Origin of the sequence: Qipengyuania sp. R86523 (assembly GCF_044596365.1) — a bacterium.
Taxonomy (GTDB): domain Bacteria; phylum Pseudomonadota; class Alphaproteobacteria; order Sphingomonadales; family Sphingomonadaceae; genus Qipengyuania; species Qipengyuania citrea.
On the sequence record NZ_CP138997.1, the window covers coordinates 2,142,131 to 2,251,920 of the forward strand.

The following is a 109,790-nucleotide window of genomic DNA, read 5'->3' on the forward strand; positions in this document are numbered from 1 at the left end:
GAAGCGCTGGCGCGGATCAAGACGGTCGAACCCGGCGCCGCGCTTGCTGCGCTCGAGCAGACTGCGGCCGAAGTCGCGGCGCAGGAACCGATCCGCGAGATCGACAAGCTCGGCCCGCCCAAGAAGGGCTGAGATTGCACCGCGCGTCCGCATGCGGCATTGCCGCGCGATGACCCAAGCAAGCTACCCCGCCACCCGCCTGCGCCGCACACGCGCCAACGGCTGGAGCCGCGCCATGCACCGCGAAACCGTGCTGACGCCCGCCGATCTGATCTGGCCGCTGTTCGTCACCGATGGTTCCGGGGTCGAGGAACCCGTTACCAGCCTTCCGGGCGTGTCGCGCTGGTCGGTCGACCACATCGCCAAACGCGCGAAGGAGGCGGTCGATCTGGGCATCCCCTGCATCGCGCTGTTTCCCAACACGCAGCCCAATCGCCGCAGCGACGACGGGGCCGAGGCGCTCAATCCCGACAATCTGATGTGCCGCGCGATCAAGGCGGTCCGCGATGCCTGCGGAAGCGATATCGGCATCCTCACCGATGTCGCGCTCGACCCCTATACCAGCCACGGCCAGGACGGGCTGCTCGACGACGCCGGCTATGTCGTCAATGACGATACGGTGGCAGTGCTGGTCGACCAGGCGGTCAACCAGGCCGATGCAGGGGCCGATATCATCGCCCCGTCGGACATGATGGATGGCCGCGTGAAGGCGATCCGCATGGCGCTGGAAATGAACCAGCATCCCAACGTCCAGATCATGGCCTATGCTGCCAAATACGCCTCCGCCTTCTATGGTCCGTTTCGCGATGCGGTGGGCTCGGGCGGCCTGCTCAAGGGCGACAAGAAAAGCTACCAGGTGGACCCTGCCAATGGCGACGAGGCGCTGCGCGAGATCGCTTTCGACATCGCCGAGGGCGCCGACAGCGTGATGGTCAAGCCGGGCCTCGCCTATCTCGACATCATCTGGCGCGCGAAGCAGGAATTCGGCGTGCCGGTGTTCGCCTATCAGGTCAGCGGCGAATATGCGCTGATCGAGGTCGGCGCAGCCGCGGGGGTGGGGGACCGCGACGCGCTGCTGATGGAAAAGCTCCTGGCCTTCAAGCGCGCCGGGTGCAGCGGGGTGCTGACTTATTACGCGCCGCGCGCCGCCCAATTGCTCAATGGCTGAGTTTCGCCACGAGACCGACCGGTTGATCCTGCGCGATTGGCGTGAGGAAGACTGGCCGTTCTTCTGGGAGGGGACCAATACGCCCGGCGTAATGCGCTGGCTGGGCGGGGTTTGCGACGGCGCGAAGCGCGATGCGGCGCAGCAGCGTCTGCTCTCCTACGAACGCGAACATGGTCACACCTTCTGGTGCGTCGAGCGCCGCGGCGATGGCGCGATCCTCGGTTTCTGCGGTCTCAAGCGTTCGAATCAGGCGGGCGGCCCGCTCGACATGATGGAAGTGGGCTGGCGGCTGCGCGAAGACGCCTGGGGCAGGGGCTATGCGAAAGAGGCCGCTACCGCCTCGCTCGATCTTGCCTTCGACCGGTTCGATGCGGAAGAGGTGATCGCCATGACGGTTCAGCGCAACACGGCCAGCTGGGGGTTGATGCAGCGGCTGGGAATGCGCCGCCGCGACGATCTCGATTTCGACAATGCGGAGTTCGACAAGGAGGACCCGGTCATCATCGTCTATTCGGTCGATCGCGCGTCATGGACAGCCCATCGTGGCTGATATCATCGCCGAAACCGACCGGCTGATCCTGCGCACGATCGAGGAAGGCGACGCCGCCCGACAGGACCGCCTGCTCAACACGCCGGCGGTCATGGCGCGGCTCGGCGGGGTCAAGGAACTGCACGAAATCGAGGCGAAGCACGCCAAGGCGATGGCAATGTATGCCCGCGAGGGCTTCAGCTTCCTGTTCATGATCGAAAAGGCGAGTGGCGAGATGGTCGGGCATTGCGGGATCAAGCGCGTCGACAACCCACTGGCGCCCAATGTCGGCGATCACGAGATCGGCTGGCTGGTGCGCGAGGATCGCTGGCGGCGCGGCTATGCCGAAGAGGCGATGCGCGCGGTGCTCGACTGGGCCTTCACACGCATCGCGGCGCCGCACATCGTGGCGCTGACCAGCCACGCCAATGCCGGAAGCTGGAAACTGATGCAAAAGCTCGGCATGGTCCGCCGCGAAGATCTCGATTTCGCGGACCCGGCCTTCCCGGCCGAGGACAATCCGACGATCCAGTATTCGCTCACGCAAGAGCAATGGGAGAGCGCGAAGTGACTGCAAGCCGCCCCGGCGTAACCATCATCCCGATCCACGGCCACACGCCGCGCATCCACGACAGCGCCTTCATCGCGCCCGGTTGCACGATCATCGGCAATGTCGAGATCGGGGCCGACAGCTCGGTATGGTACAATTGCGTGCTGCGCGCCGACGTCAGCCGAATCGTCATTGGCGAGCGGTCGAACATCCAGGACGGCAGCGTGGTCCACTGCGATCCCGAGCGTCCCGGCGATCCCGATGGCGCACCCTGCATCATCGGCGATGACGTCCTCGTCGGCCACATGGCGATGGTCCACGGCTGCCGAGTCGAGGACCGCGGTTTCGTGGGGCTCGGCGCGATCGCAATGAACAAGGCGGTAATCGGCTCCGATGCCATGCTGGCAGCGGGCGCCATGCTGACCGAAGGCAAGGTCATGGGCGCGCGCGAACTATGGGGCGGCCGTCCCGCGCGCAAGATGCGCGATCTCGACGATGCCGCGATCGCGGGCATGCGGATGGGCGTGGCGCATTATGCCGAGAATGCCCGGCATCACGCCGCCGCGGTCGATGCCGCGACCCAGCGCTGACCTGCCCGACCGCGCCGCTCTGGCATCGCGGATCAGCGCGGGCGAGATATCGCTGCGCGTCACGCCCGGCGCGCGCAGCGAATTGATCAGGGTCGAAAGCGATCATGTCGCCGTAAAAGTCCGGGCCCGGCCCGAAAACGGCGCGGCGAATGCAGCGACGGAAAAACTGGTGGCGCGGGCGCTTGGGGTCGCGACGTCACGCTGTCGGATTGTGCGCGGCGCAACTTCGCGCGCAAAGGTTCTGTCGGTCAGTCCCTGATCAGCGCGCGCAGGGCATCGATCCGGTCGGCTTCGTGCGGCGGCTTGTCCCAGCGGATCCGGTGAATGCGTGGAAAGCGCATGGCGAGCCCCGATTTGTGGCGCTTGCTGGCATGGACGCTGTCGAACGCGACCTCGAACACCAGCTTGCGCTCGGTCTCGCGCACCGGGCCGAAGCGGTTGACCGTGTGCTGCCGCACATGCCGGTCGATCTTTTTCAGTTCCTCGTCGGTAAACCCCGAATAGGCCTTGCCCACCGGCAGCAGGTCGGCCCCCTGGTCCGGATCACCGTCCCAGCAACCGAAGGTGTAGTCGGAAAAGAAGCTCGAACGCTTGCCGCTGCCGCGCTGGGCATACATCAGCACGCAATCGACCAGCAGCGGATCGCGTTTCCACTTGTACCAATAGCCGACCCGCCGCCCGGCGATATAGGGGCTGTCCTTGCGTTTTAGCATCAGCCCTTCGATCGCGTCGTCGCGGCTGCCTTCGCGGATTTGCGCGAGATGGTCGAAATCGCGTGCTTCCACCACCCGGCTGATATCGAAATGGCTGTCGGGCAGCCGCCCCATCAGCTTTTCGAGCGTGGTGCGGCGATCGGTCCAGGGCCGTTCGCGCTGGTCCTCGCCATCGAGCAGCAGCACGTCGTACAGCCTGACGAAGGCGGGGAATTCGCGCAGCATCTTCTTGCTGACAGTCTTGCGCCCGAGCCGCTGCTGCAGCGCGTTGAAGCTGGCGGCGCCGCCTTCCTCGCCGCCCTGCGTCGATCCGCGCACCAGCAATTCGCCGTCGAGCACTGCGGGGAACGGCAGCACGTCGAGCAATTCGGGAAAAGTCGAGGAAATGTCGTCGCCCGAGCGGGAGTAGATGCGCGTTTCCCCGCCCGCGTGGACGATCTGGACGCGGATGCCGTCCCATTTCCATTCGGCCGCGTAATCGCCCAGGTCGACCACGGTCTCTTCCAGCGGATGCGCCAGCATGAACGGGCGGAAGGTCGGCAGATTGTCGATGTCGGGCGGCGGCTGGCCCTTTGCTGCCCAGTCGAACAGCGCGGTATAGGGCGGCTCCAGGCCGTGCCAGTATTCCTCCACCTCGTCGACCGACACGGCGAAGGCCTGCGCGAAGGCCGTCTTGGCGAGGCGGCTGGATACGCCGATCCGCATGCCGCCGGTGGCCAGCTTGAGCAGCGCATAGCGGCCTGCGGCGTCGAGCCGGTCGAGCAGGCGCGGCAGTTCGGCCACCACGCTCTTGCGGTTCATCGCCGACAGCAGGTCCACGCTCTCGCTGACCGAAGGCGGATCGGGTTCGCGATCGGGCGAGGGCCACAGCAGGCTGGCGGTTTCGGCGGTATCGCCCACGAAATCGCGGCTGAGCGTCCACAGGACCGGATCGACCCGGTCCTTGAGCAGATTGCGGATGGTCGAGCTCTTGACCGCGGGAAAGTCGAGCCCGTCGGCCAGCGCGGCGAGCGCCCAGCCGCGATCGGAATCGGGCGTCGCGCGCAGATATTCGGCGATCAGCCGCAGCTTCTCGTTGCGGCTGCGCGTATAAACCAGCGCGTCGATCAGGGCGGCGAACTCTTCCATGCTATGTCCGGGGGCGGGCGATGGAGGCGGGAAGCAAATCAGTCATCCTCGTCCTCATAGCCGACCAGCGCGAGCGCCCGGGCACGGCGCTGGTGCAGCTGGCACCAGCGCAGCAGCGCATCTTCGCGGCCATGCGTGATCCAGTTTTCCTGCGCGTCGACTTCCTCGATCGTGCGCGTCAGTTCGCCCCAGTCGGCGTGGTCGGAAATGACCAGCGGCAGTTCGACATTGCGTTGCCGTGCGCGCTGGCGCACGCGCATCCACCCGCTCGCCATGGCGGTGATCGGTTCGGGAAGTCGGCGGCTCCAGCGGTCGTTGAGCGCCGAGGGCGGGCAGACCACGACATGCCCACGCATGTCCTCCTTGCTGTGATCGGCCACCAGCCGCAATTCACCCAGATCGACCCCGTGTTCCTCGTACAGGCGGCACATCTTCTCCATCGCCCCGTGCAGATAGATCGGCTGGCGATGCCCCGCGGCGCGAAGTTCGGCGATCACGCGCTGCGCCTTGCCCAGCGCATAGGCGCCCACCAGCACGCAGCGGTCGGGATGCGCGGCCAGCCGGTCGAGCAGCTTGGCCATCTCCTCGGCGATCGGCGGGTGGCAGAACACCGGCAGGCCGAAGGTCGCTTCGGTGATGAAGATATCGCACGGGGTAACTTCGAATGCGGGGCAGGTGGGGTCGGCGCGGCGCTTGTAATCGCCGGTCACGATTACCCGCTCGCCCGCGTGTTCGAGCAGGATCTGGGCGCTGCCGAGCACGTGGCCGGCGGGGATATAGGTCGCATCAACGCCGCCCGGCAGGCGGATCGTTTCGCCGTACTCGACCGGCACCGCTTGATGCGGGATCTCGCCGGCGTCGTCCTCGGCCCCGGTGCGATAGCGCAATTCCATGATCGCCAGCGTCTCGGGCGTGGCGACCGTCTGGCCATGCCCGCCGCGCGCATGGTCGGCATGGCCATGCGTCACCAGCGCCTTGTCCACGGCCCGGCTGGGATCGACCCAGCAATCGGCGGGGACGACATGGATGCCCCACGGCTCGGGCTTGATCCAGGAGAAGGGGGCAGCACTCATCTCCGACTCAAACGAAAAGGGCGCCGACCGTTCCCGGTGGCGCCCTTTCATGTGATGCGAAATGCCGCGTCAGCTGTTGCCGCCGTTTTCCTCGCTGGCATCGGCTTCGGGCTTCTTGTTGCCCGCCGCCTTCTTTTTCGCGGCCGGTTTGCGCTTGGTACGGGGCGGGGCGGGGGTGAGTTCGAAGGCCGGTTTGCCGTCCTTCATCGTCACCGAAACCTCACCGCCGTCGGCCAGCTTGCCGAACAACAGTTCCTCGGCCAGCGGTTGCTTGATCCGATCCTGGATCAAGCGGCCCATCGGGCGCGCGCCGAACAGGCGGTCGTAGCCCTTGTCGGCCAACCATGCGCGGGCTTCCTTGTCGAACTGGATGTCGACATTCTGTTCAGCCAGCTGCAGTTCGAGCTGGAGGATGAACTTGTCGACCACGCGCGCGACGGTGTCCTTGCCGAGATAACCGAACGGCACGATCGCATCGAGCCGGTTGCGGAATTCGGGCGTGAACATCCGCTTGACCGCTTCCTCGCTCGCATCTTCCTTGGACACGTCACCGAAACCGATGCCCTGGCTGGCCATGTCGGCCGCGCCGGCATTGGTGGTCATGATCAGCACGACATTACGGAAATCGACCGTCTTGCCGTGATGGTCGGTCAACCGGCCGTTATCCATCACCTGCAGCAGGATGTTGAACAGGTCGGGATGCGCCTTCTCGATCTCGTCGAGCAGCAGCACGCTGTGCGGATTCTGGTCGACCGCATCGGTCAGCAGGCCGCCCTGGTCGTAACCGACATAGCCCGGGGGCGCGCCGATCAGCCGGCTGACGCTGTGGCGTTCCATGTATTCGGACATGTCGAAGCGCTTGAGTTCGATCCCCATGATGCTGGCGAGCTGACGCGCGACTTCGGTCTTGCCGACCCCGGTCGGGCCACTGAACAGGAAACTGCCGATCGGCTTGTCCGGGTCGCGCAGGCCCGCGCGGCTGAGCTTCATCGCAGTCGCCAGCTTCTTGACGGCCGCATCCTGCCCGAAGACCACGTGCTTGAGATCGCGTTCGAGGTTCTCGAGCGCCTTCTTGTCGTCCTTGCTTACCGATTTGGGCGGAATCCGCGCCATCGTCGCAATCACCGCCTCGATCTCGCGCGCAGTGATCTTCTTCTTGCGGCGGCTGGGTGGGACCAGCATCTGCATCGCCCCGACTTCGTCGATCACGTCGATCGCCTTGTCGGGCAGCTTGCGGTCGTTGATGTAGCGGGCCGACAGCTCGACCGCGGTCTTCAGCGCATCGGCGGTATAGGTAACCTTGTGATGGTCCTGGAAGGCGGTCTTCAACCCCTTGAGGATCTTTACAGTGTCCTCGATGGTGGGTTCGTTCACATCGATTTTCTGGAACCGCCGCAACAGCGCGCGATCCTTCTCGAAGTGGTTGCGGAATTCCTTGTAAGTGGTCGAACCGATGCAGCGGATGGCGCCGCTCGACAGCGCGGGCTTAAGGAGGTTGGACGCATCCATCGCTCCGCCGCTGGTCGCCCCGGCACCGATCACCGTGTGGATTTCGTCGATGAACAGGATCGCTTCGGGCATGCCTTCGAGTTCGGTGACCACCTGCTTGAGCCGTTCCTCGAAATCGCCGCGATAGCGCGTGCCGGCCAGCAGCGCGCCCATGTCGAGCGAATAGATCACTGCTTCCTGCAGCACTTCGGGAACGTCGCCCTCGACGATCTTGCGCGCTAGCCCTTCAGCAATGGCGGTCTTTCCGACGCCGGGATCACCCACGTAGAGCGGATTGTTCTTGCTGCGGCGGCACAGGATCTGGACCGTGCGATCGACTTCGGGCCCGCGGCCGATCAGCGGATCGATGCGTCCGTCCTCGGCCTTCTTGTTCAGATTGACCGTGAACTGGTCCAGCGCGGTTTCCTTCTTGCCCTTGTCGCCCGCCTTGTCGTCACCCTGCGCCTCGCCGCTTTCGGCGCCTTCGGGTGATCGGCTTTCGACCGGCTTGCCGCCCTTGCCGATACCGTGGCTGATGAAACTGACGGCGTCGAGGCGGCTCATGTCCTGTTGCTGCAGGAAATAGACCGCGTAGCTGTCACGCTCGGAAAACAGCGCAACCAGCACGTTCGCGCCGGTCACCGTGTCCTTGCCCGACGACTGGACGTGGAGGATGGCGCGCTGGATCACACGCTGGAACCCTGCAGTCGGCTGCGGATCGGCGCTCTCGTCCGACTGCAGCGACTGGTATTCCTGTTCGAGATATTGCTTCACCACCGCGGTAAGCTCGGCCAGGTCAACGCCGCAGGCCGCCATGACCTGCGCCGCATCCTCGTCGTCGATCAACGACAGCAGCAGGTGCTCGAGCGTGGCATATTCGTGCCGGCGCTCGCCCGCGTCGGTGAGCGCGGCGTGAAGGGTCTTCTCGAGATTGGCGGCGAAGCTGGGCATTCAGATATCTTTCTCGTGGGACTTGCGCGAAGCGGACATTAGACAGCCTATGCGGCGAAAGTTAGCCAAAGCTGTATGCGGGCGTGATATGGGTACGGAACCCGGCTTTTTCAGCCCCGGCACCGGCAACTATTCCTTCGCCCCGAACAACGCTTCGGCCGCGTCGCGATGCGCGGCTGCGGCCTGCCGGTGTTTCTCGACCCGGGCGATCTCCGCTTCGAGCAGGGCGATGCGGGCGGCGAGCTCGCTTTGCGAATAGGGGGCCAGGTCCTCGCCGGCCAACTGGCTGGCGGCGTCGCCTCGCGGGCGTGGACTCGCGTCATCTTCCATTGACAGCAATGTCGCAATTCTGGGTGGTTGCTGTCAACGGTAACGCGAGGTATTGCGCGGCGGGCGTGCCGGGGGAAAGCGCGCAGCAACCGATCTAGAGGGGGTCCGCGAGTGGCAGCCAATTTGCCCGAGACGATGACGGCGATGGGATTCGACGAGGCCGGGGGGCCCGAAGTGCTCCGTCCGGAAACGCTGCCCGTGCCGGTGCCCGGCGCCAACCAGATCCTGATCCGGGTCGCCTATGCGGGGGTCAACCGCCCCGACGTTATCCAGCGGCAAGGCTTCTATCCGCCGCCGCCGGGCGCCTCGCCGATTCCCGGGCTCGAAGTGTCGGGCACGGTGGTGGCAACCGGCCCCGGTGTCGGACCCGAGGTGCAGGGTCGCCGCGTCTGCGCGCTGGTGTCCGGCGGCGGCTATGCCGAATATTGCTTGGCGCATGTCGCACACAGCCTGCGCCTGCCCGACGACATGGCGTTCGATACGGCGTCGGCCATTCCCGAAACGCTGTTCACCGTGTGGCACAATGTGTTCGAGCGCGGCTGGGCCAGCGACGGCGAAACGCTGCTGGTGCATGGCGGGACCAGCGGCATCGGGACCATGGCGATCCAGCTCGCCAAGGCCTTCGAGATGAAGGTGATCTCGACCGCGGGCAGCGACGATAAGTGCGCAGCCATCCGCGAACTCGGCGCCGATCTGGCGATCAATTACAAGACCCAGGACTTCGTCGAGGAGGTCAAGCGCTTCACCGATGGCGAAGGCGTCGATGTCGTACTCGACATGGTCTCGGGCGATTATGTTGCACGCAACATGGAATGCCTCGCCGAAGATGGCCGTCACGTCACGATCGCCGTGCTTGGCGGGCTGAAGGCGGAAATCAACATGGCCACCGTGATGCGCAAGCGGCTGTCGCTGACCGGATCGACGCTGCGGCCGCGGTCGGACGAATTCAAGGCGCTGATCGCCGACGAGATCTATCATCATGCCTGGCCGCTGTTCGAAGAACGGGCGGTCGCCCCGGTGATGGACCAGACCTTCCCGCTTGCCGAAGCCGGCGCGGCGCATGCGCGGATGGAAGAAGGCGCGCATATCGGCAAGATCGTGCTCGAGGTGTTCGGCGACTGAGGCGGGTTGCTACCTGACCGACCGGGCGGAGACCCTTTGACGCTTGCCGTAAGGCCCCGGACGACTCGGGATTGTCGCAATGTCGCCTATCGGTAACTCCACTGTGAATCGCCCGTAACAAACATGTGCCAGGACTAGGGCCGTAACCCATCAGGGGGTCCGGCCCATGAACGATCTGCCCAATCATTTCGACGCCGCGCACAAGGTTGCGAATTTCCCTTCGATCAAGCCCCGCGTACCCGAACGCAGGCTCGAAGAGCGACGCACCTATCGCACGATCTGGATCAGCGACGTGCATCTCGGCACCAAGGGCTGCAATCACGAACTGCTGATCGACTTCCTCGACCACACCGACAGCGACACCATGTATCTGGTCGGCGACATCATCGACGGCTGGCGGCTGAAGAAGAAGGTCTACTGGCCGCCCGAACACAGCGATATTGTCTGGCGCATCCTCAAGCGTGCCAAGCGCGGCACGCGGATCATCTATATCCCGGGCAATCACGACGAGATGGTCCGCCCGTTCAGCGGCATGAATTTCGGCGGAGTGGAAATCATGCGTGCCGCGTTCCACGACACCGCGGACGGGCGCCGGCTGATGGTCCTGCATGGCGACGAATTCGACACCATCATGCTGGCGCACCGCTGGCTCGCCTTCGTCGGCGACGCGCTCTACCACGTGATGATGAAGCTCAACAATTGGGTGGCCGCCGCGCGCAAGCGGCTGGGCCTGCCCTATTGGTCGATCTCGAAAGCGGCAAAGAACAAGGTCAAGAACGCGGTCGAGTTCATCTCGAAATACGAGGAAGTGGTCGCCCGCGCGGCGGCGGAGCGCGGCGTCGACGGCGTGGTCTGCGGTCATATCCACACCGCCGAGTTCCGCAGTTTCGAATATGGCGGCAAGCGCGTCGAATATTGGAACGACGGCGATTGGGTCGAAGGGTGCAATGCGCTGGTCGAACATGCCGACGGCCGCATGGAAATCCTCCACTGGCCTGACGAAGTCGCGCGGCGCAACCGCTGCGAAAGTGACGTCACGCCGTCAGTGCCGGAGGCCGCGTGACCGTGCAACTCGCTGCCGCCGGCACTCGTGCGGCCTGCCCGGCTGCCGCGCCACAGCGCATCGCGATCGTCACCGATGCCTGGCTGCCGCAGATGAACGGCGTGGTGCGCACGCTCACCACGACCTGCGACCATTTGCGCGCGCAGGGGCACGAGGTGCTGGTGATCTCGCCCGACCAGTTCAGCAGCGTGGCCTGCCCGACCTATCCCGAAATCCGGCTGGCGCTGGCATTGCCGGGCGTGGTCGGCGAAAGACTGCGCACCTTTGCCCCCGAAGCGATCCATATCGCCACCGAGGGGCCACTGGGCATGGCCGCACGCGGCTATTGCACGCGCCGGGGCATCCGCTTCACCACCGCCTATCACACGCAATTTCCGGATTACCTCGCCAGTCGGACGCACCTGCCCGCGCAGTGGTTCTGGCGGTATATCGAGTGGTTCCATCGCCCCGCGCGGCGCGTGCTGGTCGCGACCGAGAGCATCAGCGCGGAATTGCGCGCGCACGGCCTGCCGCAGCTGCATCGCTGGAGCCGTGGCGTCGATCTGGCCTGTTTCACGCCTGATGCGCCGCCGCCACCCGAATTCGCCGACCTGCCGCGCCCGATCCAGCTCTATGTCGGCCGGGTGGCGGTGGAAAAGAACATCGGCGCCTTCCTCGCCAATGGCTATCCCGGCAGCAAGGTCGTGGTGGGGGACGGCCCGGCGCTCGAAACGCTCAGGGCGGATCATCCCGAGGTGCACTTCCTCGGTCGCCGCACGGGACGCGGCCTTGCCGGATGCTACGCCGGGGCGGATGTCTTCGTCTTTCCCAGCAGGACCGACACCTTCGGCCTGGTGATGATCGAAGCGCTGGCCTGCGGCACGCCCGTCGCCGCCTTTCCCGTGCCGGGCCCGCGCGATATCGTCACCGAACAGGTCGGTGCGCTGAGCGAAAACCTCGACCGCGCGATCGCCGCGGCGCTGTTCTGCGACCGCAAGAGCTGCGCCGATTATGGCGCGGGCTTCAGCTGGAGTGCGGCGACGGGCCAGTTCCTCGCCGGGCTGGCTGCACTCGAGCCGGAGGCATTGCCGAGCGCCTGAGGCTTTCGCTTGTACAATCGGGCACTCTCGCCTAGATGGGCAGGATAACGGCCGTCCCGCGAGGGGCGGCCCTTCTATTTTCGCAAGACGAGAAAAGGCATTTCCATGGCCGACCAACCCAAACCGCTGATGCCGCATGCGACCGCCACCTGGCTGGTCGACAACACCGGTCTGTCGTTCGAACAGATCGCGGAATTCTGCGGCCTCCATATCCTCGAAGTGCAGGCGATGGCGGACGATCTGGCGGGCAGCAAGTATACGGGCCGCGACCCGGTGCATGCTGGCGAACTGACGCAGGAAGAGATCGAAAAGGGTCAGGCCGATGCGGAGTATCGCCTCAAGATGCAGCGCGCGCCGGTGGCGGTCAGCCGGACCAAGGGCCCGCGCTACACTCCCGTATCGAAGCGGCAGGACAAGCCCGACGGCATCGCCTGGATCCTGCGCAACCACCCGGAAATTTCCGATGCGCAGATCGGCAAGCTGATCGGCACCACGCGCAACACGATCGGCGCGATCCGCGAACGCAGCCACTGGAACATCCAGAACATCCAGCCCAAGGACCCGGTTACGCTGGGCCTGTGCTCGCAGCGCGAACTCGACGCCGTGGTGGCCAAGGCGGCCAAGAACCTGCCGGTCGACGATGAAGAAGCAGCGCCGGTGGTGGCCAGCGGCAGCAGCGATCGCGAGAAGCTGATCGAGGAACTGCACGCTGAACGCGAAGCCAACGTCAAGGCCGCTGCCGAAGCCGCGCAGGAAGCCGAAGCCGCGGCGTGGCTCGAAGCCAAGCGGACGAGCGAAGACGGCGGAGAGCCGGGCGATACCGGCCCCGCCTGACGCATCGGGGAAAAGCATTCGAAGGCGGGGAAAGCGTTGGCTTTTCCCGCCTTTTTACTTGCGTTTGAGACGCAATACTCCATGCTATTGACATGGATGTAAGCAAGCTACCGAACCATCATCCGGTGCCCTGGAACACCACGTTCGAACCGCTGGCGCTGCCCGCCATGTTCGCGCGGACGGTGCAGGCCCGCCCCGATGCGCCTTTGCTGTATTTTCTCGGCCGCACCTTCACCTATGGCGAACTGTTCCGCGATGCGCAGGCCTTCGCTCATGCGCTCAAGCGGCGCGGGATCGCGCCGGGCGACCGTGTCGGGCTCTTCCTGCCCAACGTCCCGAGCTATGTCGTCGCCTATTACGGGGCGATGATGGCGGGCGCGGTGGTGGTGAATTTCTCGCCGCTCTATTCGGTCGAGGAACTCGAGCAGCAGGTGGCCGATTCGGGCACCCGCCTGCTGGTTACCGTCGATGTACCCGAGCTCTACGCCACTGCGCAGAAGGTGCTGCAGGGTTCGGCGCTCAAGACGCTGGTCGTCAGCTCGCTGGCGCAGATGCTGCCGTTTGCCAAAGGGCTCGCCATGCGCGTGTTCGCGCGCAGCAAGATCGCGCGCGTTGACTATGGCGAATCGGTCCTCCGCTGGGACGAATTCCTCGAGGGCGGGCGAAAGCACGGGGGCAAGCTGCCCGAGATCGCCCCGCAGGCGCTGGCCTTGCTGCAATATACCGGCGGGACGACGGGGACGCCGAAGGGCGCGATGCTCACGCATGCCAATCTGTCGATCAACGCGCAGCAGGTTGCCGGGCTCAATCCCTATGGCGACCCTTCGCACGAGGTCTTCATGGGCGCGTTGCCGTTCTTCCATGTCTTTGCCAACACGGCGCTGCTCAACCACGCGGTGGTGACGGGGGCGGCGATAGCCATGGTCCCGCGGTTCGATGCCAAACAGGTCCTCCAGACGATCGAAAAGCACGGGGCGACCGGATTTCCGGGCGTGCCGACGATGTTTCAGGCGCTGCTCGACCATCCCGACCTGGACAAGACCGATGTGTCGAGCCTGCGAGTATGCATCTCGGGCGGCGCACCGCTCCCGGCGCCCCTGCGCGAGAAGTTCGAAGCCAGGACCGGCGTACGGCTGGTTGAAGGCTACGGGCTTACCGAAAGTTCGGGTGTGATATCGACCAATCCCTACGAAGGCACACGCAAGCCGGGGACCATCGGTCAGGTTGTCATGCAGACCGAAGTGCTGCTGCTCGACAAGGAAGATCCCAGCGTCCTCGCGGCGGAAGGCGAGCCGGGCGAGCTCGCACTCCATGGTCCGCAGATCATGCAGGGCTATTGGAACCGGCCCGATGCAGCGAAGGACGTGTTCGTCGAGCATCAGGGCAAGACTTGGCTGCGCACCGGCAACGTCGCCACGCTCGACAGCGACGGCTTTCTCGAAATCGTCGATCGGATCAAGGACATGATCGCGGTGGGCGGGTTCAAGGTCTTCCCCAGCCAGGTCGAAGACGTCCTGCTCGACCATCCGGGGGTGAAGGAAGCGCTCGTGATCGGACGGCCCGATTCCTATCGCGGCGAAGCGCCGGTGGCCTATGTCACGCTCAACGCCGACGCTCAGGCGACCGGCGAGGAACTGCGCGACTGGCTCAATGCCCGCGTGGGCAAGCACGAACGTGCCGACGAAGTGGTGATCCGTGCCGATCTGCCCAAGACCATGATCGGCAAACTTGATCGCAAGGCGCTGCGCGCCGAAGTGCTCGGCTGACCATACGACAAGGCCGCCTGCGTTCGCACGCAAGCGGCCTCGTGATGTAGCAAGGGCTAGAGGTCAGCCGGCGACGGTCAGCTCGGGCTTTGCCGAGCTTGACGAAGGCGCGGTAGCCGCGCCGCTCTTGGCGTTGCGATGCGCGAAACGTCCCTCGACCTGAGCGCCCTGTTCGATCGTGAGCGCATCGTAGAAGACGTCGCCGGTAATCTTGGCGGTCTTGAGGATCACGAGTTCACGCGCGGTGATCGATCCCTCGACGGTGCCGGCAAGCCGGGCGGTTTCCGCCTTGATCGCGCCCTTGACCGTGCTGGTTTCGCCCTGAACGAGCGCGGAGCAGGCGATATCGCCTTCGACCGCGCCATCGACATGCAGATCTGCCGAAGCGGTGATGTCGCCGGTGATCGCGAGGTCCGATCCGAGGACCGAGAAGGTGGAATTGCTCTTGCTGGCCATGCGCTCGCGTCCCTGATTACTTGGTACGGGCGGGGTTGGGGCTCCGCCGGATTTCTTCGAGAACATCAGGAGCGGTCTCCAGGAAAGTGCGCGGATTGACCGCGCGATTGTTGATACGCACCTCAAAGTGGAGATGCGGGCCGGTCGAACGGCCGGTATTGCCGATGGCCCCGATCGTCTCGCCCGCGACGACGCGCTGGCCGACTTTCGCGTTGAAGCGCGACATATGCGCATAGCGCGTCATCAGGCCGTTGCCATGCGTGATCTCGACCGTCTTGCCATAGCCGCCCTTCCAGCCGACGAAGCTGACGCGACCGTCCGAGGCAGCGCTGATTGGCGTACCGATCGCCCCGCGGAAGTCGAGGCCCTTGTGCATCGCCCCGCCGCCGTTGAACGGATCGCGGCGGAAACCGAAGCCGCTGGAAATCATGTCCTTATGCGCCGGCGTCACCTGCGGCACGCCCGCGAGGCCACGCTCGAGCGCATCCATGCGTGCGATCGACAGGCCGAGCCGCACGAAGCGCGGGTCGATCGAACCATCGGCTTCGGTGGCGAGGTTTTCGAACGGACCACCCATCGCGCCGCGTTCGGCGGTGCGGATCATGCTCGCAGAATCGAGCCCGAGCTTTTCGAGCGCCGTGGCAGCGCGTTGGGCGCGCCAGTCGGCATAATGCGTGAGGCCTTCGACCAGTGCGAGCTGGCGTGCTTCGATACGGGCGAGTTCGGCGGCTTCGGGAAAGGCTGCACTGACCTTCTCGACCGTCTCGGCAGCCTCCGACGCGCTGTCGCTGACGCTGCTGAATGCCTTGAGGTCTTCGGGCAGCGCCTCGCCCATCGCTTCGAGGAATTCCATGCGGCGGTTGAGGTCGTCCTTCACCGCGGCAATGTCCGCGCCATAGGCATCGACGCGCTCTTCGGCCGTGGCGACGCGGGCTTCGCGGTCGCGGAGCGAAAGCCGCTCGGTTTCCGCGCGATACTGCGTCCAGCCGGCAATCGCGACCGACGCGGCACATACCACCAGCGCAGCCAGCGCCAGCGCTGCTGCCGTCATCTGGACCTTGGAGGATATGGTTATGAAGCGCACTTGGCCTTCGGATCGCATGAAGAATTCGCGATCCGGAAACCAGCTGCGCACGCGATTCGCCAAGCCAATGATGGCGTTGCTGTTGCTCAAAACGACCCGTCCCTTATGGTCTTTTCACGTCCCACAGCCGGGCTACCAAACGATGGTTATGAAATCGAATCGCGGTTCCCACAAAATCTACGAACCGACGCATCGATGGGACGAGTCGTTTTTATACAATCTTTCAGGGGATCGATTTTGCTTGCCGAAACGAAGTCCAATATTCCCAAGGGCTTAGAATCTTCAAGGGTCGAAGCGAGCAAGCCATTGTATAAGAACGACAAATTCCGGGGCGGAGCACTTTGACGGGCCCGCGGCGTCGAATCGGGCTGCTTGGCGGCAGTTTCAATCCGGCCCACGGCGGACATCGCCGCATATCGCTCTACCTCTTGCGCGCGCTTGCGCTCGACGAAGTGTGGTGGCTGGTCTCGCCGGGCAATCCGCTCAAGCCCAGGACCGGGATGGCGCCGCTCGCAGCCCGCGTGCGATCGGCAATGGCGCAGGCCCGGCGCGCGCCGATCCGGGTAACCGCGATCGAGCGCGAACTGGGCACCCGCTACACCGTCGATACGCTCGGCGCGCTGACGCGGCGCTATCGCAAGAACGATTTCGTCTGGTTGATGGGATCGGACAATCTGGCGCAATTCCATCGCTGGAAGGACTGGCGCGGAATTGCGCGCACGATGCCGATTGCGGTTATCGCGCGGCCCGGCTATGATGCCTCTGCAATCGCGAGCCCCGCGATGGCCTGGCTGAGGCGCTTTTCCGTGCCGCTGTCCAGCTTTGTTGGAAGGGGCGAATGGAGCGCACCGACACTGGTGACCTTGCGTTTCGATCCCGATGAAAGGTCGGCCACGGCAATTCGCCGCGCCGATCCCGATTGGGCCTTACGCTTCACCGGACCGCCTCCAAGGGACCAACTGACGCATCGCTTGATACTGTCGGGGGAGGAAACCACCGCGCCATGATGCGCGCTGGTCCTTCCATGGCCCAAGCCTCTCAATTCAGGAGCATCGCATCCGCCTATGACACAGGCGCAATCCATCCCGGCATCCGCCGGTTCCAATCCGGCACAGGTGATCGACTTGTCTGACGCAAACCTCGACCCGCTGCTCAAGCTCGTGCTGACGCAGCTCGATGACGACCAGGCGCAGGACATCGTGACCATCGATCTGAAGGGCAAGAGCTCGATCGCCGACCATATGGTCATCGCCTCGGGCCGCTCGACCCGCCAGGTCGCTGCCATCGCGCAAAAGCTGGCCGAGAAAATCAAGCAGGCCGGTTTCGGTCCGGTGAAGCTCGAAGGGCTTCCCGCGGCCGATTGGGTGCTGCTCGACGCGGGGGATATCGTCGTCCACCTGTTCCGCCCCGAAGTGCGCAGTTTCTACAATCTCGAGCGGATGTGGGCCTTCGGCGATGCGCCGCCGGTGGCCGGGAACGCCTGACGCCAGACCGATCTTGAGCAGGGCCGGCCGACGCCCGGTTGGCCCGATCGGACCATCGCCTGCCGGAGGGGTGCGCCATTCTCTTGCATATCATCGCCCGCGGCAAGATCGCGCGCTCGCCCGAAGCGGAGCTCGTGGCGCGCTATGAAAAGCGGCTTATCTGGCCACTGCGCCTGACCGAACTGCCCGAGACGGGCGGGCGCATTCCCGAGCCGCAAACCCCGTGCAAGACCGTGCTGCTCGACGAACGCGGGCAGGATCTGCCGTCCGAAAAGCTCGCGGCCATCCTTGAGCGTTGGCGCGACGACGGGATGCGCGAATGCCGCTTCGTGATCGGCGCTGCCGATGGCCATGCCGATGACGATCGCCGCGCGGCCGATCTGCTGCTCGCCTTCGGCCGGGCGACGTGGCCGCATCTGCTGGCGCGCGCGATGCTGGCCGAACAGCTCTACCGCGCCACGACGATAATCGCGGGTCACCCCTATCATCGCAGCGGCTGATCGGGCAGATTGCCGCGATGCGCCGCCCCGCCGTCATCGCCGGATTGCTTGCTGCGGCCTGGCTGGGGCTGCCCGCCACCGCGCAGGCGCCTGCCCGGATCGACACCGTCGAAGACGCGCAAGCCGCGCTCGATGCCGCGCGGCAGCAGCAGCGCAACGCTCGCGCCCGCGGCGAACGGCTCGAACAGCGCGCCTCGCGGTCGCGCGAAACCGCGCAGAAGGCGCGCAGCGCCGCTGCCGCCCTGGCGGCGCGCGTCCAGCAGGCCGAAGCCGGTATCGCCGCCGCCGAAGCGCGCCTGCAACTCGCCAATAGCAAACGCCGCAAGCTGGACCGCGAACTGGCTGCCCGCCGTGCGCCCCTGGCGCATCTGGCCGGCGCGCTGCAATCGATGACGCGCAGGCCGCTATCCCTTTCGGCGCTCCAGCCCGGGTCGCTGCGCGACCTGGTCTATACGCGCGCCGTGCTCGACAGCACGATCCCGCTCGTGCGCGAGCGAACGGCGGCGCTGCGCAGCCAGCTCGACCGGGCCCGCGCGCTTCAGGCGGAGGCGCGCGCGGCGGTAAGCGATCGCCGCGACAGCGAAGCCACATTGCTGCAGCGGCGCAAGCAATTGGTGGCGTTGGCGGCGCAGGAACGGCTCAAGGCACGGCAGGCTGCCGGCGGCGCCGATCGCGAAGCGCAGCGCGCGCTGGTCCTCGCCGAACAGGCTATCGATCTCGACCAGCTGGTTGCCCGCCTCGAATCCGCCGGATCGCTGCGCAAACGGCTTGCGTTGCTGCCCGGACCGGTGGCGCGGCCGGCAAACCCCGCTGCGGCGACCATCTCCGCGACGCCGCGCCCCCAGCCCAGCGCCACCCAGCCGCCGCAGCAATACCAGCTGCCCGTGGCGGGCAGGATCAGCGCGGGCTTCGGCGAAGCGGGGGCCAGCGGCCAGCGCCAAGCGGGGATCGCACTCGACGCGCGCGGCAGCGGACAGGTGGTCGCGCCGGGTGCGGGGCGCGTGATCTTCGCCGGGCCCTATCGCGGCTTCGGCCGCATTGCGATCGTCGAACATGCCAATGGCTGGACCAGCCTGGTGACCGGGTTGGCGTCGCTCGATGTGGCAGTCGGCCAGGCGGTCGACGCGGGGTCCCCGCTCGGCCTTGCCCCGCAGCACGGCGGCGAAGTGGCGCTGGAACTGCGGCAGGATGGCGAACCGGTGAACCCGCTCGATTACCTGCGCTAGGCGCTGGTCGAAACCGGCTCGCGCGTACTGCGTAATGCTGCTCATCTGGCATTAAGCGCGCACAGGCGATAGATTAGCCTGCGCAAAGGAGTCCTCTCGCCCATGAAATTCGCCGCTCTCGCCCGTTCGGCCGCACTCGTGACCGCCGTCGCGCTGATTCCCGCGACCACTGCCAGCATGGCGCAGGTCGATGGCCGCGCGGGGGCCGAATTCTCGAAGGTCCTCGGGGTCTACCAGCGGATCAAGGCGAGCTATGTCGACCCGGTCGACGATGAAACGCTGATGCGCGGCATGATCGATGGCATGCTGGCCGCGCTCGATCCGCATTCGGGCTATCTCGACGGCAGCGATTTGCAGCGGCTCGAAACGATGATCGACGGCAATTATTCGGGCCTGGGCCTCTCCGTCGTGGCGGAAGACGGCGCGGTGAAGGTGATCTCGCCGTTCCGCGGCAGCCCGGCCGATATTGCGGGGATCAAGGCCGGCGATTTCATCACCCATCTCGATGGGCGGCTGATCGTGGGGCAGGAGCTCGATGAATCGGTCGCGCAGATGCGCGGCCGCGAGGGTACCTCGATCCAGCTCACGATCTTCCGCCCGGGCCGCGACGAACCCTTCGATCTTTCTGTGAAGCGCGGCGTGATCGAACTCGAACCGGTCACCTGGGAACTGCATGAGGGCAATATCGGCCAAATCATGGTCAATGAATTTTCCCGCGATGTCGGCAGCGATGTCTTTACAGCGTGGGAAGAAATGAAAGCGGAAGCCACCGGCCGGATCGACGGGCTGGTGCTCGATCTGCGCTCCAACCCCGGCGGCTCGCTCGACGAAGCGGTCGCGCTGTCCGATCTCTTCCTCACCGAAGGCCGCATCGTCTCGCAGCGTGGCCGCGCCCGCGGCGAGAATATCGCCTATGACGCCGAAACCGTGTTCCGCGGCGACATCGCCGGCGGCCTGCCGATGGTCGTGCTGATCGATGCTGGCTCGGCGTCGGCTTCGGAAATCGTCGCTGGCGCCCTGCAGGACCATCGCCGCGCCGTGGTGATGGGCGAACGCAGCTTCGGCAAGGGCAGCGTGCAGTCGCTGCTGCCGCTCGGCCGCGATGCGGCACTCAAGCTGACGACGGCGCGCTATTTCACGCCTTCGGGCCATTCGGTCCAGGAAGGCGGGATCGACCCCGACATTACCGTCCCGCAGCTGTCCGATCCCGATCTGGCCAAGCGCGCGCGCTTCCAGATGCGCGAATCGGATCTGCGCGGCCATCTCATCAACGAGATCGGCATCGAGGACGACGCGGTGGAGAAAGATGCGCGCGACGATCCGCGGTTCCAGCAGACCGCCGAGGAACTGGAAGAGCAGGGGATCGAAGATTTCCAGCTGCATTACGCGCTGCAGACGCTGCGCCGCACGAGCCCGATGAACATTGCCGCGCGCGCGAAATAGGCTAGGCCGCGCAGCATGTTCCTGACGCAACACGCCCGTCTCGCCCGCCTGCTCGCGCTTGCCGTACCGGCAGCGCTGCTGGGCGGGGCGTATCTCTCGGAATACGGTTTCGGCCTGTACCCCTGCGAGATGTGCTGGTGGCAGCGCTGGCCGCATTTCGCTGCGGTCGGACTGGCGCTGCTAGCCTACACCGTGACGCCGCGGCGGCTGTGGATCTGGCTTGCGGCGCTCGCGATCGCGCTGTCGGGCGCCATCGGCCTGTTCCACGCAGGCGTCGAATACGGTTGGTGGCCGGGGATCACCTCCTGCGCGGTCATCGCCGGAGGCGGCAGCGGTAATGCGCTTGAGGACATCATGAACACGCCGCTGGTGCGGTGTGACGAGCCCGCCTGGACGCTCGCGGGGATTAGCCTGGCGGGCTACAATTTCCTCGTGTCGAGCGCGGCAGCACTGGCAATTTCCGTCCTGATGGTGAAGGATCGCAACGCATGACCAAGGTGCCCGACCATATCGCTCGCATGATCCGCGTCGACCAGGCGGGCGAATTCGGCGCCACGCGGATCTACGCCGGCCAGCTGGCGGTGATGGGTGATCGCGGCCCCGATTCGGCTGAAATCGCCGGCATGGCAGAGCAGGAAGCGGGCCACCGCGCGCAGTTCGATGCATTGATGGCGCGCCGCGGGGTCCGCCCGACCGCGCTGCAACCTTTCTGGGACAAGGCAGGGTTCGCACTGGGCGCGGTTACGGCGCTGATCGGCCCCGAAGCGGCGATGGCCTGCACCGCGGCGGTCGAAACCGAAATCGACGATCACTATTCGCGCCAGCTCGACCGGTTGCAGGAGACCGGTGAGGACCCCGAACTCGCGGCGATGATCGAGGAATTTCGCGAGGACGAACGCGAGCATCGTGATGCGGCGCTTGCCGCCGGTGCGGAACGTGCGCCAGCCTACCCGCTGCTGTCGGGCCTCATCCGGCTCGGCTGTCGCGCTGCGATCCGTGTTTCCGAACGTGTCTGACGGGAACCGGGACCCCCGCTTTCGCGCTTCATGACCAGTTCACTGCCCGAAGCGTGTTGTCGCTTCGCCTGCAAACGCCCGAGAGGATACCCATGTCGAAATCGCTGATAGCCATTGCCGGTCTTGCGCTTGCCCTACCGGCCGCCGCCCATGCGCAGGACGCGGTGGAGACGGGCGACGACAGTTACAACATGGTGATCGTCTACGGCGATGACGAATGCCCGCAGTCGACCGCCGACCAGATCGTCGTCTGCGCGCGCAAGGCCGAAAACGACCGCTACCGGATCCCCGAAACTCTGCGCTTCTCGCAAAGCCCGGCGAACACTTCCTGGGCCGAACGCGTGGAGCGATTCGAAATGGCAGGCGATTTCGGGATCATGTCCTGTTCGCCCACGGGTGCCGGCGGCTTTACCGGTTGCACGCAGGAAATGATCAATGCGGCCTATGCCGACAAGGCGAATGACGCGGGCGTCCGCTTTGGCGAGATCATCGCTGCAGAACGCGCCAAGCGCCTCGCCACGATCGATGAAGACGCAGCCGCCGAACAGGAACGCGTCGAAATGATCGAGCGCGAATATATGGAACGGCTCGAGCGCGAACGGGCTGCCGAAACCGCCGGGGAAGACGCGCTTCCGCAGCCGGAAGCGGGCGCCGATCCGGAGTAGTCTATCCGCGGTTAACCATTTGCGGCTAGGGCAGTGCAATGGCCGCGCCGCGCAAGATCCTCACCGTGTTCGGGACGCGTCCCGAAGCTATAAAGCTGTTCCCGCTGGTTCACCGGCTAGCACGGGACGACCGGTTTATTGGCCGCGTGTGCATATCAGCGCAGCACCGCGAGATGCTCGACCAGGTGCTCGATATCGCGGGCATCGTTCCCGATCACGATCTCGACTTGATGACTCCCGGACAAACGCTCGATGCTCTCACCGCGCGGGCGCTGGTGGAAATCGGCAAGGTGCTCGATCTCGAACAGCCAGACTGGGTCGTCGTCCAGGGCGATACCACCACCGTGATGGCGGGGGCGATTGCCGCCTATTATCGCAAGATACCCGTGTGCCATGTAGAAGCGGGCCTGCGCAGCGGCGACATCCACCATCCCTGGCCCGAGGAAGTGAACCGCCGCGTTGTCGGCAGTTTTGCCGCGCTGCACTGCGCGCCGACCACGACCGCCCGGGATGCATTGCTGCGTGAAAACGTGGATCCGGCGACCGTCCACGTGACGGGCAACACGGTTATCGATGCCCTGCAATGGGTCACCGCGCGCGTGGGCGACAGCCCCGCGCTGGCGGATGGGCTGCGCGCGCTGGAAGAACGTTTCGCGGGGCGGCGGATCATTGGGGTCACCAGCCACCGGCGTGAAAATTTCGGCGAGGGCATGCAAGCTATCGCCAAAGCGGTTAAGTCGATCGCCTCTCGGCAGGACGTTGCGGTTATTTTCCCCGTCCATCTCAACCCTCAGGTGCGCGCGGTGATGAAGGCCGAACTGGCCGGGCTCGACAATGTCGCGCTACTCGAGCCGCTTGATTACCCGCAGTTCGCGCGGCTGCTCGATATCAGCCACCTGATGCTCACCGACAGCGGCGGCGTACAGGAAGAGGCGCCCGCGCTGGGCAAGCCCGTGCTGGTGATGCGCGAAACCACCGAACGGCCCGAAGGCATTGCTGCCGGAACCGCCCGGCTGGTCGGAACCGATGCCGACAGGATAGTGCGCGAAACCAATCGTCTGCTCGACGACCCGGCGGCCTATGCGGCGATGGCGCAGGCGCACAACCCGTTCGGCGACGGGCATGCCGCCGAACGGATCGCCGATCTGCTCGCAGCCAGCTGACCGGCGTTACTGTTAAATTTACCGACACGCGCTACCACAACCCGCCAAAGGTTCAGGGAAACAGTTTCATGCGTGGTGATACAAAGCCCGATGTGTGCGTCATCGGTCTCGGCTATATCGGCTTGCCCACGGCGGCGATCATCGCTCGCGCCGGCTGTCCGGTGCACGGCGTCGATGTGACGCAGACCGTGGTCGACACTATCAATCGCGGCGAGATCCATATCGAGGAGGTCGATCTCGACGGGCTGGTCCAGGCGGTCGTGCAGCGCGGCCTGCTCAAGGCCTCGACCGAAGTTGCGCCCGCGGATGTTTTCGTCATCGCGGTACCCACGCCGTTCGCCAAGGATGGCAACCACACCCCCGATACCTCCTATGTCATGGCCGCGGCAGAGCAGGTCGCTGCCGTCCTAAGAAAGGGCGATACGGTCATCCTGGAATCGACTTCGCCGGTCGGCACCACGGAGGCCATGCGCGATGCCATCGCCGCGCGGCGTCCCGATCTTGCACTGCCCGGGCTGACCGAGGGGCTGCCCGACGTAAGCATCGCCTATTGCCCCGAACGCGTGCTGCCCGGCCGGATCCTCGAAGAACTGACGCATAACGACCGTTCGATCGGCGGAATCACTCCGCGGTGCGCGCGCAAGGCGCTGGCGTTCTACAAACGCTTCGTGAAGGGCGAATGCGTCACCACCGATGCGCGCAGCGCCGAAATGACCAAGCTGGTCGAAAACGCCTTTCGCGACGTCAACATAGCCTTCGCGAACGAGCTTTCGATGATCGCCGACCGTCAGGGGCTCGACGTGTGGGAGGTCATCCGCCTGGCCAATCGGCATCCGCGTGTGAATATCCTGACCCCCGGACCGGGCGTAGGCGGGCACTGCATCGCGGTCGATCCCTGGTTCATCGTCCATGGCGCGCCCGACGAGGCCAAGATCATCCGCCAGGCCCGCGATACCAACGACGCCAAGATGCACCACGTCCTGGCCCGCGCGCGGGCACTGGCCGCGGCCCATCCGGACGCGAAGATTGCCTGCCTCGGGCTCGCCTTCAAGGCCAATATCGACGACTTTCGCGAATCGCCCGCGCGCTTCGTCGCCGCATCGCTCGCCCGCGAATTCGGCGCGCGCGTGCAGGTGGTCGAACCCTATGCCGGCTCCCTGCCAGCCGAATTCGAAGGCACCGGCGCCGAACTGGTCGATATCGACACCGCGCTAGAGGAATCGGAGCTGCTGATCCCGCTGGTAGACCACGATGTCTTCAAGGTGATTCCGCCCGAAGAGCGGCTGGGCAAGGCGGTTTACGACACGCGCGGGATATGGCCCGACGTGGCCTGAGCTGCAGGGCAGTTCGCTAATCGAGCGCGATATCGGGCGCGTCTTCCTGTTTCATGCCCACGACGTGGTAGCCGCCGTCTACATGGTGCGTTTCACCCGTCACGCCCGATGACAGGTCGGACAGCAGATAGAGGCCCGAGCCGCCGACATCGTCGATGGTGATATTCCGCCGCAGCGGCGAATTGAGCTCGTTCCATTTGAGGATGTAGCGGAAGTCGCCGATCCCGCTCGCAGCGAGCGTTTTCACCGGGCCGGCGCTGATCGCATTGACGCGGATGTTTTCCGGGCCGAGATCGTTGGCCAGATATTTCACGCTGGATTCCAGCGCCGCCTTGGCCACGCCCATCACGTTGTAATGCGGAATGACCTTCTCCGCGCCGTAATAGGTCAGCGTCAGGATCGAACCGCCCTCGGGCATCATGGCGCGTGCGCGCCTGGCCACCGCGACCAGCGAATAGGCGGAGATGTTCATCGTCATCAGGAAGTTGTCGAGGCTGGTGTCGACATATTTCCCGCGCAGTTCGCTCTTGTCCGAAAAGCCGATCGCGTGGACGACGAAGTCGATCGTCTCCCAGCGCGACTTGAGCGTATCGAAGGCGGTGTCGAGCGCATCCATGTCCGATACGTCGCATTCGATCAGGAAATCGCTGCCCACCTGTTCCGCCAGCGGGCCGACGCGCTTCTTGAGCGCTTCGCCCTGGTAGGAAAAGGCCAGTTCCGCCCCATGCTCCGCCAGTTGCCTGGCGATGCCCCATGCCAGCGACTTGTCGTTGGCGAGCCCCATGATCAGCCCGCGCTTACCTGCCATCAACCCGCTCATGCGGCATGCTCCTCTTCTTCCATTTCGCGCGCCAGGGCGGCGCGGCGGCCTTCGTCGGTTTCTTCCGTCTGGCTGAGTTCCTCTTCGGGCGTCTCGGCCAGCGCCGCATTCAGTTCCGCGCCGATAACCACCCCGAGCCCGACAAGCCAGAAAAAGAACAGGACGATCATCACGCCCGCAAGCCCGCCATAGGTCAGGTCGTAGGCGAAGAAATTGCGCAGCACCGCGGGCATGATCGTGGTCACCGCGATCCACCAGATCGTGGTGAGGAGCACCCCCGGCCACTTGGGATACCGCTTGCGCCGGTATTTGGACGGGGTCAGCGAATAGAAGATCAGGTAGAGCGAGCCAAACAGGCCGAGCGACGGCACGATCCGCGACAGGCGCAGCGCCACCACGCGGTCGACCAGCTGGGGAAAATAGGCCTCGATCACCTCCTGCGCCGCGCCGATCAGGAATTGCGCGATCAGGCTGAGCAGCAAGAGAAAGACCGCGGCGAGGATCATGCCCGCGGACAGCAGCCGGTATTTCCAGAAGGCATGCGTCGCCTGCGTGCCATAGGCGCGCCGCAGAATGTCACGGATCGTTTCGATCAGGCTGCCCACGGTCCACAGCGCCACCGCCGCCCCGGCCCAGAGCAGCCAGCCGCTGCGCGCTTCGATCACGTCGCGCGCGACGGGTTCGATGACGCTGCCGACCATTGGCGGCAGCGCATAGAGGACGGCGTTGATGGTGGCCGCGCGTTCGGCTTCCTCGCCGAAGGCGGAAAACACCGCCGCGCCGAGAATGAAGAAAGGGAAGATCGCCAGCATCGACAGATAGGCCAGATTGCCCGCGTGGATGAACCCATCGTTATAGGTGCCGATCAGCGCACGCTTGGCGACTTTCCAGGCGCGTGTTCCCGGGCCGACCTGCTGTTCGATCCGGCCGCGCAGATCGCGGGCTTCCTCGCGCCGCTTCTCGGGCGAAAGCGACTGGATTTCGCGTCGCCAGCTGTCCGGCATTTCCTTTTGCGACAAGGGCTACACCCCGAGCTTGCTCCGCGGATCGCTCTCGTCCTTCCATCCATCGAGGCGCTTGGCAAGTTCGTCGAGCGTATCGGGCAGCTGGATTTCGAGCGTTACCAGCTGGTCGCCGCGGGTGCCGGTCTTGCGGGTGAACCCCTTGCCCTTGAGGCGCAGCACGGTGCCGCCGCTGGTCCCGGGCTTGAGCGTCATCATGACCGGGCCATCGACCGTCGGGACGCGGACCTTGCCGCCGTTAACCGCCTCGTCGAGCGTGATCGGCAGGTCGAAGCGCACATCGTCATCATGGCGCTTGAAGAAACTGTGCGGGTCGATCGCGATCGTGACCAGCCCGTCGCCCGGTCCGCCGGGCCCCTGTTCGCCCTTGCCCTTCAGGCGCATCTGCGTCCCGTCCTCGACCCCGTTGGGCAGTTTCAGATCGATCGTCTTGCCGTCCGCCAGCGTGATGCGCTGCGGCTTGAGCGTCGCGGCATCGATGAAGGGGACCCGCAGCCGGTATGCGACATCGGCGCCCTTCTGCGGCGCGCGCCGCTGCTGCGCCCCGAAGGGGCTGCCGCCGGGTCCACCGCGCGGGCCGCGGCCGCCGAACAATCCTTCGAAGATATCGCCCAGGTCGACGTCCTCGGTGCCGAAACCCTGCATGTCTTCGGGCCGGTAGCCGCGTTGGCCGCCGCCGGGCCTGAACCCGCCGCCGCCCATGCCGGCGAAGGGATTGGCCGGATTGCCATCGGCATCGATTTCGCCGCGGTCGAACTGCGCCCGCTTGTCCTTGTCGGACAGCAGGTCATAGGCATTGGTGACCTTGCTGAAGCGTTCGGACGCTTGCGGATTGTCCTTGTTGCGGTCTGGGTGCAACTCCTTCGCCAGCGTGCGATAAGCGCTCTTGATGTCTTTCTCGGACGCATTGCGGCTGACGCCGAGCGTGGCATAGGGATCTGAAGAGTTCGTGGCCATTTGGCGTATCAGCTAGGCACTACAGCGGCACCGCGCAAGCACGCGCGGTTTCCTACGGCTGGGATCGGGGATAGGGGATCGATCATGGATACCGCAATTCTCCTGTCTGTACCGCTCTCGAAGCGCCAACGGCCCGCGCAGAATTTTGCTCCAGAACCGTGTTCCATGTGTTCCAAGTCTCCCACCCCCTAGGAAAGCCCGCATGCAGTCCGACGAAAGCGCCATCCCGCAAAGCGATCCCTTCATGCTCTTCGAAGTGTGGTACGCCGAAGCGAAGGAAAGCGAACCCAACGATCCCAATGCGATGGCGCTCGCAACCGCGTCGGAAGACGGGCTGCCCTCGGTCCGCATGGTGCTGCTGAAGGGCCACGGCCCGGACGGTTTCGTGTTCTATACCAATGCCGAAAGCCGCAAGGGCGAACAGATCCGCGCCAATATGCGTGCGGCGCTGCTGTTTCACTGGAAGAGCCTGCGCCGCCAGATTCGCATCGAAGGCCCGCTGGAGGAAGTGAGCAGCGCCGAAGCCGACGCCTATTTCCATTCGCGGCCGCGCGTCTCCCAGATCGGCTCGGCAGCCAGCGACCAGTCGCGCGCGCTGCCCGACCGCCAGGTCTATCTCGACCGGGTAACGGCGCTCGAGGAACGCTATCCCGAAGGTGACATTCCGCGCCCGCCGCACTGGACGGGTTTCCGGCTCAGCCCGCGGCGGATCGAGTTCTGGCAGGATCGCCAGTACCGGCTGCATGATCGCCGGCTGTTCGTCCGCGATGCTGCGGAAGAGGCGTGGTCCGACACGCTTCTGTACCCATGACGACCGATCGCGCCCTGCTCGCGCGGTCCGCTGCCGTCGCGTCGATCTCGGTCGCGCTGATACTGGTCGCGCTCAAGACCTGGGCTAGCTGGCGGACCGGGTCCACTGCCATGCTCGGCAGCCTGGCCGATTCGGCGCTCGATCTCGTGGCCAGCCTTGCCACGCTGACCGGCGTCTGGATCGCGTCGATGCCTGCCGACGAGGATCACCGCTTCGGCCATGGCAAGGCCGAGGCGCTCGCGGCGATCTTCCAAGTGATGCTGATCGCGCTTTCGGCATTCGGCATTGCGGTGCGCGCGATCATGCAGCTGGCGGCGGGCGGGCCCACCGCTGCGGCGCAGGAAGGCATCGCGGTATCGTTGATCGCCATCGCGCTCACTTTCGCGCTGCTTTCCTGGCAGCGATTCGTGATGAACCGGACGCGGAGCCTCGCGATCCAGACCGATCACCTGCATTACAAGTCCGACCTGCTGCTCAACCTTGCCGTGATCGCCGCGTTGGTGCTCGACCAATATGCGGGTTTCGGGATCGCCGATCCGCTGTTCGGCCTGGCCATTGCCGGCTGGCTGGCATGGGGCGCATGGCGCGGGGCGAGCGATGCGGTCGACGATCTGATGGACCGCGAATGGCCCGACGAAAAGCGCCAGGCCTTCGTCGAAGCTGCGGCGCGCCATCCCGAACTGTCCAATCTCCACGACCTGCGGACGCGCACCAGCGGGAACCGCGACTTCGTCCAGTTCCATGTGGATCTACCCCCGGCGCTGACCATTGCGGCCGCGCATGCGATCATCGACCGGGTCGAGGCCGACCTGATCGCGCAGTTTCCCGGAACCGAATTGCTGATCCACATCGACCCCGAAGGCCATGTCGACGAGCCCGACAACCCGCTGGTCGAAGACAATGAATTCGCCAAGCTGGAGAAAGACGCATGAGCCGCACGATACCCTATTGGCATGTCGACGCATTCGCCAACCGGCCGTTCACGGGCAACCAGGCTGCGGTGATGCCGCTCGAGCGCTGGCCCGACAATGCCGAATTGCTGGCGATCGCCGAAGAGAACAATTTCGCCGAGACCGCTTTCCTCGTCCGCGACGAGAGTGGCGCGGCCGAGTGGGAGCTGCGCTGGTTCACCCCGGCCGAGGAAATCCGCCTGTGCGGCCACGCCACGCTGGCGAGCGGACATGTGCTGTTGACCCGCGATGGCGGCGACAGGGTCACCTTCCGTACGCGCAGGGCCGGGCTTCTCGAAGTCGCGCGCACCGGCACGGCATACGAACTGGCGCTGCCGCTTATCCGCAGTGCGCCGGGATCATGGCCCGAAGCGGCGGCGTTGCTCGGCTCCGAACCGGCCGAAGTGTGGCTGAACGAGGATGGCTACGGCATCTATCTGTTCGACAGCGAAGCGCAGGTGCGCGCACTCGATCCCGACCTGCGCGGCCTGGGCGCGCTGGGCAGCGACCAGTTCATCTGCACTGCGCGCGGTTCGGACAGCGATGTCGTCAGCCGCGTGTTCGTACCGGGGAGCGGGGTGGACGAAGACAGTTTCACCGGTTCCGCCCATGCCGCGCTGACCTATTTCTGGACCGAACGGCTGGGACGCGACAGCTTCACCGCGTTCCAGGCGTCGCAGCGCGGCGGCCATGCCACCTGCCGCCGCGATGGCGAGCAGGCGATCTTGTCCGGCGACTGCGTGACCGTGGTCGAGGGCCGGTTCCTGCTGCCCTAGCTGGCGGGGTACAATTCGATGAGATCGGCCAGCTGCTGCAGCATGGCGCGGCGCTCGGGCGCGTCGGAATGGCCAAGCCTGACGACGGTGAGCTTCTGCGCGGGCGAAACGAAGACGTACTGGCCCATGTGCCCGATCATCGAAAAGGCGGATTCGGGCGCGCGGGCGGGGATCAGCGGGTGCTGGTCTTCACCCGTCGGCCGGTTGAGCCATGTCTGCAGCCCGTAATGCGGGCTCTTGGGGCTGGGGGTGACCATTTCCTCGACCCAAGCGCGCGGCACCAGCTGTTCGCCGCGATAGGACCCCTTGTTGCGCAGCAGCTCACCCAGCTTCGCCCAGTCGCGGGCGGTGGCATGGATCAGGCTGCCGCCGATCAGCGTGCCGGCGCGATCGAATTCGGGCACCACGCTGGTCATGCCCAGCGGTTCGAACAGCCGTGCGGCGAGATAGTCGGTCACCGCCTGCCGGCGGATATCGGGATCGCTGCTCCCGGTCAGCGCCCGGGCCGCGATATCGGCAAGGATGACAGTGGTGTTGGAGGAGTATTCGAACCGTTCGCCCGGTTCGGCCTCGAGCGGCTGCGCGGTGGCGTAATCGGCCATGTCGTCGCGCCCGTCGAGGAACAGCATGCGCACTTCGCTGCTGTCATAGGGTGGATCGCCGGCCTCGGTATGTTCGAGCCCGGCGCGCATCTGCAGCAGGTGGCGCAGGGTGATTTCGGCGCGCGGATCGCCGGTGCGCTGCCACCGGGGCACGGGCGCGGGCGCATCGAGCCGGAGCTGCCCGTCGGCAACCAGCATGCCGATCATGATCGCGGTGACCGTCTTGGCCATGGACCAGCTGACGAAACGCGTGTCGGCATCATATCCCGGCGCATAGCGCTCAACCGCCAGGGTTCCTCCGTGATAAACCACCAGCGCGCGGGTTTCGCCAAGGCCCTCGCGCGTGAACAGATCGTCCGCTGCCCGCGCCAGCGGCCGGGTGGGCGCGCCGGGCTGCTTGCTTACCGCAGCGAGCGCTTCTTCGCTGAGCGGGGGTTCCTGCGCCGGTCCGGACGATCCGCAGGACGCAAGGCTTGAGGTGGCGAGCGCAAGCGCGATAAGGGGGGTGGGCCGCATGAACATATGTGCGTCACTCGCATGAAGGAATCCCGCTTGGCAACGGCCAAAACCCGCACTCGCAAAACCCGCCTCTGGTTCTGGTCGATCCTGCTTGTCGCCGTGCTGCTCGGTGCGGCGTGGCTCGCGTGGGGCGAAGGGCTGCGCAAGACCGGCGGGGCAGGGGTTGCCTATGCCGCGCGGGTCGGCTGCTCGTGTCGTTTCGTCGCGGATCGCAGCCTGGACGATTGCGCCAAGGACAGGCTGGCAGGGATGGAGCTGGTTTCGCTCAGCGATGACGCGGCGGCCAGGAGCGTCACGGCATCGATCCCGCTGGTCGCATCGGAAACCGCCGCCTACCGGGAAGGCTATGGCTGCGTCCTGCAGGAGTGGCGCGACTAGGCGGCGACCCGGGTCGTCGAATCGATCCATCCGCCGCCAACGACCCTCTCGCCCGCGTAGAGGACGGCCGCCTGGCCGGGCGCGACGCCGAATTCCGGATCGGCAAAACGGATCGCAACTTCGGCCCCATTGCCCAGCGAGCCTTCGAGCGTGACCGGCACCGGTTTGGCGAGGCTACGCACCTTGGCGGTCAGCGGGACATCGGGCAGCGGACCGATGCGGTTGGTCTCGATGATCTGCGCGGCGGTCACGGCCAGCATGCGCTTGGGCCCGACCCTGACCTGTGCGGACGCGGCGTCGATGCCGACGACATACAGCGGTTCGGGCTGGCCCCCGATGTCGAGTCCGCGGCGCTGGCCTACCGTATAGTGGATGACGCCCTTGTGTTCGCCCAGCTGCTCTCCGGTCGCGGCATGGACGATCGCCCCCGGCTGTGCGCCTTCGGGCCGCATCTTGCGCACGATCTTGGCATAGTCGCCATCGGGTACGAAGCAGATATCCTGGCTGTCGGGCTTGGCAGCGTTGCGCAATCCCGACCCTTCGGCGAGCTCGCGCACTTCCGCTTTCGGCATGCCGCCGAGCGGGAAGCGCAGGAAGGCCAGCTGGTCGTCGGTGGTGGCGTAGAGAAAATAGGACTGGTCGCGCGCCGGATCGGCAGCGCGGTGCAATTCGGGGCCGGCGGCCCCCATGACGCGCTTCACGTAATGCCCGGTGGCAAGGCAGTCCGCCCCCAGTTCACGTGCCATGTCGAGCAGATCGGTGAACTTGGGCCCCATGTTGCAGCGGATGCAGGGCACGGGCGTGCGTCCGGCGAGGTAGTCGTCGGCGAATGTCTCGACCACTTCTTCGCGAAAGGCGCCCTCGTGGTCATGGACGTAATGCGCGATGCCCAGCCGTTCGGCTACCTCGCGTGCATCGCGGATGTCGTCACCGGCGCAGCAGGCGCCCTTGCGCCCCGTGGCGGCGCCGTAATCGTACAGCTGCAGGGTGATGCCGATGACTTCGGCACCGGTCCTCGCGGCGAGCGCGGCGACCACCGAACTGTCGACGCCGCCCGACATGGCGACGACGATGCGGCATTCGGCTGCCGGTCGCGGCAGGTCGAACAGAGCGGCGGCCTGGTCCGGCGAAAGGATATCGGTTGCGGGCATGGCAAAGCCATACACGGATTGGCGCGAGGCCGCCAGATACCACGGGCTGGCGAGCGCTGCTGCGACCTTCACGATCCGTTTACCATGGGTCGCCTATGTACGGAGACCATGTTTGAGGGCCGCTCCAAAGAAAAAACGCTACCGGATCAGCGCGGAAGCGCGGATCTGCGCCAGTTTCGCTGGACCGATCTGGTTGCGAAACTCGCCGCGACTCGCGATTTGCGCGACGAATTCGAACGAGTGGAGGCTGGCTTCAATGCCTTTGGGCAAGCCCGCCGCGAGGGCAATGAAGAAGGTAAACTGACCGTTAACCAAGCTGCTTTAAGCGATGGAAAAGCCGCCCCCCTAGGTCTTGGTCATCCCGCGAACGACGCGGACCAAGGCGACAGAGAGTAGAGAATGATCGAAAACCAGGACATCCGCCCTGCACAGGTTATCGGGCCGCTTGGCGAGCCGTTAACCGTGGACGACTTGCCTTCGCCCGATACGAAGCGCTGGGTGGTGCGGCGCAAGGCGGAAGTGGTCGCGGCGGTGAATGGCGGGTTGCTGACGATCGACGAGGTGCTTGAACGCTATTCGCTCAGCCTCGAGGAATTCGCTTCGTGGCAGCGCGCTGTCGATCGGTCGGGCATGCAGGGGCTGCGCGTCACCCGGATTCAGCATTACCGCGACCTTTACGAACGCCAGCTCAAATACTGATCGCCATTCGTCACGGGAACGATTTGACTCCTCCATCGCTGCGCGTTCATCCTCGAGCCGAATTCGGGGAACCGGTCAGCCCATGCTTTCGTTGAAGGCACATCGGGTTGACGGGAAGAACAGGAGGAATTCGAATGGCTTGGATTATCGCTATTATCGTCGGTGGGATTATCGGTTGGCTGGCTAGCCTGGTTATGAACCGCGACGCCTCGATGGGCATCTTTTGGAATATCGTCGTCGGCATCGTCGGCTCTTTCATCGGCCGCTTCATCGGTTCGCTAATCGGGGTCGGCTCGACGCTGACCGAATTCAGCATTCCGGGTCTGCTGATGTCGCTGGTCGGTGCCATCGTATTGCTCGGCATCGCCAATCTCATCCAGCGTGGCCGCGTCCGCTAAGCCGGGTCACTTACTGAAGTTTCAGGGCGGGGCGTCGCAGGACGTCCCGCCCTTCGTATATGCGGCAGCGCTGCTTGTGGCGCGCGGGCGACATTCGTCCGGCTATACCGGCCCCCGGTCGAAGCGTCGATTGCCCTGCGCTGGGCCCGGGTCTATCGCCTCCATGCGAAATTCTTGCGCTGAGTGATATAGCAATGTAATACACTGCTCGTTCGCAGCGCTTCTGGGGCAGGGTACGACATGAATTACGAGTCAGGTGTAATGGCCGAGAAGGGCGATCCGATCACGGTCGACTTCGATCCCGACGAAGACGACCGTCTCGAGAAACGGCGTACGGATCGCCGCAGGATCATCATCATCGCCGGCCTTATCGTCCTCGGTCTCGCGATTGCGGCCTATTTCGCCATGCGTGGTGGCACGACGACCCCCGCCGGGGAAGAAAACGCGCAGGCGCCCACGGTTACCGTGGTGCGTCCGGGGCGGACCACGGTCGAAGGTGAAATCACCGCGACCGGCTCGCTCGCCGCGCGGCGTGAAATGCCGGTCGGCGTCGTGGGCGAGGGCGGCCGTGTCGTCTCGGTGCCGGTCGATGCCGGCGACTGGGTAAGTCAGGGCCAGGTGCTTGCCCGGATCGACCGCTCGGTCCAGTCGCAGCAGGTCCAGAGCTTTTCCGCACAGGTCCAGGTCGCGCAGTCCGATGCCGATCTAGCGCAGGCCAATCTCGATCGCGCATTGCAGCTGGTCGAACGCGGCTTCGTTTCGCAAGCCGATGTCGACCGGTTGACCGCGACCCGCGATGCCGCCGTCGCACGCGTCCGCGTGGCGCAGGCGCAGCTGGCCGAACTGCGCGCGCGCAATGCCCGCCTGGACATCCTCGCCCCCGCGGCGGGTTATGTACTCGAACGCAATGTCGAACCCGGCCAGACGGTCAGCGCCGGTTCGCCGCCACTGTTCCGGATCGCCCGCGGGGGCGAAATGGAACTGCTCGCGCGGCTGAACGAGGACGCGCTGGCGTCGATTTCGCCGGGAACGCGTGCGCAGGTGCGCCCGGTCGGCACCGACAAGCTGTTCACCGGGCAGGTTTGGCAGGTTTCGCCAATCATCAGTGAGCAGGATCGCCAGGGCACTGCACGCATTGCGCTGAGCTACGCTCCGGGCCTGCGGCCGGGTGGTTTCGCCACTGCAACGATTGCCAGCGGCACGGTCGTCGCGCCGATCCTTCCCGAAAGCGCGGTGCTGTCCGACGAGGACGGCGCTTATGTCCTGATCATCGATGGCGAGGACAAGGCCGAACGCCGCGCGGTGACCACCGGCACGGTCACGTCGAAAGGTATCGTGATCGCCGAAGGGCTGAACGGTTCGGAACGTGTCGTGCTGCGCGCAGGGGGCTTCCTGACCGAAGGTGAAACGGTCCGGACGCAGCTCGCCGAGCTCGACGACTAAGCAGGGGTAACTCGATGAACTTCCGCAACATCTCTGCCTGGTCGATTCGCAACCCGGTCATTCCGCTGGTGGCGTTCACGGCGCTGCTGCTGGCGGGCCTGATCAGCTTTGCCCGGATGGATGTTGTCAACAATCCGGACATCGAGTTTCCCGCCGTCAACGTCTCGATTTCGCAGCCCGGCGCCGCGCCGACCGAAATCGAGAACCAGATCACCCAGCGCGTCGAATTGGCCGTGCGCTCGATCAACGGCGTGAATTCGCTCAATTCGACCGCGCGCGAGGGCAATTCGAACACCTTCATCGAGTTCGAGATCGGCACCGATCCCAACGATGCGGTCGCCGAAGTCAAGAATGCAGTCGACACGGTCCGTGGATCCCTGCCCGACGGAATTCTCGAACCGCGCGTCACCAAGGAGGAAATCTCCGGCGGCTTCCTCGCGATCTATGCGGTCGAAGCCGACGACATGACGATCGAAGGGCTTAGCTGGTTCATCGACGATTCGGTCGCCAAGCAATTGCTCAGCATCGAAGGCATGGCCGAGGTCAATCGCTTTGGCGGGGTCGACCGCGAGATCGAAGTTATCCTCGACCTGCCGCGGATGCAGGCGCTGGGAGTGACAGCCAGCCAGATCAACGGCGTGCTGCGCCAGAGCAATGTCGATGCCGCGGGCGGTATGGCCGAAGTCGGCGGCACGCGCCAATCGGTGCGGGTGCTGGGCAACAGCGAGGATGCCTACGCGCTCAGCCAGCGGCAGATCCAGCTGGGCGGTGGCCGCACGGTCAAGCTGGCCGATGTCGCCACGGTGCGCGATGGCTATTCAGAACGCACATCGATCAGCAAGGTCCGCGACAAGGAAGTCGTCAATTTCGCGATGAGCCGCGCCAAGGGCGCATCGGACGTCACTGTCTATGAAGAAGCGCTCGAGAAGATCGCGCAGATCGAAGCGGAGAATCCGGGCGTCAAGTTCATCCCGCTGTTCAACACGGTCAAATACACCAAGGACCAGTACGAAAGCGCGATGGCGGCAATGATCGAGGGTGCCATCCTTGCCGTCGTGGTCGTGTTCTTCTTCCTGCGCGACTGGCGTGCGACTGCGATATCGGCTGTCGCGATCCCGCTGTCCGCGATCCCGACCTTCTGGTTCATGGATCTGCTCGGCTTCAACCTCAACCAGCTGTCCTTGCTGGCGCTGGCGCTGGTCGCAGGCGTGCTGGTCGACGATGCGATCGTCGAGATCGAGAACATCGTGAGGCACATGCGGATGGGCAAGACTGCCTACCAGGCCTCTATCGACGCGGCTGACGAGATCGGCCTGCCAGTGGTCGCCACCAGTTTCTGTATCGTCGCCGTGTTCTTCCCCGTGGGGGCCATGCCGGGGATCTCGGGACAGTTCTTCAAGAACTTCGGCTTCACCGTCGTGGTCGCGGTGCTGATGTCGCTTGCCGTCGCCCGGATGATCACGCCGATGCTGGCCGCCTACTTCCTCAAGGCACACGGCCAGGCCGCGCATGGCGAGGGCCGCATGATGGACCGGTACATGGGCATCCTGCGCTGGTCTCTCGATCGCGGCAAGATGCTGGCGGTCCGGCAGGGTATAGAAGGGCCGCGCAGCCGCGGGCTTTACATCGTTGCATTGCTGCTGGTCGTGCTCGGCGCTTTGGCGATTTCGGCCATTGCGACTTTCCAGGCGTCTTCCCTGATCCAGGGACTGGGGCTGCCCGATCTCATCACTGGGGGCGATCCCGATCCGCAGGGCCTGGTCAAGTTCCTCGCCACGCTCGTCGGCCTGGTACAGCTTGCCTTGGCGCTGGCGATCGGCCTGCTCGCCGCCTTGGCATTCTTCCGCATAACCGGGTTCGTCGTCCGCATGTTCGGCGACCATATGGCGCAGGCCTGGCAGTATCTCTATGCGCGCTTTCTCGATCACCGGGTCTGGATGCTCGGGGTCGGCTATTTCGCGCTGTTGCTGACCATTCTCCTGTTCAGCATTGTCCCTGGCCAGTTCCAGCCCAACATCGACGATGAAAACAGCCGGGTTGAAATCGAGATGGTTCCGGGCACCACGCTCGAAACCACCGAACGCGTGACCGACCAGGTCGCCGACCTCCTCTATGCGCAGCAAGAGGTCGAACTCGCGCTGGAACGCGTTCGTGAAGGGCAGGCAACGCTCTACGTCACGCTCAAGCCCGACCGCGAGCGCACCTCGATCGAATTCGAACGCGCCCTGGCACCGGAATTCGCCAAGATCGCGGACGCAAGGGTGCGCTTCGCCTCGCAGTCGGGCGGGTTCGGTTCGGGCCGCGACGTGACAGTGATGCTGGCCGGTTCGAATCCCGAGCTGCTCAACGACACCGCCGCCACGCTGGTCGAACAGATGAAGGGGATCGACACGCTGGTGGCCCCGCGAATCAGTGCGGACATCAACCGTCCCGAACTGATCATCGAACCGCGCGAGGACCTCGCCGCGGAACTCGGGGTGACGACCCTTGCGATCAGCCAGACCATCCGAATCGCCACCATGGGCGAGATCGAGCAGAATGCCGCGAAGTTCTCGCTCTCCGACCGGCAGATCCCGATCCGCGTCAAGCTGCCCGAGCGCTCGCGCGAGGATCTCGAAACGATCCGCAACCTGCCGGTCCAGACCGCCAGCGGCGGATCGGTTCCGCTTTCGCGGGTAGCCGATGTTTCCTTCGGATCAGGCCCGACCACGATCCAGCGCTATAACCAGAACCGCCGGGTGCTGGTGGGGGCTGATCTGGCGCAGGGTGTCGTCAAGGGCGAGGCGCAGGCCGAGATCGACGCGCTGCCGATCCTGCAGGATCTCCCGCAGGGGGTCATCCGCGATGTCGTGGGCGAGGATGAATGGCAACAGGAACTGATCAGCAGTCTTCTGATCGCCATCGTGTCGGGCGTCCTGCTGGTGTTCGCAGTGCTGGTCCTGCTTTACAAGCGACTGATGAGCCCACTGGTCAACATGACCAGCCTGGCGCTCGCTCCGCTGGGCGGCATCCTGCTGGTCTGGCTGTTCGGCCAACCCCAGTCGATGCCGGTGTATATCGGTATCCTGCTGCTGCTGGGGATCGTGTCGAAGAACTCGATCCTGCTGATCGACTTCGCGATCGAGGAGATGGACAAGGGCACCCGCCAGTTGCCCGCGATCATCGACGCCGGCCACAAGCGCGCCCAGCCGATCGTGATGACGACCGTTGCCATGACCGCAGGCATGGTTCCGACCGCGCTTTCGGGTGTCCTGGGGTCCGGTGACGGCGCCTGGCGCGCGCCGATGGGCACGGTGGTGATCGGGGGGCTGATCCTGTCGACCCTGCTCACCCTGCTGATCGTCCCCGCCGGCTTCAGCCTTGCAGACAGCTTCGAGAAGCGCGTCGGACCGTGGCTGCGCAACCGCCTGCTCACCTACAAGGAGGGCGACGATACGCGCGGCATCATCGGCGATAGCACCGCCGGGCCGGGGGCCGAACCCGCGGAGTGAGCGATCCACTGCCAACGGGCCGGGCGGCTGCCGGCGTACCGATCCCGGCGGATCGCGCACGGATGATGCGGCGCACGGCGACGGGGCTGATCGTCCTCATGGCGGCACTGTTCCTGTGGTCGGGTCGGTATCTGGGCGAGCACCCGGGATGGGGTTATCTCCACGCCTTCGCGGAAGCCGCGATGGTCGGCGGGCTGGCGGACTGGTTCGCGGTGACCGCGCTGTTCCGCCACCCGCTGGGCCTGCCAATCCCGCACACGGCGATCATCCCCGAGAACAAGGACCGCATCGCCGATACGATGGCGGGGTTCCTGCGCGACAATTTCCTGACGCCGGCGGTTGTGGGCCGCCGGATGGGGTCGATGAACCTTGCCGGAGCGATCGGCAGTTACCTCGCCGATCCCAAAGCGACCAAGGATTCGCGGATCCAGGCGGGAGCCGGGGAGCTGGCCGTCGAGGTGCTCGAATCGCTCGATCCAGACCGACTGGGCACGCAGGTGCGCAGCGGGATCAAGACCCAGCTTGGCAAACTCGAGGTCGCCCCGCTGCTCGGTGGCATGCTGGAAGCGATGATCGCCGACGGGCGCCACAAGCCGCTCATCGACAAGATCATCCGCTGGGCGGGTCTCGTGCTCGAAGACAACGAGGCGATGGTGCGCGAGATGGTCCACCGGCGCGCCAATGCGGTCCTGCGCTTTACCGGGCTCGACGAGCGGCTGGCGAATTCGGTCATCGACGGACTCTACAAGCTGCTCGCCGAAGTGTTGGTCGATCCCGAGCACCCGCTGCGCAACAAGATCGAGGAAGGGCTGGAGGATCTCGCGCGCGGGCTGCGGGACGACCCCGTGATGCAGGAGCGGGTCGAGCGGCTGAAGAACGAGCTACTCGACAATCCTGCGATCGGCAACTGGTGGCAGGGCGTGTGGGAACGGCTGCGCGCCGGGCTGATCAAGAGCATTCGCAATTCCGGCGACGAAACCGGTCCCAGCTATATCGGCGAAACTCTGGCGGAACTCGGCGCCGCGCTGCGTGACGACCAGCGCCTGCAACGGCAGGTCAATCGCTTCACGCGCCGGACCGCGGTGGGGGTCGCGACCCGCTACGGCAACCAGATCGTCCAGCTCGTGTCCGAAACCGTGCGCCGCTGGGATGCGGTGACGATCACCGACCGGGTGGAAAGCGCTGTGGGCCGCGATCTCCAGTTCATCCGCATCAACGGCACGCTGGTCGGCGGGCTGGTGGGGCTGACGATCCACGCGCTGGATGTCTACGTAATCTGATTTGCACCGCTTTCGCGACAGAGCGAGTTCGCTTGGTACCGCGAACGATCCGCTGGGCTGCGCGACCTGAATTGTCCTTGCGGCAATCCGGCGATGCCGTTTGCCTACCAGAATGCGATGCCGGCCGAACGGCGGATGCGGGCAAAGAAAAACCCTCCCGTCGAGCATCGACGAGAGGGTTGATTGTTCGGTCGAACTTTGCGCTCAGAGCTTTTCAGTCAGCTCCGGCACTGCCTTGAACAGGTCGGCGACCAGGCCAACATCGGCAACCTGGAAGATCGGCGCGTCCTCGTCCTTGTTGATCGCGATGATGGTCTTGGAATCCTTCATCCCGGCAAGGTGCTGGATCGCGCCCGAAATGCCGATAGCGATATAGACTTCGGGAGCCACGATCTTGCCCGTCTGGCCGACCTGGTAGTCGTTGGGGACATAGCCCGCGTCGACTGCCGCCCGGCTTGCGCCAATACCGGCGCCGAGCTTGTCGGCGAGCGGGGTAATGACCTGTTCGAACGTTTCCGAATCCTTCAGTGCGCGGCCGCCCGAGACGATAACCTTGGCACTGGTCAGTTCGGGACGATCGCTTTCTGCAATTTCTTCGCTGACGAAGCTCGAGAGACCTGCGTCGGTCGGGCCAGAAACCTCTTCGATCTCGGCCGAACCGCCATCGGCATCGGCCTTGTCGAAGGCGGTGCCGCGGACGGTAATGACCAGCTTAGGATCGGAGGATTCGACCGTCGCGATGGCGTTGCCGGCATAAATCGGGCGAGTGAAGGTCTTGTCGCCTTCGACCGAAAGGATGTCCGAAATCTGCATGACGTCGAGCAACGCGGCGACGCGCGGCGCGATGTTCTTGCCGGTGGTGGTAGCGGGCGCAACGAATGCGTCGTGATGGTCCATCAGCTCGGCCACCAGCGGGGCAACGTTTTCGGCCAGTGCATTGGCATAGGCTTCATCGTCGGCGATGTGGACCTTGCCGACGCCGGCGATTTTCGCCGCCTGGTCGGCCACTGCGCGGCAGCCCGAACCAGCGACCAGCAGGTGGACTTCGCCCAGCTTTCCGGCGGCGGTAACCGCCGCCAAAGTGGCGTCGGCGAGGCTGGCGTTGTCGTGTTCGACCCAAACGAGGGTTTTCATGTCTGTATTCCTTCTCGTCTGTCTGACTTAGGCGATACCGAGCGCTTTGATCTTGGCGACCAGCGCATCGACATCCTCGACCTTCTCGCCTGCCTGGCGAACCGGCGGTTCGGAGACATTCGTGGTCGTCAGGCGGAGGGCGGTATCGACACCGTAATCGGCGGGCGACTTGGTATCGAGCGGCTTCTTCTTCGCCTTCATGATATTGGGCAGCGAAGCGTAGCGCGGCTCGTTCAGACGCAAGTCGGTGGTGACGATCGCCGGCAGGGTGAGCTTCACCGTCTGCAGGCCGCCGTCGACTTCGCGCTTTACCGTAACGCTGTCGCCATCGACTTCGACGGTGTTAGCGAAGGTACCCTGCGGACGGCCCATAAGCGCGGCGAGCATCTGGCCGGTCTGGTTCGAATCGTCATCGATCGCTTGCTTGCCCAACATCACCAAGCCGGGCTCTTCCTCAGCGGCGATCGCCTTGAGGATCTTCGCGACCGCTAGCGGTTCGACCGCATCGTCGGTTTCGACCAGGATCGCGCGGTCGGCACCCATCGCGAGCGCCGTGCGCAGCGTTTCCTGCGCCTTTGCCGGGCCGATGCTGACGGCGATGATTTCCTCGGCCTTGCCCGCTTCCTTGAGGCGGATGGCTTCTTCGACGGCAATTTCGTCGAAGGGATTCATGCTCATCTTGACGTTGGCGAGGTCCACGCCCGAACCGTCCGCCTTGACGCGCGGTTTGACGTTGTAATCGATCACCCGTTTCACGGGGACGAGGATTTTCATGCGATACCTTCCTCTCGATAGAAACTGTAGGCACCGCCTAGCTTGCGTTTACGTAAACGTCAAGCAAGCCGGAGTGCCACCATGCGGCGCTTGGGACGATCCCTCGCGTGACCGGCACGGCGGGTCAAGCGGTGCCGGCCTGCAGCTTTACTATGGCTGGCGAGGCGAATGGTTTCGCCTCCTGTCGATGGGAGGAAAGCCATACGCGTCTGGACGATTGCCGCGGCCGTGGGAGCGCTGATGGCGCCACCGGCGCAGGCGAACGAAACCCGCGTCGCTCCGGAGGGTCACATACCTCCGCCGGCGCAGGTGGAAGCGCTCGATTGGCTGGTCGGCCAATGGCACGGCAGCGGGATCGGCGAAGCGGCGGCATACGAAAGCTGGCTCCCCCCAAGCGGCGGAACCATGGTGGGAAGCTTCGTGCAGGAAAGGCCGGCCGGCGGCATCATGTTCAACGAGCACATGTATATTGCCGAAGACGCCGGATCGCTCGTCGTCCGGCTCAAGCATTTCAATCCCGACCTCACTGGCTGGGAGGAGAAGGACGAGATGGTGTCCTTCCCGCTGCTGGCGATCGAGGAATGTGCCGCCTATTTCAGCGCATTGACCTATCGCTGCGATGGCGCGGACGGGCTGCTGGTGGCGGTCCGGGTAAAGGGCGCCGGCGAAGCGGCCGAGGAACTGGTGTTCCGCTTTACCCGCATTCGCTGACAGCACGCCTGCGAAACCCGCTGTTCGCATGGCCCGACCTGTGTTCGGGACCGGGGGATCGGGCCGCCCCGCTCGCACAGGCATGATGCCCGCACGAGCGGATGCGGCAATCCGTTAGTCGCCGATCAGGCTGCCTGCTTCACTTCGGCGACGATCTTCTTCGCTGCGTCGCCCAGATCGTCGGCGCTGACGATCGCGAGGCCCGAGTTGTCGAGGATGGCCTTGCCTTCTTCGACATTGGTGCCTTCGAGGCGGACCACCAGCGGCACCGAGAGATTCACGTCCTTCGCGGCCTGGACGATGCCATTGGCGATGACGTCGCACTTCATGATCCCGCCGAAGATGTTGACGAGAATGCCTTCGACCGCGGGGTCCTTGAGAATGATCTTGAACGCCGCCGTCACCTTCTCCGTGGTCGCGCCGCCGCCCACGTCGAGGAAGTTGGCAGGGAAGGCGCCATTGAGCTTGATGATGTCCATCGTCGCCATGGCGAGGCCCGCGCCGTTGACCATGCAGCCGATGCTGCCGTCGAGCTTGATGTAGGCGAGATCGTATTCGCTGGCCTCGACTTCGGCCGGGTCTTCCTCGGTCTCGTCGCGCAGCGCCTCGACATCCTTGTGGCGGAACAGCGCGTTGCCGTCGAAGCTCATCTTGGTGTCGAGCACGAGCAGGTTGCCGTCCTCGGTTTCGACCAAAGGATTGATCTCGAGCATCTCGCAGTCGAGATCCATAAAGGCCGTGTAGAGCTGCTTGGCAAGCTTCTGGGCCTGCTTGTTGAGGTCACCCGTCAGCTTGAGCGCGAAGGCCACCGCGCGGCCGTGGTGCGGCATGAAGCCCTGCGCCGGGTCGATGGTGATGGTGGTGATCTTTTCGGGAGTCGAATGCGCGACTTCCTCGATATCCATCCCGCCTTCGGTCGAAACGATCATGGCGACCCGGCCGGTGGCGCGGTCGACCAGCATCGACAGATAGTATTCCTGCGCGATGTCGACACCGTCGGTCACATAGAGCCGGTTGACCTGCTTGCCGGCATCGCCGGTCTGGACAGTGACCAGCGTGTTGCCGAGCATGTCCTTGGCGTTGGCTTCGACTTCCTCGATGCTCTTCGACAGACGTACGCCACCCTTGGCATCGGGGCCGAGTTCCTTGAACGTGCCCTTGCCGCGGCCCCCGGCGTGGATCTGCGCTTTCACGACGTAGAGCGGACCGGGCAGCTTCTTGGCGCCTTCCACCGCTTCTTCGACAGTAAGGGCGGCATGGCCGGCGGGGATGCCGATGCCGTATTTCGCAAGCAGTTCCTTGGCCTGGTATTCGTGGATGTTCATGGGAATCCTTCGTCCTTCGCGTAACGCGCGTGGGGGAATAAGAGTCGCACCGGCCATAAGCATGTCTGGGCCCGCTTGAAAAGGCCCGCTTTCGGGTGCAGGGCGCGGACCGATAGCCATGATCGACAGCCAGCGCCTCGAATCCATCGTCTCCGAAGCCGGACGGATCGCATACGATCTGTGGCCGGGGGCGGGCAATGCGCTGGATGCATGGGAAAAGAAACCGGGTGATCCGGTGTGCGAGGCCGACCTCGCAGTCGATGCCTTCCTCAAGCGCGAGCTTGGCGCGCTGCTGCCTTCCGCGGGGTGGCTGTCCGAAGAAACCGCCGATGACCCGGCGCGTCTCGGCCACGACCTGATCTGGCTGGTGGACCCGGTCGACGGGACCCGCGATTTCATCCGCGGGCGCAGCGGCTGGGCGGTTTCGGTCGCGCTTATTAGCGCTGGCCGGCCACTGATCGGCACGCTGTGTGCCCCTGCGCGAGGCGAGACATGGCAAGCGGTTGCAGGGCAGGGCGCGTTCCGCAACGGTACGCGGCTGACTGCTTCCACCCGCCGCGAATTTGCCGGATCGCGTGTGCCTGCGCATGTCTTGCCCAAGACCGACACCGATCTGGTCACGGTCGACCAGCCCAATTCGATCGCCTTGCGAATCGCGATGGTGGCGGCGGACGAAGCGGATCTGGTTGCGACGGTGCGTTGGGGTTTCGAATGGGATATCGCCGCAGCCGGAATGATCGCGCGCGAGGCCGGTGCCGCAGTGAGCGACGCCTATGGCCGCAAGCTCGACTACAACAAGCGCGACCCGCGGGACTTCGGCGTATTGGTCAGCGCGCCCGATATTCACGCCAATGCCGTGGAGCGGCTGGCACGGCGAATGGACAACCTGCCCGAATAACGGCCGGAAGAGCTGCCCGAACGAAATCGGGGCCAGCGCAATGCCGGCCCCGATCGATGATCTGAATGTCGGACTTGCCCGTTACATTCCCTGCGACTGGGCCGCCTGGATGTCCTGCTGGTCGAACGGAATGATCTTGATTTCGACGCGGCGATTGAGCGGTTCGTTGACATTGTCGCCGGTGGAAACCTTGGGGCGGGTCTCGCCGAAGCCCATCCAGCGGATGCGCGATGAATCGACGCCGCGCGACGTGAGGTAATTCGCCACTGCCTGCGCGCGCTGTTCGGACAGGCGCTGGTTCGAATCGGCCGAACCGACGGTATCGGTATGGCCATATACGTCGACGAGGCTGTTGGGATATTGCGTCAGGCTCGAGGCCACGCGGTCGAGCAGGTCACGGAAGCCCGGAGTGATGGTGTAGCTGCCGGTGGCGAAGGTCACGCCGTCGGGCAGGTTGACCAGGATCGCTTCGCCGCCATCGGTTTCGCTGACGTCGACGCCCGAACCGGCCGTCTGCTCTTCGAGTTCCTTGATCTGCTGATCCATGTTGTAGCCAACCACGCCGCCGGCCACGCCGCCAGCTGCCGCGCCGATGATGCGTCCGGTCTTGCCGCCGATCACGCCGCCGAGCAGGCCGCCGGCAAGTGCGCCGCCGGCCGTGCCGAGCACGGTCCGCGAAACCTTGCGTTCGCCGGTGTTGGGGTCGGTTACGCAGGCCGATACGGTCATCATCGATACGGCAGCGAGGCTGGCGGTAAGAATGCGCGATTTTTTCATGTAGTTTTCCTCCTCTGAGGTGGCAGGCGGCCCCAATACGGGCTTGGTGCCAGGCGATATATCCCGGACGCGCCCACCCACGTCACAACCAAGCCAACCGTCCAGCGGCGCGCCTGTTCCGCGCCCGGCGCAGATAAGTCACACGAAACGCTGGCAGCTTGGAGCAATTGTGCTAGCCACGCGCGGGTGACACCTTTTCCCTGGACCGACCTGCTGATCATTGCAGGACTGATCGTGCTCAACGGCGTGTTCGCCATGAGTGAACTGGCCATCGTGTCGGCGCGCACCGCCCCGCTGCGTACGGCAGCGCAGCAAGGCAATCGCGGCGCGCAGATCGCGCTTTCGCTGGGCGCGGAACCGGGCAAGTTCCTCTCGACCGTGCAAATCGGCATTACGCTGATCGGGATCGTGGCGGGCGCCTATTCTGGAGCCAGCCTCGGCGGGCCCGTGGGCGAGCGCCTGGCCGTGCTCGGCGTTCCTGCGGACTGGGCGGACCAGGCGGGCTTCGCCACGGTGATCGCGCTGACCACTTACCTCAGCCTTGTGGTTGGCGAGCTCGTGCCCAAGCAGGTGGCTCTCCGCGCTGCGGTGCCAATCGCGATCTATATGGCGCGGCCGATGGCGGTGCTGGCCAAGGTCGCCGCCCCGCTGGTGTGGTTGCTCGACGCCTCGTCCGGTCTGCTGATCCGGCTGCTCGGCGTGCGGCCGGCAGGCCAGAGCGCGGTTACCGCCGAAGAGCTGCACATGCTGTTTGCCGAAGCCACGCGCAGCGGCGTCATCGAACACGAACAGCACCAGATGCTGCAAGGCGTCGTCCGGCTGGCCCAGCGGCCCGTTCGCGAGCTGATGACCCCGCGCACGGAAGTCGACTGGATCGATATTGCGGCGGACGAAGCTGCGGTCCGTGCGGTGCTCGACGCCAGCCCCCATTCGCTGTTGCCCGTGGCCGAAGGGTCGCCCGACAGGGTGCTGGGCGTGGTCAAGGTGCGCGATATCCTGTCGCGCCTCATCGCCAACGAGCCGGTCGATATTGCCGCGCTGATGAGCAAGACCGAGGTGGTCCCCGACCAGTTGGACGCGGTCGACGCGCTGCGCGTGCTGCAACAGGCCGAAATCGCCATGGCGATGGTGCATGACGAATACGGTCATCTCGATGGTATCGTTACGCCGGTCGACCTGCTCACTGCGCTGGTCGGCGATTTCGCGAGTGATCAGGACCCGGGCGATTCGCCGGGGGTTACCGAGCGCGCCGATGGCAGCCTGCTGGTATCGGGCTCGCTATCCGCCGACGTGCTCGCCGATCGGCTGGGCATCGAATATGGCGAAGACCGCGAATTCGGCACCGCGGCGGGGTACGCACTGCATGTGCTCAAGCGGCTGCCCAACGAAGGCGACCATTTCACCGATCAGGGCTGGCGTTTCGAAGTCGTCGATATGGATGGCCGCCGGATCGACAAGCTGCTGGTAAGCAACGAGGCGGACGGGGCAGCGCAGCCTGCCTGACGCGGCGTGGAAATCTGCCGGCACTGGCGCCGGCAGGTTCTTCCAAATAGCTAGGCTCTCAACCCGGGATTACGGCGACGGCATTGGCGCCATCGCCCTCGGGCGCAGCGACGATGTCGCGCGTCACGCTGCCCTTGGCGACGGTGGCGGTCGCCGGATCGCCGACGGCGCTGCGGATCCCGGGGTCTGCGGCTCCCGCGCGTTCGAGCACGCTGGTTTCGACACTGCTGCGCGCCTGTGGACCGCCGAACAGGGCTTCCAGCGTCTGCGCGGCGGCACTGCCTTCGGCCGGACGCGGAGCGCCGGGCTTGGGCGGGACCAGGTTGAAATCGGGCGGCACCACCAGCGGGGCCTGCCGCTGGACGGCGAATTCATCGGGCCGGTCGCGATTGAGCAGGCCACTGCTGCCGCAGGCTGCGGTCATGGCGCCAAGCCCGGCGATCAGGGCGAAACGGGTGAATTGGTTCATCACTTGCTCTCCGCGGCGTCGGCCGCCTTGCTGTTCATGAGGTCGTCGACCTCTTGCTCGTCCTTGTCGCGCATGAAAAAGGCGCGTGCAAGGACGATGACCACGCCGATGGTGATAGCCGCATCGGCGACATTGAAAATCAGGAACGGGCGGAAATCGCCGAAATGCAGATCGGCGAAGTCGACGACATAGCCGAGCTCGTAGCGATCCTTGATGTTGCCTAGCGCCCCGCCAAGAATCAGCGACAGCGCGAGGATGTCGCCCAGCAGCTTTTCGCGCAGCATCCACACGGTCACCACCAGCGCGATGACGGCGGTCACCAGCACCAGGCCCCAGCGCATTTCCGGGCTGGTTGCTTCGAACATGCCCAGCGACACGCCGAAATTGCGCGTGAAACGCAGATCGAAGATCGGCAGCAGTTCCATCGCGTCACCCACCCGGTCGATGCCGAGCGTCTTGGTGACGTAGTTCTTGCTCCACTGGTCGGCCGCGAAAATCAGCAGGGCGATCACGCAGCCGATCAGGCGATTGCGCAGGAGGGGGGTCATGCCGCACCATCCAGCGTGGCGACCACGTCTTCGCAGCGATCGCACAGGTCGCCATCCTCGGCGACACTGGGCAGCAGGCGCCAGCAGCGTCCGCACTTGCTTTCATCTGTCCGCGTAACCGTCACCGTGTCGCTATCGCCGCGCGCGACTGACGCGGTGATGAACAATTCGGCGAGGTCGGCGTCGCTGAAACCTTCGGGCACGGCGCTGGCGGGCACGACGACATCGGCCTCGAGGCCCGAGCGGATCACCTTGTCGCGGCGCAGCGGCTCGATCGCTTCCATTACGTCCTCGCGCAATTCGCGCAGTTGCGCCCAGCGCGCGCCATCGGCGGTCACACCCGGCACCTGCGGCCATTCGAGCAGGTGGACGCTGCCGCCATCGGGATAGCGCGTCGACCACACTTCCTCTGCCGTGAACACCAGCACCGGCGCGGCATAGCGGACCAGCGCGTGGAACAGCAGGTCGAGCACGGTGCGGTAGGCATTGCGCTTCACGCTGCCCGGCCCGTCGCAATAGAGCACGTCCTTGCGGATATCGAAGTAGAAGGCCGACAAATCCTCGTTGCAGAAATCGACCAGCAGCCGCGTATAGGCGTTGAAGTCGTAATTCTCTGCCGCGTGGCGCAGCTTGCCATCGAGATCGGCCAGCAGCGCGAGGATATAGACCTCGAGTTCGGGCACCTCGCCGACATCGCCCATATCGCCGACGAAACCGTCGAGCGCGCCGAGCAGGTAGCGGAAGGTATTGCGCAGTTTGCGGTACTGGTCGCCCGCGCCCTTGAGGATTTCGTCGCCGATGCGGTGGTCTTCGGTCGAATCGACGCTGAGCGCCCACAGCCGGATGATGTCCGCGCCGTACTGTTCCATGACCTTGAGGGGGTCGATCGTGTTGCCGAGGCTCTTCGACATCTTGCGCCCGTCGCTGGCCATGGTGAAGCCGTGTGTCAGCACCTGGTCGTAAGGCGCGCGGCCGCGCGTGGCGCAGCTTTCGAGCAGCGAGGACTGGAACCAGCCGCGGTGCTGGTCGCTGCCCTCGAGATAGAGGTCGGCGGGCCATTTCAGCGCCGGCCAGCGCCCGCTTTCGAGCGTGAAGGCATGCGTGCAGCCCGAATCGAACCAGACATCGAGGATGTCGGCGACCATTTCGTAATCGTCGGGATTGTGCGCATCGCCGAGGAATTCGGCCTTGCGGCTCTCGTCCCAGGCATCGACGCCGTGCTCGCGCACCGCGGCGATGACGCGCGCGTTGACTTCGGGGTCCTGCAGATATTCGCCCGTGCCGTTCTTCACGAACAGCGTGATCGGCACGCCCCAGGCGCGCTGGCGCGACAGCACCCAGTCGGGACGGCCTTCGACCATCGAACCGATCCGGCGGCGGCCCTTTTCGGGGATGAAGCGGACGCGTTCGATTTCGGACATGGCGCGGCTGCGCAGCGTGCCGCCGCCGCCCAGTTCCTTGTCCATCGGCACGAACCACTGCGGCGTGCAGCGATAGATGACCTTGGCTTTCGAACGCCACGAATGCGGGTAGGAGTGCTGGTAATCGTCGCTCGCGGAAAGCAGCGCACCCGCTTCGCGCAAATCGCTGCAGATCGGGCCTTCGGGCGAATTGAACGGCTTGTTGATCACGCTGCGGCGGCGTTCCTTGCCGTTCTCGTCCAGATCGCCAGCGCCGAGCCATTCCCAGTCGTCGCGATAGCGCCCGTCAGCCATGACCGCGAAGACCGGCTCGAGCCCGTTGGCGCGGCACAGCAGGAAGTCGTCCTCGCCATGGTCGGGCGACATGTGGACGAGGCCCGTACCGCTGTCGGTAGTGACGAAATCGCCGGGCAGGAAGGGACGCGGCTTGGCGTAGAACCCGCCGAGGTGGTGCATCGGGTGGCGGGCGAAGGCTCCGTGCAATGCCTCGTTGGAAAGCACACTCTCCAATTCCAAACCGATGCCAGTCCTGGAGGTGAAGTCCTGCATCAATGCCTGAGACATCACATAGCGGCGCCCATCATCACCTTTGAAAACGCCGTAGCAAGAACCGTAGTCGATGCCCTCAAGGTCAGGATGATACGCGATCGCTTGGTTCACTGGGATGGTCCACGGCGTCGTCGTCCAGATCACCGCGTACGCCCCGACTAACTCTTCAAGGCTCGGAGCCTCCACGATCTCGAACGCCACGTCGATCTGGGTGGAGGTGATGTCCTCATATTCGACCTCGGCCTCGGCCAGCGCGGTTTCCTCGACCGGGCTCCACATGACCGGCTTCGAACCGCGATAGAGATTGCCCGCCTCGGCGAATTTCATGAGTTCGGCGACAATGGTCGCCTCGCTGTCGAACTGCATGGTCAGATAGGGATTGTCCCAGTCGCCCATGATGCCGAGCCGCTTCAATTGCTCGCGCTGCACATCGACCCATTTCTGGGCATAGGCGCGGCATTCGGCGCGGAATTCGGCCGGCGGGACCGCTTTCTTGTCGAGCTTCTTCTTGCGGTACTGTTCCTCGACCTTCCATTCGATCGGCAGGCCGTGGCAGTCCCACCCGGGCACGTAGGGCGCGTCCTTGCCCATCAGGTTCTGCGTGCGGCAGACCATGTCCTTGAGCGTATGGTTGAGCGCGTGCCCGATATGCATGTCGCCATTGGCGTAGGGCGGGCCATCATGCAGCACGAAGGTCTCGCGCCCGGCGCGCGCTTCGCGCAGCTGCTGATACAGCCCCTCTTCCTCCCAGCGCGCGGCGATCTTCGGCTCCTTCGCAGGAAGGCCGGCCTTCATGGGGAAATCGGTCTTGGGCAGGAAGACCGTGTCTCTGTAATCGCGCTTTTCGGACATAGAGGCGAGCCGTTAGGCCAAACCCGCTCCGCAATAAAGACTTTCGTCGCGCCCGCGCGGGCGTGACGGGTCAGCCGAACAGCCGACGCGCCTCGTCACAGTCCTTCTCCATCTGCGCGACCAGCGCATCGAGGCTGTCGAACTTGGCCTCGCCGCGCAGGAAATGGTGGAAGGCCACCTCGATCTCCTGCCCGTAGAGATCGCCGGAGAAATCGAAGAAATAGGGCTCGAGCAATTCCTTGGGCGGATCGAATTGCGGGCGCACGCCGATATTGGCCGCACCCTCCAACTCCTGCCCGGTGGCGAGCACGCGGCCCGTGACGGCATAGATACCGTATTTGGGGCGCAGATAGTGCTCAACGGGCAGATTTGCGGTGGGATAGCCAATCTCGCGCCCGCGTTTGTCGCCATGCTGGACCACGCCGCGGATCGCGAAGGGGCGGGTCAGCAACCGTGCGGCTTCCTGCGGGTCGCCATTGCGCAGGGCGTCGCGCACGCGGCTGGACGATACCGGTGCGCCTTGGTCCATCACCGGCGGCACAGCCCGCGCGGCCATGCCGATATCCTTGCCCAGGCTGACGAGCTTGGCGAAATTGCCGCCCCGCGCCTTTCCGAAGGTAAAGTCCTCGCCGGTGACCACTCCGGCAGCGCCCAAATGGTCGCCGAGCAGCTGCTGGACGAAATCTTCCGCCGTGGTGCCCGCCAGCGCGCCATCGAAATGGAACACCAGCATCGCGGTGGCCCCCGCGGCCAAGTAGAGTTCCTGCCGCTGTTCGAGCGTGGTCAGGCGGAAAGGCGCGGCATCTGGCTTGAAGTGACGCACCGGATGCGGATCGAATGTGGCAATGATCGACGGCCGGCCTTCTTCGCGCGCCCAGCGAATCGCTTCTCCCGCCACCGCCTGGTGGCCAAGGTGGAAGCCATCAAAATTGCCCAGTGCGATGATCGCGCCGCGCAGGCTTTCGGGCAGCGTCTCGCGGTGGTCGAGAAACCTCATGCCGCGCGCTCCAGTGTCACGAAGCTGTAGGCCGGGATGTCCCCATCGGCGGCGAAATCCTCCCGCCCGCATATGGTCCATTCGGGACCCGGCGGCTTCATGAAGGTATCGCCGTCGAATTCGGCATGGATTTCGGTCAGCTCGATCCGGTCGGCATGCGCCATGAACACGTCGTATATCGCGGCGCCGCCGATTACGGCCACGTCGCCGTCACCGGCGAGCGCGAGCGCTTCCTCGACCGACCGGGCAATCTCGGCACCGCTCGTATCCCAACGTTCGCGCCGGGTCAGCACGATATGGCGGCGGCCGGGCAACAGGCCGGGCAGGCTCTCGAATGTCTTGCGACCCATGATCATCGGCTTGCCCATCGTCAGCGCCTTGAACCGCTTGAGGTCCGCAGGCAGGTGCCAGGGCAGGGCGCCATCCTTGCCGATGCACCCATTGGCGGCGCGCGCATAGATCAGGAACAGGCTCATCGCACGATACGGGTGACGTGACCCATCTTGCGTCCTGCTCGAACCTCGGCCTTGCCATAGTCGTGCAGATGGGTGTCGGCCGTGTCGAGCTGCGCGTATGCGTCCCGAATGTCGGCGCCGATGATATTGGTCATGGTAACGCTTTTCGCGACCGTGTCCGTGTCGCCGAGAGGCAGGCCGACGACCGCGCGGATGTGGTTTTCGAACTGGCTCGTGGCCGCGCCCTCGATGCTCCAGTGCCCCGAATTGTGCACGCGCGGCGCCATTTCGTTGAACACCGGGCCCGCAGCAGTGGCAAAGAATTCGAGTGTGAGGACGCCAACGTAATCGAGCGCGTCGGCAACCTGCCGCGCCAGATCCCGCGCCGGTGCGACCTGATCCGCGATCGGCTGTCCGGCGGGCAGCGCGGAAGTCGCCAGAATGCCGTCGTCATGCGTGTTGCGGGTCGAATCCCAGAACCGGATCGCCCCGTCCTGGCCGCGCACGAGGATGACCGAGAACTCGGCCTCGAATTCGACGAACGCTTCGTAGATCAATGGCAGGTCGGGCAGGTTCAGACCCTCGATATCGCGCGCCGAAGTGATCCGCCACTGACCCTTGCCGTCGTAACCATCACGGCGGGTCTTGAGAATGCCGGGCACGCCCAGTCGCTCCACCGCCCGGTCAAGATCCGCGCGCCCGTCGACGCAGGCGTGGGCAGCAGCCGTACCGCCAAGTCCCTCGACGAAGCGTTTCTCGCTCAGCCGGTCCTGCGCGGTTTCCAGCGCACGCGGATGGGGGAAGATGCGGCCCTCGGGCATGGCCTGCGCGGTGGCTACGGGGACGTTCTCGAATTCCCACGTCACCACATCGCATTGCGCGGCGAAGGCGGCGAGCGCCGCCGTATCGTCCCATTTGTTGGCGAAGACATCACCGCATACCTGTTCTGCCACGGTGTCGCCCTCAGGTGCATAGGCGATGCAGCGATAGCCGAGCTGTGCAGCGCTCATGGCCATCATCCGGCCCAGCTGGCCGCCGCCAAGAATGCCGATCGTGCCGCCGCGCTTCAGCATCAGTCGACGGGGCGCTCGGTCACCGCCGCGCTGCGCGCTGCGCGCCAGTCCTGCAGCCGCTGCGACAGGTCGGGGTCGTGGTTGGCGAGGATCGCCGCAGCAAGCAGGCCTGCATTGGTGGCCCCGGCCTTGCCGATCGCCAGCGTTCCCACCGGGACCCCGGCCGGCATCTGCACGATCGAGAGCAGGCTGTCCTCGCCCGACAGCGCCCGCGACTGGACCGGTACACCGAGCACGGGGACATGCGTAAGCGCGGCGATCATGCCGGGCAGATGCGCCGCCCCGCCGGCGCCGGCGATGATCACTTCGAAACCGTCCGCTGCCGCACGCTTGGCGAATTCATACATCCGGTCGGGCGTGCGATGCGCGGAGACGATGCGGACATCGGTGGCAACGCCAAGTTCGCCGAGCACTTCTTCGGCGCAGGTCATGGTTTCCCAATCGGACTGGCTGCCCATGACGATCGCAACCTTGGCGTTCCCCGGGGCAGTCATCTCAGCTGTCCTTCAGGTAATAGCGTTCGCCGATCACCTGCGTGCCGTCGAATTCATAGATGATCGGCTGGCCGGTGGGTATCTCGAGCCCGGTGATCTCGTCATCCGAAATGTTCGACAGGTGCTTGACCAGCGCGCGCAGCGAATTGCCATGTGCGGAAATGATCACCGTCTCGCCCTTGCCGAGCTGCGGCAGGATCGCTTCTTCCCAATAGGGCAGCACGCGTTCGATCGTGAGCTTGAGACTTTCGGTGCGCGGAACGTCGATCCCGGCGTATCGCGGATCGTCCGACAGGTCGAACTCGCTGCCTTGTTCGAGCTCGGGCGGCGGAATGTCGAAGCTGCGGCGCCAGATATGCACCTGTTCGTCGCCGTGCTTGTCGCGGGTCTCCTGCTTGTTGAGCCCGGTCAGCCCGCCATAGTGGCGTTCGTTGAGATGCCAGTCGCGCGTTACCGGGATCCACAGCCGGTCGCATGCTTCCAGCGCAAGGTTGAGCGTCTTGATCGCGCGTTTCTGAACGCTGGTGAAGGCAAGCGTCGGCAAAACGCCCTTCGCCAGCATCAATTCGCCCGCTTCGCGCGCTTCGGTCTCGCCCTTTTCGGTCAGGTCGACATCCCACCAGCCGGTAAAGCGGTTGGCGAGGTTCCACTCGCTCTGCCCGTGACGGACGAGGATCAGCTTGGACACTGGGAGCTCCCGTAATTCCCCTAGGAGCAAGGCGCGTTAGCTGCCCGCATCGTCCTTGGAAAGGGGGTGGTCGTCCGATTCGCGGATTTCGCGCGCCTGGCCCTTGCGGCGGCGCAGGTTCTCGCGAAGTTTCGCGGCGAGGCGCTCTTCGCGGCTCAACTTGTCGTCTGGGCTGTCCATGACGCAAGCTTTTGCCAATTTTGTCGCTCCGCTCAAGCGAAGGTTGACTTATGCTGCGCGTCTGCCATTAGCGCGCGCCTCCACCCCGACGGCATTTCCGGGGCGAAATGTGCTGCTGTAGCTCAGTGGTAGAGCGCACCCTTGGTAAGGGTGAGGCCGGGAGTTCAATCCTCCCCAGCAGCACCATTTCCCATATCTACGTCCCCGGTCCCGGGGGCCGCCCCCGCGTCAGGAGGCCGTCTGCGCATCATGCCGTGCGTTCGGCCTTGTCCGCGGCATTCGTCCCCTTGATCATGCTGCGCATCGCCTCCCACTGCTCGTCGCCCATGTCCTTGAGCGCGCCGTAGAAGGTTCCGCCGGTCGCCTGGTACCCGGCGCCGTCGATGGCGATGGTCTGGCCGTTGAGCCATTCGGCACCCGGTCCCATCAGGAACACCGCCAGATTGGCCAGTTCGTGCATTTCGCCGTGGCGGCCCATCGGATTGGTGTCTTCATGCGCATTGCCACCGCGACCGCCGGGTGACAGCCGCGCGCTCATCCCGTCGGTGGGAAACAGCCCCGGGGCGATCGCGTTGAAGCGCAATCCGTGGCGTCCCCATTCGACCGCCAGGCTCTGGGTCATCGCGTTGAGACCGGCCTTGCTCATCGCGCTGGGCACCACGAAGGGTCCGCCGTTCCAAATCCAGGTGGTGAGGATCGACAGGAAGCTTGCACGCCGTCCTTCGGCGATCAGCCGTTTGCCGATGTCGAGCGTGACATAGAAACTGCCCCGAAAGACGATATCGCTGATGGCGTTGAAACCGCCGACCGACAGGTCCTCGGTGCGGCTGATGAAGTTGCCCGCCGCATTGTTGACCACGCCGGTCAGGGGACCGTGGCTCCAGATCGCATCGACCATGGAATGGATCGCGTCCGGGTCGCGGATGTCACAGGCATGGCCGTGAACCGTTCCGCCGTGCCGCTGCATGAGTTCACTCGCCGTGTCGTCGAGCTTGCCCTGTCGCCGTCCGCAAATATGCACCGCGGCGCCGAGCTTGAGGAAGGCTTCGGCCATTTCGCGGCCCAGCCCGGTGCCACCCCCGGTTATCAGGATGCGCTCGCCTTCCATAAGGTCGTCGCGGAACATCAGTTTGGAAATATCCATGCCTCTCCCTTTCCCTTTTGTACGGCATAGCGCACCCGGACCGCGAAACCAGATTGAATAGCCCCACTGTATTGCCTAACTAGAACGCCATGGATGCCGCCGACGACCTCACCCCGCTCGACCCCGCCTACAAGACGCTGCTGCGCGTTCAGTTGGCGATCGCCGCGCTGATCTTGCTGGCGGCAGCCACGATCGCGGAAGTGGCCATCCCGGGATGGACCGGGGTGGTCTGGCTCCCCGCTCTGGCGGTGGCGGCCTATGCGCTGATCCGCGTACCGCTGCGGCGCTATCATGCGCGCGGCTATTCTCTCGCCGGAGAACGGTTGCGCGTGGTCCGCGGCGTGATCTTCCGCTCCGATACCGTGGTGCCCTTCGGCCGCGTCCAGCATATCGATGTCGGCCAGGGACCGCTGGAACGCGTCTTCCATCTCGCCACGCTCACGGTGCACACGGCGGGCACGCACAACGCTTCGGTTGCGCTGCCCGGGCTCAGCCATGGCGACGCGGTGGCCATGCGCGAGGAAATCCGCGCTGCGATCAGGCGCGACACGCGGTGAACGAAGAGGCCGGGAACGACGCGCTCAGAACCGATCCCCGCACCTTCGCGGTGCGCGCGATCGCGATGCTTGGTCAGCTGGTCCTGCCGATAATCGTCGGCGCTTTCGCCATCCTCGATAAAGGCGATCTGGGCGACTTGCTGCTGTATTTCGTGCCGCTGGTGCTGGTGGCGGGCGGAGGCAATCTCCTGTTCGCCTATCTGCGCTGGACCCGGCTGACCTATACTGTCGGGAACACCGATATCCGGGTGGAAAGCGGCGTTCTGTCGCGCGCGGCACGGTCCGTTCCTTACGAACGGATCCAGGACGTCAGCCTCGAGCAGAAACCGCTGCCCCGGCTGTTCGGACTGGTCGAGGTGCGTTTCGAAACCGGCGCGGGCGGTGGTGACGACCTGTCGCTCGCCTATCTGCGCGAAAGCGAGGGCGAACGCCTGCGCGAACTGGTGCGTTCGCGCCGCGAAGGGCCGGCCGCTTTTGCTGCGCCCATCGGCGAGGAAGAACTTGCCGAGGCCAACACTGCGCATCTGCTGTACGCCATGTCGCCCAGGCGGGTCGTCACTTTCGGTCTGTTCGAATTCTCGCTGGTGGTCGTCGCGGTCGCGGCAGGCGTGGCGCAGCAGTTCGATTTCCTGCTCCCCTTCGAAATCTGGGACTGGCGCGGCTGGCGCGACATTTCGGATTGGCGGGCCTGGGGCGACCAGCTTTCCGGCCCTGGCGCATGGCTCGCGGGGCTGGGGATCCACGCACAGGTCCTGGGCGCCCTGATCGCGGCCCTGGCGTTGCTTCTGATCGGCGTGGCGAGCGGAGTGGTGCGGACGGTCTTGCGCGAATGGGGGTTCCGGCTGGAACGAACCGACAAGGGTCTGCGGCGGCGGCGCGGGCTGTTGACGCGAACCGATCTGGTCATGCCGACCCACCGGATCCAGGCGCTGCGGGTGCGGACGGGAATGGTGCGGCGCCTGTTCGGCTTCCATGCGCTCAAGGCTGTCAGCCTTGCGAGCGATAGTGGATCCGCGAATCACGACGCCGTCCCCTTCGGACGGATGGATGAAATTGCGCGCGTCGTAAGCGAAACGGGGTTCGCGCTGCCCGAGGAAAGCTCCGACTGGCATCGCGGGGCACCGGCCCACCGAATCGATGCCTTCCTGTTGGGGCTGGCGGCGATGCTTGTCCTGTCCGGGATAGCCCTAGCCTTGGGGCATTGGAAGCTGGCGATCGTGCCAACCATTCTCGGTGGCGGCGCGATTGCGTTCGACCAGTTCCTTACCTGGCACTGTACTCGCCATGCGCTCGATCGTGATCGGCTCTATACGCGGCGCGGATGGCTGGCGCCCAGCATGACCATCGCCGCGCGGCATAAACTGCAATCGGTCGAGCTGGTGCAGCATCCGCTGGCCCGGCTACGCGGTTATGCCGACGTCCGCTTTGGGCTGGCCGGCGGGAATTTGCGCCTGCGCGGGCTGTCGGTGGCCGAAGCCGAGCGGGTGCGTGCGGCAGTGCTCGACAGCATGACTGCGAACGACTTTTCACAGATCGGTGAGGCCACGCCGACCGGCTGCTAGACGCGCAGCGGCTCCCATTCGGGATGCTGATCGAATTGCGCGGCGACGTAAGAGCAGCTGGGAATGATCTTGAAGCCTTCGCGCCGGGCATCGCGCACCAGCGCATCCACCAGCCGCCCGGCGATACCCTGTCCGCGAAGTTCCGGCGGTACGATTGTGTGCTCGGCATCGCGGGCATCGCCGCGCTGCGTCCATGTGAGCTTTCCGGCCGCCTCGCCCGGGCCGATGCTTACCAGATATTCGCCATGAGTGGTGTGATCGTGGCGTTCGATTACAATTTCGTCGTTTTCCATGTCCGAAAGTTTCCCTTCTGGGCAAGCAACGTTCCCCTGTCTAAGGGGTTCCGATGCTGTTTCTCTCCGACAATGCAGCCGCAGTTCACCCTGCGGTCTGGGACGCCCTCAAAGCCGCCGACGAGCCCGATTCGCCCTATGACGGCGACAGGTGGAGCGCGGCGCTGGACGACCGGTTTTCGCAGCTGTTCGGCCGCCCATGCACGGTACTCTGGGCAGGCACCGGGACCGCAGCGAACTGCCTCGCGCTCGCCACCATGGTCCCGCCCCACGGAGCGGTGGTCTGCCACGAAGAAGCGCATATCGAAATGGATGAAGGCGGTGCGCCGGGCTTTTACCTCCACGGGGCCAAGCTGATTCTGGCAGAAGGCACTGGTGCCAAGCTGACACCGGAGGCCATTCGCGCAGCGGTCGATCCGATCCGCGACGATGTCCACCAGGTTCAGCCGCATGCGATCTCGATCACGCAGCCGAGCGAATATGGCTGCGTCTACCGACCGGATGAAATCGCCGCGATCGCCGAACTGGCGCGCGAACGCGGGCTTGGCCTGCACATGGACGGCGCACGGTTCGGCAATGCGGTCGCGTTCCTCGATTGCGCGCCCGGGGACGCGGCCGGAGCGGCCGACGCGCTCAGTTTCGGTTTTATCAAGAACGGCGGAATGAGCGCCGAGGCGATCGTATTCTTCGATCAGGAGCTCGCCGATGTCGCGCGCTATCGCCGCAAGCGGGCGGGGCACCTCCAGTCGAAGGGACGCTTTCTCGCCGCGCAACTCCACGCCATGCTCGAGCGGGACGTCTGGCTGGACAATGCCCGGCACGCCAATGCCGCTGCGCAGGAGATCGCACGCGCGTGCGAAACGCGGCTGATGCATCCGGTCGAAGCCAATGAAGTGTTCGTTCGCTGCACCGCTGACGAGCGCGATGTGCTTCGCGAACAAGGCTTCGGTTTTTACGACTGGGGTACAGATGCGGCGCGCTTCGTCACGGCCTGGAACACGCGCGACGCCGCCGCCGCCGCGCTGGCACGGGCTATCGCCAGCCTATGAGCGCGCCTGCCGAGGCCGAGAGCCTGTTTACCCCTCGCAATTTCATCGCCTTCGTGATTGTCAGCCTGATCTGGGGCGGCACCTGGCTGGTCATTCGAGACCAGATCGCCAGCGTTCCGGCGAGCTGGTCGATCTCATACCGCTTCGTAATCGCCGCGCTGGGCATGTTCGCACTTGCCGCCCTGCGCCGCGAACCGCTGCTGCTGGTCCCGGGGGGGCTGCGCTGGGCGGCCTTGCTCGGCCTCTTCCAGTTCACGCTCAACTTCGCGTTCGTCTACAATGCCGAAGCCTATATCACCTCGGGCCTGGTCGCAGTGATGTTCGCCTTGCTGGTGGTGCCCAATGCCGTCCTGGGCCGGATCTTCCTGCACCAACCCATCACCGGTGCATTCGTGCTCGGGTCGCTGATTGCGGCGATCGGTGTCGCGCTGCTGTTCGCGCATGAATGGCGTTCTTCGCCGGCAACACTGCAACAGGTGCTGCTCGGGGCTGGCCTGACGGTTGGCGGCATCCTTTCGGCCAGCGCAGCCAATATCACGCAGGCAATGGAGGGCGCGAAAAAGCAGCCTTTCCTTGCGCTCCTGGCATGGGCGATGACAATCGGCGTGCTGATCAACACCGTCTTTGCGCTGGTAACGGCAGGCCCGCCCCAATTCGATCCCCGACCATCCTACACGATGGGGATCCTGTTTCTCGGCCTCGCCGGATCGGTCGTCACCTTCCCGCTTTATTACGGCCTCGTCCGCAAGGTCGGGGCGGGGAAGGCGGCTTACAGCTCGGTGATTGTCCCGGTTGTGGCCATGATCCTCTCGACGCTGTTCGAAGGGTTCGTCTGGGGACCGCTGCCGGCTGCCGGGGCAGTCGTCACGCTGGTCGGTATGGTCGTGGCCATGCGAGGCCGGGCAACCGCACCGCCGCGGCGGGCTACGCCCGAGCCATGATCGCCGCGAGCCCTTCGCGATAGGTCGGGAAGGCGGGGTCCCAGCCAAGCACGCGTTTCGCCTTGCCATTGGCGACACGCCGGTTCTCGGAGTAGAAACCGCGCGCCATCGGCGACAGCCCTGCATCCTCGATGCTTTGCAGCGGCGGCGGCGCCTGGCCCAGCAGACGGCAGGCTTCTTCGATGACGGTGTTCTGGCTCGTGGGCAGATCGTCCGCCAGATTATAGGCGCCCGCTGGTGCATTGCGGCCGATCGCAGCGATCACGCCCGCCACGATATCCGTCACGTGAACGCGGCTGAAAACCTGCCCCGGAAGATCTATGCGGTGCGCCTTGCCCTGTTCGATCCGGTCGAATGCGCTACGACCCGGGCCGTAGATGCCGGGAAGACGGAACACCCGCGCGCCGGCATCCAGCCAGCGCGAATCGCATTCCGCCCGTGCGCTGCGCCGCCCGCCGCCGGTGGGGGAAGCCTCGTCGACCCAGGCCCCCTGCGCATCACCATAGACCCCCGTCGACGACAGATAGCCCAGCCACCGGTCGCCGATCAGGTCGCCATAGCGGTCGAGCACCGGATCGCTTCCTTCGCTGGGCGGAACGCTGCTCAGGACATGGGTGGCGGCATCCACAGCCTGCGCGACGGCAGTGCGGTCGTCGAAAGCCAGATTGCCCGCGCTGCCGGTAGCATCGACATGCCAGCCCTTGCCGCGCAGCGCATCGGCGATCCGTGTCGCTGTATAGCCGAGGCCGAAGATCAGCAGGCGAGTCATGCCACGCCGTAACCAAACGCTTGCCTGGTGGACCGCGTGCAAAAGGCACTCGGAGCAGCACGGAGCGGGGCGGAAATGTCGCGGCTGATATTGGCCGCAGAAAAGAGGTCGAACACGAGGGTCATGCGAGGTCGCTGGCTGGGGCAGGCCAGCGGCGCTGTCAATCGCTGCAATCGGCGCAGCGCCTTGTGAACGCAATGTCTCGACGGACGTTGCAAGGAGTGACAGACCAAGAAGCTACGCATTCGACAGGAATTCCATGGATATCGCGCGCACTCCCGCAACCCCCGACGGCAATCCCGAAATGGCCGACGCCGCCATCCAGCCAAAGGCCCCACCCGAAATCCGCCGCGAGGATTACAAGCCCTTTCCTTGGCTGGTTCCGACCATCCGCCTGACGTTCGATCTCGCCTTGGATCAAACGCGAGTTACCGCAAGACTGGAGATCGAACGCAATCCGGCGGCTGAAGCGGCGCGGACCATCCGTCTGAACGGCGACGGGCTCCAGCTCGAATCCCTATCGTGCGACGGCAACGAAAGTACCGATTACCGGATGGATGGCGATGACCTGCTGGTGACGCTTCCGGGCGAACGCCATTCGCTCGAGATCGTCACCGTCATCGATCCGTCGGCCAATTCGCAACTGATGGGGCTGTACGCTTCGGGCGGGATGCTGTGCACGCAATGCGAAGCCGAGGGGTTCCGCCGGATCACCTTCTTCCCCGACCGGCCCGATGTGCTGAGCACCTATACCGTCCGGATGAGCGGGCCCAAGGCCCGGTTTCCGGTCCTGCTCTGCAACGGCAACCGGACGGATCAGGGCGAGGAAGGCGATACGCACTGGGCCGAATGGCACGATCCGTGGCCCAAGCCGTCCTATCTCTTCGCACTCGTCGCTGGCGATCTTGTCGCCCGCAGCGACAGCTTCACGACCATGAACGGCCGCAAGGTGGAGCTCAACGTCTATGTCCGCGACGGCGATCTCGACCGGACCGAGCACGCGATGGAAAGCCTCAAGCGCTCGATGCGCTGGGATGAGGAAGTCTTCGGGCGCGAATACGATCTCGACCTGTTCAACATCGTCGCCGTATCCGATTTCAACATGGGGGCGATGGAGAACAAGGGCCTCAACATCTTCAACACCAAATACGTCCTTGCCGACCCCGAGACCGCCACCGATGGCGATTACGACGGGATCGAAGGCGTAATCGGCCATGAGTATTTCCATAACTGGTCGGGCAATAGGGTAACCTGCCGCGACTGGTTCCAGCTGAGCCTCAAGGAAGGCTTCACGGTACTGCGCGACCAGCTGTTCAGCGCGCAAATGGGCAGCGCGCCGGTCAAGCGGATCGAGGATGTGCGCGTGTTGCGCGGTGTGCAGTTTCCCGAGGATTCGGGGCCGCTGGCTCATCCGATCCGTCCGGATTCGTATCGCGAAATCAGCAATTTCTACACTGCCACTGTCTATAACAAGGGCGCCGAGGTCATTCGCATGATGCGGACGATGGCAGGCGAGGAAGCCTTCCGCCGCGGCACTGATCTCTACTTCGAGCGCCACGATGGCGAAGCGGCGACCTGCGAGGACTTCGTTCGCGCGATGGAGGACGGCGCTGATCTGGATCTTGCGCAGTTCCGGCTATGGTACTCGCAGGCTGGGACCCCCAAGGTTGCCGCGCGGCTGACACATGAAGGCCAGACCGCCACGCTCACGCTGACGCAAACCGTACCTGCGACGCCAGGCCAGCCCGACAAGCAGCCGATGCCTATCCCGCTCAGCCTGGCGTTGTTCGACCGTGAGAGTGGCAATCACGCGGGTGAAGAACTGGTAGTGCTCGATAGCGAGACCGCACAATTTTCCTTCGACGGCTTTGCGACCAGACCCGTGCTCTCGATCAATCGCGGCTTTTCGGCGCCGGTCTCCATCGACCGTGATGTTCCGCGCGACGAACTCGTCTTCCTCGCCGCGCGCGACGACGATCCCTTCGCGCGGTACGAAGCGATGCAGGAACTGATGACAGGCTATCTTGTCGGCAGCGTCTCGGGCGAGCTCGACGATGCCGAGCGCGACGCTGCGCGCGGCGATATCGCGCAGGCGATGCGAGCAGTGATCGAGGATAGCGCGCTCGACGATCTGATGCGCGGCGAACTGATGGTCATGCCGAGCCAGGCGTACATAGCGGAACAGATGCTGATCGCCGATCCGGGCAGTATCCATGCCGCTCGCGAAGCGCTCAAGGCGGACGTAGCCACACGGCTCGCCGATCCTCTCCATGCGCTTTACGAAAGAGCCGTCCAAGTGCCCTTTGCACTCGATGCTGAGGCGAAGGGCGCGCGCAAGGTCAAGACGCTGGCGCTATCCTATGCCGCTGCCGGCGATCCGGCCACCGCATCCGGTCTTGCGGCGCGGCAATACGACCGCGCGGACAATATGACCGATCGGCAGGGCGCGCTGATGGTGCTGGCCGGGCTCGACAGTGCGGAACGCACCGGCCGGCTGCTCGACTTCTACAATCGATACCAGGGCAACGCACTGGTGATCGACAAGTGGTTCGCGCTGCAGGCCAGTTCGCTTCATCCCCACGCGATCGAGCATGTGAAGTCCTTGCGCGAACATGAGGATTTCGCGCTGCGCAATCCGAATCGCGTGCGGTCGCTCTACATGGCCTTCGCCAGCAACCCCGGCGCGTTCCATTCTGCCGATGGCGAGGGCTATCGCATGCTCGCCGATCTGATCCTCGAACTCGATCCGATCAATGCGCAAACCGCTGCCCGGTTCGTTCCCGCACTGGGGCGCTGGCGTCGGATCGAGGAAGGCCGCGCGCAGTTGATGCGCGAAGCGCTCCAGCGGATTGCCGAAGCGCCGAAGTTGTCGCGCGATACATATGAACAGGTTACCCGTTCGCTGGGCTAGTACGATGCGCGACTATCTTACGGCTTCCTCGCTGGGCGATATCCCTCATGGGTTCTCCAGCTCCGCGGGCCTTGGCGCGGACCAGGTTCTTCCCGGCGCCGCGCTTGTCCGCGTCAGGCAGGTCCATTCCGCGACGGTCGTGACCGCTTGCGATGCCTGGGAAGAGCCTCCCGAAGCCGATGCAATCGTCACGAACCGGCCTGCCCTTGCGCTGGGTATCGTTACCGCGGACTGCGCGCCGGTGCTGCTCGCCGATCCGGAGGCGCGCGTCATCGGCGCGGCGCATGCCGGGTGGCGGGGTGCGTTGGCTGGCGTGCTTGGCAACACGGTAGCCGCGATGGAGACCCTCGGCGCAAACCGCGGGGCCATCCGGGCGGCCATCGGGCCGACAATTGCCCAGGCCAGCTACGAGGTCGACGCCGCGTTTCGGGACCATTTCACGCCCGCCGATGCCCGCTTCTTCACGCCCGGCCGCGCTGGACATTGGCAGTTCAATCTCCCGGCCTATGCGGCCCAGCGCTTGCGCGAGGCAGGCGTCACCCGGATCGCCGACGTGCGACAGGATACCTACACGCAGCCAGAGCGGTTTCATTCCTATCGCCGCGCAGGGCACCGGGGCGAGGAAACGGCCGGCCGCCAGCTCAGCATCATCGCGCTTGGCCGATAGAGCCAATCGCCCGTGCCGGGCCGGAACGGGCCTCGGTTGCACGCGACTGCATAAAGCTTGCCAAAATGGCGGTTGGCAACCCGCCGCAGAGCGGCTAGAGGCGCGTCCAAACCGGGCACATATGGGGCTTTTGCGGACGCGTTATCTATGTCGTGTGCGCCGGCTTACCACCTCACCCGGTCGATAAATTCGCACAGCGCGTCTCCGGGTCCAGGCCTGGGGCGCAGGTACAAGGCAGGCAAGGCAAAGCGCTGATGGCAGACACGGCTGCAACCGCAACTCCCGAAACGGCAGGCGACACCGCCGATGGCATTCGCCGCCGCGATTTCCTCGACATCGCTGCGGTAAGCGCGGCAGGTATCGGCGGCCTAGCGGTCGTCTATCCGCTGGTTACTCAGATGGCGCCGTCGAAGGACGTGCTCGCCGCCAGCTCGACCGAGGTTGACGTTTCGGCGATCGAGCCGGGGCAGGCGATCAAGGCCGTCTTCCGCAAGCAGCCGCTGTTCATCCGCCGGCTTACCCCGGCCGAAGTCGCCGCCGCCAATGCGACGCCGGCAGGCTCGCTTCGCGATCCGGCATCGCTCGCCGATCGGACGAAGGAAGGGCATGAGGACATGCTCGTCACCATGGGTGTATGCACCCACCTCGGCTGCGTCCCGCTCGGGGCGGCCGAAGGCGAAGTGAAGGGCGAATTCGGCGGGTATTTCTGCCCCTGCCACGGTTCGCACTACGACACCGCGGGCCGTATCCGTAAGGGTCCGGCCCCGACCAACCTCGAAGTGCCGGAGTACGAGTTCACCTCGGACACCGTCATCCAGGTCGGCTGAGCTTAGAGAGAAGAGACGATACGATGAGCTTTCCCTGGGCCAAGGAATACGCCCCCACCAATGGGGTCACCAAATTCCTCGACGAGAAGTTGCCGCTGCCGCGCCTCGTTTATAACGCTGTCGGCGCAGGTTATCCGGTGCCGCGCAACCTGAGCTATTTCTGGAATTTCGGCGTCCTCGCCGGCTTCTTCCTGGTGGTGCAGATCGTCACTGGTGTGGTTCTGGCGATGCATTATGCCGCCAATGCGCAGGTCGCCTTCGCGACGACCGAGCATATCATGCGTGACGTCAACTGGGGCTGGATGATGCGCTATGCGCACGCCAATGGCGCCAGCTTCTTCTTCATCGTGATCTACCTCCACATCTTCCGCGGGCTGTTCTACAGCTCGTACAAGGCCCCGCGGGAAATGATCTGGCTGCTCGGTGTGGTCATCTTCCTGCTCATGATGGCGACCGCGTTCATGGGTTACGTCCTGCCCTGGGGCCAGATGAGCTTCTGGGGTGCCAAGGTGATCACCGGCCTGTTCGGTGCCATTCCCGTGGTCGGCGAACCGATCCAGGTGTGGCTGCTGGGCGGCTTCGCGCCCGACAATGCCGCGCTCAACCGCTTTTTCAGCCTCCACTTCCTGCTGCCCTTCGTGATTGCGGGTGTCGTCATCCTGCACATCTGGGCGCTGCACATTCCCGGTTCGTCGAATCCGACCGGTGTCGAAGTGAAAAGCGAGAGCGATACGCTCCCGTTCCATCCGTACTACACCGCGAAGGACGGCTTCGGCCTCGGCATCGCGCTGCTGCTGTTCTTTACCATGGTGTTCTTCCTGCCCAATGCGCTGGGCCACCCGGACAATTACATCGAAGCCAACCCGCTTTCGACGCCGGCGCACATCGTGCCCGAATGGTACTTCTGGCCGTTCTACGCGATCCTGCGGGCCTTCACCGTCGACTTCCTGTTCTTCCCCGCGAAGCTGCTCGGCGTGATTGCAATGTTCGGCTCGATCCTCGTGTGGTTCATCCTGCCCTGGCTCGACAAGTCGCCCGTGCGCAGCGGCCACTACCGCCCGCTGTTCCGCAAGTTCTTCTGGTTCGGCCTGATCCCCGCGATGGTCGTGCTGTTCATCTGCGGCGGTGCCCCGGCGGAAGAGCCCTATGTGATGCTCAGCCAGATCGCGACGGCGTATTACTTCCTGCACTTCCTCGTGATCCTGCCGATCGTCGGCCAGATCGAGAAGTCCGAACCGCTGCCCTATTCGATCACCGAAGCCGTCCTCGGCTCGGACAAGAAGGCGGTGCTCGGCGAAAACACCACGCCGGCCGTCTAAGCGAGTTACGAGACCAGACATGACCAAGCTTCTCAGCATCCGCCTCGTCGCCATTCTCGTCGGCCTCGGCTTCGCACTGATTGCGCTCTATTCCTTCGTCTTGGGTGCCTATGCCTGGATGACCGAAGAGCCTGCCGGGCACCTTCCCTACGAGGAACCGCGTGATATCGCCTTCTCGTTCGACGGGCCGTTCGGCAAGTGGGACATCCAGCAGCTGCAGCGCGGCTTCAAGGTTTACGACGAGGTTTGTGCGGCATGCCACAGCCTCAAGTTCGTCGCCTTCCGCGACCTCGAACAGCTTGGCTATGACGAGGGCCAGGTAAAGGCGTTCGCCGCTTCGAAGCAGGTGCCGGGTATCGATCCGAACACCGGGGAAGCGACCACGCGCCCCGGCCTTCCGACCGACTACTTCCCCGATCCCTATCCCAACAATGTTGCGGCTGCGGCGGCGAACAACAACGCCATCCCGCCCGACCTGTCGCTGATGACCAAGGCGCGCGGCAACGGCGTGAACTACGTGGCTTCGCTGCTTTCGGGCTATTCCGAGCCGACGGCGGAACTGCTCGCTGAGCATCCCGAAGCCGCTCCGGGACCGGGTCTCTATCACAACCCCTATTTCCCGAACCTCAACCTCGCGATGGCTCCGCCGCTGACCACCACGGGCCAGGTCACCTATGACGACGGGACCGAGGCGACGGTGGAACAGAATGTCGACCGATGTCGCGGCCTTCCTCGCCTGGACCGCAGAACCGACCATGGTCCAGCGCAAGCAGACCGGCTGGCCGGTGTTGATTTTCCTGCTCTTCGCTACGGTTCTGGCCTATCTGTCGAAACAGCAGATCTGGGCAGCGGCAAAGCCCAAGAAAGACTGAACCCATTCGGTCTGACGATTTTCGCGCCCCTTGCATCCTGGTGATGCGAGGGGCGTTTCAATTCCGGGGAGGTAGGCCATGACGCCTGACGAAATCAAAGCACTTGTCCGCACGATTCCGGACTTCCCCAAGACGGGTATCCAGTTTCGCGACATCACCACGCTTCTCGGTCATGGCCGCGGTTTTGCTGCAACGGTCGAGTGGCTGACGCAGGCGGTTGCGGGCGCTGAAGCGATTGCAGGCATGGAAGCGCGCGGCTTTATCTTCGGTGCAGCGGTGGCTGCCCGGCTCGAGTTGCCCTTCCTGCCGATCCGCAAGCCGGGTAAATTGCCCTGCGAAGTGATTGGCGTCGAATACGAACTGGAATACGGGCTCGACCGCTTGGAAATGGATCCCGCCGCGGTCGGCGCAGGCCAGCATGTGGCGATCGTCGACGACCTGCTCGCGACCGGGGGCACCGCGGTCGCCGCTACCGAACTGCTCCGCAAGGCCGGTGCGCGTGTCGATCGCGCTGCATTCGTGATCGACCTGCCCGATCTGGGCGGCAATGCGCGCTTGGCCAGCCAGTCGCTCGATGTCCGCGCCTTGATGGCCTTCGATGGCGACTAAGCGTTTCGCGCAGGACTGGATATATTCTGTCCATCGGGCATTAAGGGTACTCGCGCGTTGCGGCGCACCGGTCGGCGGACAGCCGCGCAGCCAGAGAGACCCATGGAACAATCACTAGTCATCGCGATGGTCGGCATGCTGGGCATAGGTGCCCAATGGCTGGCCTGGCGGACGGGCTGGCCGGCCATCGTCCTGATGCTTGCGGCGGGCTTCCTGGCGGGTCCGGTGCTCGGCCTGTTCGATCCCGAACATGCATTCGGCAACCTGCTCGATCCGATGATCGCTATCGGGGTCGCGCTCATCCTGTTCGAAGGCGGGCTCAGCCTCGATTTTCGTGAGCTGCGCCATGCAGGCGAAGGGGTTTGGCGGCTGGTCTTGCTGGGCGGGCCGATCGCATGGGTGCTCGGTGCATTCGCTGCGCACTCGATCGGCGGTCTCGAATGGCCGGTGGCGATCCTGTTCGCCGGCATCCTGGTAGTCACCGGGCCGACGGTGGTGATGCCGCTGCTGCGCCAATCGTCGGTCAAGGCACGGCCCGCAGCGATCCTCAAGTGGGAAGCCATCGTCAACGACCCCATCGGCGCGCTCTTCGCAGTGGTGTCCTACGAATATTTTCGCGCGGTTACCGAATCGCCTGGTGCCAGCCTGTTCGAAGTCGTCCCGCCGCTGATCATCGCCGCCATCATCGCAGGTCTGATCGGCTATGTTGCGGCCGCGGCGATCGCCTGGGCATTTCCGCGCGGGGCCATTCCCGAATATCTCAAGGTGCCCGTGCTGCTTACCTCGGTCATCGTGGTGTTTGTGCTGTCCAACCAGATCGAGCACGAAGCCGGGCTGGTCGCGGTGACCGTGATGGGCATCGCGCTGGCGAACATGAACGTTTCGTCCCTGCGCAGCATTCATCCGTTCAAGCAGAACATCGCGGTAATCCTTATCGCCGGCATATTCGTCCTGCTTTCGGCCAGCCTCGAATTCGAGGAACTGGCTTATCTCAACTGGAACTTCGGTCTGTTCCTGCTCGCGCTGTTGTTCCTCGTTCGACCCGCAACCATCCTGCTGAGCCTGCTCGGCAGTTCGGTCCCGTGGAACGAACGGCTGTTCCTTTCCTGGATCGCACCGCGCGGTATCGTGCTGGTGGCCATCTCCGGCCTGTTCGCGCTCCGGCTCGAGGATATCGGCTATGACGGTACGGCACTGATCGGGCTCAGCTTCGCGGTGGTGGTCGCCACCATTGTGGCGCACGGTTTCACGATCGATCTCGTCGCGCGCCTGCTCAATCTCAAGGGCAGTAACCGCCCGGGCGTGCTCATCGTAGGGAGCACGCCGTGGACGATCTCGCTTGCGCTTATGATGCAGGAACTCAAGGCGCCCGTGATGGTCGTCGACTCGAGCTGGCAGCGGCTCGCGCTCGCTCGCCAGAAGGGGCTGCCTTTCTACCATGGGGAAATCCTTAATGAGGCGACCGAGCACAATCTCGACCTGACCCCCTATTCAGTGCTGGTGGCGGCAACCGAAAACGAGGCGTACAACGCGCTCGTCTGCAATGAATTCGCTTATGAGATCGGACGCGATACGGTTTTCCAGCTCGGTGATGCGATCGACGACGAGGACCGCCACGCGCTGCCGAGCGGCATCCGCGGCCGCGCCTTGTTCGAAAGCGGCTTCGGCGTCGAAGACGTAAACGAACGGCTCGCGCGGGGCTGGGTGTTCCGCAAGACCAAGCTCTCGGAAGAATTCACCTTTGCCGCGGCGCAGGATCGCTTGCCCGATGCCGCCGCCATGCTGCTGCTGGTGCGCGACAACGGCACGCTGCGCTTCTTCACGCATGCCGCGCGGCCCGAGCCACGGGCAGGCGACGTGATCGTCAGTTTCGCGCCTCCGCAGGAACGCAGCGCTCAGGATGCGGCTGCCAAACGCGATCGCAAACGCAACAAGACCGCCGAACAGGGGGCATGAGATGAAGCACCGTTCCACTCTGACACTGGCGGCCGCCATGGCGGCTACGATGCTTGCAGGCTGCAAGGATGATCAGCCGCAGCCGCCCTCCGATGCCGACGCGCCGCCCGAAAAGCGCTCGATCTTCCGGCCCGAGTTCCAGGTCGAGCCAATCGAGAGTTTCGAGCCCAGCGGGTCGCTCGAAACCACTGTGGAGTTCCCCGACGGCACCGAGCTGACCGAAGAAGGCCGCGCAGCGCTCGCCACAGTGCTTGCGTCGCCGCAGAACGAGGAAGGCGGGCTGATCTATCTGCGCGGCCACACCGACAGCGGTGGCAGCGACGAGGCGAATATGCGGGCATCGCTCGCCCGGGCCGAGGCGGTGCGCGACTGGCTGGTCGAAAACGGCGTCGCCGAAGACCGGATCCGCACAATCGCCTTCGGCGAGCAGAACCCCATCGCCCCGAATGCCCGCCCGGACGGTACGCCCGACGAAGACGGCCGTGCGGCCAACCGGCGCGTCGAAATCGAGGTCCTCACGCGCGAACCGCCGACGATCGAGGATGAGCCGACACTGGCCGAAACGCTGGCATCCTCCGCAGAAGAAGAACGCGGTGAAAGCAGCGATACGTCACAATAGCGTGTTGACGCCGAAGCCGCTTCGATGGCATTGGCGCCGCATCCGAGCGGGTATAGCATAGTGGTAATGCTCCAGCCTTCCAAGCTGGCTAGAGGGGTTCGATTCCCCTTACCCGCTCCATCTTTCCTCCGCTTCTACCACTGCTCCGGGACAGCTTCCGGGAGCGCGGTCACGTCAGCCGCATATTGTCGATCAGCCGGGTCCCGCCGATCCGTGCGGCCACAAACAGCCGGCTGTCTGCCATAGCGCTATCGGCGGGGCCAAGATCGTCGCCGCGGCGTAGTTCGGCATAGTCGATACTGCCAAAGCCCGCGCTGGTCAGTTCCCCCCGCAGGTCATCGAGCACGGTGTTGGTCGGTTCGCCCTGTATAAGGCGGGCGATCGCCTGCTTCATGCTGCGTGGCAGTGCCGCAGCGGCAGAGCGCTGGTCGGACGTGAGATAGGCATTGCGGCTCGACAAAGCGAGACCATCGGCCTCGCGGACGATAGCAACACCGTGAATCGCATCGACATGCGGCCGCGTAAGATCGAGGTCGCGCGCCATCCTGCGAATTACTGCCAACTGCTGCCAGTCCTTTTCGCCAAAGAATGCCATGTCCGGGCGAACCTGGTTGAACAGTTTGCAGACGACCGTGGCCACGCCGTCGAAATGCCCGGGGCGATCGCCGCCGCACAGGCCCTCGCTGACGCCCGCGACCGAGATGTTGGTGGCATAGCCCGCAGGATAGACGATGTCGGGAGCAGGCGCCCATAGCAGCGCCACGCCTTCCGTTTCGAGCAATGCGGCGTCCCGTGCGAGCTGCCGCGGGTATGCATCGAGATCTTCGTTTGCGCCAAACTGGCGCGGATTGACGAAGATGGAGACCGCCACATGATCCGCCTTGGCCCGGGCGGCCCTGACCAGGGTCAGATGCCCCTCGTGCAGCGCGCCCATGGTGGGGACCAGCGCAATCGTGCCGCTACCGCCCAGTCTATCGGTGGCAGCCCGCAGGTCATCGAGCGTGTGGACGGTAAGCAGCATTCGTCTCCCGAAAGAAAGGCAATGGAATCGAAAGGGGCGGAGCGACCTGTGCCGTTCCGCCCCTCGCGTGGCAAGATCGCCGATGTCAGCGTGCGATTGGTGCCGCGGCAGCCGCATCGGTCGGCAGGCCGCCCAACTGGGTCACCAGATCGGTATAGGCATTGAGGTAGGCCAGCACGATGATCTGTCCGATCGCCGTGTTCTCATACCCGCCGAAGCCCCCTGCAGCGCCGCCCCCGCCGCCGAACAAGCCGCCCCCGGCAGCCCAGCCGAGGTCCTTCTTGCGAAAATAGCCTTCGACCAGCGCTTCCTCGACCGTGGTTCGGGCATTCACCAGCGACAGGACGACATTGGCTTCCCCTTTCTTGACGCGAATTCCGCCCACCAGTGCGCCGGCTGTGCGGCCGAACAGGCCGCCGACCACTCCACCGAGCACTCCGCCCCCGCCGCCCGAATTGCTGTTCGCGCTGACGATGTCGGGTTGGAGGAAGTAATCGGCTGTGCGGACCTGGCCCAGGCCGACATTCTGCCCGTCCTGCAATTCGCCCTGTTCCTCCAGCGCGCGTTCCATGGCGCGGCTGCGCATTGCCCGGCCGCGGCTGACCATGGTAAAACAGCCAGAGCGTTGGACAAACACCCGGATGATCTGTTCGGGGCTGCCGAGATTGAGCTCGCGCCACCACTTGTCGTCGGGTTCGACCACGGCAATCGTCCCAAGGTTTTGCGAGCAGCGCGGAATTTCCATGCTCGCCCGCTCCTGCGCCTTGCGGCCCGAGGAGCGCCCCTGCGCAACTACGGGTTCGGCAGCCATGCCGGTCACGCAGAAGAGAGCGAGTGCGGTGTAGATCAGTTTTTTCATATCCTGGGGTTCCTCTAGAATGAGCGTTCGCGGCTGCCGGCTTTGGCCGGTTCTCGCCGGTCTACTGCGACCCAGGCGGCCGCGATTCTAGCAAAGCGGACAATGACCGCTAGTAAGCATCCGTCATTGTGGGAATCGGACACGGCAGGCGGGCGCCACATTGCCGCAGCGCGATGGGTTGGATAGGGACAGGCGCAGTATGAAATTCCCGGCCCCTATTCGATGACCGCCCGTCCCCACCGTATCGTTTTTGCGAATGAAAAGGGCGGCACCGGGAAATCGACCACCGCGGTGCATGTCGCAGTCGCGCTCGCTTTCGGCGGTGCGCGGGTGGCCGCGTTCGATCTCGATCACCGCCAGCGGACCATGTGCCGTTATTTCGAGAACCGTGCGGAGACGATGAAGCGCCGCGGGATCGAACTGCCGACCGCGCAGTGCCATGTGGTCGAGGACCTGGACGAAGCAGGCATGGAAGCGTTGATTGCGGCGGAGTCCATCGGCGCCGACTTCGTGATCATCGACACGCCTGGCCGTGATGATCCGCTGGCCCGGCATGCGGCGACCATGTCCGACACGCTGGTCACACCGATGAACGACAGCTTCGTCGACTTCGATCTGATCGGACAGGTCGAAAGCGAGAATTTCAAGGTGCGCAAGCTTTCGTTCTATGCGGAACTCATCTGGGAAGCCCGGCTCAAACGCAGCCGTACGTCGATCGAACAGAACCGCGCGCAGATGGACTGGGTGGTTGTACGCAACCGCACCGGTTACACCGAGGCGCGCAATATGGCGCGGATCGAACAGGCGCTTACCGAAATGTCCAAGCGGGTCGGCTTCCGCGTCGCCAAGGGGCTGTCCGAGCGCGTGGTCTACCGCGAGCTCTTCCCCTCGGGCCTGACGCTCCTCGACAAGGGCCATCTGGGCGATCTGGGGACCAGCCACCTGGTGGCGCGGCAGGAATTGCGCGGGCTTATCGCCACGTTGCGCCTGCCGGGGTCAGAAGCCCGGGAGAAGGCAGCGGCCGCACGATGATCCGCTATATTGCCCTGGCCCTGGTAATTTGCGTGGCATGCCGCTGGCTGCTTGGAAAATGGCCGTGGGAGTATCTCTCGACCCGCAGTTCGAGCGAGCGCGCGCTCGACAATGCGCGCCGCCTGCTCGATGTCCCGCGCAACGCTTCGGCCGAAGAAATACGTTTGGCACATCGGCGCATTGCTACAATCATCCACCCGGACAAAGGCGGTAGCGCCGCGGCGCTGCAAGAGGTGAATGCAGCCCGCGACCTGCTGCTCGCCCGGCTTGAACACACGCGAACGGAGCGTTCAGAATGACTCACAGTTTCCATCCTACCGTTTTGCGCGAATACGACATCCGCGGGATCATCGGCGAAACGCTCGGCGCGGATGACGCGCGCGCGATCGGACGCAGTTTCGGCTCGATGTTGGCAGAGGCTGGCGGCAGGAAAGTGGCGGTGGGCTACGATGGCCGGGTCAGTTCGCCCATGCTTGAACACGCCCTCGTCGAAGGGTTGAACGCGTCAGGGATGGATGTCGTCCGCATCGGCATGGGCCCTACGCCGATGCTGTATTATGCCGAAGCGTCAGCCGAGGACGTGGATGGCGGCATCGAGATAACCGGCAGCCACAACCCCGCCAATTACAACGGCTTCAAGATGGTGTTTCAGGGGCGGCCGTTTTTCGGGGCGGACATCCAGGAACTGGGCCGCAGGAGCAGTGCGGGCGAATGGGTCGACGGCTCGGGATCGGTCGAGGACCGCGATGTCATCGATGCCTATATCGATCGGATGCTGGAAGCGCTTGACGGGATCGATCCCGCCTCGCTTGCCAGCCTCAAGGTCGGTTGGGACGCGGGGAACGGCGCGGCCGGTCCGGCGCTCGAAAAGCTCGCCGCGCGTCTTCCGGGCGAACATCACCTGCTGTTTACCGATGTCGATGGCGAATTCCCCAATCATCACCCCGATCCCACCGTCGAGGAGAACCTCGCGGATTTGCGCAATCTGGTCGCCGAGAGGTCGCTCGATTTCGGGGTGGCTTTCGACGGGGACGGCGACCGTATCGGTGCGATCGACGGCGAAGGCCGGGTCATCTGGGGCGACCAGTTGCTGATGGTGTTCGCCGAAGACCTGCTCGCGCGGAGCAAGGGCGCCACGATCATCGCCGATGTGAAGGCCAGCCGTGCGCTGTTCGACCATGTCGCAGCGCATGGCGGCGAACCCCTGATGTGGAAGACCGGGCATTCGCTGATCAAGTCCAAAATGAAGGAGACGGGCTCGCCGCTTGCCGGCGAAATGAGCGGCCACGTGTTCTTCGCCGATGAATATTACGGCTATGACGACGCGCTCTATGCCGGCGTTCGGCTGATCGCTGCCGCTGCACGGTTGGGGAAATCGGTGACCGAACTGCGCTCGGCCATGCCGCCGATGATCAACACGCCCGAAATGCGCTTCCAGGTCGATGAAAGCCGCAAGTTCGCTGCTATCGGAGAGATCGCCGGACGCGTTGCTGCCAGCGATGCACTGGCCGACACGACCGATGGTGTACGGGTTACCACCGATGACGGCTGGTGGCTGCTGCGCGCTTCGAATACGCAGGACGTGCTCGTTGCGCGAGCGGAGAGCGAGAGCGAGGAGGGGCTTGCCCGGCTCGTTGCGCAGATCGACGAACAACTGGCGGAATCGGGCCTCGAGCGCGGTCCGCAAGCCGGTCACTGAGTTCGGGCCAACAGGGGGCAAGTTATGAAGGGAATGGCAGGCAAATTCATCGCGGCGGCTGCGCTGGTCTGCGCTGCGCCGGTAGTCGCGCAGCAGGAAACGGCCACCCACGAAAGCGCGATGTCGCCGGAGGCCCTCGACGGGTTTGCGGGAATGATGGCCGGTCTGTTCCAGACCGAACCCTTGACCGACGAGCAGACCGCCCGGTTGCCCGCTGCACAAGCGGTGGTCGGCCAGATGATGCCCGATGGCTTCTATGGCGAAATGATGGGCGGCATGATGGACAAGATGCTTCGTCCGATGCTGTCGATGTTCTCGCAGCCCGAATTTGTGCTTGGGGCGCGTCTGGCTGTCGAAGCCGAGGCCATCGAGGCGCTCGGTGAAGACGAACGGGCGGAACTGACCGCAATGCTCGATCCTGCCTATGAGGCGCGCGGCGATGCGATGGTCGAGGTCCTCACCTTACGCATGGGCGGGATGTTCTCGGCCATGGAGGCCCCGATGCGCGAAGGGCTGTCGAAAGCCTATGCTGTCCGTTTCGACGAGGGGCAACTGGCCGACATCGCGGCCTTCTTCGCCACCCCGACGGGGAGCGAATATGCGCGGGAATCCATGGCGCTGTTCGCCGATCCGCAGGTGATGCAGGCGAGCATGCAGGCGCTGCCCGCAATGATGAACGGCTTCGGCGATATCGAAAGCGCGATGCGCGAGGCGATGGCAGCGCTCCCGGCCGAGCGCGGATACGGTGATCTGACGCGGGCACAGCGCCAGCGCATGGCGGAACTGCTCGATGTCGACCCGGCCCAGCTAGGCGACTTGGTCAATCCGCCAAAGCCGCTGGATGAGACGGCAGAGCAATAGGCCGCAGGGGCCGGGGAGCGTCCCAAGGTCGTTACCCGGAACCAGTATGGTGTCTCCGGCGCTTCTAGGCTGATGCAGCCCGACGTTCCGCCCGAGATCGCCGATTGGTTTGCCGGGCGCGATTGGCGCATCCGGCGGCACCAGCTCGATATGCTGGTTGCCAGCGATCGGGGGCGGCACGCCTTGCTGGTGGCTGATACCGGTGCGGGCAAAACCCTTGCAGGCTTCCTGCCAACGCTGGCCGATTTTACCCAGGCGCGTCTCAAAGGGTCGGAGCCTCCACCGGGCCTGCACACCCTGTATATCTCACCGCTCAAGGCTCTTGCGCATGATGTCCAGCGCAATCTCCTGGCTCCGATCGAAGAGATGGGCCTGCCGCTGAGGGTCGAAACGCGCAGCGGCGACACGCCTTCCGATCGTAAGAAGCGGCAACGCAGCCGCCCTCCGCACGTCCTCCTGACCACGCCGGAGAGCCTGTCGCTGCTGCTCTCCTATCCTGACAGTTTCGAGCTGTTTCGCGGGCTGAAGCGCGTGGTGATCGATGAAGTGCACGCCTTTGCCACGGACAAGCGAGGCGATCTCCTCGCGCTTGGGCTGACGCGGCTGCAGGCGCTCGCACCTGACCTGCAACGGGTCGCGCTATCGGCGACGCTCGCCAACCCGGAAGGGTTCCGCGAATGGCTGGCACCGTGGGGTGATATCGATTCGGTGGAATTGGTAGCAGGCGAAACGGGGTCACCCGCGGAAGTCGAGATCCTCCTGCCCAATGAGGAACGGGTTCCGTGGGGCGGACACGCGGCGACCTGGGCAGTGCCGCAGCTCTACGAACAGATCCGCGCCAACCGCACGACGTTGATCTTCACCAACACGCGGTTCCTCGCCGAATATATCTTTCAGAACCTGTGGGATGTGAACGACGACAACCTGCCTATCGGCGTTCATCACGGCTCGCTGAGCAAGGAGGCGCGCCGCAAGGTGGAAGGCGCGATGGCGAGGGGCGAGTTACGCGCGTTGGTGGCGACCGCCAGTCTCGACCTGGGCGTCGACTGGGGGGATATCGACCTAGTGGTCCAGATGGGGGCCCCCAAGGGCTCCTCGCGGCTGCTGCAGCGCATTGGGCGTGCCAATCACCGTCTCGATCAACCGAGCCGGGCCTTGCTGGTACCAGGCAACCGGTTCGAGTTCCTCGAAGCCACCGCTGCGAAGGAGGCGGTCGACGAAGGCAAGCGGGACGGCGAAACCTTCCGTCCGGGCGGGCTCGATGTGCTCGCCCAGCACGTAATGGCCTGCACCTGTGCCGCGCCGTTCGACGAAGCGGGCCTGCTGGCCGAAATCCGGGCCAGCCTGTCCTATGCCTGGGTCGACGAAGCGGTGTGGCAGCGGGTGCTCTCATTCGTTGAAACGGGTGGCTATGCCCTCAAGGCCTATGACAAGTTCAAGCGGATCCAGCGCGACGGGGACGGCATCTGGCGGCTGGCCCATCCGCAGCAGGCACAGCGACACCGCATGAACGCGGGCATCATCATCGATTCCGAAATGCTCGAAGTGCGCATCAGCTCGGGTCGCGGGCGCGGGGGACGTAGCCTTGGCAAGGTCGAGGAACGGTTTGCCGCCTCGCTCAGTCCCGGGGACACCTTCGCCTTTGCGGGGATGAGCCTCGAGGTGGTCAAACTGCAGGATATGGAGGTGCTCGTCCGGGCGGCGAAAGCCAGTGCGATGATACCCAGCTACGGCGGCGCACGCTTGCCGCTGACGACGCATCTCGCGGACCGGGTGCGCGCCATGCTGGTCGACCGGGCGGGGTGGGCCCGCTTCCCTGATGATGTACGCGAATGGCTCGAGGTGCAGGATTGGCGCTCGCAGATGCCTGGTCCCGGGCAGTTGCTGGTCGAAAGCTTCCCGCATGCGAAGCGGCATTACAGCGTCTACTATACCTTCGAAGGCTGGAACGCGAACCAAAGCCTGGGGATGCTCATCACGCGGCGAATGGAAGATCGCGGGCTAATGCCCGGCGGCTTCGTCGCCAACGACTATTCGCTGGCTGTATGGGGGCTCAAACCGGTCAGTGAGCCGGGGCCGCTGCTGTCACCCGACATACTGCAGGACGAATTCGTCGAATGGGTGCAGAATTCGCATCTCCTGCGCCGCGCGTTTCGCGAGGTTGCGGTTATCGGGGGCCTGGTCGAACGCCAGCATACGGGCAAGCGAAAGACCGGCAAGCAGGTGACCTTCTCGACCGACCTCATCTACGACGTGCTGCGCAAGTACGAACCCGATCATGTGCTGATCGAAGCCGCCTGGGCCGATGCGCGGACGCGGATGACCGATGTCGGGCGGCTTGGCGATTTGCTCGATCGCTCGGCCGAGCAATTGGTCCACGTCGAACTCGACCGCGTGAGTCCGCTCGCCGTGCCGGTCATGGTGATGATCGGGCGTGAGGCGACGCCGCAAGGGACGGTCGATGACGAATTGTTGCTTGAAGCGGAAAGCCTGGCCGGATCGGCCATGCGCGTCGACGACCCACTTGCGGGGGACTGACGCGCAAAGAAAAAGGGGCGGATCGCTCCGCCCCTTTCCCGGTTTTTCGAGGTCTCGAAATCTCAGCTCTTGCCGAAGGTCCGATACTGTTCGTTGCCGACGAAGCCGAACTTGGTGACTCCGCTAGCTTTGATCAGCTGCAGCACCTTGGCCGCGAGATCGTAGCTGGCCTGGGCTTCCGGTTCGAACTGGAGTTCGGGTTCCGGATTGATGTTCTTCGATTCTTCCAGCAGCGTACGCAGCTGGCCCATATCGATCGCATTACCGTTCCACAGGATCTCGTTCTGCGCTGAAAGCACCAGCTTGTTCTTTTCCGGCTCGACGGTGATGTCTTGCGGAACGTTATTGGGTGCGGGCAGGTCGATATCGACCGAGTGCGTCGCGACCGGGATGGTGATGATGAACATGATGAGGAGAACGAGCAGGACGTCGATCAACGGCGTCATGTTCATTTCCATCATCGGCGCGCCATCATCCTTGCCGCCTGACATTGCCATAGTGGGTTACTCCCTAATCTGCTTTGTCGAACCGCGCGATCACGCGTTGGGATCAACCGGGTTCGAAATGAAGCCGACGGTGGGATAACCCGCCGCCTGGACGTTGTAGATCGCGCCGGCCACGCAGGACCACGGAGCGTTCACGTCACCGCGAATGTGTACCTGCGGGATCTTCTCCGGATCGTCCATGATGGCGTCGGGACCACCGGCACGCTGTACGATGGCATCGAGGCGTTCGAATGCCTGGTCATAGAGCTCTTCCGAGGTGACCGGGGTAACATTGCCGAAATAGACGCGGCATTGGCCGTTCCGCGAAGCGCCGGCGAAGCCGGGTTCGCCCGCGCTGACACCGTTCTCGTCGGTCGTGCTGACGGTCAGGAGAAGGTTTTCCACCTTGTCCTTCGATTCAGTCGATTCGAAAACCGGGATTTCCAGCTTTTCGATGGTCTGGATCGCGACCGGAACCGCGATGAGGAAGATGATCAGAAGCACCAGCATCACGTCCACGAGCGGAGTGGTGTTGATGTCCGACATCGGCGTGTCGGCGCCACCTCCTGTCGAAATCGCCATGGTTCAGTTCCTAACGTTCGAAATTCTTGGGTTCGATGCGGTGGGCGGGGGCGGCAGGAGGCCGCCCCCGGTCCGATCGATTACTTCTTGACCGTGGTGGTCGTCGCAGCGGGCTTGGCAGCCGGAGCGGTGCGGGCGGCCTTGCCGGCAGCCTGCGTCGACGTCGCGGTCATGTAGGTCGGCTTGACGCTGCCGGCCGAGTTGATGTTCGCAAGCAGATCGGTCGAGAACGCGTGGAGCAGTTCGGCGATGCGCTTGTTGCGGCTCTGGAGCCAGTTGTAGGCGAACACGGCGGGAACCGCGACGAGCAGGCCGATGGCGGTCATGATCAGCGCTTCACCGACGGGGCCGGCGACCTTGTCGATCGATGCCGAACCGGCGATGCCGATGTTGATCAGGGCGCGGTAGATACCGATAACCGTACCGAGCAGGCCGACGAAGGGAGCGGTTGCACCGACCGTCGCGAGGAACGACAGGCCGCCCGCGAGCTTCGAGTTGATCGTGTCTTCCGAGCGCTGGAGCGAACCGTGCATCCAGTCGTGGGCTTCGAGCTTGTCGGTCATCTTGGCGTGCTGGTCTTCGGCCAGGATGGCGTCGTCGACGAGCTGGCGCCATGCGCTGTTCTTGTCGAGCTTGGTCGCGCCGTCGCGCAGCGAACCGGTCTTCCAGAACTGCGTGCGGACGGCCTTGTACTGCGCCAGCACCTTGCGCTGTTCGAACAGCTTGGTGAACAGGATGTAGAACGAACCGACCGACATGATCACCATCACGCCGAGAATGAACCAGGCAACGAAACCGCCCTGTTCCATGGCTTCAAGAAAACCGAAGGAGTTCTCCGGTGCCGCATCAGCGGCAGCTGCAAGAAGTTCGAAGGTCATAACGAATGGTCCTTTTGAGAGTGTCTTTTGCGCCGGGTACCCTGACCCTGGGCAGAAACGAGGTTAGTTAAGCCGATAAACGATCGTCGTGGACACGGTGTCCTGGATCGGGTTGCCCGCAGCATTCAGCGCCGGTTCGTAACGCGCATAGCGGGTCATGCCGTCGCAAGCAGCCTGGTCGAGATCGCTCGACCCGCTGGAATTGCTCACGCGGCAGGATGCTACGCGCCCGTCGGTTCCGACCGTGATGGTCACGCCAACGTTACCCTCGATGCCTTCACGTTCGGCACGGCGGGGATAGTTGCTCTGGATGCGACGTGCCCAGCCGGCCTGACCCTTGGGCGACGCGCCACGTGCCTGCGAAGGCGGCGGCGGCGGTGCCGGGGGCGCAGGCGGCGGAATGACGAGCTGCGGCGGAGCCGGCGGCGGGATCGTCGTCTGCGTACGGATCGGAGGCGGTGCCGGCGCGATGTTGATCGGCGGCGGCGGTGCAACCGGCGGCGGAGGCGTGTCGGGCACGTTCTCCGGCGGCGGCGGCGGCTCTTCCTCGGGCGGCGGGGGCTCCTCGATATCGATCGTCGTTACGCGCTCGACCACCTGCTGGACCGCATTATATGCGAGACCGGTGATGAGAGCGTAACCGAGAGCGACATGGATGAGGGCAACAATGATGATCGCGACGATGCGATTGCCGCTCATCTGTTGGTCAGCATAAGCCATTCGGTTGCTTCACTCCATCGGTCACCCCGGAAATCCCGGGGCAATTGAAAACCCCTTTGCGACCCGCCGGATTGGCGCGACTTGGGGAATCGTTAACGCGTTCGCGCCGCTCGAGACCCTGAAGACTCTCGCGACGAAGGCAGACCGAAATTCTCACTAAGAACCCGGACGCCTCTCCCCAAGCAATAAAGTGTCATCCACTCGGGTCCGGTCCGACCCTTTAGCTACGATGCGAAGCGTCCGCAAACCCTTTATCGGTTAACCGCCAATTCAGTAGCTTGGCTGGAGGAACCGACCTTAACGCCGGTGGGTTCAGTGATTCGAAACCGTACCGCAAAATCGAAAGCTGCTCTTATGTCGATCTTACGCACCACCGGCCCGTTCCTGCTTCTCGGTGCAGCGCTCGCGGCAGCGCCCGTGACGGCCATGGCGCAGGACGGTGCGCGCACGGCGGAACTGACCTATGCCGACATGGTCGATCTGGCTGACGAGGCGCCGCTGGTGGTGCGCGCGCAGATCCGCCGGCAGGCAACCGTCGAACCGGAACGTTCGCCAGGTCTGCAGCCCGGCTTCGTCCGGCTGTATATCGAGGCCCGCACCTCGGCGCTGATTGCGGGCAATGCGCCGCTGGGCGAAGCGCTGCGCTATCTGGTCGATGTGCCGCTCGATGCGAAGCGCAAGCCGCCCAAGCTGAAGAAACAGGAAGTCATCCTGTTCGCAAGGCCCGTCGCCGGCAGCCCGGCGCAGCTCCAGCTGGTCGATCCGCGCGCGCAGTTCGCCTATAGCGAGGCGTTCGAGGCGCGCCTGCGTCCGGTGTTGGCCGAATTGCTGGCGCAGGATGCACCGCCGCGAGTCACCGGGATTCGCGATGCGCTCGCGGTCGAGGGTACGCTGGTCGGCGAATCGGAAACGCAGCTGTTCCTCGATACCGAAAACGACGGCCCGGTATCGGTAACGGTCGTGCGCCGGCCGGGGCAGGCGCCGCGCTGGGGGGTTTCGTGGACCGAGATCGTCGACCAGGCGGCGCGTGCGCCGCAGCCGGGGACGCTCGAATGGTATCGTCTGGCCTGTTCGCTGCCCGAGACGCTGCCCGAAACCGCAATTCTCTCGCGTGACGCCAACGCCCGCGCACTGGCGGCAGACGATTATGCGCTGGTGCGCGAGGATCTCGGGACCTGCACGCGAACGCGCGAGTAAAGGCGGGACTTCACCGCGGCCAAGACAAATTGTTTCCAACCCGCCGTATCGCTGCGCTAGGCGGCGGATATGGCAGAACCTCTTCGCATCGCCCTCGCCGGTCTCGGCACCGTCGGTACCGGCGTCATCGAACTACTCGCAGCCAACCGTTCGACCATCGAACGCCGTGCGGGACGCCCGCTCGAAATCGTAGCGGTGAACGCCCGCGACCGGGCGCGTGACCGCGGCGTCGACCTTTCGCCCTATGCCTGGGTCGACGATATGCAGGCGATGGCGCAGCGCGGTGATGTGGATGTCGTGCTCGAACTGGTCGGCGGATCCGATGGTCCTGCGCTCACGCTGGCGCGGGCAGCGCTCGATGCCGGCAAGGCTTTCGTCACCGCCAACAAGGCGATGATCGCGCACCACGGCCTAGCACTCGCCGAACAGGCGGCGCTGCGCGGCGTCCCGCTCAAGTTCGAAGCTGCGGTCGCGGGCGGCATCCCGGTAGTAAAGGGTCTGCGCGAAGGTGCGGCAGCAAACCGCATCGAACGAATCTACGGGATACTCAACGGGACCTGCAATTACATCCTTTCCGAAATGGAGCATACCGGCGCGGATTTCGGCGAGATGCTCAAGGCGGCGCAGGAGAAGGGCTATGCCGAAGCCGACCCCACTTTCGACATCGAAGGCGTCGATGCTGCGCACAAGCTCGCGATACTGGCCGCGATCGGATTCGGCGCGCGGGTCGACTTCGCCAATGTCGAAGCGACCGGTATCGGCGAAGTGCGCGCGGCCGATATCACGCAGGCGGGTGCCCTGGGCTATGTCATCCGGCTGGTCGGTATTGCTTCGCTCGACGAAAGCGCCGACGAGACGCGATTGCTCCAGCGCGTGCGGCCCTGCCTTGTCGCGCGCGGCCACCCGCTGGCCGCGGTGACCGGGCCGACCAATGCAGTTGTCGCCGAAGGCAATTTTTCAGGCCAGCTGCTGTTCCAGGGAGCCGGTGCCGGTGCAGGGCCGACCGCCAGCGCGGTGGTCGCCGATCTCATCGACATCGCCCGCGGCGACAGCGGCGCGCCGTTCTCGGTCCCGGTCGAACAACTCGAGCAGTTCGCTCCGGCGGATCCCGGCAACCGCATGGGCCGCGACTACATCCGCTTCACTGTGAACGACCGCCCCGGCGTACTGGCGGAAATAACTGCCGCGATGCGCGATGCCGAAGTCTCGATCGAGAGCCTGATCCAGCGCGGGCGCGATCATGCAGGCGGGGAAGTGCTGGTGGCCATGGTGACGCACGAAGGACCCGAACGCTGCGTGACCAAGGCGCTCGATTTGCTTAATGGCTCGCCTAGCCTGACGGCTGCGCCGCTGGTGATGCCGATCCTGGGCGACTGATTTTGTCCTCTTCGCCGGCCCTGTCGGGCGGGGGAGGGAGACCGAGGTCGGCTTCGCGCGGGGACACTTCCGGCGCCGCGTTTTCGCCGCGCGGCGCAAGACCGCGGGAGACGCGGTCCGCATCCGAACCGGCCGGCGCTTCGGGCAGTGCCTCGATATCGATGATGAGTGCGGGCGGCGGCGGTTGGCCGAAGCCGATGCAGGCGCCCTTTTCGGGGTTCTTCTTGCACGATTCGCCAAAGTCGGGCGCTCGGGGATCGCCCCTGTTCATGGTCTCCGCCGCGTAACGCTCTAGCGCACGCTCTTCGTCATAGCCGAATTCGCGCTGGTCGCGCCGTGTACGGCAAACGATGATTTCACCCGAGATCGAGGCGGCTTCCTGCTCGTCGCTGCAGTTTTCGAGCGGCGCGTCGTAGTCCTGCTGCGGGATCAATATGTCGATCCGTTCGGGCGGGGCTGCGGCATCCTGTGCCGATCCGGGAAACGGCAGGCCCGCCGCCGCCATTGCCACGCAGGCCGCCCACCAGCGTCTCGACAATGTCAGGCTCCCTGTCTATCCGCCGCACGACCGCAAACCGTGTGGCCAACGTCATGCGCCACACACACGTGAGGGACTGAACCGACTATGAACTCGCCCGCCGAAAATCCGCTCGACCGCGTCCTGGTCCTCGAAATGGTTCGTGTGACCGAAGCTGCGGCAGTGGCCGCCTCCAAGCTGATCGGGCGCGGCGACGAGAAGGCTGCCGATGCGGCTGCCGTCGAAGCCATGCGAAAGGCGTTCGATACGCTTGCTATCGATGGCACCGTGGTGATCGGCGAAGGCGAGCGGGACGAGGCGCCCATGCTGTTCATCGGCGAAAAGGTCGGCGGCGCGCCGGGTGAAGGCCCCAAGATCGATATCGCGCTGGACCCGCTCGAGGGCACGACCATCACCGCGAAAGCGGGGCCCAATGCCCTGGCAGTGCTCGCGGCGGCGGCAGAGGGCTGCCTGCTCAACGCTCCCGATGTCTATATGGACAAGCTGGCGGTGGGCCCGGGCTATCCCGATGGCATCATCGACCTGGCCAAGAGCCCGACCGAAAACGTGCAGGCGGTGGCGAAGGCCAAAGGCGTGGCGCCTTCCGACATCATCGTCTGCGTCCTCGACCGCCCGCGTCATGCCGAACTGATCGCCGAACTGCGCGGCCTGGGCTGCGGGGTTGTGCTGATCGGCGATGGCGACGTCGCCGGCGTGATCGCGGTGACCGACGAGGACACGACGATCGATATGTACATGGGTCAGGGCGGTGCGCCCGAGGGCGTCCTGGCGGCGGCGGCGCTGCGCTGCGTCGGGGGCCAGTTCAACGGCCGGCTGGTGTTCCGCAACGATGACGAACGCGGCCGCGCGGCGAAATGGGGCATCGACGATCTCGACCGCATCTATACCCGTGACGATCTGGTGAAGGGCGATTGCATCTTCGCCGCGACCGGAGTCACGCCGGGTTCGCTGCTCGACGGGGTGAAGTATCTGCGCGGCGGACGCATGACGACCGAAAGCGTGGTCATGCGCTCGAGCAGCGGCACGGTGCGCTGGATCAAGGGCGAACACCGCGAGGGCTAGGCGTGGTCATGGCGGGGAAACGCGCCCGTCGGTTGTTGCATATCCGTGACGCTCGGCTAGGCGGGGCGCACATCCAGTTTGCCCGGGGATTCTCCGCATGAAAATCATGGCCGCCAACTCGAACCTGCCGCTTGCACGGGCCATTGCAGGTTATCTCGAAATGCCGCTGGTGGATGCGCAGGTGCGCCGCTTTGCCGACGAGGAGATCTTCGTCGAGATCCACGAGAACGTGCGCGGCGAAGACGTGTTCGTCGTCCAGTCGACCAGCTATCCGGCCAACGACAATCTGATGGAACTGCTGATCTGCATCGACGCGCTCAAGCGCGCTTCGGCGCGGCGCATCACAGCAGTCGTGCCCTATTTCGGCTATGCCCGCCAGGACCGCAAACCCGGCCCGCGGACTCCGATTTCGGCCAAGCTGGTAGCCAATCTGATTACCGAGGCAGGGGCCGAGCGCGTGCTCGCGGTCGATCTCCACGCGGGACAGATCCAGGGCTTCTTCGACATCCCGACCGACAATCTGTTCGCCGCCCCGGTGATGGCGGCAGATATCCAGGCGCGCTACGGCGACGAGGACCTGATGGTCGTCAGCCCCGATGTCGGCGGCGTTGTGCGTGCGCGTGCACTGGCCAAGCGGCTCGACAACGCACCGCTGGCGATCGTCGACAAGCGGCGCGATCGCCCCGGCGAAAGCGAAGTGATGAATATCATCGGCGACGTGTCGGGCCGGCACTGCATCCTGATCGACGACATCGTCGATTCGGGCGGGACCCTGTGCAACGCGGCGCAGGCGCTGCTCGATCAGGGTGCGGCTTCGGTCGCGGCCTATATCACGCATGGCGTCCTTTCGGGCGGGGCCGTGGCACGGGTCGACAAATCCGCGCTCAAGGAACTGGTCATCACCGATTCGATCCGGCCGACCGATGCCGCCAAGGATTCCGAACGGATCCGCATTCTGACGATCGCACCGCTGGTCGGCGAAGCGGTCCGCCGCATTGCCGACGAAAGCTCGGTCAGCTCGCTGTTCGATTGAGCATGGCGACGGCTGCCGATCTCGCGCTTGCCAATCGCCTGGCTGAAGCGGCGGGTGAAGCGATTCGTCCCCTATTCCGCGGCGAATGGTCGCAGGAACGGAAGGCGGATCGCAGCTTCGTGACCGAGGCCGACCGCGCCGCCGAGGCGGCGATGCGCGCGATTCTCGAGAGCGAGCGTACGGATGACGGCATCATCGGCGAGGAATACGGCACGCGCAACGAGGGCGCGGGGCGGCAATGGGTGCTCGACCCGATCGACGGCACCACCAGCTTCATCGCCGGTCGCCCCATTTTCGGTACGCTGATCGCGCTGATGCAGGATGGTTGGCCGGTGCTCGGCGTGATCGACCAGCCCATCGCGCGTGAACGGTGGGTCGGACGGATCGGCGAGGGCACCACCTTCAACGGCAGTCCGGTGCGCGCGGTTGCGTGCAAGGAGCTGTCCGACGCGGTTCTCGGCACGACCACGCCGCACCAGTTCTCCGGCGACGACGTCGACGCCTTCATGGGTGTCGCCAAGGCGGTGGCCGAGCGCAAGATCATCTATGGCGGTGATTGCTACAATTACGGGCTCGTCGCCTCCGGCCATGTCGACATCGTCGTCGAAGCCGGTCTCAAGCTTTATGATTTTGCAGCACTGGTGCCCGTGGTCGAAGGCGCGGGCGGGGTCATGAGCGACTGGCAAGGCAATCCGCTCGATGCCGAAAGCGATGGCCGGGTCATCGCGCTGGGCGATGCCGCACGGCTGGAAGACGTGCTCGAGGCAATGGGCGGGCCAGCCCACGACCATGGGCACTGATCGGCGCTAGGCCCGTTAGCCCGGCATGCAAACCATCTTGATAACCGGCGCCGCAAACGGGATCGGGCGCGCAACCGCAATGCATTTTCATGGCCTCGGCTGGCAGGTGATCGGTCTCGACACGGATACCGAAGCGCTGGCCGAATTGCGCGGCGCGCTACCGCGGGAAAGCGCGCTCTTCCTGAGCTGCGATGTCGGCCGCGAGAGCGAGGTAAGGAACGCGTTCGAGGGGATCGGCGAATGGCTGGGGGAGTGCCCGCTCGATTGCCTCGTCAACAACGCCGGTATCGCCGATCCCGTAGCTGGCCCGCTGGAGGAGCTCGAGCTGGCTGAATGGCAGACGTGGATCGATGCCAGCCTGACCGGCGCCTTTCTGGTTACGCGCGCTTCGCTGGCGTTCCTGCGGCGCAGCGGTGGCGCGAGTATCGCGAATATTTCATCCACCCGTGCGGTGATGAGCGAGCCTGATACCTTTGCCTATGCGGCGGCAAAGGGCGGGCTCGATGCACTCACCCATTCGCTCGCGGTCTCGCTTGGGCCCAGGATCCGCGCGAATGCGATACGTCCGGGCTGGATCGAAACCGGGCCGTGGCAGAAAGAGGGCAAACGGAGCCATCCCGAGCATCGACCCAAGGACCGCGAGCAGCATCCGGTCGGGCGCATCGGGCGGCCGGAGGATATTGCCGAGGCAGTCGCCTATCTGCACGCAGCGGGGTTCGTGACCGGGCAGCGCCTCAATATCGACGGTGGTATGACGGCGAAGATGATCTACGAGCACTGACATGACAGTGAAGGGATCGCTTGCCGGGCGCATCGCGCTCGTTACCGGCGCGTCGCGCGGGCTCGGTTTCGAGATCGCCCGGCGCATGGCAGAACAGGGCGCGCGCGTCTGGCTCAACGGGCGTGGGGCCAGCGCAGTCGAAGCCGCCGCCGAACGGATCGGCCCTAACGCCCGGGCCTTGCCCTTCGATATCGGGGATGACCAGGCGAGCGCGGCGGCATTCGCGCGCCTTGCCGAAGATGGCCTCGATATCCTCGTCAACAATGTCGGGCAACGCGACCGGCGGCCGCTGGGGCAATTGCGACGGGCCGATATGGCGGCGATGCTCTCGACCAACCTCGTCGCGCCCTTCGATCTTGCGCGCCGCGCGGCGCCGCTGATGCAGGCGCGCGAATACGGGCGGATCATCAACATCACCTCGATCGCGGCCGATATCGCCCGGGGCGATGTGCTCTACACTGCCAGCAAGGGCGGCCTGGCCGCGCTGACCCGTGCGCTGGCGGCTGAACTGGGCGCCATCGGGATTACGGTCAACGCCGTCGCCCCGGGCTATTTCGCAACCGAAGCGAATGGCGAAATGACCGCCGATCCGGAAATCGCACGGCACCTTGCCCGCCGGACCTCGCTGGGCCGTTGGGGCGAACCGAGCGAGATCGCCGGGGCAGTCGCTTTCCTTGCCGCGCCCGAGGCGAGCTATATCACCGGCCATACGCTGGCGGTCGATGGCGGTTATCTGACCCACTTCTGACTTGCTTTACCGCGCAGAATCGCTATCAGCGCGCCCTTCACCGACACGTGATTCATCTGCCGGTCTGGCCGTAAGGGCTGCCAGGGCTGGTTGGACGTGTCTCTGTCAAGGAGATGAAAATGCCCAAGCTTAAGACCAAAAGCGGTGTGAAGAAGCGCTTCAAGATCACTGCGACCGGCAAGGTCAAGCATGGTGTCGCCGGCAAGCGCCACCGCCTGATCAGCCACAATGCGAAGTATATTCGCCAGAACCGCGGCACCACTGTCCTGTCGGAAGCCGACAGCAGAACGGTGAAAAAGTGGGCCCCCTACGGCCTCGACTGAGCGCGAATTAAGGAGAATACGAAATGCCTCGCATCAAACGCGGCGTCACCACGCGCCAGAAGCACAAGCGTCTACTGGATCAGGCGAAGGGCTATCGCGGCCGTCGCAAGAACACGATCCGCGTCGCCCGTCAGGCTGTCGAAAAGGCCGGCCAGTACGCCTATCGCGACCGCAAGGTTAAGAAGCGCAGCTTCCGCGCCCTGTGGATCCAGCGCATCAATGCCGCGGTCCGCGCCGAAGGTCTTACCTACTCGCAGTTCATGCACGGCACCAAGCTCGCCGGCATTGAACTCGACCGCAAGGTCATGGCCGACCTGGCGATGAACGAATCGGCCGCCTTCAAGGCGATCATCGATCAGGCGAAAAAGGCGCTGCCCGCCTAAGTCGCGGTCCGTACCCGGAATTGCGAAGGGCGCTCCGTATGGGGCGCCCTTTTGCGTTGGGCCGCTTGCCGCCGTCCGCCAAGGCGTTATGAGCTTTTGGCAGGGGAAACGGGGGGCGCGTGGCCGAGGGTGATGTGATCGATGTGCGCTTCTTCGCACCGCCGGCCGATCTGGCGCATTGCTTCACGACATTCTACCGGCTGGAAGTGAATGTTCCGCCAGGCGAAAAGCTCGAGGACTGGCTACAGCCCGAATGGGGCAACCTTCGCTTCTTCACCGATGATCCTCCGACTGCGCAAGCGCTCAAGGGTCCGCGCGTCGATGGCGCCCGTTTCCAGGCGACCGGTCCCAGTTCTTGCATGACCCACTTCACGCTCGGCCGTACCCGCATGTGGGGCATCGGCCTGCGCCCGCTCGGCTGGGCACGATTCGTCGCCGACGATGCCAGCGCACATGCCAACACGGTGGTCGATGGCGAAGCGGCACCGCCGTTCGCGCGCTTTGCCCCGCTATGCGATGTCCTGTGCACGCGGGCCCGGTCCGATGAAGAGCAGTTCGATGCGCTGGCCAGCTTCTTTCGCCAGCTTGCCGAACCTCCGCGCGACCAGCCGCGGATCCAGCGGGTGCACGAGGTCATGGTCGACCCGCGGCTGCTGCAGGTCGAGGAGTTCGCCCGGCGCAGCGGCTTGTCCAAGCGAACGCTGGAGCGCGTGTGCGCCCGCCATTTCGGGTTCGCACCGCGTCTGCTGCTGCGCCGGCAACGGTTGATGCGCAGTCTTGCGGCATTCATGCTCGAACCGCGCGCCAGCTGGTCCGCAGTGATCGACCGCCATTACCACGACCAGTCGCATTTCGTGCACGAGTTCCACGCTTTCATGGGCTGCACACCGAGCGACTACGCCGCGCAGCCGCATCCCGTCCTGAGTGCGTTCATGGCCGAGCGCAAGCGGATATGGGGATCACCCGTACAGACGCTCGATCCGCCGACATAGCGGTCGATCAACGGATGCTTTTTTGCTAGCCGGGATGCCAAGGGCGTTTTTACGATGATTTCGACGCATCAGGGCCGGTCATATTCTTGCGCGGAGAACCCGCGATGAGCACGGGGGAAGCGCCGGCGGGTGTCGCGCTGCGGTTCTTCCTGCCGCCCCGCCGATTGCGTCCCTTCATCACCACCCTCTACCATATGGAAATCTCAGGTGCCGAGGACGAGCCGGTGGTCGACTGGCTCCATCCCGAATGGGCCAATCTGCGCATCATTCCCGAACGCACAGTCGCAGCCGGGATGCGCGGCCAGCCGCTCGAGCGCATGCCGCGGGCGGTAATGGCCGGGCCGACCAGTTTTGCCACGCATTTCAGCGCATACACCGGCCGGTCGTGGGGTATCGGCCTGATGCCGCGGGGGTGGGCGCGGCTGACCGATACGCCCGCCAGCGCCTACGCCGATCGGTACAGCGACGTCGAGAAAGACCCCGCGTTCGATCATCTGCGGAGCCTGTGCGCCTGTGTCCCCGCAGCAAACGGAAATCTCCTTGCCGAACGCGACGCCCTGGTGCGCGGACTGGACCGTCTGCTGGCGCAGCCCGTCGCGCGCGAAGAGGACATCCTGCGTCTGGAGGAGGCGCTGACCGACCCACGGTTCCACACCGTGGCCGAACTGGCTGAAGCGCTGGGGATGAGCCCGCGGACGATGGAACGGTTCTGCAGCCGGGTATTCGGGTTCTCGCCCCAATTGCTGCTGCGCCGCCAGCGCTTCGTGCGCAGCCTGGCCAAGTTCATGCTCGATCCCTCGCTCAAATGGATCGACACGCTCGACGGACATTATCACGATCAGGCCCACTTCGTCCGCGACTTCAAGCGCTTCATGCTGATGTCGCCGAGCGAATACGCCAGCCGGCCCCACCCGGTACTGGCTGCAGCAGCGCATGCGCGCCTGGCCGTGGCGGGTCAGGCGATGCAGGTCCTGCACGAACCCAGCGCCGATTGAGCACAGCGGATCGTGCGGGCCGATCACCAAACTGGGCTTTAGCATTGGGGCACTTGGCGCTAGGGCCAGCGGGTAGTCCCATCCGACAGTTCCAAGCCAGGCAGAATGACCGACCTCGACCAACTCAAGACCGATGCGCTGACGCGGATCGAAGATGCTCCCGATGCAGCTGCGCTCGAAGCGCTGCGGATCGAATTCCTCGGCAAGCAGGGGTCGATTTCGGGCTTGATGAAAACGCTCGGCAAGATGTCGCCCGAAAACCGGCAGGTTCAGGGGCCGCTGCTCAATGGCCTGCGAACCGCGGCCGCCGATGCGATTGCCGCGCGCAAGGAAGTGCTCGAGGATGCGGAGCTCGAAGCGCGCCTTGCCACGGAAGGCCTCGACCTGACGCTGCCGGCGCCGGCCATGCCGAGCGGCTCGGTCCATCCGGTCAGCCAGGTGATGGACGAACTGGCGGAAATCTTCGCCGACCTCGGCTTCTCGGTCGCCACCGGTCCGGAGATCGAGGACGACTGGCACAATTTCACCGCGCTCAACATGGCCGAAACGCATCCTGCGCGGGCGATGCACGACACCTTCTATTTCCCCGACCACGATAGCGACGGGCACCGCATGCTGCTGCGCACGCATACCTCGCCGGTGCAGATCCGCTCGATGGTCGAGGTTGCTTCGAAGGATGCAGGGGGCGCGCCGATCCGGATCATCGCCCCGGGCCGCGTCTATCGCAGCGACAGCGATGCGACGCACACGCCGATGTTCCACCAGGTCGAAGGGCTGGTGATCGATCGCGATATTCACCTGGGCCATCTCAAGTGGACGCTGGAGACCTTTCTCAAGGCCTTTTTCGAACGCGACGACATCGTGCTGCGCCTGCGCCCGTCCTATTTCCCCTTCACCGAGCCGTCGGTCGAGGTCGATGTCGGCTGGCAGGATGTGAAGGGCCGCCGCGTGCTCGGCGGGGACGGTGACGCGCCGGGGCATGGCTGGATGGAACTGCTGGGCAGCGGCATGGTCAACCGCCGCGTGCTCGAGTTTGCCGGGCTCGATGCCGACGAGTGGCAGGGCTTTGCCTTCGGCGTAGGCGTCGACCGCCTCGCCATGCTCAAATACGGGATGGACGATTTGCGCGCCTTCTTCGACGGCGACGGACGCTGGCTCGATCATTACGGCTTCAGCCCGTTCGACCAGCCGACCCTTTCCGCAGGCGTAGGAGCGAAGGCATGAAGTTCTCGCTCGAATGGCTCAAACACTTCCTCGACACCGATGCTTCGGTGGCGGAGATCGCAGCGGCGCTCAATAGGATCGGCCACGAGGTCGAGGAGATCGAGGACCCGGCGGAAAGGCTCGCAGGGTTCCGCGTCGCCAAGGTGCTGACCGCCGCCAAGCATCCCGATGCCGACAAGCTGCAGGTGCTGAGCGTCGACACGGGCGAGGGCGACCCGCTGCAGGTCGTCTGCGGCGCGCCCAATGCGCGTGCGGGCATGAAGGGCGTGCTGGGCCTGCCCGGCGCGGTGGTTCCGGCGAACGGTATGGAGCTGCGCAAGAGCGCGATCCGCGGGGTCGAATCGAACGGCATGATGTGTTCGGTGCGCGAGCTCGAACTGGGCGATGAACACGACGGCATTATCGAACTGCCCGAGGACGCGCCGGTCGGCACCAGCTTTGCCGAATACAGCGATGCCTCGCCGGTGTTCGACGTCGCGATCACGCCCGACCGGCCCGATTGCATGGGCGTGCTGGGCATTGCGCGCGATCTGGCTGCCGCGGGGCTAGGGACGTTCAAACCGGTCGATGTGCCCGCGATCGCGGGTGACGGCGCCTGCCCGGTCGAAGTGAAGATCGAAGACACGGAAGGCATCCCGGCCTATTTCGCCCGGGTAATCCGCGGCGTCCGCAACGGCCCGTCGCCCGACTGGATGCAGCGCCGGCTCAAGGCGGCCGGCCAACGGCCGATCAGCGCGCTGGTCGATTGCACCAACTATCTGATGTTCGCGACCGGACGTCCGGCGCATGTCTACGACCTCGCCAAGCTGAGCGGGGCGATGGTCGCCCGCCGCGCTGCGACTGGTGAGAGTGTCGAGGCGTTGAACGAGAAGACCTACACGCTCGACGAGACGATGACCGTGATTGCCGATGATAGCGGCGTGCACGATATCGGCGGGATCATGGGCGGCGCGCATTCGGGCGCAGCCGAGGACACTTGCGATGTTCTGCTCGAGATCGCCTATTTCGATCCCGAACGCATCGGCGTGGCCGGGCGCAAGCTGGGTCTTGCCTCCGATGCGCGCACGCGCTTCGAGCGCGGCGTCGACCCGGCGTTTCTCGACGACGGTCTGGCGTTGCTGACCGATCTGATCGTCCAGACCTGCGGCGGCCAGCCGACCGAAGTGGTGCGCGTGGGTGAGCCGCCCGCCGAAACGAAGATCGTGGCATTCGATCCCGCGCTGACCGCGCGTCTGGGCGGTGTCGAAATCGGCGAAGACGAACAGCGCCGCATCCTCGAAGCCCTCGATTTTACCGTAGGGGCCGACTGGCAGGTCACCTGCCCGCCGCGCCGCCACGACATCGAAGGCGCGGCCGACCTGGTCGAGGAAGTGGTCCGCATTTACGGTCTCGATCACGTTGCCAGCACCGCGCTACCCCGCGCCGAAGGCGTGGCCACGCCGACCGCATCGCCGCAGCAGCAGCTCGAACGCAAATTGCGCCGCGCTGCAGCGGCACGCGGACTCAACGAAGCGGTGACCTGGTCCTTCCTCCCCACCGCCGAGGCCGAGCATTTCGCCGACGGGGCAAGGCTGTGGGTGCTCGACCACCCGATCAGCGAAGACATGAAGGCGATGCGGCCTTCATTGATCCCCGGCCTGCTGTCGGCCGCGAAGCGCAATGCCGATCGCGGCAGCGACGGGTCGCGCCTGTTCGAGCTTGGACGCCGCTATTTCCGCGGCAAGGGCGGGGCGAGCGACGAGAAACCGACGCTGGGTGTCGTGCTTGCAGGCGACAAGACGCCGCGCGGCTGGGCGCAGGGTAAGGCCAAGCAATTCGATGCCTTCGACGCTAAGGCCGAAGCCGAAGCGTTGCTCGCTGCTGCCGGTGCACCGGTCGGCAATCTCATGGTGATGGGCGAAGCGGGGAGCCAGTTCCACCCCGGCCAGTCGGCCACTTTGCGTCTCGGCCCGAAGAACGTGCTCGCCCGGTTTGGCGCGCTGCATCCCATGACGCTGAAGACCTTCGATATCGAGGGACCGGTCATGGCAGTCGAAGTGTTCCTCGATGCCATACCCGCCAAGCGGGGCGGCGGCAGTTTCGCGCGCGCACCCTATGCGCCCCCGGCGCTCCAGCCGGTCACCCGCGACTTTGCTTTCCTCGTTCCTGCTGATCTCGCCGCCGGCGATCTGGTGCGGGCAGTGAGGGGGGCGGACAAGGCCGCCGTGGTCGATGCCCGCGTGTTCGACGTCTTTGCGGGCCAGGGCGTGCCCGAAGGCAAGAAATCGGTCGCGGTCGAGATCGTGCTGCAGCCGGGCGACAAGAGTTTCACTGATGCCGAGATCAAGGCGATCGCCGACAAGGTCGTTACTGCGGCAGCCAAACAGGGCGCGGAGCTACGCGGATGACCAGGACAGCTTTCGTGACCGGCGCCACAGCGGGCATTGGCGAGGCCACTGTCCGCACAATGGTGGCAAGCGGCTGGCGCTGTATTGCGACCGGTTGCCGCAAGGAGCGGCTTGATGCGCTGTTGGAAGAGTTGGGCGCGGACAAGGTCCACGCTGCGGCTTTCGACGTGCGCGATGTCGAGGCGATGGAAGCCGTACTCGCAGCCTTGCCCGAACCCTTCGCCGGAATCGACCTGCTGGTGAACAATGCCGGCCTCGCCCGCGGGCTAGCACCCGCGCAGGAAGCCAGCCTGGACGACTGGCAAACCATGATCGACACCAATGTCACGGCAATGGTGGTGCTGACCCGCAAGCTCCTGCCGACGCTGATCGAGCGCAAGGGCGCGATCATTGCGGTCGGTTCGGTGGCGGGCAATTATGTCTATCCCGGCGGCAACGTCTATGCAGGCTCCAAGGCCTTCGCGAACCACTTCACGCTCGCGCTGCGCGCCGACTTGCATGGTACCGGCGTACGCGTTACGAGCATCGAACCGGGGATGGTCGAAACCGAATTCACGCTGGTGCGCACCGGCAGCCAAGATGCCAGCGACGATCTCTACCGCGGGGCGAACCCGATGACCGGGCAGGATATCGCCGACATGATCAAATGGGTCGCCGAACTGCCTCCGCATCTCAACATCAACCGGCTCGAACCGATGCCGGTGAACCAGGATTTCGCCGGCTTTCGGGTGGCGAGAGAGCACCACTGACCGTCACCCCCGCGACGGCGGGGGTCCAGCCGACCTTTCCGCCCGTTGATATGTTATCTGGATTTCCGCCTGCGCGGGAATGACGAGGAAAGTTGAAATGTCGAACCGCCGTACCTTCGCGATCATTTCGCACCCTGACGCGGGCAAGACCACGCTGACCGAAAAGCTGCTGCTGACCGGCGGCGCGATCCATCTGGCGGGCGAGGTCAAGGCGCGCGGACAGGCGCGGCGCGCGCGGTCTGACTGGATGAAGATCGAGCAGCAGCGCGGCATCTCGGTGACCAGCTCGGTCATGACCTTCGAACGCGAGGGCATCACCTTCAACCTGCTCGATACGCCGGGGCACGAAGACTTCTCCGAAGACACCTATCGCACGCTGACTGCTGTCGACAGCGCGATCATGGTGATCGATGCCGCCAAGGGTATCGAGCCGCAGACGCGCAAGCTGTTCGAGGTATGCCGCCTGCGTTCGGTCCCGATCATCACCTTCGTCAACAAGGTCGACCGCGAGGGACGACCGGTGTTCGAGCTGCTCGACGAGATCGCGGACATGCTTGCGCTCGATGTCAGCCCCCAGGCCTATCCGGTGGGCATGGGCGGCGAGTTCGAAGGCGTGCTCGATTTCGCCAGCGGCTGCGTCGCGCGGCCGGAGGGACCGAGCAAGGAATTCCTCGGCACGCGCGACTGCGATGCGCAAATCCCCGAGCGCTTCGCGGAAAACATCGAACTGGCTCAGATCGGCTATCCCGAATTCGATCTGGAGGCCTATCGCAGCGGCGATCTCACCCCGGTCTATTTCGGATCGGCCCTGAAGAATTTCGGCGTCACCGAGCTGATCGAGGCGATTGCGAAATACGCGCCCCCGCCGCGTCCGCAGCCCGCGGGCGAGGAACAGATCCCGCCGACCCGCGACGAGGTCACCGGCTTCATCTTCAAGGTCCAGGCGAACATGGACCCCAACCACCGCGACCGGATCGCGTTCATGCGGCAGGTCTCGGGCACTTTCAAACGCGGCATGAAGCTGACGCCGAGCGGGCTGGGCAAACCGGTGGCGATCCATTCGCCCATCCTGTTCTTCGCGCAGGACCGCGAGGTGGCCGATACGGCTGAACCGGGCGACATCATCGGCATACCCAACCACGGTACGCTGCGGGTGGGCGATACGCTGAGCGAGAAGAACGCAATCCGCTTTACCGGGCTGCCGAACTTCGCGCCGGAGATCCTGCGCCGCGTCGCGCTGGTCGATCCGACCAAGACCAAGCAATTGCGCAAAGCGCTCGATGACCTCTCGGAAGAGGGCGTGATCCAGGTGTTCTATCCCGAGCTTGGTGGGCAGTGGATCATCGGCGTCGTCGGTCAGCTCCAGCTCGAAGTGCTGATCAGCCGCCTCTCGGCCGAATATAAGGTCGAAGCCAAACTCGAAGCGTCGCCTTTTGCCACTGCACGCTGGGTCAGGGGGGATGCGAAGGCGTTGGCGGAATTCGAGAAATTCAACCTGTCGACGCTGGCCAAGGATCGCGACGGCGATCTGGTGTTCATGGCCAAGAGCCCGTGGGACGTGAACTACCAGCAGGAAAAGAACCCCGACCTCACCTTCTCGGCGACGAAGGAGCGGTAGGCTTGCGGGCACGGCGGCGACGCGGCATGGAAATCGCATGACGCTACATGCCGGACCGACCTCGCAGACCTTCATCTCGCAGCGCCTGCGCCTGCACTATCTCGACTGGGGCAATCGCGGAAAGCCCCCGCTGGTCCTCGTGCACGGCGGGCGCGACCATGCGCGCAGCTGGGACTGGGTGGCCGAGCAATTGCGCGAGGACTGGCATGTGGTCGCGCTCGATCACCGAGGCCACGGTGACAGCGACTGGGTCAGCGATGGCAATTATTCGGCTAACGACATGGTCTACGACCTTGCCCAGCTGATCCACCAGCTGGGTGTCGGACCGGTCACCATCGTCAGCCACTCGATGGGCGGCAATGTTTCGCTGCGCTATGCCGGGACCTTTCCCGACATGGTCAAGAAGATCGTGGCGATCGAAGGGTTGGGCCCCAGCCCCAAACGGCAGGCCGAAATGCGCGCCGATCCTTATCCCCAGCGCCTCAACGAATGGATTGGCAAGAAACGCGCCGCTTCGGGACGCAGTCCGCGCAAATACGACAGCATAGAAGCGGCATTCGCGCGCATGATCGAGGAGAACAGCTATCTCACCGAGGAGCAGGCGCGCCACCTGACCGTGCATGGGGTCAACCGCAACGAAGACGGCACCTACAGCTGGAAATTCGACCCGCATCTCAACGTCTGGGCGGTCGAGGACATCGCCGATGAATTCCTCTACCAGACCTGGGCGGCGATCAGCGCGCCGACACTGCTGCTTTACGGCGCCGACAGCTGGGCCTCCAACCCCGAGGGCGACGGCCGGCTCGACCACTTTGCCAATGCCGAAGTGATCGAGTTCGAGAACGCGGGTCACTGGCTGCACCACGATCAGTTCGACCGCTTCATGGCGACGCTGCGCGATTTCCTCTGACGTGAACGCCGCGTGCAGCTGACTTTCGCCAGCTACAACATCCACAAGGGTGTCGGGCTCGATCGCAAGCGCGATCCCGAGCGCATCCTGTCGGTGCTGCACGAGATCGATGCCGATATCGTCGCGCTGCAGGAAGCCGACCGGCGGATCGGCGAGCGCGCCAGCGTGCTCCCGCGCGCGGAGATCGACGACACCCACTGGCGCGTGATCGAGGTGGCCAAGCGTCCGCGCAGCATCGGCTGGCACGGCAATGCGCTGCTTGTGCGACGCGACCTTGAGATCCTCTCGGGCGAAGCGCTCGACCTGCCGACGCTCGAACCGCGCGGTGCCGCATGCGGTGAAATCGTCGTCGAAGGCCGGCCCCTGCGGGTGATCGGCACGCATCTCGACCTGTCCGGACTGCGCCGCCGCGACCAGATCCGCTCGCTGCTGGCTTTCGTGGGCGCTTGCACCCGCGATCTGCCGACCGTGATCATGGGCGATTTCAACCAGTGGGGGCGCACCACCGGGGCCATGCGCGAGTTCTCTTCCGACTGGCAGATCGTAACGCCCGGGCGCAGCTATCCCAGTCGGCAGCCGGTTGCCACGCTCGACCGGATCGTGGCCAGCAAGCATTGGCGGCTGGTCGAAACCGAGGTCCATCATACCGGCCTCGCCGCCGTGGCATCGGATCACCTGCCGGTCATTGCCAAGCTGGAATTGCTTAAATAACAGGCAGGCGCCCAATCATTGGGCAATCGATTGCGCTCATCCGCTCCTCCTGCGTTCGATTTGTACCGAAATCGCGTTTGGCACGCACATTGCTGAATGTGATCCCGCCGGTGCTTGGCCGGTGGATCACACAGGGGGTGAAGGCGTGAAATTCATCATCGCAGTCATCAAGCCATTCAAGCTCGACGAAGTGCGCGAAGCGCTCGGCGGCATTGGAGTGGCGGGAATGACCGTTACCGAAGTCAAGGGTTTCGGCCGCCAGAAGGGCCAGACCGAAATCTACCGCGGCGCCGAATATTCGACCAACATGCTGCCCAAGGTGAAGCTCGAAATTGCGGCAAGCGACGATCTCGCCGCGCAGGTGGTCGAGACGATCCAGCAGACCGCCAGCACCGAAGCCATCGGCGATGGCAAGATCTTCGTCTTCGACCTGGCCAGCGCCACGCGCATCCGCACCGGCGAAACCGGCGACACCGCGCTTTGAGGGGGCATCCGCACATGACCAGAAAACATCTCTACATTGCACCCCTGGCGCTCGCCGGGTTGCTCGTTTCCGCCCCTGCCTTTGCGCAGGAAGCGGTCCTTCCCGAAGCCGCGGAAGCGGTCTCGGGCGGCACCGCCTATATCCTCAACACCCTGCTGTTCCTGATCGGCGGTTTCCTCGTCATGTGGATGGCCGCGGGCTTTGCCATGCTCGAAGCCGGGCTGGTGCGTTCGAAGAACGTCTCGGTCCAGTGTCTCAAGAACATCGGGCTCTACTCGATTGCGGGCCTGATGTTCTGGGTGATCGGCTACTCGATCGCCTATCCGGGCTTCGAAGGCGGGTTCATCGGCGTCGCCGATTTCCCCTATGCCATGCAGGGCGTGGGTGAAGCCGATACCGGCACCGGCTATTCGGTCGCCTCCGACTGGTTCTTCCAGATGGTATTCTGCGCGACCACCGCATCGATCGTTTCGGGCACCGTGGCCGAACGCATCAAGATCGTGCCCTTCTTCATCTTCGTCACGCTGCTGACCGGCTTCATCTATCCGGTCATCGTCAGCTGGGAATGGGGCGCCGGCTGGCTCGACGCCATGGGCTTCTCCGACTTCGCCGGTTCGACGCTGGTGCATTCGACCGGTGGCTGGGCTGCGCTGATGGGCGCGCTGATCATCGGCCCCCGTCTGGGTCGCTACACTGCCAAGGGCATGACCGTATTCCCCGGGTCGAGCATCCCGCTCGCAACGCTGGGTACGTTCATCCTGTGGCTCGGCTGGTTCGGCTTCAACGGCGCCTCGCAGCTTGCGATGGGCACCGTGTCCGACGTGTCCGACGTGTCGAAGATCTTCGTCAACACTAACATGGCGGCAGCTGCCGGCGTGGTCGTGGCGATCATCCTGACCCAGCTGCGCTATGGCAAGGCCGACACCACCATGGCCCTCAACGGCGCACTGGCCGGTCTCGTCGCCATCACCGCCGAACCGCTGACCCCCAATGTGGGTATGGCGATCGTGATCGGCGGCATCGGCGGTGCACTGCCCGTGATCTTCGTGCCGCTGCTCGACAAGCTCAAGATCGACGACGTCGTCGGTGCGATCCCGGTTCACCTCGTGGCCGGCATCTGGGGTACGCTCGCCGTGCCGCTGACCAACACCGAAGTGCCGTTCATCGCGCAGCTTACCGGCGTGGTGGCAACCGGTGCCTTCGTCTGCATCACCTCGGCCATCGTCTGGTTCGCCCTCAAGGCCACCATCGGCGTACGTCCGAGCGAAGAAGAAGAGTTGGCCGGTCTCGACGTCGGTGAAACCGGCATCGAAGCCTACCCGGAATTCTCCCGGGCCAATTGATTACCAGTTCGGCGGGGCGCCTTCTCTCTCTCCTCTCTCTCCCGGCGCCCCGCCTACCCATGTTCCTCCTGCGAACACCGACTTAATTGGGCCGGAGATCAACTCTCCGGCCCCTCTTTTTTGGTCGGGTCGCACAGCGGGGCCGCGGTGATCGCTTGTGACGCTCGCACATACGAAAACGGGCCGGAGGAAACCTCCGGCCCGTTCGTCTTTCCGGCCATGTCAGCGGGTTCAGGCTGCAAGGGCGTCCTTGACGAAATCGGCGCAGCGTTCGCCGATCATGATGCTCGGTGCATTGGTGTTGCCCGAAACCAGCCGCGGCATCACGCTTGCATCCGCGACATACAGGCCCTCGATCCCCCGCGCCTTGAGCGTGTGATCGACCACCGCATCGCTATCGCCGCCCATCCGGCAGGTGCCGACCGGGTGATAGACCGTATCTGCGCGATTGCGGATCATGGCGTCGAGCGCGGCATCGTCTTCCAGATCGATCGGATAGCGATCCTGCGGCTCGTATTTCGCCAGGCTGGGCGAGGATACGATGCGGTGCGACAGTCGCACGCCTGCGCGCAGCGTTGCCATGTCGCGCTCATCATCGAGGAAATTGGGATCGATCCGGGGCGCCATTCGCGCGTCGGCGCCGTTCAGCCGCACCGTCCCCCGGCTTTCGGGCCGCAGGACGCAGGCATGCAGCGAAAAGCCGTGACCTTTCACCTTCGTGCGTCCGTGATCCTCGAGCATGGCGGGAACGAAGTGCCACTGGATGTCGGGCGCGGGGGCATCGGGCATGACCTTCCAGAACCCGCCCGCCTCGGCATAGGGCGTGGTCATGATGCCGGTGCGCTTGCGGCGGTGCTCGATGATGGCCTTTGCCATGCGGACCGTACCCGCCAGGCTGTCGCCGATCAGATCCTTGCTCTCGGTCTGCCAGCTCGACACATAGTCGATATGGTCCTGCAGATCCGCGCCGACCGCCGGCTTGTCGAGCACGACGTCGATACCATGCTCCTTGATATGGGCGCCCGGTCCGATGCCCGACAGCATTAGTAGCTGCGGCGTGTTGAAGGCGCCGGCGGACAGCACCACCGCGCCCCGGGCAGTGACCGTACGTTCCTTGTCGCCGACCGAATAGGTCACGCCGGTAACGCGGCCGTCCTTGATCACCAGCCGCTGGACGCTGACCCCGATGCGGACGTCGAGATTTTTCGAGCCGCGCTTCGGTTCGACATAGGCGCGCGCGGCCGACCAGCGTTCGCCGTTCTTCTGGGTAACCTGGTAAAGCCCGAAACCGGCCTGTTCCTCGCCGTTGAAATCGGTGTTGCGTGGGAGCTGCAACTGCGCTGCCGCCTCGACAAAGGCCACGCTGCCCGGATTGGGCCATTTCTGGTCCGAAACCCACAGCGGCCCCGAAGCTCCGTGATAGGCGTTGCCGCCGCGCACGTTATGCTCTGCCCGCTTGAAATAGGGCAGCACGTCCTCGTAGCTCCAGCCGGTGCAGCCGAGCTCGGCCCAATTGTCGTAATCCCAGCGATTGCCGCGGATATAGATCATCGCGTTGATCGCCGAAGAACCGCCCAGTCCGCGCCCGCGCGGCTGGTAACCGACGCGGCCGTTGAGCCCTTTCTGGGGCACCGTTTCGTAGCGGTAGTTCGACCCTTCTCTCAGAAACGGCATCAGGCCTGGCGTCTTGACCAGAATGGTGTCGTTGCGCGGTCCGGCCTCCAGCAGGCATACGCTTTTCCCGGCCTCGGCCAGTCGACCGGAAACCGCGCTGCCCGCGCTGCCGCCACCGATCACGATGACATCGAATTCGTCCATGGTATCTCCTCTCGATTCGAGAGGTTAGGCAGCCTCGGCGTCGCCCGCAATCAGGTTTTCAGATGAAACGGACTTTTCCGTCGACCCGGTCCGTTCGAGCCAGTCGCTGCGGATCTGGTCGGATGTCTGGCGACTGCCATCGTGCGTCCAGCCCGGTTCGCGCAGCAGGTAGGACAGCTTGTGCTTCCACGGCGCGCGCCACATGTCCTGCGCAATCCCGATCCATTCGTGAAAGACCGCCCATAGCAGGTTGAAACTGCCCAGTTGCTTGACGATGCCGTAGCGGATTTTTTCGCCCCGCACTTCGGGTTCGAAGGTGCCGAACAGCTTGTCCCAGACAATGAAGACCCCGGCATAGTTGCGGTCGAGATAGCGCGGGTTGGTTGCATGGTGCACGCGGTGATGGCTGGGCGTGTTCATTACCGCTTCGAACCAGCGCGGCATCCGGTCGATTGCCTCGGTATGGATCCAGAACTGGTAGATCAGGTTGAACCCGCCGCAGATCGCGATCATCGCCGGGTGGAAACCCAGCAGCACCAGCGGGAGGGCGAAGACGAAACCCAGTGTGAGAAAGCCGGTCCAGGTCTGACGCAGTGCGGTGGACAGGTTGTAATGCTGGCTCGAATGGTGGTTCACATGGCTGGCCCAGAACCAGCGAACGCGGTGACCGAACCGGTGGACCCAGTAATATTTCAGGTCGTCGAGCACGAAGCACAGCGCGAAGGCCCACCAGGCCCACGGCACGTCGAACAGGCGGAATTGCCACAACCCCATGTACAGCGCGACGAACACGCCGCCGAACAGCAAAGCGGAAACGGTGCTGCCCAGTCCAAAGGCGAGGCTGGTGAGCGTATCCCGCGGTTCGTAGGCATCGCGCCGTGCGCGGCGGGCCCACAGCATCTCGATCAGGACCAGCGCAACGAAGCCGGGCACGGCATATTCTGTCGGCGAGAAATCGGGCATGGTGGCTATTCCTGTATCGCTTCTACCGCGCGAACCCAAGCGCGCGGGTCGTCGAGCACAAGGCGCGCAGCGCCGAAGCGCTTTTCCGCGGTGTCGATTACCAGCGCTTCCCCGTCGCTGCTGGCCCGTGCCTGCGGGGTCAGTATCCGGCCCGCGAAATGGCCGCCATGCGGGCGCAACAGCAGGACCCTGCCGCCGGCATCGCGCAATATCGCGCCGCGTCCGTCGCGATCGAGCCCGATGGCCACGGGCGCAAAACCGCTGACCGCTTCATCGGCGGCTGTCCGCGCATCCTCTTCGTTGGCCAACTCCGGCGGCGGACCGAGCTTGAGCCAATAGGCCAGGCCCGCCAGTGCGAGAATGGCGATCAGCGATCCGGCGAACTGGAGCGTGGCGGCTGAAAAATCCATGTCGTAGGCGATTGGCATGCGGCGCGCTTTCCGGCAAGCAGGACCCAACAGGGAGACGCCAATGAAATCGCTCGCCATTCTTGCTGCCGGGGCAGCACTGGTTGCTTCACCGCTCGCCGCCCAGCAAGCCGATCCGATCGCGCAGGTCGAAGCGCAGCAGGAGCGCACCCAACGGGTGGCCCAGCAGATCTGGGACTTCGCCGAGCTCGGATATCTCGAGACCCGCTCGAGCGGCCTGCTGATCGACGAGCTGGAAGGTGCCGGCTTTTCGATACGCCCCGGCGTGGCGGGCATCCCCACTGCGTTCGTGGCCGAATGGGGAAACAGCGGGCCGGTCATCGGCCTGCTGGCGGAATTCGACGCGCTGCCGGGGATCACCCAGTCCGCGCAGCCGACGCGGGATCCGGTGGCCGACAAGCATGCCGGCCATGCCTGCGGGCACAATCTGTTCGGTGCCGGTTCGCTGAGCGCGGCCATCGCGATCCGCAATTGGCTCGAAGCCACGGGCACACCGGGCCGGGTCCGCCTATATGGCACACCGGCGGAAGAGGGCGGATCGGGCAAGGTCTACATGGCGCGCGCTGGCCTGTTCGACGATGCCGATTTCGTGATCGACTGGCACCCGGCAGACCGCAATTCGGCGGCCTCGCGCAAAAGCCTCGCCAACCGCTCGGGCAAGTTCCGTTTCCGCGGTGTTTCAGCCCATGCGGCGGGTGCGCCCGAACGCGGGCGTTCGGCGCTCGACGGGGTCGAGGCGATGAACATGATGGTCAACATGATGCGCGAACACACCAGCATGGATACGCGCATTCATTACGTGATCACCAGCGGCGGGGCGGCGCCCAATGTCGTGCCCGACTTCGCCGAAGTCTTCTATTACGTCCGCCATTCGGATGCGAACGAGGTGCGGGCGCTGTGGCCCCGGCTCGAGGCCGCGGCGCAGGGTGCGGCGATGGGAACGGGGACCGATGTCGATTGGGAGATCATCCACGGCAACAATCCCACGCTGCCGCTCGAATTGCTGCAGACGATGATGGATGCCAAGCTGCGCCAGCTCGAGCCGATTGCCTATACTGCTGAAGAGCTGGCCTGGGCCGGGACGATCCGCGACAGCCTGGGCGAGGATGCACCGGCCCTGGCGCAAGCACAGGAGGTCGAGGACTATGCCGTGCTGACCGGATATGGCTCGACCGACGTCGGCGATGTAAGCCGCGCGGTGCCGACCGTGAGCGTGCGCACGGCGACCTGGGTTCCCGGAACGGCGGCGCACAGCTGGCAGGCGGTCGCCGCCAGCGGCCACAGCTACGGGGCGAAGGGAACGCAGCAGGCTGCCAAGGCCATGATCCTCGCTGCCGTCGAACTGTACACCAACCCGCAGCTACGCGAGCAGGCCAAGGCCGAATTCATCGCCGAGCGGGGCGAGGATTACGTCTACGAATCGCTGCTTGGCGACCGCGAGCCGCCGCTCGATTATCGCCAGTGATCACTCAGCCGCACGGGCGGCGAACATATCCATCGCTGGGCGCACGGGGCTGACATCGTAGCCGACCGATGCGGCGGCCTCGGCAATCGCGTCGGGGTCGCCGCCGCTGCGCGCCTGGGCGAGCGACCACAGCAGGGTCGAACGCGTGCCCGAACGGCAGAAGCCGAGGACCGGGCCCTGCGCCGAGGCAAGCGCATCCTGCAGCCGTTCCACCTGCGGTTCGCTGAACCCTGCGCTGCCGATCGGGATCGCCAGATAGTCCATCCCTGCAGCACGCGTCGCTGCTTCGATGGCGGCGCCCTCGGGCTGATCTGCCGCTTCCCCGTCGGGACGGTTGTTCACCACCAGCGCCATGCCCATCGCTGCCGCTTCGGAAATGTCCTGCGGGCTGACCTGCGGGCTGGCATAGAAAGTGTCCGAAAGTTTGCGGAATTCGCCCATTATACGTTCCCTCCAGCAGCCGCCTGTCGCGACACACGGCGATTGCGTTGCATGATGTTGAGCAGTTCGACACCGATCGAAAAGCCCATCGCGGCATAGATATAGCCCTTGGGCACGTGGAATCCGAAACCGTCGGCGATCAGCACCAGGCCGATCATCACGAGGAAGGCAAGCGCAAGCATCACCAGTGTCGGGTTCTTTTCGATGAACCTGGCCAGCGGATCGGCTGCCACCATCATGATCCCCACCGTGATCACGACTGCCATGACCATGATCGGGATTTCGTTGGTCATGCCCACCGCAGTCAGGATCGAATTGACCGAGAAGACGATGTCGATCGCCACGATCTGCGCGATTACCGCACCGAAGGTCGCCTTGGCGGCATCGGCGACCCCGGGGGTCTTGTCGAGCAGGTCACCCGAATCATCCTCCGGCTCCATCGAATGGTGGATTTCCTTGGTCGCCTTCCACAGCAGGAAGAGTCCCCCGGCCAGCAGGATCAGGTCGCGTCCCGAGAACGCGGTTTCGAAGCTGGGCTTGCCGTATTCGTTCGGGGCCCCGACGAGGCCGAGGTCGAACAGCGGGGCCTGCAATGTCACCAGCCAGCCGATCAGCATGAGCAGGCCGATCCGCATGATCAGGGCAAGCGCCAGCCCGATCCGCCTGGCCCGCTGCTGCTGGTGTTCGGGCAGCTTGTTCGACAGGATCGCGATGAAGATCAGATTGTCGACGCCGAGCACGACTTCGAGCGCGATAAGCGTGAGCAGCGCCAGCCAAGCGGCGGGATCGCTGAATAGGGCGAGTAAATCCATGCCTGCCCTGTGCCGAACCAAGTGGCTGCGTTCAAGCGATCATTCGCTCGCAAAGCCTATGCGAAAATGTCACATTTCTGCGCTTTGCTGGTACTTGCAGCTAAATCATTCGCGCGTGGACATCTTTCGCGCTATAAAGGTTGCGTGAGGGTGGGTTTCGTGCCTGTCCGCGTCGGTGTGAACAGCAGTTCTTCGCTCTGGCGGGTTTGGATACTGGACTGCACGACAAGGTATTGTTCGAGTTATGGGTTACGACAGAGGGCGCCGCCGCGGTAAGGACAAGCGCGACGGTTTCGGCGAAGACGGTTACGACAATTTCGGCGGGCCCCCGTCCGATTTTGCTCCCCACGAGGCATTCCAAGGCGATCGTTTCGGCGGCGGTGACCGCGGTGGCGATCGTGGCGGCGGATTTGGCGGCGGCAATCGCGGTGGCGGTTTCGGCGGCGGCAATCGTGGCGGCGGCGGTGATCGCGGCGGCGGCGGTGGCGGAGGCGGCGGCTTCAACCGCATGCCCGCGCAGGTTGTCGGCACCGGCAAGGGCACGGTGAAATTCTTCAACAGCCAGAAGGGTTTCGGTTTCATCCAGCAGGAAGGCGGCGGTGAGGACGTGTTCGTCCACATCAGCGCGGTCGAACGCGCGGGCCTCGAAGGCCTCGCCGAAGGGCAGGAACTGGAATTCAACCTCGTCGATCGTGGCGGCAAGGTGTCGGCGCAGGACCTCCAGGTCGTCGGCGATGTGATTGCCGTCGAATTGCGCGGTGACGCAGGCGGCGCACCTCGCCGCGAGCTGACGGGTGAGAAGGCGACCGGCACGGTCAAGTTCTTCAACTCGATGAAGGGCTTCGGCTTCCTGACTCGCGACGACGGACAGCCCGACGCTTTCGTTCACATCAGTGCGGTCGAGCGCTCGGGCCTCGCCGGGATCAACGAAGGCGAACGGTACGAATTCGATCTCGAAGTCGACCGACGCGGCAAGCATTCGGCGGTCAACCTCGTCCCTGCCCAGGGCTGAGGCCATGCCTCCCGCGATCCGGTTTGACCGGAACCGTGAGACGCAATAGATCGCTGGCAAACACGCAGATGGCGGTTCCTTCAGGGGCCGCCATTTGTCTTTCACCCCGAGAATGCACTGCCCAACCGGTGCCGCTGGAGGACCCATGTCGATTTCACCGCTGATGCCCGTCTACCCGCGCTGCGGCGTGCGCCCCCTAAAGGGCGAGCACTGTCATCTGATCGACGAGGATGGCACGCGCTATCTCGATTTCGCCAGCGGGATTGCCGTCAACCTGCTCGGCCACAGCCATTCGGGCCTTATCGGGGCTATCCAGCGCCAGGCCGAGACCTTGATGCATGTCTCCAACCTCTATGGCAGCCCGCAGGGTGAAGAACTGGCGCAGATGCTGGTCGACAAGACCTTCGCCGATACGGTGTTCTTCACCAATTCGGGTGCCGAAGCGGTCGAGGCGGCGATCAAGACGGCGCGGGCGTACCACCAGCATGAGGACGGTGATGCGCAGCGTACCGAACTGATCACCTTCACCAACGCATTCCACGGGCGGACGATGGCGACGATCAGCGCCTCGAACCAGGAGAAGATGCACAAAGGCTTCATGCCGTTGCTTCCCGGGTTCCAATATGCGGAATTCGACAATCTCGACCACGCCAAATCGCTGATGAGCGACAAGACTGCCGGCTTCCTCGTCGAGCCGATCCAGGGCGAGGGCGGCATCCGTCCCGGTTCGGACGAGTTCATCCACGGCCTGCGCAAGCTGGCCGATGACAACGATCTGATGCTGGTGTTCGACGAAGTACAATGCGGTGTCGCACGGACCGGCAAGCTCTACGCTTACGAACATTACGGGATCGAGCCCGATATCATGGCGACCGCCAAGGGTATCGGCGGCGGCTTCCCGCTGGGTGCGTGCCTTGCCACCGAGAAGGCCGCTCGCGGAATGGGCTTCGGCACACACGGCTCGACCTATGGCGGCAACCCGCTCGCCATGGCAGCCGGGAAGGCGGTCATGGAAGCCGTAGCGAACGACACGTTCCTGAACGAGGTGGCCGGGAAGGGCGAGCGGCTGCGCAGCCGTCTCGAGCAGTTCATCGGCAATTACCCCGAAATGTTCGAGCTCGTCCGCGGCAAGGGCCTGATGCTCGGCCTCAAGATGAAAGTCGAAAGCCGGCCGTTCTTCGTCCACCTGCGCGACAACCACCAGCTGCTGACCGTGGCCGCGGGCGACAATACGCTGCGTATCCTGCCGCCGCTGGTGGCGGGCGACGCCGAATTCGACGAGTTCTTCGACAAGCTTTCGGCGGGCGCCGCAAGCTATGACGCAGCCGGCTAAGCGGAGCGACACGATGCGGCATTTCCTCGATCTTTCCGATGCAGGCGGGGACGCGATCGCCGCCATGATCAACGACGCGCAGGACCGCAAGGCAGCGCGGCAGGCCTGGCCGAAAGGCCGCGCCGATGCCGATGCGCCGCTGGCGGGCCATGTGCTGGGCATGATCTTCGAAAAGAATTCCACGCGCACCCGG

The 109,790-nt window shown here is 64.7% G+C and carries 112 protein-coding genes, 2 tRNA genes and 1 pseudogene (2 of these 115 running past the window's edge); 76 read left to right on the plus strand and 39 right to left on the minus strand.

Annotated features, from left to right (window positions below; genetic code table 11):
- The 6 genes in view from SJY12_RS10525 to SJY12_RS10550 are tightly spaced (at most 37 nt apart) and all read left to right on the plus strand, a layout consistent with a single transcriptional unit that may run on beyond the window.
- A protein-coding gene (locus tag SJY12_RS10525) for a M23 family metallopeptidase (protein WP_397505323.1) crosses the window boundary here: on the plus strand, positions 1-132 show its 3' end. The gene continues 1,476 nt to the left of window position 1, outside the view; 132 of the gene's 1,608 nt are visible here — the last part of the coding sequence; the start codon falls outside the window, past its left edge; its stop codon occupies positions 130-132.
- Between the two features lie 37 nt (positions 133-169).
- Complete coding sequence (gene hemB / locus SJY12_RS10530) at positions 170-1,168, plus strand: porphobilinogen synthase (protein WP_397505324.1); 999 nt, start codon at positions 170-172, stop codon at positions 1,166-1,168.
- Positions 1,161-1,718, plus strand: coding sequence for a GNAT family N-acetyltransferase (locus SJY12_RS10535; RefSeq protein ID WP_397505325.1), 558 nt, complete (start codon positions 1,161-1,163; stop codon positions 1,716-1,718). Before hemB ends, SJY12_RS10535 begins: the two co-directional genes overlap by 8 nt.
- On the plus strand, positions 1,711-2,268 hold the full coding sequence (locus tag SJY12_RS10540; RefSeq protein ID WP_397505326.1) for a GNAT family N-acetyltransferase: 558 nt from the start codon (positions 1,711-1,713) through the stop codon (positions 2,266-2,268). Before SJY12_RS10535 ends, SJY12_RS10540 begins: the two co-directional genes overlap by 8 nt.
- Complete coding sequence (locus tag SJY12_RS10545; protein WP_160766250.1) at positions 2,265-2,837, plus strand: gamma carbonic anhydrase family protein; 573 nt, start codon at positions 2,265-2,267, stop codon at positions 2,835-2,837. Before SJY12_RS10540 ends, SJY12_RS10545 begins: the two co-directional genes overlap by 4 nt.
- The gene (locus SJY12_RS10550; RefSeq protein WP_397505327.1) at positions 2,818-3,096 is read left to right on the plus strand and encodes a DUF167 domain-containing protein; all 279 of its coding nucleotides are present in this window, start codon (positions 2,818-2,820) and stop codon (positions 3,094-3,096) included. Before SJY12_RS10545 ends, SJY12_RS10550 begins: the two co-directional genes overlap by 20 nt.
- Here SJY12_RS10550 and SJY12_RS10555 read toward each other — a convergent pair.
- From SJY12_RS10555 to SJY12_RS10570, 4 genes are all read right to left on the minus strand, one after another.
- Positions 3,086-4,678, minus strand: coding sequence for a cisplatin damage response ATP-dependent DNA ligase (locus SJY12_RS10555; protein WP_397505328.1), 1,593 nt, complete (start codon positions 4,676-4,678; stop codon positions 3,086-3,088). The genes SJY12_RS10550 and SJY12_RS10555 overlap by 11 nt on opposite strands.
- A gap of 38 nt (positions 4,679-4,716) precedes the next feature.
- Complete coding sequence (locus SJY12_RS10560) at positions 4,717-5,751, minus strand: ligase-associated DNA damage response exonuclease (protein WP_050601456.1); 1,035 nt, start codon at positions 5,749-5,751, stop codon at positions 4,717-4,719.
- A 69-nt stretch (positions 5,752-5,820) separates the two neighbouring features.
- Positions 5,821-8,190: an ATP-dependent Clp protease ATP-binding subunit ClpA gene (gene clpA, locus SJY12_RS10565; RefSeq protein WP_050601455.1), complete on the minus strand. Its 2,370-nt coding sequence runs from the start codon at positions 8,188-8,190 to the stop codon at positions 5,821-5,823.
- A gap of 129 nt (positions 8,191-8,319) precedes the next feature.
- The gene (locus tag SJY12_RS10570) at positions 8,320-8,520 is read right to left on the minus strand and encodes a DUF1192 domain-containing protein (protein ID WP_063506515.1); all 201 of its coding nucleotides are present in this window, start codon (positions 8,518-8,520) and stop codon (positions 8,320-8,322) included.
- Positions 8,521-8,631: 111 nt separating this feature from the next.
- Between SJY12_RS10570 and SJY12_RS10575 the strand changes: the two genes are divergently transcribed.
- From SJY12_RS10575 to SJY12_RS10595, 5 genes are all read left to right on the plus strand, one after another.
- Positions 8,632-9,642, plus strand: coding sequence for an NAD(P)H-quinone oxidoreductase (locus SJY12_RS10575; protein ID WP_397505329.1), 1,011 nt, complete (start codon positions 8,632-8,634; stop codon positions 9,640-9,642).
- A gap of 166 nt (positions 9,643-9,808) precedes the next feature.
- Complete coding sequence (locus SJY12_RS10580) at positions 9,809-10,705, plus strand: UDP-2,3-diacylglucosamine diphosphatase (RefSeq protein WP_050601453.1); 897 nt, start codon at positions 9,809-9,811, stop codon at positions 10,703-10,705.
- Between the two features lie 92 nt (positions 10,706-10,797).
- Positions 10,798-11,784, plus strand: coding sequence for a glycosyltransferase family 4 protein (locus SJY12_RS10585; protein ID WP_397506692.1), 987 nt, complete (start codon positions 10,798-10,800; stop codon positions 11,782-11,784).
- A gap of 105 nt (positions 11,785-11,889) precedes the next feature.
- On the plus strand, positions 11,890-12,618 hold the full coding sequence (locus tag SJY12_RS10590) for a DUF1013 domain-containing protein (RefSeq protein WP_050601452.1): 729 nt from the start codon (positions 11,890-11,892) through the stop codon (positions 12,616-12,618).
- A 92-nt stretch (positions 12,619-12,710) separates the two neighbouring features.
- Positions 12,711-14,384, plus strand: a complete 1,674-nt coding sequence (locus SJY12_RS10595) for a long-chain fatty acid--CoA ligase (RefSeq protein ID WP_397505330.1) — start codon at positions 12,711-12,713, stop codon at positions 14,382-14,384.
- 63 nt (positions 14,385-14,447) lie between these two features.
- Here the strand turns inward: SJY12_RS10595 and SJY12_RS10600 are convergent, their stop codons facing one another.
- Both SJY12_RS10600 and SJY12_RS10605 read right to left on the minus strand, forming a co-directional pair.
- Positions 14,448-14,840: a polymer-forming cytoskeletal protein gene (locus tag SJY12_RS10600; protein ID WP_050601450.1), complete on the minus strand. Its 393-nt coding sequence runs from the start codon at positions 14,838-14,840 to the stop codon at positions 14,448-14,450.
- 16 nt (positions 14,841-14,856) lie between these two features.
- A complete protein-coding gene (locus tag SJY12_RS10605) occupies positions 14,857-15,942 on the minus strand; it encodes a M23 family metallopeptidase (protein WP_397505331.1) in 1,086 nt (361 codons plus the stop codon).
- A gap of 323 nt (positions 15,943-16,265) precedes the next feature.
- On the opposite strand from SJY12_RS10605, the gene SJY12_RS10610 reads away from it, so the two are divergent.
- The 10 genes from SJY12_RS10610 (at position 16,266) to wecC (ending at position 24,755) form a co-directional block, all read left to right on the plus strand.
- Positions 16,266-16,931, plus strand: coding sequence for a nicotinate-nucleotide adenylyltransferase (locus tag SJY12_RS10610; RefSeq protein ID WP_269420603.1), 666 nt, complete (start codon positions 16,266-16,268; stop codon positions 16,929-16,931).
- A gap of 57 nt (positions 16,932-16,988) precedes the next feature.
- Positions 16,989-17,408, plus strand: coding sequence for a ribosome silencing factor (gene rsfS, locus SJY12_RS10615; protein WP_050601448.1), 420 nt, complete (start codon positions 16,989-16,991; stop codon positions 17,406-17,408).
- Positions 17,409-17,485: 77 nt separating this feature from the next.
- Positions 17,486-17,908, plus strand: coding sequence for a 23S rRNA (pseudouridine(1915)-N(3))-methyltransferase RlmH (locus SJY12_RS10620; protein WP_397506694.1), 423 nt, complete (start codon positions 17,486-17,488; stop codon positions 17,906-17,908).
- A 17-nt stretch (positions 17,909-17,925) separates the two neighbouring features.
- Positions 17,926-19,134 (plus strand): murein hydrolase activator EnvC family protein, encoded by a 1,209-nt coding sequence (locus tag SJY12_RS10625; RefSeq protein WP_397505332.1) that lies wholly within the window; start codon positions 17,926-17,928, stop codon positions 19,132-19,134.
- 102 nt (positions 19,135-19,236) lie between these two features.
- Entirely contained in the window at positions 19,237-20,577 is a 1,341-nt protein-coding gene (locus SJY12_RS10630) for a S41 family peptidase (protein ID WP_063506519.1), read from the plus strand.
- Between the two features lie 15 nt (positions 20,578-20,592).
- Complete coding sequence (locus SJY12_RS10635) at positions 20,593-21,069, plus strand: disulfide bond formation protein B (RefSeq protein ID WP_050601445.1); 477 nt, start codon at positions 20,593-20,595, stop codon at positions 21,067-21,069.
- Positions 21,066-21,593 (plus strand): demethoxyubiquinone hydroxylase family protein, encoded by a 528-nt coding sequence (locus SJY12_RS10640; RefSeq protein WP_063506521.1) that lies wholly within the window; start codon positions 21,066-21,068, stop codon positions 21,591-21,593. Before SJY12_RS10635 ends, SJY12_RS10640 begins: the two co-directional genes overlap by 4 nt.
- A 92-nt stretch (positions 21,594-21,685) precedes the next feature.
- Positions 21,686-22,258 carry a hypothetical protein gene (locus SJY12_RS10645; protein WP_063511053.1) on the plus strand — a complete coding sequence of 191 codons (573 nt, stop codon included), beginning with the start codon at positions 21,686-21,688 and terminating at the stop codon, positions 22,256-22,258.
- 38 nt (positions 22,259-22,296) lie between these two features.
- Positions 22,297-23,421 (plus strand): non-hydrolyzing UDP-N-acetylglucosamine 2-epimerase, encoded by a 1,125-nt coding sequence (gene wecB, locus SJY12_RS10650; RefSeq protein WP_050601442.1) that lies wholly within the window; start codon positions 22,297-22,299, stop codon positions 23,419-23,421.
- Between the two features lie 68 nt (positions 23,422-23,489).
- Positions 23,490-24,755 carry a UDP-N-acetyl-D-mannosamine dehydrogenase gene (gene wecC / locus SJY12_RS10655; protein WP_397505333.1) on the plus strand — a complete coding sequence of 422 codons (1,266 nt, stop codon included), beginning with the start codon at positions 23,490-23,492 and terminating at the stop codon, positions 24,753-24,755.
- A gap of 16 nt (positions 24,756-24,771) precedes the next feature.
- Here the strand turns inward: wecC and fabI are convergent, their stop codons facing one another.
- From fabI to SJY12_RS10670, 3 genes are read right to left on the minus strand one after another with little or no spacing between them, the layout of a single operon-like run.
- A complete protein-coding gene (gene fabI, locus SJY12_RS10660) occupies positions 24,772-25,575 on the minus strand; it encodes an enoyl-ACP reductase FabI (RefSeq protein ID WP_230832255.1) in 804 nt (267 codons plus the stop codon).
- On the minus strand, positions 25,572-26,579 hold the full coding sequence (locus tag SJY12_RS10665) for a YihY/virulence factor BrkB family protein (RefSeq protein ID WP_397505334.1): 1,008 nt from the start codon (positions 26,577-26,579) through the stop codon (positions 25,572-25,574). The genes fabI and SJY12_RS10665 overlap by 4 nt, the downstream gene beginning before the upstream one ends.
- Before the next feature lie 18 nt (positions 26,580-26,597).
- Positions 26,598-27,554 (minus strand): DnaJ C-terminal domain-containing protein, encoded by a 957-nt coding sequence (locus SJY12_RS10670; protein WP_050601438.1) that lies wholly within the window; start codon positions 27,552-27,554, stop codon positions 26,598-26,600.
- 202 nt (positions 27,555-27,756) lie between these two features.
- Here SJY12_RS10670 and pdxH point away from each other — a divergent pair, with 202 nt between their 5' ends.
- The 3 genes from pdxH to SJY12_RS10685 are packed head-to-tail and all read left to right on the plus strand — an operon-like array spanning position 27,757 to position 30,091.
- Positions 27,757-28,365 carry a pyridoxamine 5'-phosphate oxidase gene (gene pdxH, locus SJY12_RS10675; RefSeq protein WP_160766265.1) on the plus strand — a complete coding sequence of 203 codons (609 nt, stop codon included), beginning with the start codon at positions 27,757-27,759 and terminating at the stop codon, positions 28,363-28,365.
- A complete protein-coding gene (locus SJY12_RS10680) occupies positions 28,362-29,297 on the plus strand; it encodes a cation diffusion facilitator family transporter (protein ID WP_348031402.1) in 936 nt (311 codons plus the stop codon). Before pdxH ends, SJY12_RS10680 begins: the two co-directional genes overlap by 4 nt.
- Complete coding sequence (locus SJY12_RS10685) at positions 29,294-30,091, plus strand: PhzF family phenazine biosynthesis protein (protein ID WP_397505335.1); 798 nt, start codon at positions 29,294-29,296, stop codon at positions 30,089-30,091. Before SJY12_RS10680 ends, SJY12_RS10685 begins: the two co-directional genes overlap by 4 nt.
- On the opposite strand, the gene SJY12_RS10690 is transcribed toward SJY12_RS10685, so the two are convergent.
- Positions 30,088-31,215, minus strand: a complete 1,128-nt coding sequence (locus tag SJY12_RS10690) for a serine hydrolase (protein WP_348031406.1) — start codon at positions 31,213-31,215, stop codon at positions 30,088-30,090. The genes SJY12_RS10685 and SJY12_RS10690 overlap by 4 nt on opposite strands.
- Before the next feature lie 30 nt (positions 31,216-31,245).
- On the opposite strand from SJY12_RS10690, the gene SJY12_RS10695 reads away from it, so the two are divergent.
- Entirely contained in the window at positions 31,246-31,590 is a 345-nt protein-coding gene (locus tag SJY12_RS10695) for a hypothetical protein (RefSeq protein ID WP_233996522.1), read from the plus strand.
- Here the strand turns inward: SJY12_RS10695 and mnmA are convergent.
- Positions 31,587-32,741: a tRNA 2-thiouridine(34) synthase MnmA gene (gene mnmA, locus SJY12_RS10700; protein WP_050601433.1), complete on the minus strand. Its 1,155-nt coding sequence runs from the start codon at positions 32,739-32,741 to the stop codon at positions 31,587-31,589. The two genes, SJY12_RS10695 and mnmA, sit on opposite strands and share 4 nt — an antisense overlap.
- Positions 32,742-32,849: 108 nt before the next feature.
- Between mnmA and SJY12_RS10705 the strand changes: the two genes are divergently transcribed.
- The 6 genes from SJY12_RS10705 to SJY12_RS10730 all read left to right on the plus strand — a co-directional run bounded on the left by SJY12_RS10705 (position 32,850) and on the right by SJY12_RS10730 (position 40,052).
- Positions 32,850-33,137: a hypothetical protein gene (locus tag SJY12_RS10705; protein WP_156488744.1), complete on the plus strand. Its 288-nt coding sequence runs from the start codon at positions 32,850-32,852 to the stop codon at positions 33,135-33,137.
- Positions 33,138-33,140: 3 nt separating this feature from the next.
- The gene (locus tag SJY12_RS10710; protein ID WP_050601432.1) at positions 33,141-33,440 is read left to right on the plus strand and encodes a DUF1153 domain-containing protein; all 300 of its coding nucleotides are present in this window, start codon (positions 33,141-33,143) and stop codon (positions 33,438-33,440) included.
- Between the two features lie 134 nt (positions 33,441-33,574).
- Positions 33,575-33,838, plus strand: coding sequence for a GlsB/YeaQ/YmgE family stress response membrane protein (locus tag SJY12_RS10715; protein ID WP_050601431.1), 264 nt, complete (start codon positions 33,575-33,577; stop codon positions 33,836-33,838).
- 240 nt (positions 33,839-34,078) lie between these two features.
- Positions 34,079-35,281, plus strand: a complete 1,203-nt coding sequence (locus tag SJY12_RS10720; protein ID WP_348031411.1) for an efflux RND transporter periplasmic adaptor subunit — start codon at positions 34,079-34,081, stop codon at positions 35,279-35,281.
- 14 nt (positions 35,282-35,295) lie between these two features.
- On the plus strand, positions 35,296-38,772 hold the full coding sequence (locus tag SJY12_RS10725; protein WP_397505336.1) for an efflux RND transporter permease subunit: 3,477 nt from the start codon (positions 35,296-35,298) through the stop codon (positions 38,770-38,772).
- Positions 38,773-38,837: 65 nt separating this feature from the next.
- Positions 38,838-40,052 (plus strand): DUF445 domain-containing protein, encoded by a 1,215-nt coding sequence (locus SJY12_RS10730; RefSeq protein ID WP_397506696.1) that lies wholly within the window; start codon positions 38,838-38,840, stop codon positions 40,050-40,052.
- A 204-nt stretch (positions 40,053-40,256) separates the two neighbouring features.
- On the opposite strand, the gene SJY12_RS10735 is transcribed toward SJY12_RS10730, so the two are convergent.
- Together SJY12_RS10735 and SJY12_RS10740 are read right to left on the minus strand one after the other, a co-directional pair.
- On the minus strand, positions 40,257-41,186 hold the full coding sequence (locus SJY12_RS10735; RefSeq protein ID WP_397505337.1) for an electron transfer flavoprotein subunit alpha/FixB family protein: 930 nt from the start codon (positions 41,184-41,186) through the stop codon (positions 40,257-40,259).
- A gap of 27 nt (positions 41,187-41,213) precedes the next feature.
- Positions 41,214-41,960, minus strand: coding sequence for an electron transfer flavoprotein subunit beta/FixA family protein (locus SJY12_RS10740; protein ID WP_348031417.1), 747 nt, complete (start codon positions 41,958-41,960; stop codon positions 41,214-41,216).
- A gap of 240 nt (positions 41,961-42,200) precedes the next feature.
- Here SJY12_RS10740 and SJY12_RS10745 point away from each other — a divergent pair, with 240 nt between their 5' ends.
- Entirely contained in the window at positions 42,201-42,671 is a 471-nt protein-coding gene (locus SJY12_RS10745; RefSeq protein ID WP_397505338.1) for a DUF6265 family protein, read from the plus strand.
- A 125-nt stretch (positions 42,672-42,796) separates the two neighbouring features.
- On the opposite strand, the gene sucC is transcribed toward SJY12_RS10745, so the two are convergent.
- Positions 42,797-43,996: an ADP-forming succinate--CoA ligase subunit beta gene (sucC, locus tag SJY12_RS10750; protein WP_050601424.1), complete on the minus strand. Its 1,200-nt coding sequence runs from the start codon at positions 43,994-43,996 to the stop codon at positions 42,797-42,799.
- 118 nt (positions 43,997-44,114) lie between these two features.
- On the opposite strand from sucC, the gene SJY12_RS10755 reads away from it, so the two are divergent.
- Positions 44,115-44,894, plus strand: a complete 780-nt coding sequence (locus SJY12_RS10755) for a 3'(2'),5'-bisphosphate nucleotidase CysQ (protein ID WP_397505339.1) — start codon at positions 44,115-44,117, stop codon at positions 44,892-44,894.
- Positions 44,895-44,975: 81 nt separating this feature from the next.
- Here the strand turns inward: SJY12_RS10755 and SJY12_RS10760 are convergent, their stop codons facing one another.
- Positions 44,976-45,671 carry an OmpA family protein gene (locus SJY12_RS10760; RefSeq protein WP_050601422.1) on the minus strand — a complete coding sequence of 232 codons (696 nt, stop codon included), beginning with the start codon at positions 45,669-45,671 and terminating at the stop codon, positions 44,976-44,978.
- 186 nt (positions 45,672-45,857) lie between these two features.
- On the opposite strand from SJY12_RS10760, the gene SJY12_RS10765 reads away from it, so the two are divergent.
- On the plus strand, positions 45,858-47,174 hold the full coding sequence (locus SJY12_RS10765; protein ID WP_063507064.1) for a hemolysin family protein: 1,317 nt from the start codon (positions 45,858-45,860) through the stop codon (positions 47,172-47,174).
- A 58-nt stretch (positions 47,175-47,232) separates the two neighbouring features.
- On the opposite strand, the gene SJY12_RS10770 is transcribed toward SJY12_RS10765, so the two are convergent.
- The 9 genes from SJY12_RS10770 to SJY12_RS10810 all read right to left on the minus strand — a co-directional run bounded on the left by SJY12_RS10770 (position 47,233) and on the right by SJY12_RS10810 (position 54,900).
- Entirely contained in the window at positions 47,233-47,643 is a 411-nt protein-coding gene (locus SJY12_RS10770; RefSeq protein ID WP_230832268.1) for a DUF3035 domain-containing protein, read from the minus strand.
- Positions 47,643-48,191, minus strand: a complete 549-nt coding sequence (gene lspA, locus SJY12_RS10775; protein WP_230832269.1) for a signal peptidase II — start codon at positions 48,189-48,191, stop codon at positions 47,643-47,645. Before lspA ends, SJY12_RS10770 begins: the two co-directional genes overlap by 1 nt.
- Positions 48,188-51,013: an isoleucine--tRNA ligase gene (ileS, locus tag SJY12_RS10780; protein ID WP_397505340.1), complete on the minus strand. Its 2,826-nt coding sequence runs from the start codon at positions 51,011-51,013 to the stop codon at positions 48,188-48,190. The genes lspA and ileS overlap by 4 nt, the downstream gene beginning before the upstream one ends.
- Before the next feature lie 70 nt (positions 51,014-51,083).
- The gene (locus SJY12_RS10785) at positions 51,084-52,010 is read right to left on the minus strand and encodes a bifunctional riboflavin kinase/FAD synthetase (RefSeq protein WP_397505341.1); all 927 of its coding nucleotides are present in this window, start codon (positions 52,008-52,010) and stop codon (positions 51,084-51,086) included.
- On the minus strand, positions 52,007-52,486 hold the full coding sequence (locus tag SJY12_RS10790) for a dihydrofolate reductase (RefSeq protein ID WP_397505342.1): 480 nt from the start codon (positions 52,484-52,486) through the stop codon (positions 52,007-52,009). Before SJY12_RS10790 ends, SJY12_RS10785 begins: the two co-directional genes overlap by 4 nt.
- Positions 52,483-53,538, minus strand: coding sequence for a 5-(carboxyamino)imidazole ribonucleotide synthase (locus tag SJY12_RS10795; RefSeq protein WP_397505343.1), 1,056 nt, complete (start codon positions 53,536-53,538; stop codon positions 52,483-52,485). The genes SJY12_RS10790 and SJY12_RS10795 overlap by 4 nt, the downstream gene beginning before the upstream one ends.
- Positions 53,538-54,032 carry a 5-(carboxyamino)imidazole ribonucleotide mutase gene (gene purE, locus SJY12_RS10800; RefSeq protein WP_397505344.1) on the minus strand — a complete coding sequence of 165 codons (495 nt, stop codon included), beginning with the start codon at positions 54,030-54,032 and terminating at the stop codon, positions 53,538-53,540. Before purE ends, SJY12_RS10795 begins: the two co-directional genes overlap by 1 nt.
- A 1-nt stretch (position 54,033) precedes the next feature.
- A complete protein-coding gene (gene gpmA, locus SJY12_RS10805; RefSeq protein WP_397505345.1) occupies positions 54,034-54,720 on the minus strand; it encodes a 2,3-diphosphoglycerate-dependent phosphoglycerate mutase in 687 nt (228 codons plus the stop codon).
- Between the two features lie 36 nt (positions 54,721-54,756).
- Entirely contained in the window at positions 54,757-54,900 is a 144-nt protein-coding gene (locus tag SJY12_RS10810; protein WP_397505346.1) for a hypothetical protein, read from the minus strand.
- 111 nt (positions 54,901-55,011) lie between these two features.
- Between SJY12_RS10810 and SJY12_RS10815 the strand changes: the two genes are divergently transcribed.
- Positions 55,012-55,086 (plus strand) — tRNA-Thr (locus SJY12_RS10815).
- Positions 55,087-55,147: 61 nt separating this feature from the next.
- On the opposite strand, the gene SJY12_RS10820 is transcribed toward SJY12_RS10815, so the two are convergent.
- Positions 55,148-56,044: an SDR family oxidoreductase gene (locus SJY12_RS10820; protein WP_397505347.1), complete on the minus strand. Its 897-nt coding sequence runs from the start codon at positions 56,042-56,044 to the stop codon at positions 55,148-55,150.
- Positions 56,045-56,133: 89 nt separating this feature from the next.
- Here SJY12_RS10820 and SJY12_RS10825 point away from each other — a divergent pair, with 89 nt between their 5' ends.
- Both SJY12_RS10825 and SJY12_RS10830 read left to right on the plus strand, forming a co-directional pair.
- On the plus strand, positions 56,134-56,601 hold the full coding sequence (locus SJY12_RS10825) for a PH domain-containing protein (RefSeq protein WP_063510483.1): 468 nt from the start codon (positions 56,134-56,136) through the stop codon (positions 56,599-56,601).
- Entirely contained in the window at positions 56,598-58,163 is a 1,566-nt protein-coding gene (locus tag SJY12_RS10830) for a PH domain-containing protein (protein WP_397505348.1), read from the plus strand. The genes SJY12_RS10825 and SJY12_RS10830 overlap by 4 nt, the downstream gene beginning before the upstream one ends.
- Here SJY12_RS10830 and SJY12_RS10835 read toward each other — a convergent pair.
- A complete protein-coding gene (locus tag SJY12_RS10835) occupies positions 58,160-58,456 on the minus strand; it encodes a GNAT family N-acetyltransferase (RefSeq protein WP_397505349.1) in 297 nt (98 codons plus the stop codon). The genes SJY12_RS10830 and SJY12_RS10835 overlap by 4 nt on opposite strands.
- Before the next feature lie 53 nt (positions 58,457-58,509).
- Here SJY12_RS10835 and SJY12_RS10840 point away from each other — a divergent pair, with 53 nt between their 5' ends.
- A complete protein-coding gene (locus SJY12_RS10840) occupies positions 58,510-59,505 on the plus strand; it encodes a threonine aldolase family protein (RefSeq protein ID WP_397505350.1) in 996 nt (331 codons plus the stop codon).
- On the plus strand, positions 59,502-60,446 hold the full coding sequence (locus tag SJY12_RS10845) for a DMT family transporter (protein WP_063505686.1): 945 nt from the start codon (positions 59,502-59,504) through the stop codon (positions 60,444-60,446). Before SJY12_RS10840 ends, SJY12_RS10845 begins: the two co-directional genes overlap by 4 nt.
- Here the strand turns inward: SJY12_RS10845 and SJY12_RS10850 are convergent.
- A complete protein-coding gene (locus SJY12_RS10850) occupies positions 60,430-61,215 on the minus strand; it encodes an SDR family NAD(P)-dependent oxidoreductase (protein ID WP_397505351.1) in 786 nt (261 codons plus the stop codon). The genes SJY12_RS10845 and SJY12_RS10850 overlap by 17 nt on opposite strands.
- 259 nt (positions 61,216-61,474) lie before the next feature.
- On the opposite strand from SJY12_RS10850, the gene pepN reads away from it, so the two are divergent.
- The 9 genes and pseudogenes from pepN to SJY12_RS10895 all read left to right on the plus strand — a co-directional run bounded on the left by pepN (position 61,475) and on the right by SJY12_RS10895 (position 71,115).
- Entirely contained in the window at positions 61,475-64,126 is a 2,652-nt protein-coding gene (gene pepN, locus SJY12_RS10855; RefSeq protein ID WP_397505352.1) for an aminopeptidase N, read from the plus strand.
- 4 nt (positions 64,127-64,130) lie between these two features.
- On the plus strand, positions 64,131-64,793 hold the full coding sequence (gene pgeF / locus SJY12_RS10860) for a peptidoglycan editing factor PgeF (RefSeq protein ID WP_397505353.1): 663 nt from the start codon (positions 64,131-64,133) through the stop codon (positions 64,791-64,793).
- Positions 64,794-65,047: 254 nt separating this feature from the next.
- Positions 65,048-65,620 carry a ubiquinol-cytochrome c reductase iron-sulfur subunit gene (gene petA / locus SJY12_RS10865; RefSeq protein ID WP_050601404.1) on the plus strand — a complete coding sequence of 191 codons (573 nt, stop codon included), beginning with the start codon at positions 65,048-65,050 and terminating at the stop codon, positions 65,618-65,620.
- Between the two features lie 23 nt (positions 65,621-65,643).
- Positions 65,644-66,939, plus strand: coding sequence for a cytochrome b/b6 (locus SJY12_RS10870; protein ID WP_063505355.1), 1,296 nt, complete (start codon positions 65,644-65,646; stop codon positions 66,937-66,939).
- Between the two features lie 19 nt (positions 66,940-66,958).
- Positions 66,959-67,811: pseudogene (locus SJY12_RS10875) on the plus strand (cytochrome c1).
- 78 nt (positions 67,812-67,889) lie between these two features.
- A complete protein-coding gene (locus SJY12_RS10880) occupies positions 67,890-68,420 on the plus strand; it encodes an adenine phosphoribosyltransferase (protein ID WP_063505356.1) in 531 nt (176 codons plus the stop codon).
- Positions 68,421-68,522: 102 nt separating this feature from the next.
- Positions 68,523-70,376: a cation:proton antiporter gene (locus tag SJY12_RS10885; protein WP_397505354.1), complete on the plus strand. Its 1,854-nt coding sequence runs from the start codon at positions 68,523-68,525 to the stop codon at positions 70,374-70,376.
- A 1-nt stretch (position 70,377) separates the two neighbouring features.
- Positions 70,378-70,995: an OmpA family protein gene (locus SJY12_RS10890; protein WP_050601399.1), complete on the plus strand. Its 618-nt coding sequence runs from the start codon at positions 70,378-70,380 to the stop codon at positions 70,993-70,995.
- Positions 70,996-71,041: 46 nt separating this feature from the next.
- Positions 71,042-71,115 (plus strand) — tRNA-Gly (locus SJY12_RS10895).
- Between the two features lie 49 nt (positions 71,116-71,164).
- On the opposite strand, the gene panC is transcribed toward SJY12_RS10895, so the two are convergent.
- On the minus strand, positions 71,165-72,013 hold the full coding sequence (panC, locus tag SJY12_RS10900) for a pantoate--beta-alanine ligase (RefSeq protein WP_397506698.1): 849 nt from the start codon (positions 72,011-72,013) through the stop codon (positions 71,165-71,167).
- An 88-nt stretch (positions 72,014-72,101) separates the two neighbouring features.
- Positions 72,102-72,875 carry a CsgG/HfaB family protein gene (locus SJY12_RS10905; protein ID WP_050601398.1) on the minus strand — a complete coding sequence of 258 codons (774 nt, stop codon included), beginning with the start codon at positions 72,873-72,875 and terminating at the stop codon, positions 72,102-72,104.
- Positions 72,876-73,097: 222 nt separating this feature from the next.
- On the opposite strand from SJY12_RS10905, the gene SJY12_RS10910 reads away from it, so the two are divergent.
- From SJY12_RS10910 to SJY12_RS10930, 5 genes are all read left to right on the plus strand, one after another.
- Complete coding sequence (locus SJY12_RS10910) at positions 73,098-73,907, plus strand: division plane positioning ATPase MipZ (protein WP_063506802.1); 810 nt, start codon at positions 73,098-73,100, stop codon at positions 73,905-73,907.
- Complete coding sequence (locus SJY12_RS10915) at positions 73,904-74,206, plus strand: J domain-containing protein (protein ID WP_050601396.1); 303 nt, start codon at positions 73,904-73,906, stop codon at positions 74,204-74,206. Before SJY12_RS10910 ends, SJY12_RS10915 begins: the two co-directional genes overlap by 4 nt.
- Positions 74,203-75,606, plus strand: coding sequence for a phosphoglucomutase/phosphomannomutase PgmG (gene pgmG, locus SJY12_RS10920; RefSeq protein WP_397505355.1), 1,404 nt, complete (start codon positions 74,203-74,205; stop codon positions 75,604-75,606). The genes SJY12_RS10915 and pgmG overlap by 4 nt, the downstream gene beginning before the upstream one ends.
- Before the next feature lie 24 nt (positions 75,607-75,630).
- Positions 75,631-76,467 (plus strand): DUF2059 domain-containing protein, encoded by an 837-nt coding sequence (locus SJY12_RS10925; RefSeq protein WP_397505356.1) that lies wholly within the window; start codon positions 75,631-75,633, stop codon positions 76,465-76,467.
- Positions 76,468-76,539: 72 nt separating this feature from the next.
- Positions 76,540-79,005: a ligase-associated DNA damage response DEXH box helicase gene (locus SJY12_RS10930; protein WP_397505357.1), complete on the plus strand. Its 2,466-nt coding sequence runs from the start codon at positions 76,540-76,542 to the stop codon at positions 79,003-79,005.
- A gap of 62 nt (positions 79,006-79,067) precedes the next feature.
- On the opposite strand, the gene SJY12_RS10935 is transcribed toward SJY12_RS10930, so the two are convergent.
- From SJY12_RS10935 to SJY12_RS10950, 4 genes are all read right to left on the minus strand, one after another.
- Entirely contained in the window at positions 79,068-79,502 is a 435-nt protein-coding gene (locus SJY12_RS10935) for a biopolymer transporter ExbD (RefSeq protein ID WP_050601392.1), read from the minus strand.
- Between the two features lie 39 nt (positions 79,503-79,541).
- Positions 79,542-80,072: a biopolymer transporter ExbD gene (locus SJY12_RS10940; RefSeq protein WP_197458156.1), complete on the minus strand. Its 531-nt coding sequence runs from the start codon at positions 80,070-80,072 to the stop codon at positions 79,542-79,544.
- A gap of 80 nt (positions 80,073-80,152) precedes the next feature.
- A complete protein-coding gene (locus tag SJY12_RS10945; RefSeq protein ID WP_050601390.1) occupies positions 80,153-80,950 on the minus strand; it encodes a MotA/TolQ/ExbB proton channel family protein in 798 nt (265 codons plus the stop codon).
- Positions 80,951-81,013: 63 nt separating this feature from the next.
- Positions 81,014-81,670 carry an energy transducer TonB gene (locus SJY12_RS10950; protein WP_050601389.1) on the minus strand — a complete coding sequence of 219 codons (657 nt, stop codon included), beginning with the start codon at positions 81,668-81,670 and terminating at the stop codon, positions 81,014-81,016.
- A 354-nt stretch (positions 81,671-82,024) separates the two neighbouring features.
- Between SJY12_RS10950 and SJY12_RS10955 the strand changes: the two genes are divergently transcribed.
- Both SJY12_RS10955 and SJY12_RS10960 read left to right on the plus strand, forming a co-directional pair.
- Complete coding sequence (locus SJY12_RS10955; protein WP_397505358.1) at positions 82,025-82,867, plus strand: hypothetical protein; 843 nt, start codon at positions 82,025-82,027, stop codon at positions 82,865-82,867.
- Positions 82,868-82,936: 69 nt separating this feature from the next.
- Positions 82,937-84,244, plus strand: a complete 1,308-nt coding sequence (locus SJY12_RS10960; protein WP_230832291.1) for a homoserine dehydrogenase — start codon at positions 82,937-82,939, stop codon at positions 84,242-84,244.
- On the opposite strand, the gene SJY12_RS10965 is transcribed toward SJY12_RS10960, so the two are convergent.
- Positions 84,198-84,782: a hypothetical protein gene (locus SJY12_RS10965; RefSeq protein ID WP_397505359.1), complete on the minus strand. Its 585-nt coding sequence runs from the start codon at positions 84,780-84,782 to the stop codon at positions 84,198-84,200. The genes SJY12_RS10960 and SJY12_RS10965 overlap by 47 nt on opposite strands.
- Positions 84,783-84,869: 87 nt before the next feature.
- Between SJY12_RS10965 and glpX the strand changes: the two genes are divergently transcribed.
- From glpX to SJY12_RS11050, 17 genes are all read left to right on the plus strand, one after another.
- Entirely contained in the window at positions 84,870-85,844 is a 975-nt protein-coding gene (glpX, locus tag SJY12_RS10970; RefSeq protein WP_050601385.1) for a class II fructose-bisphosphatase, read from the plus strand.
- Positions 85,845-85,941: 97 nt separating this feature from the next.
- The gene (locus SJY12_RS10975) at positions 85,942-86,877 is read left to right on the plus strand and encodes a ribose-phosphate pyrophosphokinase (protein ID WP_050601384.1); all 936 of its coding nucleotides are present in this window, start codon (positions 85,942-85,944) and stop codon (positions 86,875-86,877) included.
- Between the two features lie 2 nt (positions 86,878-86,879).
- Entirely contained in the window at positions 86,880-87,677 is a 798-nt protein-coding gene (gene hisN / locus SJY12_RS10980) for a histidinol-phosphatase (RefSeq protein ID WP_397506700.1), read from the plus strand.
- Positions 87,678-87,702: 25 nt separating this feature from the next.
- Complete coding sequence (locus SJY12_RS10985; protein WP_397505360.1) at positions 87,703-88,458, plus strand: SDR family NAD(P)-dependent oxidoreductase; 756 nt, start codon at positions 87,703-87,705, stop codon at positions 88,456-88,458.
- Between the two features lies 1 nt (position 88,459).
- Complete coding sequence (locus tag SJY12_RS10990; RefSeq protein ID WP_397505361.1) at positions 88,460-89,206, plus strand: SDR family oxidoreductase; 747 nt, start codon at positions 88,460-88,462, stop codon at positions 89,204-89,206.
- Positions 89,207-89,325: 119 nt separating this feature from the next.
- Positions 89,326-89,529, plus strand: coding sequence for a 50S ribosomal protein L35 (gene rpmI / locus SJY12_RS10995; RefSeq protein ID WP_050601380.1), 204 nt, complete (start codon positions 89,326-89,328; stop codon positions 89,527-89,529).
- Positions 89,530-89,552: 23 nt separating this feature from the next.
- On the plus strand, positions 89,553-89,912 hold the full coding sequence (rplT, locus tag SJY12_RS11000) for a 50S ribosomal protein L20 (protein ID WP_050601379.1): 360 nt from the start codon (positions 89,553-89,555) through the stop codon (positions 89,910-89,912).
- 119 nt (positions 89,913-90,031) lie between these two features.
- Complete coding sequence (locus SJY12_RS11005; RefSeq protein WP_397505362.1) at positions 90,032-90,904, plus strand: helix-turn-helix domain-containing protein; 873 nt, start codon at positions 90,032-90,034, stop codon at positions 90,902-90,904.
- A gap of 104 nt (positions 90,905-91,008) precedes the next feature.
- Positions 91,009-91,899 (plus strand): AraC family transcriptional regulator, encoded by an 891-nt coding sequence (locus SJY12_RS11010; protein WP_050601800.1) that lies wholly within the window; start codon positions 91,009-91,011, stop codon positions 91,897-91,899.
- 105 nt (positions 91,900-92,004) lie between these two features.
- On the plus strand, positions 92,005-93,123 hold the full coding sequence (gene pheS / locus SJY12_RS11015) for a phenylalanine--tRNA ligase subunit alpha (RefSeq protein WP_397505363.1): 1,119 nt from the start codon (positions 92,005-92,007) through the stop codon (positions 93,121-93,123).
- Entirely contained in the window at positions 93,120-95,510 is a 2,391-nt protein-coding gene (pheT, locus tag SJY12_RS11020; protein ID WP_397505364.1) for a phenylalanine--tRNA ligase subunit beta, read from the plus strand. Before pheS ends, pheT begins: the two co-directional genes overlap by 4 nt.
- Positions 95,507-96,259: an SDR family NAD(P)-dependent oxidoreductase gene (locus SJY12_RS11025; protein ID WP_397505365.1), complete on the plus strand. Its 753-nt coding sequence runs from the start codon at positions 95,507-95,509 to the stop codon at positions 96,257-96,259. The genes pheT and SJY12_RS11025 overlap by 4 nt, the downstream gene beginning before the upstream one ends.
- Before the next feature lie 97 nt (positions 96,260-96,356).
- Positions 96,357-97,877 carry a peptide chain release factor 3 gene (locus SJY12_RS11030; RefSeq protein WP_397505366.1) on the plus strand — a complete coding sequence of 507 codons (1,521 nt, stop codon included), beginning with the start codon at positions 96,357-96,359 and terminating at the stop codon, positions 97,875-97,877.
- Positions 97,878-97,914: 37 nt separating this feature from the next.
- Positions 97,915-98,787: an alpha/beta fold hydrolase gene (locus SJY12_RS11035; protein WP_050601374.1), complete on the plus strand. Its 873-nt coding sequence runs from the start codon at positions 97,915-97,917 to the stop codon at positions 98,785-98,787.
- A 12-nt stretch (positions 98,788-98,799) separates the two neighbouring features.
- Entirely contained in the window at positions 98,800-99,498 is a 699-nt protein-coding gene (locus tag SJY12_RS11040) for an endonuclease/exonuclease/phosphatase family protein (protein WP_397505367.1), read from the plus strand.
- A gap of 145 nt (positions 99,499-99,643) precedes the next feature.
- On the plus strand, positions 99,644-99,982 hold the full coding sequence (locus tag SJY12_RS11045) for a P-II family nitrogen regulator (RefSeq protein ID WP_050601371.1): 339 nt from the start codon (positions 99,644-99,646) through the stop codon (positions 99,980-99,982).
- A 14-nt stretch (positions 99,983-99,996) separates the two neighbouring features.
- Positions 99,997-101,325 carry an ammonium transporter gene (locus tag SJY12_RS11050; RefSeq protein ID WP_397505368.1) on the plus strand — a complete coding sequence of 443 codons (1,329 nt, stop codon included), beginning with the start codon at positions 99,997-99,999 and terminating at the stop codon, positions 101,323-101,325.
- 231 nt (positions 101,326-101,556) lie between these two features.
- On the opposite strand, the gene SJY12_RS11055 is transcribed toward SJY12_RS11050, so the two are convergent.
- The 3 genes from SJY12_RS11055 to SJY12_RS11065 are packed head-to-tail and all read right to left on the minus strand — an operon-like array spanning position 101,557 to position 104,516.
- Entirely contained in the window at positions 101,557-103,143 is a 1,587-nt protein-coding gene (locus tag SJY12_RS11055) for a GMC family oxidoreductase (protein ID WP_397505369.1), read from the minus strand.
- 24 nt (positions 103,144-103,167) lie between these two features.
- Positions 103,168-104,106, minus strand: a complete 939-nt coding sequence (locus tag SJY12_RS11060; protein WP_397505370.1) for a sterol desaturase family protein — start codon at positions 104,104-104,106, stop codon at positions 103,168-103,170.
- A 5-nt stretch (positions 104,107-104,111) separates the two neighbouring features.
- Positions 104,112-104,516, minus strand: coding sequence for a hypothetical protein (locus tag SJY12_RS11065; protein ID WP_341858791.1), 405 nt, complete (start codon positions 104,514-104,516; stop codon positions 104,112-104,114).
- Positions 104,517-104,577: 61 nt separating this feature from the next.
- On the opposite strand from SJY12_RS11065, the gene SJY12_RS11070 reads away from it, so the two are divergent.
- Positions 104,578-105,999: an amidohydrolase gene (locus SJY12_RS11070; protein WP_397505371.1), complete on the plus strand. Its 1,422-nt coding sequence runs from the start codon at positions 104,578-104,580 to the stop codon at positions 105,997-105,999.
- Here the strand turns inward: SJY12_RS11070 and SJY12_RS11075 are convergent, their stop codons facing one another.
- Entirely contained in the window at positions 106,000-106,440 is a 441-nt protein-coding gene (locus tag SJY12_RS11075) for a TIGR01244 family sulfur transferase (RefSeq protein WP_063506841.1), read from the minus strand. It lies immediately after the preceding gene.
- On the minus strand, positions 106,440-107,252 hold the full coding sequence (locus SJY12_RS11080) for a TerC family protein (RefSeq protein ID WP_397505372.1): 813 nt from the start codon (positions 107,250-107,252) through the stop codon (positions 106,440-106,442). The genes SJY12_RS11075 and SJY12_RS11080 overlap by 1 nt, the downstream gene beginning before the upstream one ends.
- 244 nt (positions 107,253-107,496) lie before the next feature.
- Between SJY12_RS11080 and SJY12_RS11085 the strand changes: the two genes are divergently transcribed.
- From SJY12_RS11085 to argF, 3 genes are all read left to right on the plus strand, one after another.
- Complete coding sequence (locus tag SJY12_RS11085; RefSeq protein WP_397505373.1) at positions 107,497-108,264, plus strand: cold-shock protein; 768 nt, start codon at positions 107,497-107,499, stop codon at positions 108,262-108,264.
- Positions 108,265-108,409: 145 nt separating this feature from the next.
- On the plus strand, positions 108,410-109,597 hold the full coding sequence (locus tag SJY12_RS11090) for an aspartate aminotransferase family protein (RefSeq protein ID WP_397505374.1): 1,188 nt from the start codon (positions 108,410-108,412) through the stop codon (positions 109,595-109,597).
- On the plus strand, positions 109,581-109,790 hold the beginning of the coding sequence (gene argF / locus SJY12_RS11095) for an ornithine carbamoyltransferase (protein WP_397505375.1). 744 nt of this gene lie beyond the right edge of the window; only the first 210 of its 954 coding nucleotides appear in the window; the start codon lies at positions 109,581-109,583; its stop codon lies off the right edge, out of view. The genes SJY12_RS11090 and argF overlap by 17 nt, the downstream gene beginning before the upstream one ends.

What these genes read in the sequence shown, in the direction of transcription:
- hemB (WP_397505324.1), top strand. Translation starts at nt 170, where the DNA reads ATGACCCAAGCAAGCTACCCCGCCACCCGCCTGCGCCGCACACGCGCC.
- SJY12_RS10535 (WP_397505325.1), top strand. Translation starts at nt 1,161, where the DNA reads ATGGCTGAGTTTCGCCACGAGACCGACCGGTTGATCCTGCGCGATTGG.
- SJY12_RS10550 (WP_397505327.1), top strand. Translation starts at nt 2,818, where the DNA reads ATGCCGCGACCCAGCGCTGACCTGCCCGACCGCGCCGCTCTGGCATCG.
- SJY12_RS10555 (WP_397505328.1), bottom strand. Translation starts at nt 4,678, where the DNA reads ATGGAAGAGTTCGCCGCCCTGATCGACGCGCTGGTTTATACGCGCAGC.
- SJY12_RS10560 (WP_050601456.1), bottom strand. Translation starts at nt 5,751, where the DNA reads ATGAGTGCTGCCCCCTTCTCCTGGATCAAGCCCGAGCCGTGGGGCATC.
- clpA (WP_050601455.1), bottom strand. Translation starts at nt 8,190, where the DNA reads ATGCCCAGCTTCGCCGCCAATCTCGAGAAGACCCTTCACGCCGCGCTC.
- SJY12_RS10570 (WP_063506515.1), bottom strand. Translation starts at nt 8,520, where the DNA reads ATGGAAGATGACGCGAGTCCACGCCCGCGAGGCGACGCCGCCAGCCAG.
- SJY12_RS10580 (WP_050601453.1), top strand. Translation starts at nt 9,809, where the DNA reads ATGAACGATCTGCCCAATCATTTCGACGCCGCGCACAAGGTTGCGAAT.
- SJY12_RS10585 (WP_397506692.1), top strand. Translation starts at nt 10,798, where the DNA reads ATGAACGGCGTGGTGCGCACGCTCACCACGACCTGCGACCATTTGCGC.
- SJY12_RS10590 (WP_050601452.1), top strand. Translation starts at nt 11,890, where the DNA reads ATGGCCGACCAACCCAAACCGCTGATGCCGCATGCGACCGCCACCTGG.
- SJY12_RS10595 (WP_397505330.1), top strand. Translation starts at nt 12,711, where the DNA reads ATGGATGTAAGCAAGCTACCGAACCATCATCCGGTGCCCTGGAACACC.
- SJY12_RS10600 (WP_050601450.1), bottom strand. Translation starts at nt 14,840, where the DNA reads ATGGCCAGCAAGAGCAATTCCACCTTCTCGGTCCTCGGATCGGACCTC.
- SJY12_RS10605 (WP_397505331.1), bottom strand. Translation starts at nt 15,942, where the DNA reads ATGCGATCCGAAGGCCAAGTGCGCTTCATAACCATATCCTCCAAGGTC.
- rsfS (WP_050601448.1), top strand. Translation starts at nt 16,989, where the DNA reads ATGACACAGGCGCAATCCATCCCGGCATCCGCCGGTTCCAATCCGGCA.
- SJY12_RS10625 (WP_397505332.1), top strand. Translation starts at nt 17,926, where the DNA reads ATGCGCCGCCCCGCCGTCATCGCCGGATTGCTTGCTGCGGCCTGGCTG.
- SJY12_RS10630 (WP_063506519.1), top strand. Translation starts at nt 19,237, where the DNA reads ATGAAATTCGCCGCTCTCGCCCGTTCGGCCGCACTCGTGACCGCCGTC.
- SJY12_RS10635 (WP_050601445.1), top strand. Translation starts at nt 20,593, where the DNA reads ATGTTCCTGACGCAACACGCCCGTCTCGCCCGCCTGCTCGCGCTTGCC.
- SJY12_RS10640 (WP_063506521.1), top strand. Translation starts at nt 21,066, where the DNA reads ATGACCAAGGTGCCCGACCATATCGCTCGCATGATCCGCGTCGACCAG.
- SJY12_RS10645 (WP_063511053.1), top strand. Translation starts at nt 21,686, where the DNA reads ATGTCGAAATCGCTGATAGCCATTGCCGGTCTTGCGCTTGCCCTACCG.
- wecB (WP_050601442.1), top strand. Translation starts at nt 22,297, where the DNA reads ATGGCCGCGCCGCGCAAGATCCTCACCGTGTTCGGGACGCGTCCCGAA.
- wecC (WP_397505333.1), top strand. Translation starts at nt 23,490, where the DNA reads ATGCGTGGTGATACAAAGCCCGATGTGTGCGTCATCGGTCTCGGCTAT.
- fabI (WP_230832255.1), bottom strand. Translation starts at nt 25,575, where the DNA reads ATGAGCGGGTTGATGGCAGGTAAGCGCGGGCTGATCATGGGGCTCGCC.
- SJY12_RS10665 (WP_397505334.1), bottom strand. Translation starts at nt 26,579, where the DNA reads ATGCCGGACAGCTGGCGACGCGAAATCCAGTCGCTTTCGCCCGAGAAG.
- SJY12_RS10670 (WP_050601438.1), bottom strand. Translation starts at nt 27,554, where the DNA reads ATGGCCACGAACTCTTCAGATCCCTATGCCACGCTCGGCGTCAGCCGC.
- pdxH (WP_160766265.1), top strand. Translation starts at nt 27,757, where the DNA reads ATGCAGTCCGACGAAAGCGCCATCCCGCAAAGCGATCCCTTCATGCTC.
- SJY12_RS10680 (WP_348031402.1), top strand. Translation starts at nt 28,362, where the DNA reads ATGACGACCGATCGCGCCCTGCTCGCGCGGTCCGCTGCCGTCGCGTCG.
- SJY12_RS10685 (WP_397505335.1), top strand. Translation starts at nt 29,294, where the DNA reads ATGAGCCGCACGATACCCTATTGGCATGTCGACGCATTCGCCAACCGG.
- SJY12_RS10690 (WP_348031406.1), bottom strand. Translation starts at nt 31,215, where the DNA reads ATGTTCATGCGGCCCACCCCCCTTATCGCGCTTGCGCTCGCCACCTCA.
- mnmA (WP_050601433.1), bottom strand. Translation starts at nt 32,741, where the DNA reads ATGCCCGCAACCGATATCCTTTCGCCGGACCAGGCCGCCGCTCTGTTC.
- SJY12_RS10705 (WP_156488744.1), top strand. Translation starts at nt 32,850, where the DNA reads ATGTTTGAGGGCCGCTCCAAAGAAAAAACGCTACCGGATCAGCGCGGA.
- SJY12_RS10710 (WP_050601432.1), top strand. Translation starts at nt 33,141, where the DNA reads ATGATCGAAAACCAGGACATCCGCCCTGCACAGGTTATCGGGCCGCTT.
- SJY12_RS10715 (WP_050601431.1), top strand. Translation starts at nt 33,575, where the DNA reads ATGGCTTGGATTATCGCTATTATCGTCGGTGGGATTATCGGTTGGCTG.
- SJY12_RS10720 (WP_348031411.1), top strand. Translation starts at nt 34,079, where the DNA reads ATGAATTACGAGTCAGGTGTAATGGCCGAGAAGGGCGATCCGATCACG.
- SJY12_RS10725 (WP_397505336.1), top strand. Translation starts at nt 35,296, where the DNA reads ATGAACTTCCGCAACATCTCTGCCTGGTCGATTCGCAACCCGGTCATT.
- SJY12_RS10730 (WP_397506696.1), top strand. Translation starts at nt 38,838, where the DNA reads ATGCGGCGCACGGCGACGGGGCTGATCGTCCTCATGGCGGCACTGTTC.
- SJY12_RS10735 (WP_397505337.1), bottom strand. Translation starts at nt 41,186, where the DNA reads ATGAAAACCCTCGTTTGGGTCGAACACGACAACGCCAGCCTCGCCGAC.
- SJY12_RS10740 (WP_348031417.1), bottom strand. Translation starts at nt 41,960, where the DNA reads ATGAAAATCCTCGTCCCCGTGAAACGGGTGATCGATTACAACGTCAAA.
- SJY12_RS10745 (WP_397505338.1), top strand. Translation starts at nt 42,201, where the DNA reads ATGGCGCCACCGGCGCAGGCGAACGAAACCCGCGTCGCTCCGGAGGGT.
- sucC (WP_050601424.1), bottom strand. Translation starts at nt 43,996, where the DNA reads ATGAACATCCACGAATACCAGGCCAAGGAACTGCTTGCGAAATACGGC.
- SJY12_RS10755 (WP_397505339.1), top strand. Translation starts at nt 44,115, where the DNA reads ATGATCGACAGCCAGCGCCTCGAATCCATCGTCTCCGAAGCCGGACGG.
- SJY12_RS10760 (WP_050601422.1), bottom strand. Translation starts at nt 45,671, where the DNA reads ATGAAAAAATCGCGCATTCTTACCGCCAGCCTCGCTGCCGTATCGATG.
- SJY12_RS10770 (WP_230832268.1), bottom strand. Translation starts at nt 47,643, where the DNA reads ATGAACCAATTCACCCGTTTCGCCCTGATCGCCGGGCTTGGCGCCATG.
- lspA (WP_230832269.1), bottom strand. Translation starts at nt 48,191, where the DNA reads ATGACCCCCCTCCTGCGCAATCGCCTGATCGGCTGCGTGATCGCCCTG.
- ileS (WP_397505340.1), bottom strand. Translation starts at nt 51,013, where the DNA reads ATGTCCGAAAAGCGCGATTACAGAGACACGGTCTTCCTGCCCAAGACC.
- SJY12_RS10785 (WP_397505341.1), bottom strand. Translation starts at nt 52,010, where the DNA reads ATGAGGTTTCTCGACCACCGCGAGACGCTGCCCGAAAGCCTGCGCGGC.
- SJY12_RS10790 (WP_397505342.1), bottom strand. Translation starts at nt 52,486, where the DNA reads ATGAGCCTGTTCCTGATCTATGCGCGCGCCGCCAATGGGTGCATCGGC.
- SJY12_RS10795 (WP_397505343.1), bottom strand. Translation starts at nt 53,538, where the DNA reads ATGCTGAAGCGCGGCGGCACGATCGGCATTCTTGGCGGCGGCCAGCTG.
- purE (WP_397505344.1), bottom strand. Translation starts at nt 54,032, where the DNA reads ATGACTGCCCCGGGGAACGCCAAGGTTGCGATCGTCATGGGCAGCCAG.
- SJY12_RS10810 (WP_397505346.1), bottom strand. Translation starts at nt 54,900, where the DNA reads ATGGACAGCCCAGACGACAAGTTGAGCCGCGAAGAGCGCCTCGCCGCG.
- SJY12_RS10820 (WP_397505347.1), bottom strand. Translation starts at nt 56,044, where the DNA reads ATGGATATTTCCAAACTGATGTTCCGCGACGACCTTATGGAAGGCGAG.
- SJY12_RS10825 (WP_063510483.1), top strand. Translation starts at nt 56,134, where the DNA reads ATGGATGCCGCCGACGACCTCACCCCGCTCGACCCCGCCTACAAGACG.
- SJY12_RS10835 (WP_397505349.1), bottom strand. Translation starts at nt 58,456, where the DNA reads ATGGAAAACGACGAAATTGTAATCGAACGCCACGATCACACCACTCAT.
- SJY12_RS10840 (WP_397505350.1), top strand. Translation starts at nt 58,510, where the DNA reads ATGCTGTTTCTCTCCGACAATGCAGCCGCAGTTCACCCTGCGGTCTGG.
- SJY12_RS10845 (WP_063505686.1), top strand. Translation starts at nt 59,502, where the DNA reads ATGAGCGCGCCTGCCGAGGCCGAGAGCCTGTTTACCCCTCGCAATTTC.
- SJY12_RS10850 (WP_397505351.1), bottom strand. Translation starts at nt 61,215, where the DNA reads ATGACTCGCCTGCTGATCTTCGGCCTCGGCTATACAGCGACACGGATC.
- pepN (WP_397505352.1), top strand. Translation starts at nt 61,475, where the DNA reads ATGGATATCGCGCGCACTCCCGCAACCCCCGACGGCAATCCCGAAATG.
- pgeF (WP_397505353.1), top strand. Translation starts at nt 64,131, where the DNA reads ATGCGCGACTATCTTACGGCTTCCTCGCTGGGCGATATCCCTCATGGG.
- petA (WP_050601404.1), top strand. Translation starts at nt 65,048, where the DNA reads ATGGCAGACACGGCTGCAACCGCAACTCCCGAAACGGCAGGCGACACC.
- SJY12_RS10870 (WP_063505355.1), top strand. Translation starts at nt 65,644, where the DNA reads ATGAGCTTTCCCTGGGCCAAGGAATACGCCCCCACCAATGGGGTCACC.
- SJY12_RS10880 (WP_063505356.1), top strand. Translation starts at nt 67,890, where the DNA reads ATGACGCCTGACGAAATCAAAGCACTTGTCCGCACGATTCCGGACTTC.
- SJY12_RS10885 (WP_397505354.1), top strand. Translation starts at nt 68,523, where the DNA reads ATGGAACAATCACTAGTCATCGCGATGGTCGGCATGCTGGGCATAGGT.
- SJY12_RS10890 (WP_050601399.1), top strand. Translation starts at nt 70,378, where the DNA reads ATGAAGCACCGTTCCACTCTGACACTGGCGGCCGCCATGGCGGCTACG.
- SJY12_RS10905 (WP_050601398.1), bottom strand. Translation starts at nt 72,875, where the DNA reads ATGAAAAAACTGATCTACACCGCACTCGCTCTCTTCTGCGTGACCGGC.
- SJY12_RS10910 (WP_063506802.1), top strand. Translation starts at nt 73,098, where the DNA reads ATGACCGCCCGTCCCCACCGTATCGTTTTTGCGAATGAAAAGGGCGGC.
- SJY12_RS10915 (WP_050601396.1), top strand. Translation starts at nt 73,904, where the DNA reads ATGATCCGCTATATTGCCCTGGCCCTGGTAATTTGCGTGGCATGCCGC.
- pgmG (WP_397505355.1), top strand. Translation starts at nt 74,203, where the DNA reads ATGACTCACAGTTTCCATCCTACCGTTTTGCGCGAATACGACATCCGC.
- SJY12_RS10925 (WP_397505356.1), top strand. Translation starts at nt 75,631, where the DNA reads ATGAAGGGAATGGCAGGCAAATTCATCGCGGCGGCTGCGCTGGTCTGC.
- SJY12_RS10930 (WP_397505357.1), top strand. Translation starts at nt 76,540, where the DNA reads ATGCAGCCCGACGTTCCGCCCGAGATCGCCGATTGGTTTGCCGGGCGC.
- SJY12_RS10935 (WP_050601392.1), bottom strand. Translation starts at nt 79,502, where the DNA reads ATGGCAATGTCAGGCGGCAAGGATGATGGCGCGCCGATGATGGAAATG.
- SJY12_RS10940 (WP_197458156.1), bottom strand. Translation starts at nt 80,072, where the DNA reads ATGGCGATTTCGACAGGAGGTGGCGCCGACACGCCGATGTCGGACATC.
- SJY12_RS10945 (WP_050601390.1), bottom strand. Translation starts at nt 80,950, where the DNA reads ATGACCTTCGAACTTCTTGCAGCTGCCGCTGATGCGGCACCGGAGAAC.
- SJY12_RS10950 (WP_050601389.1), bottom strand. Translation starts at nt 81,670, where the DNA reads ATGGCTTATGCTGACCAACAGATGAGCGGCAATCGCATCGTCGCGATC.
- SJY12_RS10955 (WP_397505358.1), top strand. Translation starts at nt 82,025, where the DNA reads ATGTCGATCTTACGCACCACCGGCCCGTTCCTGCTTCTCGGTGCAGCG.
- SJY12_RS10960 (WP_230832291.1), top strand. Translation starts at nt 82,937, where the DNA reads ATGGCAGAACCTCTTCGCATCGCCCTCGCCGGTCTCGGCACCGTCGGT.
- glpX (WP_050601385.1), top strand. Translation starts at nt 84,870, where the DNA reads ATGAACTCGCCCGCCGAAAATCCGCTCGACCGCGTCCTGGTCCTCGAA.
- SJY12_RS10975 (WP_050601384.1), top strand. Translation starts at nt 85,942, where the DNA reads ATGAAAATCATGGCCGCCAACTCGAACCTGCCGCTTGCACGGGCCATT.
- hisN (WP_397506700.1), top strand. Translation starts at nt 86,880, where the DNA reads ATGGCGACGGCTGCCGATCTCGCGCTTGCCAATCGCCTGGCTGAAGCG.
- SJY12_RS10985 (WP_397505360.1), top strand. Translation starts at nt 87,703, where the DNA reads ATGCAAACCATCTTGATAACCGGCGCCGCAAACGGGATCGGGCGCGCA.
- SJY12_RS10990 (WP_397505361.1), top strand. Translation starts at nt 88,460, where the DNA reads ATGACAGTGAAGGGATCGCTTGCCGGGCGCATCGCGCTCGTTACCGGC.
- rpmI (WP_050601380.1), top strand. Translation starts at nt 89,326, where the DNA reads ATGCCCAAGCTTAAGACCAAAAGCGGTGTGAAGAAGCGCTTCAAGATC.
- rplT (WP_050601379.1), top strand. Translation starts at nt 89,553, where the DNA reads ATGCCTCGCATCAAACGCGGCGTCACCACGCGCCAGAAGCACAAGCGT.
- SJY12_RS11010 (WP_050601800.1), top strand. Translation starts at nt 91,009, where the DNA reads ATGAGCACGGGGGAAGCGCCGGCGGGTGTCGCGCTGCGGTTCTTCCTG.
- pheS (WP_397505363.1), top strand. Translation starts at nt 92,005, where the DNA reads ATGACCGACCTCGACCAACTCAAGACCGATGCGCTGACGCGGATCGAA.
- pheT (WP_397505364.1), top strand. Translation starts at nt 93,120, where the DNA reads ATGAAGTTCTCGCTCGAATGGCTCAAACACTTCCTCGACACCGATGCT.
- SJY12_RS11025 (WP_397505365.1), top strand. Translation starts at nt 95,507, where the DNA reads ATGACCAGGACAGCTTTCGTGACCGGCGCCACAGCGGGCATTGGCGAG.
- SJY12_RS11030 (WP_397505366.1), top strand. Translation starts at nt 96,357, where the DNA reads ATGTCGAACCGCCGTACCTTCGCGATCATTTCGCACCCTGACGCGGGC.
- SJY12_RS11035 (WP_050601374.1), top strand. Translation starts at nt 97,915, where the DNA reads ATGACGCTACATGCCGGACCGACCTCGCAGACCTTCATCTCGCAGCGC.
- SJY12_RS11050 (WP_397505368.1), top strand. Translation starts at nt 99,997, where the DNA reads ATGACCAGAAAACATCTCTACATTGCACCCCTGGCGCTCGCCGGGTTG.
- SJY12_RS11055 (WP_397505369.1), bottom strand. Translation starts at nt 103,143, where the DNA reads ATGGACGAATTCGATGTCATCGTGATCGGTGGCGGCAGCGCGGGCAGC.
- SJY12_RS11060 (WP_397505370.1), bottom strand. Translation starts at nt 104,106, where the DNA reads ATGCCCGATTTCTCGCCGACAGAATATGCCGTGCCCGGCTTCGTTGCG.
- SJY12_RS11065 (WP_341858791.1), bottom strand. Translation starts at nt 104,516, where the DNA reads ATGGATTTTTCAGCCGCCACGCTCCAGTTCGCCGGATCGCTGATCGCC.
- SJY12_RS11070 (WP_397505371.1), top strand. Translation starts at nt 104,578, where the DNA reads ATGAAATCGCTCGCCATTCTTGCTGCCGGGGCAGCACTGGTTGCTTCA.
- SJY12_RS11075 (WP_063506841.1), bottom strand. Translation starts at nt 106,440, where the DNA reads ATGGGCGAATTCCGCAAACTTTCGGACACTTTCTATGCCAGCCCGCAG.
- SJY12_RS11080 (WP_397505372.1), bottom strand. Translation starts at nt 107,252, where the DNA reads ATGGATTTACTCGCCCTATTCAGCGATCCCGCCGCTTGGCTGGCGCTG.
- SJY12_RS11085 (WP_397505373.1), top strand. Translation starts at nt 107,497, where the DNA reads ATGGGTTACGACAGAGGGCGCCGCCGCGGTAAGGACAAGCGCGACGGT.
- SJY12_RS11090 (WP_397505374.1), top strand. Translation starts at nt 108,410, where the DNA reads ATGTCGATTTCACCGCTGATGCCCGTCTACCCGCGCTGCGGCGTGCGC.